General features: G+C 45.2%; 94 protein-coding genes and 2 pseudogenes (1 of these 96 only partly in view). 36 read left to right on the plus strand and 60 right to left on the minus strand.

The window, feature by feature from the left end; translation table 11 throughout:
• The first annotated feature begins 97 nt into the window (after positions 1 to 97).
• From DB520_RS13255 to DB520_RS13275, 5 genes are all read left to right on the plus strand, one after another.
• Entirely contained in the window at positions 98 to 1,312 is a 1,215-nt protein-coding gene (locus DB520_RS13255; RefSeq protein ID WP_232834960.1) for a BamA/TamA family outer membrane protein, read from the plus strand.
• The gene (locus tag DB520_RS13260; protein ID WP_114750193.1) at positions 1,312 to 4,329 is read left to right on the plus strand and encodes a glycosyl hydrolase; all 3,018 of its coding nucleotides are present in this window, start codon (positions 1,312 to 1,314) and stop codon (positions 4,327 to 4,329) included. The genes DB520_RS13255 and DB520_RS13260 overlap by 1 nt, the downstream gene beginning before the upstream one ends.
• Positions 4,310 to 5,554 carry an MFS transporter gene (locus tag DB520_RS13265; protein WP_232834961.1) on the plus strand — a complete coding sequence of 415 codons (1,245 nt, stop codon included), beginning with the start codon at positions 4,310 to 4,312 and terminating at the stop codon, positions 5,552 to 5,554. Before DB520_RS13260 ends, DB520_RS13265 begins: the two co-directional genes overlap by 20 nt.
• A gap of 4 nt (positions 5,555 to 5,558) precedes the next feature.
• Positions 5,559 to 7,046 (plus strand): L-fucose/L-arabinose isomerase family protein, encoded by a 1,488-nt coding sequence (locus DB520_RS13270; RefSeq protein ID WP_114750194.1) that lies wholly within the window; start codon positions 5,559 to 5,561, stop codon positions 7,044 to 7,046.
• Positions 7,047 to 7,351: 305 nt separating this feature from the next.
• On the plus strand, positions 7,352 to 7,783 hold the full coding sequence (locus tag DB520_RS13275; RefSeq protein ID WP_198675329.1) for a hypothetical protein: 432 nt from the start codon (positions 7,352 to 7,354) through the stop codon (positions 7,781 to 7,783).
• A gap of 205 nt (positions 7,784 to 7,988) precedes the next feature.
• Here the strand turns inward: DB520_RS13275 and DB520_RS13280 are convergent, their stop codons facing one another.
• The 7 genes from DB520_RS13280 to DB520_RS13310 all read right to left on the minus strand — a co-directional run bounded on the left by DB520_RS13280 (position 7,989) and on the right by DB520_RS13310 (position 18,185).
• Entirely contained in the window at positions 7,989 to 9,368 is a 1,380-nt protein-coding gene (locus DB520_RS13280) for an NAD-dependent epimerase/dehydratase family protein (protein ID WP_114750195.1), read from the minus strand.
• Between the two features lie 290 nt (positions 9,369 to 9,658).
• Entirely contained in the window at positions 9,659 to 11,749 is a 2,091-nt protein-coding gene (locus DB520_RS13285) for an alpha/beta hydrolase family protein (RefSeq protein WP_114750196.1), read from the minus strand.
• Positions 11,750 to 11,841: 92 nt separating this feature from the next.
• Entirely contained in the window at positions 11,842 to 13,215 is a 1,374-nt protein-coding gene (locus tag DB520_RS13290) for a Gfo/Idh/MocA family protein (RefSeq protein WP_114750197.1), read from the minus strand.
• Between the two features lie 68 nt (positions 13,216 to 13,283).
• Complete coding sequence (locus DB520_RS13295) at positions 13,284 to 14,159, minus strand: sugar phosphate isomerase/epimerase family protein (RefSeq protein ID WP_114750307.1); 876 nt, start codon at positions 14,157 to 14,159, stop codon at positions 13,284 to 13,286.
• Positions 14,160 to 14,202: 43 nt separating this feature from the next.
• The gene (locus tag DB520_RS13300) at positions 14,203 to 15,408 is read right to left on the minus strand and encodes an alpha/beta hydrolase family protein (protein ID WP_114750198.1); all 1,206 of its coding nucleotides are present in this window, start codon (positions 15,406 to 15,408) and stop codon (positions 14,203 to 14,205) included.
• A gap of 90 nt (positions 15,409 to 15,498) precedes the next feature.
• Positions 15,499 to 16,770, minus strand: coding sequence for a dienelactone hydrolase family protein (locus DB520_RS13305; protein ID WP_114750199.1), 1,272 nt, complete (start codon positions 16,768 to 16,770; stop codon positions 15,499 to 15,501).
• A gap of 11 nt (positions 16,771 to 16,781) precedes the next feature.
• Positions 16,782 to 18,185 carry a putative oxidoreductase C-terminal domain-containing protein gene (locus DB520_RS13310; RefSeq protein WP_114750200.1) on the minus strand — a complete coding sequence of 468 codons (1,404 nt, stop codon included), beginning with the start codon at positions 18,183 to 18,185 and terminating at the stop codon, positions 16,782 to 16,784.
• 304 nt (positions 18,186 to 18,489) lie between these two features.
• Here DB520_RS13310 and DB520_RS13315 point away from each other — a divergent pair, with 304 nt between their 5' ends.
• Both DB520_RS13315 and DB520_RS13320 read left to right on the plus strand, forming a co-directional pair.
• On the plus strand, positions 18,490 to 19,512 hold the full coding sequence (locus DB520_RS13315) for a LacI family DNA-binding transcriptional regulator (RefSeq protein ID WP_114750308.1): 1,023 nt from the start codon (positions 18,490 to 18,492) through the stop codon (positions 19,510 to 19,512).
• A 65-nt stretch (positions 19,513 to 19,577) separates the two neighbouring features.
• Positions 19,578 to 20,990 carry a tagaturonate reductase gene (locus DB520_RS13320; RefSeq protein ID WP_114750201.1) on the plus strand — a complete coding sequence of 471 codons (1,413 nt, stop codon included), beginning with the start codon at positions 19,578 to 19,580 and terminating at the stop codon, positions 20,988 to 20,990.
• 131 nt (positions 20,991 to 21,121) lie between these two features.
• Here the strand turns inward: DB520_RS13320 and DB520_RS13325 are convergent, their stop codons facing one another.
• From DB520_RS13325 to DB520_RS13335, 3 genes are all read right to left on the minus strand, one after another.
• A complete protein-coding gene (locus DB520_RS13325; RefSeq protein WP_198675330.1) occupies positions 21,122 to 21,316 on the minus strand; it encodes a hypothetical protein in 195 nt (64 codons plus the stop codon).
• Positions 21,317 to 21,598: 282 nt separating this feature from the next.
• The gene (locus DB520_RS13330; protein ID WP_157972072.1) at positions 21,599 to 21,916 is read right to left on the minus strand and encodes a hypothetical protein; all 318 of its coding nucleotides are present in this window, start codon (positions 21,914 to 21,916) and stop codon (positions 21,599 to 21,601) included.
• Between the two features lie 34 nt (positions 21,917 to 21,950).
• The gene (locus DB520_RS13335) at positions 21,951 to 22,502 is read right to left on the minus strand and encodes a CPBP family intramembrane glutamic endopeptidase (RefSeq protein ID WP_114750203.1); all 552 of its coding nucleotides are present in this window, start codon (positions 22,500 to 22,502) and stop codon (positions 21,951 to 21,953) included.
• A 120-nt stretch (positions 22,503 to 22,622) separates the two neighbouring features.
• On the opposite strand from DB520_RS13335, the gene DB520_RS13340 reads away from it, so the two are divergent.
• The 7 genes from DB520_RS13340 to DB520_RS13370 all read left to right on the plus strand — a co-directional run bounded on the left by DB520_RS13340 (position 22,623) and on the right by DB520_RS13370 (position 31,936).
• Entirely contained in the window at positions 22,623 to 24,992 is a 2,370-nt protein-coding gene (locus DB520_RS13340) for a glucuronyl esterase domain-containing protein (protein WP_114750309.1), read from the plus strand.
• Positions 24,989 to 27,388: an alpha/beta hydrolase gene (locus DB520_RS13345; RefSeq protein WP_232834962.1), complete on the plus strand. Its 2,400-nt coding sequence runs from the start codon at positions 24,989 to 24,991 to the stop codon at positions 27,386 to 27,388. The genes DB520_RS13340 and DB520_RS13345 overlap by 4 nt, the downstream gene beginning before the upstream one ends.
• A 243-nt stretch (positions 27,389 to 27,631) precedes the next feature.
• Complete coding sequence (locus DB520_RS13350) at positions 27,632 to 29,743, plus strand: PVC-type heme-binding CxxCH protein (protein ID WP_114750204.1); 2,112 nt, start codon at positions 27,632 to 27,634, stop codon at positions 29,741 to 29,743.
• Positions 29,736 to 30,074, plus strand: coding sequence for a high-potential iron-sulfur protein (locus DB520_RS13355; RefSeq protein ID WP_114750205.1), 339 nt, complete (start codon positions 29,736 to 29,738; stop codon positions 30,072 to 30,074). Before DB520_RS13350 ends, DB520_RS13355 begins: the two co-directional genes overlap by 8 nt.
• Positions 30,075 to 30,152: 78 nt before the next feature.
• Entirely contained in the window at positions 30,153 to 30,359 is a 207-nt protein-coding gene (locus DB520_RS13360; protein ID WP_114750206.1) for a hypothetical protein, read from the plus strand.
• A gap of 42 nt (positions 30,360 to 30,401) precedes the next feature.
• Positions 30,402 to 30,755, plus strand: a complete 354-nt coding sequence (locus DB520_RS13365; protein ID WP_114750207.1) for a DUF805 domain-containing protein — start codon at positions 30,402 to 30,404, stop codon at positions 30,753 to 30,755.
• Positions 30,756 to 30,817: 62 nt separating this feature from the next.
• Positions 30,818 to 31,936, plus strand: coding sequence for a hypothetical protein (locus tag DB520_RS13370; protein ID WP_114750208.1), 1,119 nt, complete (start codon positions 30,818 to 30,820; stop codon positions 31,934 to 31,936).
• A 67-nt stretch (positions 31,937 to 32,003) separates the two neighbouring features.
• On the opposite strand, the gene DB520_RS13375 is transcribed toward DB520_RS13370, so the two are convergent.
• Both DB520_RS13375 and DB520_RS13380 read right to left on the minus strand, forming a co-directional pair.
• Entirely contained in the window at positions 32,004 to 32,870 is an 867-nt protein-coding gene (locus tag DB520_RS13375; RefSeq protein WP_114750209.1) for a hypothetical protein, read from the minus strand.
• A 93-nt stretch (positions 32,871 to 32,963) separates the two neighbouring features.
• On the minus strand, positions 32,964 to 34,607 hold the full coding sequence (locus tag DB520_RS13380; RefSeq protein ID WP_114750210.1) for a glycoside hydrolase family 88 protein: 1,644 nt from the start codon (positions 34,605 to 34,607) through the stop codon (positions 32,964 to 32,966).
• 400 nt (positions 34,608 to 35,007) lie between these two features.
• On the opposite strand from DB520_RS13380, the gene DB520_RS13385 reads away from it, so the two are divergent.
• The 11 genes and pseudogenes from DB520_RS13385 (at position 35,008) to DB520_RS13430 (ending at position 42,689) form a co-directional block, all read left to right on the plus strand.
• Positions 35,008 to 35,799: an SDR family NAD(P)-dependent oxidoreductase gene (locus DB520_RS13385; protein WP_114750211.1), complete on the plus strand. Its 792-nt coding sequence runs from the start codon at positions 35,008 to 35,010 to the stop codon at positions 35,797 to 35,799.
• Complete coding sequence (locus DB520_RS13390) at positions 35,792 to 36,673, plus strand: ROK family protein (RefSeq protein WP_114750311.1); 882 nt, start codon at positions 35,792 to 35,794, stop codon at positions 36,671 to 36,673. The genes DB520_RS13385 and DB520_RS13390 overlap by 8 nt, the downstream gene beginning before the upstream one ends.
• A gap of 30 nt (positions 36,674 to 36,703) precedes the next feature.
• Positions 36,704 to 37,498, plus strand: a complete 795-nt coding sequence (locus tag DB520_RS13395; RefSeq protein ID WP_114750212.1) for a sugar isomerase domain-containing protein — start codon at positions 36,704 to 36,706, stop codon at positions 37,496 to 37,498.
• The gene (locus DB520_RS13400; protein ID WP_114750213.1) at positions 37,495 to 38,880 is read left to right on the plus strand and encodes an FAD-dependent oxidoreductase; all 1,386 of its coding nucleotides are present in this window, start codon (positions 37,495 to 37,497) and stop codon (positions 38,878 to 38,880) included. Before DB520_RS13395 ends, DB520_RS13400 begins: the two co-directional genes overlap by 4 nt.
• 2 nt (positions 38,881 to 38,882) lie before the next feature.
• Positions 38,883 to 39,827, plus strand: coding sequence for a phosphotriesterase family protein (locus tag DB520_RS13405; protein WP_114750214.1), 945 nt, complete (start codon positions 38,883 to 38,885; stop codon positions 39,825 to 39,827).
• A gap of 2 nt (positions 39,828 to 39,829) precedes the next feature.
• A complete protein-coding gene (locus DB520_RS13410) occupies positions 39,830 to 40,759 on the plus strand; it encodes a hypothetical protein (RefSeq protein ID WP_114750215.1) in 930 nt (309 codons plus the stop codon).
• Between the two features lie 388 nt (positions 40,760 to 41,147).
• Entirely contained in the window at positions 41,148 to 41,375 is a 228-nt protein-coding gene (locus tag DB520_RS13415) for a helix-turn-helix domain-containing protein (RefSeq protein ID WP_114750216.1), read from the plus strand.
• Positions 41,372 to 41,694 (plus strand): annotated as a pseudogene (locus tag DB520_RS27655) (HipA N-terminal domain-containing protein). Before DB520_RS13415 ends, DB520_RS27655 begins: the two are co-directional and overlap by 4 nt.
• A 202-nt stretch (positions 41,695 to 41,896) precedes the next feature.
• On the plus strand, positions 41,897 to 42,037 hold the full coding sequence (locus DB520_RS27660) for a hypothetical protein (protein ID WP_394340936.1): 141 nt from the start codon (positions 41,897 to 41,899) through the stop codon (positions 42,035 to 42,037).
• Positions 42,019 to 42,342 (plus strand): hypothetical protein, encoded by a 324-nt coding sequence (locus DB520_RS27045; protein ID WP_198675334.1) that lies wholly within the window; start codon positions 42,019 to 42,021, stop codon positions 42,340 to 42,342. The genes DB520_RS27660 and DB520_RS27045 overlap by 19 nt, the downstream gene beginning before the upstream one ends.
• Positions 42,343 to 42,446: 104 nt before the next feature.
• The gene (locus tag DB520_RS13430) at positions 42,447 to 42,689 is read left to right on the plus strand and encodes a UPF0175 family protein (protein ID WP_114750217.1); all 243 of its coding nucleotides are present in this window, start codon (positions 42,447 to 42,449) and stop codon (positions 42,687 to 42,689) included.
• A gap of 133 nt (positions 42,690 to 42,822) precedes the next feature.
• Here DB520_RS13430 and DB520_RS13435 read toward each other — a convergent pair whose 3' ends face one another.
• The 9 genes from DB520_RS13435 to DB520_RS13480 form a co-directional block, all read right to left on the minus strand.
• On the minus strand, positions 42,823 to 44,871 hold the full coding sequence (locus DB520_RS13435; RefSeq protein ID WP_114750312.1) for an alginate lyase family protein: 2,049 nt from the start codon (positions 44,869 to 44,871) through the stop codon (positions 42,823 to 42,825).
• A gap of 261 nt (positions 44,872 to 45,132) precedes the next feature.
• Positions 45,133 to 46,125 (minus strand): glycosyl hydrolase family 18 protein, encoded by a 993-nt coding sequence (locus DB520_RS13440; RefSeq protein ID WP_114750218.1) that lies wholly within the window; start codon positions 46,123 to 46,125, stop codon positions 45,133 to 45,135.
• A gap of 41 nt (positions 46,126 to 46,166) precedes the next feature.
• A complete protein-coding gene (locus DB520_RS13445) occupies positions 46,167 to 48,014 on the minus strand; it encodes a sodium:solute symporter family protein (protein ID WP_114750219.1) in 1,848 nt (615 codons plus the stop codon).
• A 757-nt stretch (positions 48,015 to 48,771) separates the two neighbouring features.
• Positions 48,772 to 49,332 (minus strand): transposase, encoded by a 561-nt coding sequence (locus DB520_RS13455; RefSeq protein WP_114750221.1) that lies wholly within the window; start codon positions 49,330 to 49,332, stop codon positions 48,772 to 48,774.
• A gap of 300 nt (positions 49,333 to 49,632) precedes the next feature.
• Positions 49,633 to 51,273 carry a putative ABC exporter domain-containing protein gene (locus DB520_RS13460; RefSeq protein WP_114750222.1) on the minus strand — a complete coding sequence of 547 codons (1,641 nt, stop codon included), beginning with the start codon at positions 51,271 to 51,273 and terminating at the stop codon, positions 49,633 to 49,635.
• A complete protein-coding gene (locus tag DB520_RS13465; protein WP_114750223.1) occupies positions 51,266 to 51,982 on the minus strand; it encodes an ABC transporter ATP-binding protein in 717 nt (238 codons plus the stop codon). Before DB520_RS13465 ends, DB520_RS13460 begins: the two co-directional genes overlap by 8 nt.
• A gap of 284 nt (positions 51,983 to 52,266) precedes the next feature.
• Positions 52,267 to 52,719 (minus strand): DUF1569 domain-containing protein, encoded by a 453-nt coding sequence (locus DB520_RS13470; RefSeq protein ID WP_157972074.1) that lies wholly within the window; start codon positions 52,717 to 52,719, stop codon positions 52,267 to 52,269.
• A gap of 4 nt (positions 52,720 to 52,723) precedes the next feature.
• Positions 52,724 to 54,187, minus strand: coding sequence for a DUF1501 domain-containing protein (locus tag DB520_RS13475; RefSeq protein ID WP_232834963.1), 1,464 nt, complete (start codon positions 54,185 to 54,187; stop codon positions 52,724 to 52,726).
• A 131-nt stretch (positions 54,188 to 54,318) separates the two neighbouring features.
• A complete protein-coding gene (locus DB520_RS13480) occupies positions 54,319 to 57,198 on the minus strand; it encodes a PSD1 and planctomycete cytochrome C domain-containing protein (RefSeq protein WP_232834964.1) in 2,880 nt (959 codons plus the stop codon).
• 245 nt (positions 57,199 to 57,443) lie between these two features.
• Between DB520_RS13480 and DB520_RS13485 the strand changes: the two genes are divergently transcribed.
• A complete protein-coding gene (locus tag DB520_RS13485; protein ID WP_157972075.1) occupies positions 57,444 to 57,674 on the plus strand; it encodes a hypothetical protein in 231 nt (76 codons plus the stop codon).
• A gap of 525 nt (positions 57,675 to 58,199) precedes the next feature.
• On the opposite strand, the gene DB520_RS13490 is transcribed toward DB520_RS13485, so the two are convergent.
• The 11 genes and pseudogenes from DB520_RS13490 to DB520_RS13550 all read right to left on the minus strand — a co-directional run bounded on the left by DB520_RS13490 (position 58,200) and on the right by DB520_RS13550 (position 72,132).
• On the minus strand, positions 58,200 to 59,429 hold the full coding sequence (locus tag DB520_RS13490) for a glycosyltransferase (RefSeq protein WP_114750227.1): 1,230 nt from the start codon (positions 59,427 to 59,429) through the stop codon (positions 58,200 to 58,202).
• Positions 59,426 to 60,103, minus strand: coding sequence for a tRNA (guanosine(46)-N7)-methyltransferase TrmB (trmB, locus tag DB520_RS13495; RefSeq protein WP_114750228.1), 678 nt, complete (start codon positions 60,101 to 60,103; stop codon positions 59,426 to 59,428). Before trmB ends, DB520_RS13490 begins: the two co-directional genes overlap by 4 nt.
• A gap of 5 nt (positions 60,104 to 60,108) precedes the next feature.
• On the minus strand, positions 60,109 to 61,410 hold the full coding sequence (locus tag DB520_RS13500; RefSeq protein ID WP_114750229.1) for a bifunctional folylpolyglutamate synthase/dihydrofolate synthase: 1,302 nt from the start codon (positions 61,408 to 61,410) through the stop codon (positions 60,109 to 60,111).
• Positions 61,410 to 62,369 (minus strand): energy transducer TonB, encoded by a 960-nt coding sequence (locus DB520_RS13505; protein WP_114750230.1) that lies wholly within the window; start codon positions 62,367 to 62,369, stop codon positions 61,410 to 61,412. The genes DB520_RS13500 and DB520_RS13505 overlap by 1 nt, the downstream gene beginning before the upstream one ends.
• 2 nt (positions 62,370 to 62,371) lie before the next feature.
• Positions 62,372 to 62,764: an ExbD/TolR family protein gene (locus DB520_RS13510; protein ID WP_114750231.1), complete on the minus strand. Its 393-nt coding sequence runs from the start codon at positions 62,762 to 62,764 to the stop codon at positions 62,372 to 62,374.
• A gap of 1 nt (position 62,765) precedes the next feature.
• Complete coding sequence (locus DB520_RS13515; RefSeq protein WP_114750232.1) at positions 62,766 to 63,464, minus strand: MotA/TolQ/ExbB proton channel family protein; 699 nt, start codon at positions 63,462 to 63,464, stop codon at positions 62,766 to 62,768.
• Between the two features lies 1 nt (position 63,465).
• Positions 63,466 to 64,161 carry an SPOR domain-containing protein gene (locus DB520_RS13520; RefSeq protein WP_114750233.1) on the minus strand — a complete coding sequence of 232 codons (696 nt, stop codon included), beginning with the start codon at positions 64,159 to 64,161 and terminating at the stop codon, positions 63,466 to 63,468.
• 105 nt (positions 64,162 to 64,266) lie between these two features.
• A complete protein-coding gene (locus tag DB520_RS13525) occupies positions 64,267 to 65,946 on the minus strand; it encodes a TonB-dependent receptor (protein WP_232834965.1) in 1,680 nt (559 codons plus the stop codon).
• A gap of 3 nt (positions 65,947 to 65,949) precedes the next feature.
• Positions 65,950 to 68,934, minus strand: coding sequence for a tetratricopeptide repeat protein (locus DB520_RS13530; protein ID WP_232834966.1), 2,985 nt, complete (start codon positions 68,932 to 68,934; stop codon positions 65,950 to 65,952).
• 14 nt (positions 68,935 to 68,948) lie between these two features.
• Positions 68,949 to 69,968, minus strand: coding sequence for a DNA polymerase III subunit delta (gene holA, locus DB520_RS13535; protein WP_114750235.1), 1,020 nt, complete (start codon positions 69,966 to 69,968; stop codon positions 68,949 to 68,951).
• A 1,541-nt stretch (positions 69,969 to 71,509) separates the two neighbouring features.
• Positions 71,510 to 72,132, minus strand: a pseudogene (locus tag DB520_RS13550) (Uma2 family endonuclease).
• Between the two features lie 551 nt (positions 72,133 to 72,683).
• On the opposite strand from DB520_RS13550, the gene DB520_RS13555 reads away from it, so the two are divergent.
• From DB520_RS13555 to DB520_RS13570, 3 genes are all read left to right on the plus strand, one after another.
• Entirely contained in the window at positions 72,684 to 73,592 is a 909-nt protein-coding gene (locus DB520_RS13555) for an Rpn family recombination-promoting nuclease/putative transposase (protein WP_232834967.1), read from the plus strand.
• 2,649 nt (positions 73,593 to 76,241) lie between these two features.
• On the plus strand, positions 76,242 to 76,478 hold the full coding sequence (locus tag DB520_RS13565; protein ID WP_114750239.1) for a hypothetical protein: 237 nt from the start codon (positions 76,242 to 76,244) through the stop codon (positions 76,476 to 76,478).
• Positions 76,451 to 76,804 (plus strand): type II toxin-antitoxin system RelE/ParE family toxin, encoded by a 354-nt coding sequence (locus DB520_RS13570; RefSeq protein WP_114750240.1) that lies wholly within the window; start codon positions 76,451 to 76,453, stop codon positions 76,802 to 76,804. Before DB520_RS13565 ends, DB520_RS13570 begins: the two co-directional genes overlap by 28 nt.
• A gap of 163 nt (positions 76,805 to 76,967) precedes the next feature.
• On the opposite strand, the gene DB520_RS13575 is transcribed toward DB520_RS13570, so the two are convergent.
• The 13 genes from DB520_RS13575 to DB520_RS13635 all read right to left on the minus strand — a co-directional run bounded on the left by DB520_RS13575 (position 76,968) and on the right by DB520_RS13635 (position 98,527).
• Positions 76,968 to 78,986 carry an FAD-dependent oxidoreductase gene (locus DB520_RS13575; protein WP_114750241.1) on the minus strand — a complete coding sequence of 673 codons (2,019 nt, stop codon included), beginning with the start codon at positions 78,984 to 78,986 and terminating at the stop codon, positions 76,968 to 76,970.
• Between the two features lies 1 nt (position 78,987).
• Positions 78,988 to 80,769 (minus strand): arylsulfatase, encoded by a 1,782-nt coding sequence (locus DB520_RS13580; RefSeq protein ID WP_114750242.1) that lies wholly within the window; start codon positions 80,767 to 80,769, stop codon positions 78,988 to 78,990.
• A gap of 8 nt (positions 80,770 to 80,777) precedes the next feature.
• Entirely contained in the window at positions 80,778 to 82,469 is a 1,692-nt protein-coding gene (locus DB520_RS13585; protein ID WP_114750243.1) for an FAD-dependent oxidoreductase, read from the minus strand.
• 84 nt (positions 82,470 to 82,553) lie between these two features.
• Positions 82,554 to 83,294, minus strand: coding sequence for a 3-keto-disaccharide hydrolase (locus DB520_RS13590; RefSeq protein WP_114750244.1), 741 nt, complete (start codon positions 83,292 to 83,294; stop codon positions 82,554 to 82,556).
• A gap of 37 nt (positions 83,295 to 83,331) precedes the next feature.
• A complete protein-coding gene (locus DB520_RS13595) occupies positions 83,332 to 84,723 on the minus strand; it encodes a Gfo/Idh/MocA family protein (protein WP_114750245.1) in 1,392 nt (463 codons plus the stop codon).
• Between the two features lie 45 nt (positions 84,724 to 84,768).
• Entirely contained in the window at positions 84,769 to 86,472 is a 1,704-nt protein-coding gene (locus DB520_RS13600) for an FAD-dependent oxidoreductase (RefSeq protein ID WP_114750246.1), read from the minus strand.
• 63 nt (positions 86,473 to 86,535) lie between these two features.
• Positions 86,536 to 88,248, minus strand: a complete 1,713-nt coding sequence (locus DB520_RS13605; protein WP_114750247.1) for an FAD-dependent oxidoreductase — start codon at positions 88,246 to 88,248, stop codon at positions 86,536 to 86,538.
• Positions 88,249 to 88,293: 45 nt separating this feature from the next.
• Positions 88,294 to 89,982 carry an FAD-dependent oxidoreductase gene (locus DB520_RS13610; RefSeq protein ID WP_317047763.1) on the minus strand — a complete coding sequence of 563 codons (1,689 nt, stop codon included), beginning with the start codon at positions 89,980 to 89,982 and terminating at the stop codon, positions 88,294 to 88,296.
• Positions 89,983 to 90,015: 33 nt separating this feature from the next.
• Positions 90,016 to 91,665, minus strand: a complete 1,650-nt coding sequence (locus tag DB520_RS13615) for an FAD-dependent oxidoreductase (protein WP_114750249.1) — start codon at positions 91,663 to 91,665, stop codon at positions 90,016 to 90,018.
• Positions 91,666 to 91,674: 9 nt separating this feature from the next.
• Positions 91,675 to 93,351 carry a RagB/SusD family nutrient uptake outer membrane protein gene (locus DB520_RS13620; protein ID WP_114750250.1) on the minus strand — a complete coding sequence of 559 codons (1,677 nt, stop codon included), beginning with the start codon at positions 93,349 to 93,351 and terminating at the stop codon, positions 91,675 to 91,677.
• A gap of 11 nt (positions 93,352 to 93,362) precedes the next feature.
• The gene (locus tag DB520_RS13625) at positions 93,363 to 96,710 is read right to left on the minus strand and encodes a SusC/RagA family TonB-linked outer membrane protein (protein WP_114750251.1); all 3,348 of its coding nucleotides are present in this window, start codon (positions 96,708 to 96,710) and stop codon (positions 93,363 to 93,365) included.
• 86 nt (positions 96,711 to 96,796) lie between these two features.
• A complete protein-coding gene (locus DB520_RS13630; protein WP_114750252.1) occupies positions 96,797 to 97,804 on the minus strand; it encodes a FecR family protein in 1,008 nt (335 codons plus the stop codon).
• 117 nt (positions 97,805 to 97,921) lie between these two features.
• Positions 97,922 to 98,527, minus strand: a complete 606-nt coding sequence (locus DB520_RS13635; protein WP_232834968.1) for an RNA polymerase sigma-70 factor — start codon at positions 98,525 to 98,527, stop codon at positions 97,922 to 97,924.
• A 306-nt stretch (positions 98,528 to 98,833) separates the two neighbouring features.
• Here DB520_RS13635 and DB520_RS13640 point away from each other — a divergent pair, with 306 nt between their 5' ends.
• Positions 98,834 to 99,214, plus strand: coding sequence for a GIY-YIG nuclease family protein (locus tag DB520_RS13640; protein WP_198675335.1), 381 nt, complete (start codon positions 98,834 to 98,836; stop codon positions 99,212 to 99,214).
• Positions 99,215 to 99,287: 73 nt separating this feature from the next.
• Here DB520_RS13640 and DB520_RS13645 read toward each other — a convergent pair whose 3' ends face one another.
• Positions 99,288 to 99,650 (minus strand): type II toxin-antitoxin system PemK/MazF family toxin, encoded by a 363-nt coding sequence (locus DB520_RS13645; protein WP_232834969.1) that lies wholly within the window; start codon positions 99,648 to 99,650, stop codon positions 99,288 to 99,290.
• Positions 99,625 to 99,855: a hypothetical protein gene (locus tag DB520_RS13650; RefSeq protein WP_114750254.1), complete on the minus strand. Its 231-nt coding sequence runs from the start codon at positions 99,853 to 99,855 to the stop codon at positions 99,625 to 99,627. The genes DB520_RS13645 and DB520_RS13650 overlap by 26 nt, the downstream gene beginning before the upstream one ends.
• A 290-nt stretch (positions 99,856 to 100,145) precedes the next feature.
• On the opposite strand from DB520_RS13650, the gene DB520_RS26665 reads away from it, so the two are divergent.
• A complete protein-coding gene (locus tag DB520_RS26665; RefSeq protein WP_157972076.1) occupies positions 100,146 to 100,352 on the plus strand; it encodes a hypothetical protein in 207 nt (68 codons plus the stop codon).
• Positions 100,353 to 100,368: 16 nt separating this feature from the next.
• Here the strand turns inward: DB520_RS26665 and DB520_RS13655 are convergent, their stop codons facing one another.
• From DB520_RS13655 to DB520_RS13685, 8 genes are all read right to left on the minus strand, one after another.
• Complete coding sequence (locus tag DB520_RS13655; protein ID WP_114750255.1) at positions 100,369 to 100,575, minus strand: hypothetical protein; 207 nt, start codon at positions 100,573 to 100,575, stop codon at positions 100,369 to 100,371.
• 54 nt (positions 100,576 to 100,629) lie between these two features.
• Positions 100,630 to 101,823, minus strand: coding sequence for a hybrid sensor histidine kinase/response regulator (locus tag DB520_RS13660; RefSeq protein ID WP_198675336.1), 1,194 nt, complete (start codon positions 101,821 to 101,823; stop codon positions 100,630 to 100,632).
• On the minus strand, positions 101,816 to 103,093 hold the full coding sequence (locus DB520_RS13665) for a PAS domain-containing sensor histidine kinase (RefSeq protein ID WP_114750257.1): 1,278 nt from the start codon (positions 103,091 to 103,093) through the stop codon (positions 101,816 to 101,818). The genes DB520_RS13660 and DB520_RS13665 overlap by 8 nt, the downstream gene beginning before the upstream one ends.
• Positions 103,094 to 103,304: 211 nt before the next feature.
• The gene (locus DB520_RS27265) at positions 103,305 to 103,460 is read right to left on the minus strand and encodes a hypothetical protein (protein ID WP_232834970.1); all 156 of its coding nucleotides are present in this window, start codon (positions 103,458 to 103,460) and stop codon (positions 103,305 to 103,307) included.
• A gap of 710 nt (positions 103,461 to 104,170) precedes the next feature.
• Entirely contained in the window at positions 104,171 to 104,533 is a 363-nt protein-coding gene (locus tag DB520_RS13670) for a HepT-like ribonuclease domain-containing protein (protein ID WP_114750258.1), read from the minus strand.
• Positions 104,523 to 104,816 carry a nucleotidyltransferase family protein gene (locus DB520_RS13675; RefSeq protein ID WP_114750318.1) on the minus strand — a complete coding sequence of 98 codons (294 nt, stop codon included), beginning with the start codon at positions 104,814 to 104,816 and terminating at the stop codon, positions 104,523 to 104,525. The genes DB520_RS13670 and DB520_RS13675 overlap by 11 nt, the downstream gene beginning before the upstream one ends.
• Before the next feature lie 403 nt (positions 104,817 to 105,219).
• A complete protein-coding gene (locus DB520_RS13680; RefSeq protein ID WP_198675337.1) occupies positions 105,220 to 105,627 on the minus strand; it encodes a type II toxin-antitoxin system PemK/MazF family toxin in 408 nt (135 codons plus the stop codon).
• The gene (locus tag DB520_RS13685) at positions 105,624 to 105,851 is read right to left on the minus strand and encodes a hypothetical protein (RefSeq protein ID WP_114750259.1); all 228 of its coding nucleotides are present in this window, start codon (positions 105,849 to 105,851) and stop codon (positions 105,624 to 105,626) included. The genes DB520_RS13680 and DB520_RS13685 overlap by 4 nt, the downstream gene beginning before the upstream one ends.
• Before the next feature lie 355 nt (positions 105,852 to 106,206).
• Here DB520_RS13685 and DB520_RS13695 point away from each other — a divergent pair, with 355 nt between their 5' ends.
• Complete coding sequence (locus DB520_RS13695; RefSeq protein ID WP_114750261.1) at positions 106,207 to 106,698, plus strand: DinB family protein; 492 nt, start codon at positions 106,207 to 106,209, stop codon at positions 106,696 to 106,698.
• Here the strand turns inward: DB520_RS13695 and DB520_RS13700 are convergent.
• The gene (locus DB520_RS13700) at positions 106,695 to 107,390 is read right to left on the minus strand and encodes a glycosyltransferase family 2 protein (RefSeq protein ID WP_114750262.1); all 696 of its coding nucleotides are present in this window, start codon (positions 107,388 to 107,390) and stop codon (positions 106,695 to 106,697) included. The genes DB520_RS13695 and DB520_RS13700 overlap by 4 nt on opposite strands.
• A 93-nt stretch (positions 107,391 to 107,483) precedes the next feature.
• On the opposite strand from DB520_RS13700, the gene DB520_RS13705 reads away from it, so the two are divergent.
• On the plus strand, positions 107,484 to 108,056 hold the full coding sequence (locus DB520_RS13705) for a uracil-DNA glycosylase family protein (protein ID WP_114750263.1): 573 nt from the start codon (positions 107,484 to 107,486) through the stop codon (positions 108,054 to 108,056).
• A 452-nt stretch (positions 108,057 to 108,508) separates the two neighbouring features.
• Positions 108,509 to 109,000 carry an ester cyclase gene (locus DB520_RS13710; protein WP_157972078.1) on the plus strand — a complete coding sequence of 164 codons (492 nt, stop codon included), beginning with the start codon at positions 108,509 to 108,511 and terminating at the stop codon, positions 108,998 to 109,000.
• A gap of 142 nt (positions 109,001 to 109,142) precedes the next feature.
• Here the strand turns inward: DB520_RS13710 and DB520_RS13715 are convergent, their stop codons facing one another.
• Positions 109,143 to 109,469 (minus strand): EthD family reductase, encoded by a 327-nt coding sequence (locus DB520_RS13715; protein ID WP_114750319.1) that lies wholly within the window; start codon positions 109,467 to 109,469, stop codon positions 109,143 to 109,145.
• 419 nt (positions 109,470 to 109,888) lie between these two features.
• Between DB520_RS13715 and DB520_RS13720 the strand changes: the two genes are divergently transcribed.
• Together DB520_RS13720 and DB520_RS13725 are read left to right on the plus strand one after the other, a co-directional pair.
• Positions 109,889 to 110,239: a hypothetical protein gene (locus DB520_RS13720; RefSeq protein WP_114750265.1), complete on the plus strand. Its 351-nt coding sequence runs from the start codon at positions 109,889 to 109,891 to the stop codon at positions 110,237 to 110,239.
• 194 nt (positions 110,240 to 110,433) lie between these two features.
• Positions 110,434 to 111,921 (plus strand): DUF1593 domain-containing protein, encoded by a 1,488-nt coding sequence (locus DB520_RS13725; protein ID WP_114750266.1) that lies wholly within the window; start codon positions 110,434 to 110,436, stop codon positions 111,919 to 111,921.
• A 181-nt stretch (positions 111,922 to 112,102) separates the two neighbouring features.
• Here DB520_RS13725 and DB520_RS13730 read toward each other — a convergent pair whose 3' ends face one another.
• The 3 genes in view from DB520_RS13730 to DB520_RS13740 are tightly spaced (at most 14 nt apart) and all read right to left on the minus strand, a layout consistent with a single transcriptional unit that may run on beyond the window.
• A complete protein-coding gene (locus tag DB520_RS13730; protein ID WP_232834971.1) occupies positions 112,103 to 113,158 on the minus strand; it encodes an SMP-30/gluconolactonase/LRE family protein in 1,056 nt (351 codons plus the stop codon).
• Positions 113,159 to 113,172: 14 nt separating this feature from the next.
• Positions 113,173 to 114,324 carry an aldose epimerase family protein gene (locus DB520_RS13735; protein ID WP_114750267.1) on the minus strand — a complete coding sequence of 384 codons (1,152 nt, stop codon included), beginning with the start codon at positions 114,322 to 114,324 and terminating at the stop codon, positions 113,173 to 113,175.
• 1 nt (position 114,325) lies between these two features.
• Positions 114,326 to 115,343 carry the 3' portion of a glycoside hydrolase family 2 protein gene (locus DB520_RS13740; protein WP_114750268.1) on the minus strand. 824 nt of this gene lie beyond the right edge of the window, so the window shows 1,018 of its 1,842 coding nt (coding positions 825-1,842); its start codon lies beyond the right edge, outside the window; its stop codon occupies positions 114,326 to 114,328.

Here is a 115,343-nt window from a genome sequence, read left to right on the forward strand (position 1 = left end):
TCCTTTTACCCTGGTTTTTCTTTCGTACTCATTTTTCTTTTATTACCAAGCATTTTTATTTACCTTAAACGCAATACATCCCAAAAACCCAAACTAAATGAGTAAAGGCACAACCGCTTTCACTTACTTATTTTTGATTTCTTGCTTTTTCCTAGGCTCCTTTTCTGACCTCCGAGCCCAGGAGAAAAAAAAGAAGGAAAAAAAGGTCTCCATTTTCCCTATGCCCTTTCTTTCTGCCAACCCCACCGCCGGATGGGTTTTTGGGGTGTCTCCTTCCTTCAATTGGACAACCGGAAACCCGGAAACCACCAGCATGTCCACGGCTCTTGGCATGGTTTTATTTACCACGAAGAACCAATTTTTCACCTCACTACGGTCTAATTTTTTCTTAAAGGATGATTCTTGGGCATTGCTTGCGGATATAAGATATAACAACAACAACCAGCCCACATTTGGATTGGGATCGGGAATCGCTTCACTGGATCCCTTGGGGGCCCAGGCCGTGGGCAGATTGGAACCCAAGGAAGAAAGGATCTACTTCAGCCAGTTTCGATTTTACGGTACTGCTTTGAAACGTGTTCCCAATACCCGTTTTTTTTACGGTATGGGCATTATGGTCGACCGAATGTTTGATATATGGGACGATGCCTTGGACCTGGATGCCGATCCCATTAAAGATTCCTTCCACCACCACTACCAGTATCAAAAAGGAATGAACATAGACCAGTATGTCCAATCGGGCTTTTCATTGAATGCCATGTACGATAGCCGGGACAATGTGGCAAACACCTACAAGGGAGAGTTTGCATGGCTCTCCTTTCGACCTATGCCTCAATTTATGGGAAGCACTACCAACAGTTCCCAACTATGGGCAGAATACCGGAAATATTTTACCCTGAACCCTGAGCGGCCCAGGCATATTCTGGGGCTTTGGTCCTACGGATGGTTTGTCACCCATGGGGACCTACCTTACCTTTTTCTTCCAGCCCTGGGTTGGGACATGTTCAACCGGTCGGGGCGCCCTTATACTTTTGGAAGGTTCAGGGGGGAAGATGTGGTTTACAACGAAATAGAATGGAGGTTTCCTCTTCAAAGGAACAAGGATTTTATAGGTGGCGTGATTTTCCTAAATGCTACAAGTGCCAGCAATAGGAACGAAAATGTCTCACTGTTCCGACACATTCATTTCGGATATGGCGCAGGGTTGAGGTTTTTGGTACTTCCTTCCAAAAGACTTAATCTTGGTATTGACTATGGATGGGGAGCTCATGGAGCTTCCGGGTATTTTATTAATTTATATGAAACCTTCTGATGGAAAACATAGGTAGAATTTGTTTTAAGACCTCGCTAAGCGTTTTTACTCCATTACATCTTTTGGCTATCCTCCTCATTGTATCGGCCTGCGAATCCGAAATTGTCCCTGAGTCCAAAAACCTCGACTCGCTAAAGGAAGGGTTTAGTAGCCCTCCACCAGAAGCTAGACCAAAAGCTTATTGGTGGTGGCTCAATGGATATGCCGACACCTTGCGTCTGAAGCAGGAGCTGAATGCCATGCAGGCAATGGGAATCAGTGGCTTGGATATCTTTGAGATAGGGACTACCGCATACAGCAATCCCGGTGGCATGGTACTCCCCGGCCCCGCATTTATGAGCAAGGCATCCCTGGATGATATCGCATTTGCGATAGACGAAGCCCAAAAACTGGAAATGGAAATAGGCCTTAACCTTGCAAGTAGCTGGAATGCGGGAGGAAGCTGGATTGGCCCTGAACATGCCGCTAAATCTTTGTTTTTCTCCAAGACTACAATCCAAGGACCTCATAATGGGGAAATAGCATTGCCCATGCCCGATTTTCCCAACAGCAGCAGTAAGCAGCTCACCAGTGTGCAACAAAACCTGTATAAGGCAGACGGTACTCCAAAATTCATCCAGGAAGTGGCTGTTTTGGCCATACCCTCCGGAGAAAAAACCCAACTGGATACGGCCAACATCCATCTTTTAAATCAACACCTAGCAGACGGCAAACTAAACTGGGAGTTTCCGGCGGGAAAATGGGACGTGTACAGGTACGTTTGCAGTAACTCAGCGGAGCGTCTGAAGTTACCCAGCCCAAATTCTGACGGACTCATCATTGATCATTTCGACGAGAAGGCAACTGTTTTTCATTTCGGACATTTTGTGGACAAATTGACCCAGCGTTTAGGAGATTTGAAACAAAGTGCGTTGACCTATTTTTATCTGGCCAGCTATGAAGCAACGGGATTTGTATGGACCCCCAAACTCCCACAGGCATTCGAGGATTCCTATGGCTATTCCATGCTCAAGTTTCTGCCAATACTTCATGAAGATCAATATGGGGCTTCTAGCTTGGCCTCCGGATTTCTTCATGATTACCGTAACACCCTTTCTGATCTTATCATTAACAACCACTACAAAAAAGGAAGTGAGATTGCCAACCAACATGGCCTGCGCCTCATTTCCGAATCCGGTGGGCCGGGCCCCCCACTGCACAATGTTCCCGTGGAAGCTTTGGGAGCATTGGGAGCCCTTGATGTTCCTAGAGGGGAATTTTGGTACAAGCACCATAGGTATGATGAAGACAGTATTGACCTGCTACGAGTGGTAAAAGGCCCGGGTGCCGCTGGTAACATCTATAGAAGGCAACCCGTGGAGATGGAAGCTTTTACTAGTTTTCACCATTGGGAAGAGGGCCCCGGTGATATCAAGTCCGTTGGAGACAGGGCATTTTGTGAAGGCATGAGTAAGGTAGTCTTTCATGGGTCCAGCCATAATCCAAGCAGGTTTGGAAACCCCGGTATTGCCTATCACGCCGGAACGCATATCCATGACAAAAGGGTTTGGTGGCCCATGGCCAAGCCCTTTATGGAATACCTCGGACGTGTCTCTTACATGATGCAACAAGGACGTTTTCAAGCAGATGTGCTCTACTACCATGGAGACCGGGCTCCCAACATAGTGCGCCCAAAAAACGTGGATTTTACCGCAGGAATAGGCTATGACTACGAAGTGGTTAATACTGAAATCCTGCTGGATGAGGTAACCTGTGTAGATGGAAAAATCCATATACCAGGGGTAGGAACTTACAGGCTGTTGGCCCTTCACCCGGAAGAACGGATGAACCCAAAGGTCTGGGAGAAATTGCTGGAATTAAGGGAGCTAGGAGGGATCATTGTGGGTGAAAAACCAGTGGGCAAAGCAGGACTGGGAATTTCCACTTTATCCGAAAAAGAAATGCTTGAACAGATGGAGGAGAATTGGTTGAAAATAGGAACGGAAGAAATTCATTCCGCCATTGAACAAAAAAAGATCTTGGCAGGAGTTTATCCCCAGCAAGTACTGCAGGCATTGGCCATAAAACCTGATTTTACCTCACAATCCCTTTCAAAAAACAGTGCGGATAAACCATTGATAGACTTTATTCATAAGGCAAAGGAAGATGTGCATTATTATTTTTTGAGAAACAGCTCTGACTACCCTACCACCCAACTTTGTGATTTCCGGCAATCCGGCCTAAGTCCTCAGCTTTGGGATCCGGTTTCCGGGGAATTTTGCCCCTTACCGGTTTTCAATATCCAAGGGGAAGTTACTACCATTCCGCTTTCTTTCGCGCCCTTTCAATCCTTTTTTATCGTTTTTTCAAACGGGAATCCTCAAGGCCCTACTTTTAAAACAATGGAAACCCATGCAGATGACATTCCATTTTTTCAGTACAACCCGCAAGGCCTCCTCATAGAAAGCGAGCAAGAAGTTAGCTTTCATAATGAAGGCCAAACAGTCGCTTTTACCAAAAGTACTAACCCGTTTCAACTTGAAGAGGGAGACTGGGAATTGACATTTCCGGAAGGACTTGGTGCCCCCAAAAAGGTAAGCCTGCCCCGTTTAACTTCTTGGACGGAAAATGATGATCCTGGAATCAAGTATTTTTCAGGCATCGCGACCTATGACAAAAGTTTTACCTATCCAGACTTGCATAGCCTTGAAAAGGGCAAACGTATCCTGTTAGACCTAGGTGAGGTGGAAAAAGTGGCAGAGGTTTGGTTAAATGGCCAAAACCTTGGAATTACCTGGACCTATCCCCACACCTTTGAAGTGAGTGAAATTTTAGTGGAGGGTGAAAATAAACTTACCGTAAAGGTGGCCAACGTCTGGGCCAATCGTATCATCGGAGACCATAAAGAAGGCAACTCCTATACGGAGACCAACATCGTTAGGGTGAGAGGTGAAGCTTGGGAGACCATTCCCTTAGTGGCCTCAGGCCTATTAGGGCCTGTCTCTCTTAGCCCCTTACATGAACTTAGGCCAAACTGATATGGTGAAAACTGGGAAAGATTGGAGATGGTGGGTGGTAGGAATGCTTTTTTTGGCCACGGGTCTCAATTTTTTGGACAGGCAGGTTTTGTCCATTGCCATCATCAAAATCCAGGAGGAATTCCATTTCAGTGATATCCAATATGGTTGGTTAAACACAGCCTTTTTGATTAGCTATGGGCTCATGTTCACCTTGGGAGGTAGACTGATAGACCTTGTAGGTGGTAGACTGGGACTGGCCTTGGCAGTTGGAGTTTGGTCTGTGGCCAATGCCTTGCATGGCCTTGCCAACAGTTTCCATCACCTTGTGGGATTTAGGTTTTTGTTGGGTATGGGGGAAGGAGCCTGCTTTCCTGGAGCTGCCAAAAGTGTGTACGAGTGGTTCGATAAAAAAGAACGTGCATTTGCCAATGGTATCGCCATAGGGGGAGCAGCCGTAGGTGCAGTAGTGGCACCGCCGCTCACCATTTGGCTTACCAATATGTATGGGTGGAGAAGTGGGTTTATCATTCCCGGTTTTCTGGGATTGATTTGGGTAGGCGTCTGGCTGCTATTTCCTAAAAGAAACTACGACCTAAAACCACCAACCATAGGAATAAGGGTAAAGCCCGCAGCTTTTAGGGAGCTTTTTCGGTTAAAAGCCACCTGGACATTTGTAGCCATTCGCTTCGTGCTTGACCCGGTGTTCTACTTCATGATGTTTTGGATCCCAAAATACCTCAATGAAGAAAAAAAGGTGAGTTTTGAATTGATTGGTGATATCTTTTGGATTCCATTCTTTGCATTGGGAGTTTCCAATATCCTGGGGGGCTATTTGTCGGGACTTTTGATCCGCAAAGGACTTCCACTGGACCACGCGAGAAAATGGGTGATGGGGGTGGCAGCAGTTTTGACCATGTTCTGCCCCCTTATTGATATCATAGATGCCGTATCCGTAGGGATTGCTCTAATGGCTTTGCTGATGCTTGCCCATGGTTTCTGGATCACCAATTATATCACGGCTATCTCAGACATGTATGGGGAAAGGGCCACTTCCACCGTGGTGGGACTATCCGGAACGGCTGGTACCCTGTCGGCTTTGATCATAAATCCGCTTATAGGCCTAATTGTCTCCCAATATAGCTATACCCCCTTATGGATTGCCTCAGGATTACTTTATCCTCTGGCATTTGTACTTTTGCTTACCCTCATACCTCAAATCAAACCCATAGCATTCAAAACCTAAGATTATGGAATACGCACAAGAAAAAAACGGAGTTCCCCAGTTAAAGCGCTTAACTACCACCCGCCCTAGGATAGGGGTATTTGGCGTGGGTTATTTCAAATATTGGAACCAATTCGAGGGCCTTCTGGAAGATCTTTTGGCCAAACAGGAAGAGTTCGTAAAGAAAGTAAACCAATCTGATGTAGAACTATTGGATTTTGGCATGGTGGACAGTGCGGAAAAAGCCTATGCCCTTTTACCAAAACTGTTAGCGGCCAATTTGGACTTGGTGTTTTGTGATATGCTTACCTATGCCACTTCCAGTACCTTTGGGGTCTTGGTGAAAAGCCTGGAAATCCCAATAGTCCTTGTGGCTTTGCAGCCGGACAAGGCCATGGATTACCAGCGGGCCTCTACGTACATGCAACTCTATAATGATGATATTTGCAGTCTTCCAGAGTTTGCCGGCGTGGCAGTGAGAATGGGTAAGCCTATGCCTGAAATGATCATAGGTACCTTACACGATGACCCCGAATCCGACAAGTCAATTGCCGAGTATTGTCGGATTGCAGCGGTATTAAGTACCTTAAAAAAGGCAAGGATTGGCCATATTGGCCATCCTATAGAAGCAATGCTGGATATGCATACCGATGCCACCATGCTTACCAGTTTTTTTGGTGCACATGTGGTACAATGTGAAGCCCATGAAATTGTAAGACCTTTCCAGGATGTTCCCCCTCAAGAAGTTCAACACTATAAGTCCCTGATATTGAAATTTTTTGATACCCCTGACCCCGTGTCTGACCCCATTTCAGAAAAATTGAGGGATGCTGACTTGGAAACTGCCGCAAAGGTAGCTGCGGGGTTGAAAAAGTTTGTGTCTGAAAGGAATTTGGATGGCCTGGCATATTATTATGAAGGGCAGCCGGGAACTGTTACCGAACAGGTAATGTCCAACCTGGCAGTGGGAAATTCACTGCTTACAGCTACGGGCTTCCCCATGTGTGGGGAGTCGGATTTGAAGACCTGCGTTGCCATGATGATCATGGACAGGTTGGGAATTGGGGGAAGCTTTGCCGAACTGCATCCAGTGGATTTTCTTGAAGGGTTTGTCTTGGTCGGCCACGATGGGCCACATAATATCGCCATCGCAGAAGGTAGGCCTATTTTGAGAAGCCTGAAAAAATACCATGGAAAACCCGGATTTGGTGCGGGGGTAGAATTCAAAATCAAAGAAGGGCCCATCACTATATTAAGTATTGGAAGCACCTACGAAGGGAAATTCAAGTTTGTGATTGCAGAAGGAGAATCCGTGGCGGGTCCCATACCTGCCACCGGTAACACCAATACCCGGGGATACTTTAAACCTGATATAAGAAGCTTCCTTCAAAATTGGGTAAAAGCTGGCCCCACCCATCATTTTGCCTTGGGTGTGGGACACCATGCCCACACCTTAGTGAAAATCGCCAACTACCTGAAGGTCCCTGTTGAGGTGGTGACTCCGCATTCGTAAGAAGACAAATAGTGATAGGGGAAAGGCCATCTTCAGAATTTGGCTAACCATCTTAAACCTCAATTTCCATCAAAAGAACAATACGATTCTTTTGTACCACCATATCAAATGAGTTCCACTTAAAGTTCATTTTCCCACTCAGAGGCTAACATGATGTAATAGTACTTTCTAAAAGTAAGTATTACTAACTAAATAAGTATAATACATTTTTTTAATATACTTTACTAATTAATAAAACCTTTTACTTTTTATACCGTTATTATTACTGTTAGTCTTCAAATTTTACCATCTAACTATTTTGAATCATGAAAACGCTACTTGAAAAATTCGCTTCATTGTTGTTGACACTAATTATGGTTGTTGCATTATTTAACCTTGCGAACGCCTCTTCCAACAATCCCAATAACTTGTTGTTGCCTGTGGAAAAAAAAGGGAAATATGCAAAACTTGATGTGAGTACCCTTCCTATGGATAGGGAAATAACCGTAAGGGTAAGGGATGATATTGATAGATTAGTGTATGAATTCAAGGTGAAAAACACTGGTCAGAATCATGTGTTGGTTGATTTCAACCGCCTTAAACCTGGTGCTTATTCCTTAAATTTAATTAGGGGAGATAAAGACGTGGTGAGAAAGCACCTTCACATTCATTGGAACAAAGTGGCAGTTAGTGAGGTAATATCCTTAAGCAGGGATATAGGTCAGGAAGATCGTTTTCCCTTGAATTTGCTTAGGTAATCCTGGGTAAAGATATAAACCAAAATGATCTAAGTCCATATGGCATCTTCCCATATGGGCTTTTTCTTTAAAAAATCAATAAAGCCTAAAAGGAACTACCATTACTCGATCCGCCAATTCCTCTTTATAAAGTTTTAATAGTCACCAGGCGGAAGGTTTTACACTTTCTGGAATCCCTCTTTACCAGTGTAGCGCTAGATGCCCTTCACCCTTCATATTTTTTCAGGTATTTCCCGAATCGGTTCATCACCCACAGGTGTAACCTTGCCTGGGTGTTTACATAGATAAACCAAGGGATCTTAGGGACAAACTCATGGATGGCCGAAATCATGTACTTACCTTGAAGTACCGAACGAAATTCCAGCCACCCGTAATCCACCCTGCCTACCAACCATCCTCCGCTGATATAAAACAGTTGACGTTTTTCATCACTACGTGAAGGTTCCAAGGTCAGTTGTAACATTGGCCGCTTGGTTTTCCATAGAAAAACACTCACCGTGCCCAATTCATTTTCCTTGGCGTGGAGAAAAAAACGGAAAAAGGTGGGGAGCCATACTTTATACCTATTTGCCACCCAAGGTGCTGACCTTCTCTGGTGATTGGGTAACCGTTGTAGGCTTCTAACGGTGTTCTTTTCCTTTTCAGAGGGGTTGAAAGTGGGCATTTTGGGCTGATCAGTTTCCTCCAACGCTATCTTGGCAGCCTCTTGATAGGTTTGGTAGTTGAGGTCCTTTTCCTTGAATGCCAGCTTCTCGGAAACGGTCATGGTATGTTTCAGGCTTTCTATCAAAGGGGACACCAGTTGGGTGGGGCTTTCTCCAAAAAAACCCACCCATAATTTGGACAAGCCCGGAGAAAAAAACGGGACAGAAAAAATATACCTCTTCTTTCCCATGACCTCGGCCGTTTGAATCAGCATTTCTTTGTAGGTCATTACTTGCGGATTCCCAATTTCAATGGCTTTGCCGTACACTTTTTCATTGCCTAGACAAGAATCTATTATGGTAAGGGTATCCTTTAGGGAGATGGGCTGTGTTTCTGATTCTGTCCATTTTGGACAAATCATAACCGGTAGTTTCCTGACCAGGTTTTTCATCATGTCAAAGGAAGAGCCCCCAGGACCCACAATGATGCTTGCCCGAAGAGCGGTGAGGTTGGGGGTTCTGCTACTTAGCGTTTCCTCCACCTCCAACCTACTTCTCAAATGCCTAGACCAATCTTTGGGTTCACCCTCCTTGGGCATAATGCCCCCAAGGTAAATGATTTGCTTCACCCCGTTGGCTTCCGCCGCCCTGGCAAAGTTATCCGCCAGGATAAGGTCAGTGTCCTCAAAGCTTCCCTGGTTAAGCCGGGTTGAGGCACTCATAGAATGTACCAAATAGATGGCATAATCTACTCCTTTGAGCGCTTCTGTGGTCGAACTTATGGAATACAGCTCCACCTTTCTCCACTCCGTTTCGGGGATGGGGTTTTCTTTTACCTCCCTTCTGCTAAGTCCAATGATATGGTATTTTTCCTTAAACCTATCTATAAACCACATACCGATATAACCGGTGGCACCTGCAATGGCAACTTTCTTTTGCATAAAAACAGTGATATATACACCAAGTTAAGCAATAGCCTTGCCCAAATGTTTTGATAGGGAGGTTATTTCGGTAGTATGGAATTACAGCTACTACCTCAGGTATCGGTATCTAAACCAGTTTTAAAATCCTATTTTTGAAGGAAGGAACTTGGTGGATAGGGTATTTTTTTATACCTGGATTGTCCATTTAACCTGCACCATAAAGTCACACCTTAAATTTTGCGGAATTTGCTTTAATTATCCTAGCTATCATAGCTCAAAGCAACTTTTGGTGTCAAATAGCCGAAATACTATTCTCTCATCCATTCCAACAAAGATACATCTGCCGCTTCTTCGGACCCTGTCGCTTTTATGCGTTCCGGTTCCAGACTTGGGAATTCCTTGACTAGGGAACCCTCTCCGAAAACAAGAGGATTACGTTCCTTTAAATTTTCCATCAACTGCGGCAAGTCATAGTTGCCCAAGGAGCCCGCTACGGTAAATGAAACATCCATAGGTGAATAATTAAAATCTTCCACCACAGACTTAAAGGAGGTCATGGGTGCTACAAATGCCACTTTTTTAATCCTTTTATCAAAATTTGCAGCGTGCAATAAAACCGAAGACATCTGTCCTTTGCCCAGCCCAGCTACCATTTCCATTTTTTCTTTGTGGTGGAGGTTATCCACCAACCTGCTCACATCGCCTGCCTGTATACCCACAATACTCCTCCCGATCAGCATGGCCCCGAACCAAAGATTATAACTAAACCCTTCGAAGTTGGCGTCTCCCTTAAAATCACTTTTTCCCATCTCCCCGATATTTAACAAATCAGGTGCTAATACCATATGGCCCTCCTTGACAAGTTGATCCATAGGGCCTTCCACTCCTGCATCCAAAGCCTTATCCTCTGGATCCAGGTAAAGCAGGGCTTTACCTGATTTCTGTTCCGGTCGAAACAGCAAGAAGGGAAACCAATACCCCCCTTCCCCCTGCATCAGGTGCTTTTCGATGACATAACCATCCCGTTGATGCCAGCCTACCAAAAATGTCTCCGCCTCCTTCTCAGGTGCCCGATAGCCTGCCAATTCCTTCACTTTTGCCAAATCCAACTCCATCTGTGGGTCCAGATGCTCTAGTCGTTCCTTGTTCAGGTCAAAAATCCGTTTTGCATCGGTATAGGAACTGAGCACCTGTCCTTTGGCAGTAACTTGTAGGTCTTCTTTGGAAAGGGTGTCAATGTCCTGGTCTTTCACCGTACCCTTGTGGCTCAGGTGGGTATTAAAAAAGGCATACATAGCTTCTCGGTTTTTAAGGGTAGAGCCATGGCCCATATCGTCCTCTACCATTAAAAAGTTGTTTTCTGCACTATAGGCCTGATAGACCCCCTGCACCTCACTGGCGGTTTCCCTGGCCCCCTGAATATTAAAAATATCCCTACTTGTAGTAATCATCATATTGGGCTTTGGTGCACGCACCAGCAAAAGGTCAGGATGGTCCAGTCCTTTTTTTATTCCCCTCATAAAGTTTTGTTCTGCATCCTGAGGACCATGGGTCAGCATCAGCCGTCTAAAATTGGTGATATAGTTTTCAGGTGCAGCGGCGTATATCCGCTCGTCCACTGCGGCGATATAAGAGGATTGGGTTCCCCCACCAGACCTTCCTGTAATACCAATGCGATCAGGATCCACTTCTTTCCGGGTCAAGAGATAATCCACAGCCCTGACCCCATCCCAAATCATATGCATGGCTTGGGTGCTCCCCACGATGAACCCCTGTGCCCCGGGATACGAATGTTGCTTGGTAGGGCCACCAATTGTGGGTTTTAAGGTCTCCGGATCATAGTATTCCAGTCGCTCGCCTTGCCCCACAGGGTCAAAGGCAAAAACCACATAGCCTTTTTTCACCAGGTTCAAAATCACGTGCTGATAAGTAAAGCTTCTATATGCCTCCAGGGCATGCCCACTACAATAAATAATCGTTGGGGCAGGTCCATCGAGGTTTTTGGGAATAAACAGCGTGGATGACATATAAAACCCAGGTTGGGATTGAAGCACAATGTGCTCCATGGTAAACTCCCCCTTGTCCACTTTTCTGGTGATCTCCGGCTGCAGTGGTGTTTTTTCGGGAAAAGGGCCAAGTACTTCGTTCAAGGTGGTCTTGATAAATGCTTGCCTTTCCTTCCATCCCTGAAGACTGTTTATGGCATTAATTTTTTCCTCTCTTTCATCCAAAAGTGTCATTGCTTGTTGGCTCAGATGTTTATATAGGGCATTGTGGCCGTCCGTATAATTCACCCAATGCGATTGAATCACTTTCAGGTCTTCCTGAGCAGAAAGGGGTAAAACCATTCCAAAAAGTAAAATGGAAATTAGGAAACTTTTGTGCGTAAAGGAGGGCATGGGAATATTGGGTTAGTCCTAAAAAAAGGCTTGTCTATCCCAGAGTTACAATAAGATAAACAAGCCTTTAATTTTTTATCAATTAATTTAATTTAAACCTGATCAGGTACCACATAGGGTGGCCGGCTTGGTCTGGTCAAAAGGGTGTCGGCTTCCGAGTCATTGGAGAATTTTTCGTATTCCCCCATGATATTCAATCCTCGGTTTAACCGGTAAGAGATATTGGCCATCAAGGGAAGTGCTGAAGAGTAATGCCCCTCCCTAACGTCACAATGCAATGCATAACGATCTCCTTTTCTTACTGCATCCAAGAAGTTGGCGTAATGTTCAGAGCCTCCAGGTGCTGCTAGGACATTGGATCCGCCACCACCGGAGGGCTTTTCCTTGGCAGATTGGGCAAAGGGTTCTTTTTCATCCTTTTTATAAGCCTTCCAGGTGCTGCCATTCAATTCCAAGTAGCCATCTGTGCCATAGAAAATATTGCCAATTTGAATTCCCAGATGGGATTCCCCATTGGTGTACCTTCCACGGGTTTCAAACTCCAGCATTTTTCCATCCGCATATTTAAAGACAGAAGTTTGTGTATTCGGGGTTTCCTGCGAACATTCCTGAGGGGTCATGCCATAAATTCCACCAGTGGAGTACACCTGCATGGGATGCTCATTCTTGTTTAATCCCCAGCGGGCAATGTCGAATTGGTGAGGCCCCTGGTTGCCGGTATCCCCGTTTCCGGTATCCCAATGCCAGTGCCAGTTGTAATGGCCTCTTTTCTCGTTGTAGGCCCTATACGGAGCTGGCCCAAGCCAAAGGTCATAGTGTAGGTTTTTTGGAGCAGCGCTGTCTTTGGCTATACCAAAGGAGTTTCTTGGCTTATAGCAAAGTCCCCTAGCCATATATACATCCCCAATTCCCCCATCATGTAAGAATTTCATAGCCTCCATGACATTGGCTATGGAGCGGTTTTGAAAGCCCACCTGCACGATTTTGTCGTATTTTCGAGCTGCCTCAATCATTTTGCGCCCTTCAAACACATTATGGCTGGCGGGCTTTTCAATGTAAACATGTTTTCCAGCTTGACAGGCCCAAATGGTACCCAGCGCATGCCAATGGTTGGGAGTGGCGAAGGAAACAGCGTCTATTTCCTTGTCTTCAAAAACCTTGCGCATATCATAGGAGGTTTCCGGCTTGTCCCCGGTCTGGTCCTGCACCAACTTTACCTTTGATGCCCAGGTTTCCTCATCCACATCACAGAGGTTTTTGATAACTACGTTCCTGCTTTCTTTCAGCTTACAAAATTGGTTGATATGGTTGGTGCCCTGTCCGCGTATTCCTATCACAGAAATATGCATCCTATCATTTGCTCCTAAAATTTTTCCATAGGACTTGGCACTCATCGACATACCAGCTACAGCTATTCCGGCACTTCCCATCAAGCTCTTTTTAATGAAGTCTCTTCTTTGTGTCATACGTATATTGAAATTGAATCTATTGTTCTCTTTTTTCTTTATCTACTATTGTCAATCCATTCTGCTATTCAAACCCGGCTCATCATTTCGTTGAAAAGTTTCTTTTCACGGTTCATTGCCGCTATTTTATCCGCTGGGTCACTATGGGCCTCGAGTAGAATCCACCCCTTGTAGTCTGCACCACGGAGCAAACCAAAAAGTTTCTCAAACGGATATTCAGTCTCACTAAAGGCACGACAATGGGTGGTATCGCCTATCCATTTTTTTACCATGTTGAAGTTAGCTTCCAAGCCAGGGTCCTTGAGATCCGTATCGTTGCTATTCCAGCAAATCACCACATTGGATTCTGTCACCTGATCAAAGATTTCCTTCATGACGGGAAGTTCTTGGGTGATCCTTCCATGCACCTCCACCCTGATCAGCTGTCCAAAGTCCTGTGCGTATTTCCCCACCTCATTTAAGGAGGAGGCAATTTGGGCGATGGTCTTCTCCCTAGACACCCCTTCCGGAAGTGTGTTTGGCTTCACCTTAAGCCCAGTAGCCCCAATGTCTTTGCACAGTTCTATGTAGGCCTTGGTGCCTTCTATGTTCTTTTTGAGTTCAGCGGGGTCAGGACTATGGTACTCGTAATTACTCCCATAACCTACACAGGTCACCCTGCTATCCTCAAATCTTTTTTTCACTTTTTTCCTTTCCCTTTTGGAAAGATCGGTTTCCACGCCATGTGCATGCTGGGTCCTCAACTCTACGCCTGTATAGCCGGTACGCTCACAGGCAGCTATCAGGTCTGGCAGGGTCATGTCCTTTCCCCATTGGTAGGTCACCAGTCCCAGCTTCATTCCATGATTTTGGGCAAATAGGGAAGGCATCTGGATAGCACTTACAGCCGCACTGGCAAGTAGTCCTTTTTTTACAAAATCCCTTCTGGTTATTGGGTTTCTCATTTGTTTTATCATTTATGTGAATTTGTTTTTTACTTTAACTCGCCTATTCCCACTTCACTTGATCGTTGTGGGTGACCCCATCTTCAGGATACCTGTTGATGATATCAAAGATGTATAACGTTTCCTGCCGCTCTATCACTATATCATCTTCCAATAGGTCTCCATTTTCAGACATTGCCTTACTGAGATCCAGCCCTAGATGTTTGGCCAGAAAAGGATAAACTGCCTTTCTTTTGTTTTCATCATAATCGTGCTGATCATCTGGCAGATGTACATATTCTACATTTTCCTCTGCACCCATAAGTCCATAGATATGCCTTATATGTGGATATTCGACCTCAGGGGTGTTTTTGGTCCAATCATTTCCGGTGGATACCAAAAGCATGGGCCTGGGTGCAGCCAAGGCGGCAATCTCCACATTGTTAGTCTGGAAATCATGGGATTTGTGGATTTGCATACCGCTTTCGCACACACACCCTCCAAAGAAATGGGCAGAAACCATTACTACAGGTACCGACACGCTGATCCTTTCATCAATAGCGGCCAATAAAAAGGATTGAGTTCCCCCACCAGAAGCACCTGTAATGGCGATTTTCTCAGGATCCACCCCCTGGCTGATTAGGAAATCCACCCCCCTCAAACTGTTCCAGAGTTGTTGCTTTAGGGCTTTGGGATGTTTATGCTCCCATCCAATGTCTGCCATTTCCCCATATCCCACAGCATCATAAGCCCAAACCACTGCACCCATTTTAGCTAATGAAGCAAAGCGCATTTGAGCGTCCTCTCTATACCTACCTGTATTTCCGGGCTCATCAAAATGACCATGCGGACTCAATACGCCAGGCAAATTGAGAATCCGGCCGTGAGGTTTATACAGGCTACCGGTAACATATACACCGGGTAGCGTTTGTATGGCATAATTGGTAACTGAATATCCCTCATACCTCCTAGTTCTACCTTGAATGGGTTCCAGGTGATATCTGGAAGGAAAATCCATGAGTTCGGAACCCCTAAGAATTTGATTTCTGATTTTTGTGGCTCTCTTCTTCCACTCTTCTTCAGTCTGGTATTCAGCCTTCCTATTTTTCAGAAACTCAGCCCCTTCCTCCTCTGTCCAATGGGCTCCAACACAAAGCATCTCCGAATCTGGATCAACGGATTTCTGCCCCAACACCTGCTCAGGAATGCAAATAATCAAAAGCCCAAGCAATATCAAACTGAAATTGTGATAAACGGTCTTAAAGATCATGGCTTTAGGAAGTTAGTAAATGAGTTCTTAAGATACAAAATCCTTTTAACCCAAACTTCAGATTTGTAAAAATATACATCTTGCCAATGTTCATGTGCTAAGCCATTTATCCAACCAGGCAAAAGCTTCCTCCTGCATGGCGATGTCAAACTTATGTGGCCCTGGATAGAAACTGCATTGGAATTTCTCCTTCGCGCCTGCCTTGGTAAATATTTCCTCCAAAATATCCCTGGCCTTTTCCATCTCCGCTAAGGTGTATAGCTGGTCTTCACTGTCATTAAGCACCATAGTGGGAAGGGGCAGTCGCAACCCCAATATTTCAGGAAAATCCAATTCCTGCGGCAATATGGGAGCATAGGTCATCCAGGTATGGGTATGGGATTTATTAAGTAAAAAATCAGTCCAGGTACTCATAAAACCCACACAAACCGCACAGGAGATACGGTCATCCAATCCCGCAGTCATCACCGTACGTAAGCCGCCTCCGGAGAGTCCCCCACATCCAATTCTTTTTTCATCCACATCAGGTCTTTCACAAAGAATGTCTAAGGCAATATTGTCTTCTGCAAAAAACATCCCCGGCCAGGTAGTGCCCCCACAAAAAAGGGATTTGGCCATGACATGCTCATGGTTGGACGCCCAGGTGTTATAAGCATCTATATACTCCGTAGAGCGGTCATCCTGTTCCGGTAAACCCCTTCTCATATGTTCAGGAACCTCCTCGGGCAACACCCTCCTACTCCCAAATGTAAAGGCATCTGGGATCATTACCACGTATCCTTTTTTAGCAATTTCATTGGCCCAGGGCCTATCTTCGTAGTACCTTTCGAATGCCCCTTCTATGACCTCATGGTGCCTATCGGAAGTCCTGGCAATCTTTTCTTTTCCAAAATACTTAATTCCGCTATGGCAATGAAATGCCAGGATTCCGGGTAGTTTTTCCGGAGCATCCAAGGGCTTTAACACTATGGCCTCTGTGGGTCTTCCATAGGGCAACTGCCAACTTATTTCCTCTACCTGCAATCCGTCATAGGTATAGGTTTTATGCACCGTAACCTCCGGGGCCGTTCCTAGGTCAGGTACACCCAACCTTTCTATGGCCTTGGCCCTAGCCTGTTTTTTCCAAGCAGAAATATCCTTAAAGCTGTCTTTTCGAAAGGACAGGGAAGGAATTTGTTTATTGTACAAACTATTTACCCATGGGCCATAAGGCCCAATGATGCTTTCACCTTTCTCCTCAGTAGTAGAAAAATCAGAAGGAAGGCCAAAAGGAGTTGCTGTGAACCCCATGCCGGAACCGGCCAACATACCCAATCCTGCTGCCCCACCCTTCTTGATAAATGATCTTCTGTCCTTTCTCATAGCCCATTCATTTATTCCTTAGCCATCTCTAAAGCCCTGGTAGTCACGTAGTATTTGGCTATCATGTTGGGCACCTCCCAATCCGGAAGCTTGCCTTCGGTAAGGTATTCAATATACTTTTCGGTGACTTCCCTGAAGTGGTCCTCATGACTGGTTCTGAAGTTTTGGGGAATCTCTACCCTCCAGGAATTTTCCCCCGAAACCTTGGATACACCAAGTCCTTGGTATTTTTCTTTCAATTGTTCTACCGCATCCTTTACTTTCTGTTCAAAATCGGAGGGGTTTCCTACAGGCTCGATGTAAAGTTCGGGTATATATTTCTCCTTTTCATCCTGTCTGATGACTAGGTTGGCATCGCTACCTCTCATTATGGAATAGTGGGTGTCTGCAGAACCTTCTGGTGCCACGTAGTTCCATATCACAGAAACTTTTGCATGCACACCATTGATTTTGTAGTTGATTTCACCATTCCCATACACCTTGAGAATGCCGTCCTCGATATAAGAGTCCAGGTAAGATGGGTATTCTTTGAGGCCTGTGGATTTTTCAAATTCCTCAAGCGTAAGGTCTGTGGCCCACCTGGAAGCTTCCAGCATTTCAATATCATTTTCATAATCTATGATTTTTCCAGGAAAACTTTCCCACTGTACCAAATCTACTAAATGCGTGGTCACATCCACTATACCCTCTCCCTGTTGGGTAACATCATAAAACCAAGCCGGTCGCTGTAGGGGTTTTCCCGATACCGTTTTATAAAAATGGTGAACACTTTCCTTTGTTATTGCCGGATCCTCCAAGCTTCCTTCTTGAAGGGTACCAAATACGGATGAGATCTGGGAGAATTCCTTCTGAAGCAAAGTGGTAATCTCAAAACGCTCTGTCATGATATCAAACAGAAGTACCTCGTTTTTTTCTGCCTCCTCAAATGCTGTCTTTAAGGTATTAAACCCTTCTTTGTCTATGGCCATGGGTTTATCGGCCAATACATGAAAGCCCGCCTTTACTGATTCTAGAATATTTTGGGTCTTGTTGCGGTTATTACCTGCGGTAACCATCACATTGCCCTTTTTTTCCTTTACCATCCGTTGAAGGAAATCACCACCGGAATAAACCTCCATCTCCCAATTTGTGGGGTCCTCATCCCTTGTATTATAGGACTCAATGGCTGATAGGTAGGCTTGTAAATCCGGTCCGGCTGGCGCATAAACATACACTTTGGGATCCACCTGTGGATAAGTGGATTTTTTAACCAAATGAGCATGGAAATGACCAGGATCTAAAGTGACCAATTTGATCTCATTTTCTTGACCCGAAAAGGTTTTGGATATTTCTTCTTCCATGGTTTTTTCGTTGGAACATGAACTGGATAATACACAAATGATTAGACTGGGGATAAACCAGGTAGAAAGCTTCATATATGTGAAGTTTTGGGTTAAGGTTGAAACAAAAACGCGGAAAATCCAGCCTTTCTTCTCTAGAAGGTATAGAAATGCCGATTTTACACAATGGGCTTAAAGTTAAAGAAAGAAAAGTAAGAATAAAACAGATTTGTGCGCAATCGATTGCATATAAGGATAATTATTCCTATAATTCACAAATTTTTGGTAATTGTTGGTTCTTGGTCCGGGATTTTACTTCCTAATTAGGACCTTCAACATCAAAAATTGGAGCTATCAGTCACCTTTCCACTAAAATAAAATGTGGGAAACCCATATTATTATGAACAATAAGTCAAAAACGACGATACATGACATCGCCAATAAATTGGGGATCACAGCCTCTACTGTATCCCGAGCCCTAAACAATCACCCCAGGATAAGCGAAAACACCAAAAAACTGGTAATTGATGCCGCAAAGGAAATCAACTATAAGCCCAACCAGATCGCCGTGGCCTTGCGGAATGGCAGAAGTAAACTTATTGGAATCACCGTACCTACCGTAAATCGAAACTTCTTTTCCTCTGTAGTAAGGGGAATAGAAGCTTATGCCAACGACAGGGACTATAAAGTGATCATAAGCCAATCCTACGACGATTACGAAAAAGAAAAAGAAACCATCAATGCCTTATTGGATGCCAGGGTAGATGGGATCATGGTCTCCATAGGTAAGCAGACCAAAGACCTATCCCTCTTTCAATCAGTTATCAATAGGGGGATCCCATTGGTGTTTTTTGACAGGGTAAACCATGAGCTGCCAGTAAGCCAAGTGGTAATCAATGACAGAAAGGCGGCCTATTTAATTACCAAACACCTCCTCCAGCAAGGGTACCGCAATATCGCCCATTTCACAAGTGCCACCAAAATCAATATTTATGCGGAAAGATTGCAGGGTTATCTGGAGGCATTAACGGAATACGGAATAGAAATAAACCCCGAATTGATACTGGAAAGCAATATGCAATTGGAGGATGGCAGGAAAAGTGTTCAGCAGCTTTTGGATAAAGGCATGGGATTTGACGCTATTTTTTCATCGAGTGACTATGGAATTGTGGGAGCTATGCAAGTATTGCGAAAATACAATGTCAAAATCCCCCAAGAGGTGGGATTAGCCGGATTTGGAAACGAACCTTTTACCGAATTTACCTCACCAGCCCTCACCACTGTGGATCAGGTGAGTATTCCTATGGGGGAAGAAGCTGCAAAGATGTTTTTCGATCTGATGGAAAAAGACCCCTATCAGAAAAACCCGAAGAAAATTGTACTTGAACCAAAAATTATCATAAGAGAATCTACACTTAGGTAAATACTGGTTGACTTTCTTCACAATTCCACATTTTGTTTTATCGCTTAATTCTTTTAAAATACTTTATGGAAACCCTAAGCAGAGAAGATTTACAACACAGACAAAAGAGGCCCATCAAAGTCCTTCAATTTGGAACCGGAAATTTCCTTCGTGGCTTTGCAGACTGGATGATAGATGTAATGAATGAAAAAGGCCTCTTCAATGGAGACATACAGATGATACAAGTGCACGGAAAGACCCCCCCTACCCAAATAGAAAGGCAAGGGGGTTTGTACCATCTATTGACACGAGGTTTCAAGAATGGCAAAACCGTGGATGAAATCCGACTTATTTCCAGTGTGCAGGGTGCCACAAACCCCTACCTTGATTTCCAGGGTTTTTTAGAACTGGGTAAACTTCCTGAGGTGGAATGGATCATATCCAACACCACGGAAGCGGGGATTTATTTTGAGGGCAAAGACAAATCCCCAGAGGTAACGCCGGAATCTTTTCCTGGAAAACTTGCCGCCATGCTTTATACAAGATATCGGTTTTTCGAAGGTGACCCCGATAAAGGGCTGCATGTCCTACCCTGTGAGTTAATAGAAGAAAATGGGGATAAACTAAAGGAGATCACCCTACGGTATGCCAAACATTGGGAGTTGGAGACAACCTTTAGCGACTGGGTTGAAAAAAACGTGAAGTTTTACAATACATTGGTTGACAGGATAGTGCCGGGTTTTCCACAGAAAGATGCAGATGCCATCTTTGAAAAAACCGGATTCGAAGACCAGTTAATAGTGATGGCAGAGCCCTTTCACTTTTGGGCCATTGAGGCACCTGAAAGTTTAGGGGAAAAATTTCCTGCTCATAAACTAGACTTGGATGTACTTTTTGTGAAGGATTTACTGCCCTATCGTACCCGAAAAGTCCGTATCCTCAATGGGGGCCATACTGCTATGGTACCTTTGGCATACTTGCGTGGCCTTAGGCTGGTGAAAGAAGCCGTAGAGGACAGCTACATGCAGCAATTTTTGATGGAGGCCATCCATGAGGAGATTATCCCTGCATTGGACCTGCCCCAGAAAGAGCTGAAAAAATTTGCAGACGACGTTGTGGAAAGGTTTAGGAACCCGTTTATAGATCACCAATTGAGTGCAATAGCGCTCAATTCCATTTCCAAGTTTAAGGTGAGGGTTTTACCCTCTATGTTGGATTACATCAAGAAAAAAGAGGAAATGCCCAAAAGACTCGTACAGTCTATGGCTGCTCTTTTGGTCTTTTACAAAGGGAATTATAAAGGCGAAACTTTACCTTTAAAAGATGATGCTGTCATCATCAACTATTTTGATAAGCTATGGAAAGCAAAAGACACTGAGGAAGCAGTCTTAGATGCTATGGGAAAAATCACTTTTTGGGATCAAGATCTTACATTAGTACCTGGTCTCAGCAAAGCAGTAACCAAGGAGGTCAAACTCCTGCTCAAGGAAGAGGAATAATCCTATTTTCTTTTCAATAAAAATAGAACCCCACATAGGCCTCGAATTCAATCACCTATGTGGGGAATTTTTCCGTCCCTTACCATTACAAACATAAAAAATGGTTTACCCCTATTTCCTGCAAACCTCACTCATATGGAAAGTTCCTTTCCCAATTGCTCTAGGGTTTTGTTTGAGATGGTAAACCCATGCCAAAGTGCGTCCAGTTGAAAAAGCTGTTGAACGGATTTTTCCACTCCGGAAATTACGGCTGTATCAAAACCGAACAAAAACCCACCAAGGGCATTAATTAAAGACCAACTAAAAACTCTGTTTGTACTATTCATAAATTCCAGGCATTATTTAAAACTATGAATGAATTTTTCAAAAGTAGGGTATTTGTTATACTTCTTCCGATTTTAACATCTTTCCAGTCCCCCCTTCAAATTGGGCCTCCTATAAATCACTCGAAGAGAGGTTTCCTGTGGCCATAAACCTCAGAAAAAACTTTGTCCACTTTATTTACCTTCACTTGGAAGCCCTCAATCGTAAATCGCTGATCATAGGTTTTAGTGGGTGCACCTAATGTTTAGAATTACAGGTGTTAATGGTCCACTTTCTTTTACCTTTTAAAGTGGAACCCTAATACCAAAATGCAGGCTGGTATGGCTACCTATATAACCCGTACCTGAAATTCGGTATGTACCTGGTTTGCTTACCATGATTGTTCCACTTTCCTCCAAGGCTGCTTGTAGGGCTCTCATGTTCTCCATCCCATTGGCAAAACTTAAAAAACCAAAGGCATGTGCGTCAATTATCCCAAATCCAGGACTACTTTGGGTAGGCGGACAGTAGGAGACTGGAATAGTGCAAAGCCCTATTAGGAATAAAAAGGATATGATAAGGTTTGGAATTCTCACTGAAATTCGCATTTGGGTAATTTGCATAAAGATTTTGTGTTTATTGAAGGACATACGTCGGTTAAATTGATGGTTTATACACCAAAAAGCTGATTACAATCCAATCAAAAATCGCATGAGCTGTTATTGCCGACCAAATACCAAACTCTTCAAACAACCAGCCGAAGACTGCAATCACCAGTACCATTTGGACCCCATATACACTAATCCTCCAATTATAGGGATTTAGATAACCATGCAAGGCGACAAACAAGAAAGAGGTGAGCCAAAGCCCTAATAGTGGTTGAAGGCCAGCTCTGAAAAAAAGCTCTTCACCTATTCCCGCACACAGGGATACGAATACTATGGAAAAAAAGCTCCAGTTAAACTGGCAAATTAGATCTCGGTAAAACCTGTATTCCTTTGCAAAAAAAGGCCGGGTAATCCATCCCAAAGCTAGGCCTGCTGAGGCCCCTCCTACCAAAACACCAATCGTAACCTGAAAATAGATCCCAACTCCTTCCTGTAGAACTCCCCAAAATTTTACTCCCTGAATAAAGGTAACAAAGACAAAGCCCAAGCCTCCAAAACCAAGTAGCGTGCCTATACCTAATAGGAAAATCTTTTTAGACATTGTTGAAAATCCTTAGCATTTCTATAATTTTAAAAACGTTATCCACAAAACCAGCATAACCAAATTATGAGTTCACCAGCGCTGCCGAAACAAATGAATGGCAAATTAAAGCTTTTTTATATGCTTGCATGTATTCTGCTATCCGATAGCAGTTTTTGTCAGGAATTGTTGAAAGACCAAACAGAAAAGGAAAGAAGAGAATCCTATTTGGAGGAATTACTGGAGCTCAACCGACCCCACCCCACCCCTGGAGAGAGGCCCAGAAACGTGTTTTCCTCCTTTGAGCGGTTGAGTTTTGCCGATAGTACCTGGGATGCTTGGCTTCAGCGCACCGGAGAGCTGCCCCCGGATTTTAGCCAAATGCCTGCCATTCCCCTCTTGCCTAATCCCTTAATTTGGGACCAGGGTGGGGAGAACAGGCAAATAACTAACAGAAGCCTATGGATTAGACAAAGAGAGTGGATTAGTGAGCAGGTAAAACATTGGCTTTCGGGCACCTTCCCTGAACCTCCAGAAAATATCACCCCTACCGTCTTGGAAGAGCGTTTTGAGGAAGGAGTTAAGGTCCAACGTATAGCACTGAACTTTGGGGAACATCCAAAGGCAATTCTCACCATAGAGGTTTTCACCCCTCCTGGAGAGGGGCCATTTCCCGTGTTCATGAGTCAGTGGAACCATAGGGGGTGGGTACAAATTGCCGTAAGAAGGGGATATATGGGAGTAATTTATGCTGGAGCGGACACCTGGGACGACACCAAGCATTATCAGGAGGTATATCCGGAATACGATTGGACTGCCTTAATGACCAGGGCTTGGGGAGCGAGTAGAGCCGTGGATTATTTACACACATTGGAGGAGGTAAATACAGAACAGATTGCCCTTACGGGACATTCTCGAAATGCCAAATTGTCCTTGTTTGCGGCAGCATTTGACCCCAGATTTAAAGCAGTCATTAGCAGCAGCGGTGGCACTGGAGGCGAAATACCTTACAGGTTCACCGACGAAACCCACGAAAACGAATCTATTGATTTTCTGAATTCCATCCGGCCCCAATGGTTTCACCCCAGGCTACGGTTTTTCAATGGAAGGGAACACCAATTGCCCATAGACCAAAACTCACTCATGGCTCTGATAGCCCCCAATGCACTTCTTCTAAGTTCAAGTGTAAGGGAAGCCGGTGGTGGGGATCCCTGGGCCATAGAACAAAACTTCGAATCCTTGAGCGAGGTTTATGCCTTTTTAGGAGTACCTGACAGGCTTGGGTTAAGGCTCAGGGATGGAGGGCATGGTGTTTCTGCCAGGGACATTGAAGCCTACATGGATTGGTTGGACATACAATTTGACAGAAAAAAATTGCCATGGGAGAATAAACGTGTCTATCCCTACAGTTTCGATAGGTATAAAGAAAATTTTCCTGATCCCGTTTCTTTGGAAAGCTTTCCTGTGTATGAAAAGAACCCATTAAAAAAAATGGAGGAATTCAATTTGACAGTATGGACAGGCAAAAAGAAGGAAGTAAAGCATGCCCTGGAATGGCTATTGGGAGCAACCCCGCCTGGGATTTCACCCTTTCCGATTGAGGGGCTTAGTACTCGGAAGGATTATTTGGATCAATTAATCAACCGACCCAATCCCAGAAATGGTGTACGAAGAAACTTTGCCCCATATAATGCAATGGGAGATTATCAATATGCTGCCCTCTACCATCCTATTGACGAAGAAGGACAGATGAAATTACCTGCCTCCGGAAAACTCCCGGTGATGATTTGGACCCACAAGTACGTCAACACGGGTTTTGACAGTCACTTAACTAGGCTCTTCGAAAAGTTTTTGGAAAAGGGAATTGCGGTATTGACCATGGATATGATAGGCTATGGTAGCAGAATTGAAGAGGGAACCTTGTTTTACGAAAGGTACCCCGCTTGGTCGAAGGCTGGAAAGATGGTAGAGGACCTGAAAGCAGCTATTTATGGTCTTGAGGACTTGGATTTCATCAATAAGGACCAGATCTACCTTGGAGGTCATGCTCTGGGAGGCACCATTAGTTTGTTTACAGGAGCTTTGGAAGAAAAGGTGGCAGGCTTGGCGGTAGTTGCCGCCTTTACCCCCTGGAGAAGTGCCGCAAGTAATCCTGAAACCCTAGGTGCGAATGCCTACTCCCACCTTTATGGGTTGATCCCAAAGTTGGGTTTTTTCGAACATGAGGAAGACAGAATTCCTGTGGACTTTCCTGAAATCATCTCCAATATTGCCCCAAAACCTGTATTGGTTATTGCCCCTACCCTCGACCGACATGCGGACAAGGAACATGTAGAAGATGCTATAAAGGCTAGTGGGTCCATTTATTCCTTATATGGCCAAGAAAACCTACTTGAACTTTACCAGCCGAAACAGTATAACAGATTCACGGAGGAAATGGAAAATGTGTTGGTGGATTGGATACACCAAAAAACAAAAGTCATTCCCCAGCAACAGCAGGACAAACAATGAGAGCATCTAGGATCGACAGTAAATCAGTGGCAAAGGGTATTTTTACCGTTTGCCTTTTGCTGGTGTTTTGCCAGGGACTATTGGCACAAAACCCCACTTCGGATCAGCTTCTGTTATCGGTTTTTGATGTGGATGCCACTCCTCCAGTGGGATCCTTATTGGCCTATGATCCTATGGAAGGAAGTAATGATCTGGGCCTAAGGGCCAAGGGCTTGGTTCTACAAGGAAATGGACTACCCATAGTGCTTTGTGCCGTGGACTGGATAGGGATTGGCAACGACAGCCAGGTAGCCTTTAAAAACGAACTGGCCAAGGCAGTGGGAACTATTCCTGAGAGAGTGGCCATCCATACCGTTCACCAACATGATGCACCCATTAGCGATTTTGGTGCGGAAAAACTGTTGACAGACGCAGGCCTTTCCCCCGAAGCATTCGAAGGAGGATGGCAAAGGGAGTTTATCCAGAATTTGGCGCAGGCGGCAAAAAACTCCATGGCTCACAGGCAAGCAGTGACTCACTTGGGGAATGGAAAGGCAGAAGTAAAAAGGGTAGCCTCCAATAGAAGAATAGCTGGGCCGGATGGTAAAATCAAGTATTCCAGAACCTCTTCCACACGGGATCCAGACATTCGGGCATTTCCAGAGGGATTGATAGATCCGGAGCTTTCGCTAATCAGTTTTTGGAAGGAAGAAAAACCCTTGGCGGTATTGAGTTACTATGCGGTGCATCCCCAAAGTTACTACCTCACAAAAAAAGCCGATCCCGACTTTCCTGGCATTGCCAGATACATGCGGCAATTAACCGTACCGGAGGCCTTACATATCCATTTCAATGGGGCCGGGGGAAACATCACGGCAGGAAAATACAATGATGGTAGCAGGGAGAACAGGTTGGCACTTGCCAAAAGGCTGGAAGAGGGCATGGCAAGCGCTTGGGATAACACGGTAAAATCACCCCTTACCAAAAATGATGTGGATTGGAGGTATGAGCAGGTTTTCCTTCCCGTTAACGACAGGGTGGCACAGATTGCAGATGAAATGGCCGAAAAAGACCAACGTTGGTTGACCAATCATGTGCAAAGGCTCTCTTGGAAAAAAAGCAGGGATATGGGACAAAGTACACCTGTGTCCTGTTTGCATTTGGGTAATACTAGGATACTTCACCTTCCCGGGGAGCTATTTGTGGAATACCAGCTTTGGGCCAAAAACCTGGCTCCCAACCTCCAGGTAGCCATGGCTGCATATGGGGATTACGGTCCATTCTACATCGGCGATGCTTCTGCTTATGAGGCAGGGGGCTATGAGATACTTTCCAGCCCGACCAAAGCTGAGGCAGAGGGAATATTAAAAGAAGCAATGATGAGGTTACTTGAAGAGCAGCCTGCCATTGGCTACATTGACAAAACAAGATTATTTGGAAAGGATAAGGACTTCCCCTCCGACTTACCTACTTGGGAGCAATTTAGAGACGAGTGGAAAAAAGCCATGGAAACCTTTATGGGAGAGGTTCCAAAAGCAATAACAACTCTACCGACTTATACTATTTTGGATAGCCTTATTTCTGAAAAATTTGTGCGATACCACATTCAATATCCCTCGACCTCGGAGATGACCGTTCCTGCTTATCTCTATATACCAAAGCAGAAACTAAAGGAAAAGTTACCCGCTGTTTTGGCGCTACATTCCACCGGGGAATTGGGGAAAAAAATTGTGGATGGACAAAGTGAATTGGAAAACCGAGCCGTGGCAAGGGAGTTGGCGGAAAGGGGATATGTGGTATTGGCACCGGATTACCCCAGCTTTGGGGATTTAAAGGATCATGACTTTTCTACAGACGGTTTTGAGTCCGGAACCATGTTGGCCATATGGAACCATAAGCGAGGGATAGATCTACTACAATCCCTCCCCTATGTCGCCCCCGAATTAATTGGAACCATAGGCCATTCCCTTGGTGGACATAACGCCCTATTTCTTTCCGCTTTTGACCAGAGGGTTAAGGCCACTGTCAGCAGTTGTGGGTGGACACCCTTCTCCCACTATGATATTGGGGAGGAAGCCTCCCAAAGATATGGGGGGAGGCTTGGCCCATGGGCCCAAGAAAGGTATATGCCCAGAATCGGAAATCACCTAGAAGACGAGGAACTGCCCTTCGATTTTGTGCATATAATTGGGAGCATTGCTCCAAGGGCCCTATTTTCCAGTTCACCAAAAGGAGACAGCAATTTCAGTGTAGAGGGTGTGAAGGAGGTGGCCCCTCTGCTATCAGCCATCTATAGGTATTTTGGCAATCCAGAAAGTCTCAAGGTAGTCTATCCGGATGCCGGCCATGATTTTCCATCGGAAACCAGAGAAGCCGCTTATCACTTTTTAGACCAGCAGCTAGATTTTACCCGATAAATGGATAATTTAGAGGCTCAGCCCAATATCCAATGAAATCGAGCGTGACGAAAACGTCACACAGTGGGATGATTATCATGGCAAGATTCCCCCGAAGCAAGTTCGGGGCAGGGAGGGGCAGGCTATATGGCCGCTAAAAAGAAAATTTAAACACATGAAATGCCCATGAGAAAGTATTCTCACACAGGGGGATGATTAATCTGGGCATTCCATCTGACCGCTGAAAAAAAAAATTATAAACAGATGAAATATCTATTTTACTTAGTGGGTGTATCTCTCTTGTGCCATTGTGGTACACCTTCCAAATATCCTGAGGCTTTAAGTCCTGAAGCCTCCATGGCTACCTTCGAGCTCCATGAAGATTTCGAAATTGAGGTCTTTGCGTCGGAGCCCCATGTGTGGGATCCTGTAGATATAGTATTCGATGAAGATGGTGCAATCTATGTGGTGGAAATGCCCGATTATCCTTACCCTCCTGAAGAAGGAAAAGGTAAGGGACGCATTAAATTACTCAAAGACAGCAATGGAGATGGTAGGATTGATCATTCGCTGGTATTTGCTGAGGGGCTTCCAGATGCCACCAGTGTGCTACCTTGGAAGGGCGGTATTTTGGTGACTTCCGCACCGCATATTTTTTACCTTAAAGACACCGATGGGGATGGCAAGGCCGATAGCAAGGAAATCCTTTTTTCCGGATTCTTTGACAACAACTCTGAGGCACAAATCACCAATCTAAGATTTGGGGTGGATAACTGGATTTATGCCGCAAACAACGGACAGGCAGGTGAGGTAAGTTTTGCAAGGAAAACCGATGGTAAAACACTGGATACAAGGGGTGCGGATTTTAGGTTTCGATTGGATAGGGACAAATTTGAGTTGGAGAGTGGAACCGCTCAATTTGGACAGACCTTCGATGACTGGAACAACAAATTTTTCACCCAGAACACCCTACATATTCAACAAACGGTAATTCCTAGGCGATATCTGGAACGCCATGATGGCATGCCCTCCAAAAATGTAAACCATAATGTTTCGGATCATGATTTTACCATGTACCAGCTTACTCCTCCACCTTATTGGAGAGCAGAGAGAACCCGCAGAAGAAACATTCAATATGAGGAACAAGGCCTTGATCGTGTAGAGCATGCTGACAAGTATTTCACCGGTGCATCAGGAGGGACTTATTATTATGGGGACGCATTTGGAGAGGACTATTACGGCCATATATTCACCGGGGATGTAGCTGGCAACCTCATACACCGGGACATTATCCGGAGAAGCGAAGATGGGAGTAGTTTTGTTGCTTCCAGGCCTGAGGATGAAAAGGACAGGGAATTTCTGGCCTCCACCGACCCCTGGTTTAGACCAGTGGGATTCACCGTAGGCCCTGATGGGTATCTTTATGTTGTGGACTTTTACAGGCAGCATATCGAAACCCCCGTTTCCATTCCAGAGGACCTTAAAGAGGACATGGATTTTATGCATGGAGAAGAGCATGGAAGAATCTATAGAATTAAACCCAAGAGGGAAAATAAAGCGAGGAGTTTGGCGGTAAACCTTTCTTCGGCCTCCCCTGAGGAGTTGATCAGTTTGCTTGCCCATCCCAACGGATGGTACCGGCTACAGGCTCAGCGCCTCTTGGTGGAAACCCCTAAAAAGGAGTTGTTAGGAGAAGTCATTTCCATTTCGCAAAAACATGAGGATGCCAGGGCAAGATTGCACGCTGCCTATGTGGTAGAGGCATGGGAAGGGCTAAGCCCGGGATTTGTAGGTGAACTATTGGAAGATAACCATCCAGAAGTGAGAAGGCATGCATTGATGCTAGCCGAGCAATTCCCTTCCTTGAAACAAAAAATCGTAAAAGCCACAAATGATACCGATGCATCAGTGGTTTTTCAGGCCGCCCTTAGCCTTGGTAATTTCCAGGACAGGGAATCAACACAACTGCTCGCCAAATTACTTCATGAGTCCGGGGACTCTAAGTGGTTCCGAATGGCAGTGCTAAGTTCCCCGGCTAGCCTGGAAGAAGGCATGCTCATTTCCCTATTGGAAACAGGCTTCTTTGAAAGCGATGAGGCTTGGAAGCAAGAATTCACCAAGGACTTGGCGTTGGCCTATGGACAAATTGGTAATCCCGACAAAATTAACCAGCTCATCGGCTTTTTTGAATCGCAGCATACACTTAGTTGGTCAATAGCCATTCGGGAAGGCTTGATAAAAGGGCTACAAACGCACCAAGGGGAAAATGAAGCCTTAAAGGCAGTATTGGAGCAATGGAAGAGTCAACCCGAAAAAACCGCACATGATTTGAGTGAAAATCTATTGGCAGCCCTGAAAACATCTAAAAATGAATAGAAGAGTCACTATTAAGAGGTTGCTGAACTGCTTTCTCGCATTAGGTTCCGCAAAGATGCTATATGCATGCACTGGTAAAGATGCTGAATATGACCTAGCAAATGCGGAGCATTGTGGGGATTTGGAAGGATTGGACGAAGTAGAAATTTCAAAGAGGAAACAATTGGGATATACCGAAGAGACTCCCATTGAGGAGAATATCTGCGGAAACTGCCAACTCTACCTTCCCCCGAAGCAGGATGCAAATTGTGGGGGTTGCCAACTTTTTAAAGGCCCTGTGTATGAAGAGGCTTACTGCACCTATTGGGCACCAAGGGTGAGCAATGCCTAAATGCCTAATAAAAAAACGGAAAAATCCAAACGAATGTGATGCGAGATTAGTTGTTTAGGTAAAGAACCGCTTAAACCAATGAAAAATTACCTCATTCCTGTATTTGTAGCAACAGGATTCTTGCTTATTTACATCACAGCAATCTTTGTTAACCTAAACACGGCGATTATCCTGTTTTTGTTTTCCTTGTCTCCATTAATACTAATTTGGATGGTATTCAAGGTGCTCAAAGCGGAGGTGGAAACCCCCTTTACATTTGATGATAGATGGTATGAGGATCAGTAATAGGTGGTATTCCATCCACTTTCACCATTAAACTCGATAGTCATGTCTACGATATTCTCACCAAAAGGAAGAATTACCCGAAGAAAATACCTAACCCTTTTTATTGTTTTTTATTTTATCAATTTGCTCTGTCTACTTAAAATGTATGAGGCATATGTGATAGAAAAGCATGTGGAATTCTTTGTTTTCGGTATCATTCTAATAACTACAATCGTACTACTGCTCGTTCAGGCAATCAAAAGAATGCATGATATAGGCTTGGATTGGAGATATGTGCTATATCTTCTTATTCCACCACCTGTAAATCTTATTGGTTTTGTTTGGCTTGCAGCAAAAAAAGGCCAGGAGGGAGAAAACGAGTACGGTAAGGATCCAAGAAAGACAGATGCCTTCTGATTTCTTTTATTTTTTTTATTGAGGGGACCTGCCTAATTTTAGCACCTAAATGTATTGGAACCATGCTGAAATCACCTACCCTTTTCCCCTTTTTCCTATTGTTGCTACTTGGACTGGCGTATTGCAATCCAGCAGAAAGAAAGGGGAATGGACTAGAATATGAATTGATAAAACTTGATTCCTTTCAGGTAAGCCATACGGGAGAGTTACATGGTATTACATTTCATGACAATGAAGGCATTCTTTATAACTTTAGGAAAGGGTCCTTTATACGGTTTAATGTGGAAGGCGAAATCCTTCACGAAAAAGAAATCCCTGTTGAAGGTGCAAATAGCATATCCTATGTGGGAGGGTTGAAAATGACTTCGGATGGTCTTACCTACCTGCAAAGTTTAAAAGGAGAAATAGGGATACTGGATGAAGAACTCAACCTGATCAAAAAAATACAAATGCCCTTTGCCCCGTCCCTATCCGACCTTAGGAGCAATGTGAAGAGCATGGATGTGGCTGAGGATAAAGTGTATGTGTATTTTCCGGGAAGGGATGGCACCAACCCCTATGAAAAGGGGTTTTTTAAGAAAAACCATCTTCTGGAGAGAGTGGATATGAACACAGGGGAATCCCTCCCATTTTTGCGCTTAGCAGAAATGAGCAAATATCAAGAGGACCTTTATTTTGAGCACCCCTTTGTGTTCCTTTCCATTCATGATGATAAATTGCATTTTGCCTTTGACAATGAGCCCATCATTTTTGTCTACCTATTAGAGGATGGGGCTTTTTTGGAAGCCATCCCGCTTGAGGCATCTACCTTTATCGAGTTAGAAGGACAATTTTTACCCCTGGATCAAAACAAATTAAAAATCGCCGGTATGATTGACGGTTTATATGCTTTTGAAAATGGGTTCGCAGTAAATTACATAGAAGGGATAAGCGAAAACACATTTCTTGAAAATCAAGGTAATGATCCCTCCCTTTATACAAACCTTCAAAACCACATCCTTAAAGTCTATAATGATGAAAAAGGCTGGTCCAATGAAATAATCCTTCCCAAGGACATCTCCTACCTGCTCGACTTTAATTCCCCAGAGGAGGAATTCTATGCTTTGAAAAATGAGGGTCGTTTGGAGGAAAACCGCTCCACACTAACTTTCTATAAAATGAAGCTTTCAAAGCTTAAATAAAAGCAATATTCCCCTTGCCTTTGAAAATCCATCTAGCCTTATATGCTTTTGGGAAAATCAACACTAATCAATCTACCGGCTTGGCATACCGGATATGAATCCCACTTTGTTGGCTGAACCTCGCTTCATCACCCCAGCTCGAATATAGGAATATATTCAGGTCATAGTTTTCATAATAGGTTTTCGCCAATTCAACCACAGTTCTCAAGTCCGCTGTAAGCTTGTATAACAGCCCTACGGAAAAATTATCCGGTTCCCAACTTTCATTTCGTGCACCACCATCCTCCCCTAGCATCAAATGACGATAGGGGTAATCCGGAATACTAGTTTCCACCAACCCAAGGTTTGCCAGTTCCGATTTAAATTTTTCTACTACCTGAAGGTTTTCAGCCCCCTTAAAAACCACACTTCCCATCAACAACTGTTTAGGTATTGGATACACTTCGGTAATAGAAGAGGACAAATGGGGGTTATCTGGAATTTCGAGTGTGGTGGTAGTTGCTCCGATGTATAAATTGCCCTCTTGAGAAAAATAGGGGGTAACTACCCTGAGCTTATATCGACTTTCAGTCAGCCAGGTGTCAGGGATCTCTACCAAACCATGCGATTGACATAATCCCTGAAGGGCAGCCGGAGTAGGCATGGGAAACCAAGGACATTTGCCCCTATCTTCTACTCTCGCTAAGGTTATCGTAATGGTATTCCCCTTAATTTTTGGTATAAACACAAGGTTATATTGATTTTCAAGATGATTAGAATAACTGAAAGAAAACCTATAGCTCCTTCCCTCGGTACCAAATATAGAATGGTCCCAATAAATCAGCAATCCGTCCATTCTGGGAATACCAAAGTGCTCTTCCCTTTCGCATCCAGAAAATAAGGGAATACATAACAGCAACAGGACTTTTACGTACCTCCTATACTGTACAAACATTGCAAACGAAATGCTTTCCACTAATCAGAAATTAAACCTGTTTAAAATCTAGACGAAATCGCTCACCTATTTGTCCCAGAAAAAACAAAAAAACTAAAAACCCCTTCTCACCTCGATATGAACAGGCTCATTAATTGCCGCATTTACGGGTATCCCCTCGCGCAAAGCAGAGCCGCTTAACCGCTTTTTCTCCCCAGTATTGATAAAGATCAGATCATAGAGTTCCTCATTCTCCACCGTAAACCACTCGGGCAACTGATTGATTCTTGGATAATCCATGGGCAGGTTAAAAATCTCACTATGCCTTGGAAAATCAAAGGCCAACCTACCTTCCCACGCTTCCTCGGGGAATATCGCAATCTTTATTCCCCTATCTGTGGCCATCGCTCCATGATATACCTTTTCGCTCCAGGGATGTAAAGTGGTTCCTTGCGTTTTCCACAAACTATACATGATACTTGTCCTGGCAAAATTACCATCCCCATGCCAACCTTCAATAATCCCTGTTCCCCTATACGCCTCTGTCCCACTCCTATGGGCAGAGTCCTGCATCGACCACATGACTTGAATTTCACTGTTTATCCACTCCTCAGCTTGCCGGACCGGTTCCCTATTATAGAGATTCAAGGCACTTTCTATGGCATCCGCATACCCATCCGCACTGCCCCTCTCCCAGTCGTAGTACTCATAGTTATGTAGATGGTCAAAGGCATGCAATAATGCTTCTCTGTACCTTTCCACACTATCCAGCATATACACGGAATAATAGCCATTATAGGTATATCCCCAAGTATCGGCTATGCCCTCATCCAGGATTTCCCCAGTGATGGGGTTTATTTGGTTGTAAAATAGCCCATGTTCATTGGTGCCTACCTCCAAGATCCTATCCAGCATTTCCATCATGGGGGCTTTATAGGCCTCCCTTTTTTCAGGGTTTGCAAAGGCGGTGCTTACATACACCTCGCATAGTCCTGAAACGATTTCGCAACCATGATCCCTTAACCTCAAAAGTTCCTGATCCCTGCTGGGATGGTTCTCCCCCAGAAGGTAAAAGTCTGCCAACCTGATGGCCCAATCCAGGTATTTTTGTTCCCCGGTCATCCAATATACCCTGGAAAGGGCCTGCATCAGCTCCCCATTTACTTCCACGTTATAAGATGGAATATCTCCAAATGGGGTGGATTTATCGGCATGTTTCCAGATATCATCCAAAAGGTCAATCATCCTAGCTGACCAGGCTGTTTCCCCTATATATTCTGTTAGGGGCAAAAGGCCGTCTTTGATATATTCCGATGCCCCAAAAATGATCTCCTCCTTATCAATGGTCTCCCTTACAAAATCCTGCTTGGAAAATGACCAGTCGTCCGGCAATCGGTCCAAACGATTGGTTAAGGTTTGTTCTGTCTTGAGAATTTCCCTCATCTTTCCCTCGTACAATTCTCTGTCTAAGATTGCGGCTGTCAAAACCATAAAGGGATAATTATCTGCTGCGGCATCTTTTGCATTCCACAAATCCTTGGACTCCTTAAGATTTCTGGGAATTAAACCAGTCTCCGGATCCTGATGATCCAGCCAAGCCTTTACAAAATCCATGCACCTTCTGTATCCTTCTTGTGCCAAATAGCCATTCTCCAGGGCTATTTGAAAGTCTGGATCTTTTTCCTCTTCCACGGAACCACAGCTTGAAAGCAATAAACAAAGGGCAAACCCCAACAAGGAAAAGCGATTAACTAACATTGGCTGAATTTAGGATGATTAAATAAGCAAAATGACATTTGCCATTTTGTAGCTAATTAAAAATGAAAATAAGAAAAAGCCAGAAAACTTCAAAGCCATCCAAGATTTTGGATGGCTTTGGTAAAATAATAGTTGGTTTAATCGTTTTTTTGATGCTCTCGCAGTTTTTTTATTTCTTATGCAAAACCCAAGAAGACAGAAAACTAAAGTTGATGCAGTGAATGTGAATGAATCATATGTAGTTGAACGGTGTTTATTTTGTTTTGTTTAATAAATATGTAATTATATTAAACAATTTTTTATTTAAAGTCGAGAATAACCACTCTTCCCTCACTCACACCTCTTTGATTTTTTTTCCTTATCTTCAATTTTAAAATGGCAATGCATTAAACCCATATCCATGCTGAAAGGCAAAAATATTGTTATCATAGGTGGAACAAGCGGAATTGGACTTGCCGCAGCTAAAAAAATGATAGACCATGGCGCAAAAGTACTGGTAACGGGAAAAGAGGATGCCGAAGCCACCAAAGCCGAAAGAGAAATAAAAAAGAATGGAAAGGTGCTTTTAGTGGATGCAAGGGAAGAGGGAACCGCTGAAAAAGCCATCGAAGAATGCGAACACACTTTTGGAGCAATGAAGGGGCTATTTCATGTGGCAGGGGGAAGTGGAAGAAAGTTTGGAGACGGTCCCTTGGATAGACTATCGCTGGAGGGATGGGAATACACACTTAGTCTCAACCTTACTTCGGTGATGCTATCCAACAGAGCTGCCATAAGGTATTTTTTAGAAAAGAAAACCCCGGGTGCCCTGCTAAACCTTGGCAGTGTCCTGGGTAGTCACCCCTCCCCGGCCTATTTTGCCACCCACGCTTATGCGACCTCCAAAGCAGCTATTGAAGGTTTCAGTACTTCCATTGCTGCCTATTATGCCAGCCACAATATCCGCGTGAATGTAATTACACCAGGCTTAGTGGCTACCCCCATGGCCCAAAGGGCGGCTACTGACCCTATCATTCAATCATTTATAAAAAGCAAACAGCCCCTGGATCAGGGTAGAATGGGTGCCCCAGAGGATGTCAGTGCATTAGCCTGTCTTTTGCTTTCCGATCAATCCCAATTTATCACAGGACAGTGCATAGCCGTTGACGGTGGATGGAGTGTCAGTGAAGGTCAATATCAAGGAGATGTATAAGCTAGGAATTGATATAGGAGGAACCAATGTGAAAGGAATAGCCCTTGGTGAGGAAAATGACGTAATCTTCAAAACCAAGCTACCCACTAGGGATACAGGTGATGAGGAATGGAAGAAGAAGGTGGATGAAGTGTTTCTATTGCTCAAGGAGAAAGTAGGCTTGCCTTTCAGTTTAGGAATATCCGCACCTGGTTTAGCGGATCCCCACAATACCTCCATCCTTCATATGCCCGGTAGGCTCAAGGGGCTAACTGATTTGGATTGGGGAAATTATCTTGGAACGCCCTGCAAGGTGCTGAATGACGCCCATGCCGCTACCCTGGCAGAATATCATTTTGGGGTGGGAAAGGGTAGTAAACACCTTATAATGCTTACTCTGGGAACTGGGGTAGGCGGAGGGCTTATTATAGACGGACAATTGCATCAGGGGGAATTGGGAAGGGCGGGTCATCTAGGCCATATTGCTGTGCGACGAAGCGATTCCTTAGACATTACCGGAACTCCGGGTAGTCTGGAAGATGCGGTGGGCAATGCAAGCATCGTGGCTAGATCCTTTGGTATATATACCCAAAACGAACAGGTATTCAAAGATTACCAAGAAGGAAAAACCATAGCTACCTACCTTTGGCTCAATATGGTAAGGGATTTGGCTGCAGCGCTGGCTTCACTAGTAAATGTGTTTTCTCCGGAAATGATTATATTGGGTGGTGGTATGGCCCAGGCAAAGGAAGGCCTGCTCCTGCCATTGGGGAATTTCATGGACGTTTTTGAGTGGCAACCCTCCGGACATAAAACGCCAATACTCCTTGCGACCCAAGGTGCATATGCCGGAGCCCTTGGTGCAGCCATTTTCAGTTCTCTTAAGAACAAATAAAACCATCAATCCTAACATAAAAAATTAAATATGGCTACACCCATAGAACAATACCTTTCAAAATGTGAAGAAATAACGGCTAAAATCTCCGCACAAAAGGAAGCCATTCATCAAGCCGCTACCTGGTTTGCGGACTCCATTATCTCGGGCAGGGTGGTCCACGTATTTGGGTCAGGACATAGCAGGATCATGGTGGAGGAAATGTGGCCAAGGTACGGGTCCTTTCCGGGCTTCAACCCTATCGTTGAGCTATCATTGACTTTTCATAATTTGGTAGTTGGCGCAAATGGGCAGCGCCAGGCCATGTTTTTGGAAAATGTGCCGGGACTTGCCCCAAGAATCCTGAGAAATTTCAGGTTATCGGATAAAGATACCGCATTGATCATCTCCTCCAGCGGTTGCAATATCGTCCCCGTAGAAATGGCGGAATGTTTTCAAGAACACGGAATAAAGGTAGTGGCTTTGGTGACCAAAGACCACTGCTCCAGCAGCCAAAGCAAACGGGAAGACGGAAAAAAACTGACCGATTTTGCAGATCTTGTATTGGACACAGGGGCTCCTACTGGGGATGCAATGGTCAAGGTAGAAGGGTTGGAAACACCGGTAGCTCCAGGATCCACGGTGGGTGGTGCCATGATGGTCAATTGCATAAAAGCCACCCTTGCCGACCTGCTCACACAAAGAGGACATCCCCCAAAGGTGTTGACAGGTGCCGCTGTGGTAGGGGCCGAGCGGTCAGCAGCCCTTTTTGAAAGTGCCTATGACGAACATGCACAGCGGCTTTCCGCATTATTTTATCAGGTAGAGAAAAGCCATCAGTTATGAGTACATTTATCAATGCAAGCACTATCCCCTTATTGGCAGAAGTGGACATTTTGGTAATCGGGGCCGGTTCGGCAGGAAGTGTGGCAGCCATTACAGCGGGCTACTACCATAAGGGTAAAGTGATGCTGATCGAAAGGTATGGGTTTCCTGGTGGAACCTCCACGCAGATGTTGGATACCTTCTATGGTTTTTTCACTCCCGGTGAAACTCCCAAAAAGATAGTGGGAGGTGTTCCCGACACGGTGGTGAACCGACTTAAGGTAACCGGGGACATCTTTCTCAGGCCCAATACCTATGGTGCAGGCACCGGTATCAATTATAACCCAGAGCGACTTAAATTGGTTTGGGACCAACTTATAGAAGAAGCAGGGATTAAGTACCTGCTGCACACCACTCTGGTGGAAGTTCAGCCGGGAGAGGCTGAGGGTATTCACACCTGCGTGATATATAATAAGGGTGGATTTTTCAAAATCAAAGCTAAAAGGGTAATCGATGCCAGCGGAGACGCTGACTTCTGCAAGCAGGCTGGACATGAATTTGAGTTGGCCGGAGAAAAAGAACCTGCCCAAAGCATGACCACTACCTTTCGCATGTCCAATGTGGACTTGGAGGCCTATCAAAAAGCCGGGGGAAAAAAGATGTTGATGGAAAAAATGGAATCAGCCGTAGGCTCAGGCAGGCACCCCTTACCCCGAAAACAGGGATCGGCACATGAGATGGTACAGGCCATGTGCATCTCTACCGTGGCAGTTAAGGTCACCGATCTCAGGGCAGACCGCGCCGAGGAATTTACTCAGGCCGAAATTGAGGGGAGAAGACAAGCATTCATTTACGAAAAATTTTTCAGGGAGGAAGTGCCCGGTTATGAAAATGCCAAAATCATAGGCCTTTCCCACCAAATAGGCGTGAGGGAAACCAGAAGGGTATATGGGATGGAAAGGCTTTCCAGGGAAGATTGCTTAAGCGGTAAAATACCCCAAACCAGTATTTTACTTTGTGGTGCACCAATAGAGGACCATAAAAAATCCGAGGACGGAGGTTCAGAAACCGTGTGGGAATACATACCTGGAGATGGTGTATATGGGGTTCCTTACGGGACCATAGTGCCACAAAAAAGCCAGATCACTTGGGTGGTGGGCAGGTGTTTTTCCGCCACCCATGATGCCCATGCCTCCTGCAGGTCCATGGGACAAACCATGTCCATGGGGCAAGCTGCCGGATTGGCGGCTTGCATAAGCCTTGATGATAACCTTTCAGCCCCGGAAATACCTGTTGCCAAATTGCAAGACAAACTGCAAGAACTGGGGGCTATATTACAGGTGCCAATGGAAAAAGCAGACACCAGCAGAAACGGCTGGTCTAACAACCTAAAAAACCTATAACCATGAATCCTTTTTTCAGGACCGTTTTGGGGGATCTCCCCACCGACAAAATGGGAGTCACTTATGCGCATGAGCATATCATCATAGAGGAGAGTTTTCCCACCACACAAAACCCTGAATTTCTACTAAATGAGGTGACCAAAGTGAGTGAAGAACTAAGTGAGGTATATGCCGCTGGCGGCAGAACCATGGTGGATACCATGCCTGCCAACTGTGGCAGAAATGTGGAGAAATTAGCCGCCGTTTCACGGCGATCCGGCATACAAATCATTGCGCCCACAGGTATTCATTTGGAAATTTACTATCCCTCCCAGCACTGGAGGTACAGCTATGACGAGGAGCAACTTGCCGGCTTATTTATAGCTGATATCGAAGAGGGCATAGATCGGTATGATTATACCGGGCCCATAGTGGAAAGAACAGGGCATAAAGCCGGAATGATCAAGCTGGCTACAGGTGATGAGGCCATCTCCGCCCATCAGAAAAAAATCTTTAAAGCAGTCACCGCTGCCCATCGTAAGACAGGGGCACCCATCCTTACCCACACCAACTTTGGAAACCAGGCCATGGAACAGGTGGAGCTTTTCTCTAAATACGGTGCAGATTTGGAACATGTGGTGCTTTCACATGTGGACAGAAAATATGATCTCTCCTATCATAGGGACTTGCTACAAACAGGAGTAAGGGTAGAATACGATAGTGCCTTTAGATGGAAGGAAACCAACTATACCTATATGCTGCTGGAAAAGTTACTGCCAGAATTCCCCGATCAAATCACTGTGGGCATGGATGCCGCCAAGCATACCTATTGGAAAAGCTATGGCGGAAAACCTGGCTTGGACTTCCTGCTGACCACTTTCGTGGAGAAGCTGGAAGAATTGGGGTTGAAATCCTATTTTGAGCACCTTTTTATAAAAAACCCATCCCGCCTTTACGCCTTTAAATAGCTATGAAGATATCACTACTACTTGTTCTTGCCCTGTTTCTTTTTATTACCCAGGCTGACCTTTATGCAGGGGTGGAAATTGTGGATTATAGGGGTTGGAGGGGATGCTACCGCCTATTTAACCAAAACACAGAAGTGATAATCAACCCGCATACAGGTGCAAGAGTCATGGTTTTTGCCCATAAGGGCCAAAATATCATCCATGAAAACCCCGATCAGGACGGAACAAACTTTGAAGAGTGGAAAGAATCCCCTTTTGACCCGGATGGGGGCAGGTTGGACTATGGCCCTGAAATGGAAACCAGACGTATTCATGCCCTTACCTGGATGGGGCCATGGGAGGTGGAGGTCACAGGGGCCTTTTCCCTGCGAATGAACAGTACCAGCGACCAGAAATTGGGTTTGGTGTCTCAGCGCATATTTAGCTTAGACCCCGGTACGGGGAAGTTAACGATTACCCAGATTGGGGAAAATATAAGTGCAGACACCCTGGTAAGGCATTTTTGGGGCAGGACGCTGGTAAAGCCGGGAGGCATTATGATGCTACCCTTAGCTACCGAAAACAGCCGGTTTGAGCAGGGTGTAGGGAAATTTGCCTGGAACCCCAACCGCATCGAAGAAAACCCTGAAGAGGACGAAAGATTATGGATCAAAGGAGGCATCCTTCATTTTCATGCCATAGGAAGCACGTATAAAGCAGGCACAGATGCCAAAGCCGGATGGATGTCCTATCAGCTGGGGCAGCTTAGAATGGTGAAACGATTCCCCGTGTTTGCGGAGGCCAGCTATGAAGGAAGTGAGCATATGACGGGTATATTTTATAGCAACGGGCGCTTTGCGGAGATGGAACCCTGTGGCCCCACCCGAAAACTGGCACCGGGGGAATCCTTCAGTTTCACTGAGGAGTGGGAGTTGGAGGTATTGGCAAATTAAACCAGGGGGTCCTATTAAAAAGGCAAGTGAAAAATGTGGAAATTGCTGCTATTCGGGATTTGCAATCCCGACCTCAGACAATAAGGATTTGCAATCCTTTTCACTTCCCCAATAATTCCCAAAAATCAGACACAAAAAGGAAATACACCGTGCCACTTTAAACAGGCGGATTTCAAATCTGCTTTATCTTTTCTCGAAATCGAGCCTGCCTGACGGAAGTCAGGTATAGGCTTCCCAAATCGTTTTTTTATGAAATAGCGCATCATTATACACTTTTAAATAATTTTTGGTTAAAAACACTGTCATCTTCAGCAATTAGGGCCTTATAAGGTATTTTATGTTGGTATTTAAGTAAAAACGTGTATTTTGCATAAAAAGGGGCTGGATAATGCACTTTGACGAATTAATTAAAATGATAAAGGAGCGTAGAAAATCACTACGTGTTACCCAGGAATCCTTAGCCCAACTTTCAGGTGTAGGCTTAAGGACCTTAAAACAGTTTGAAAGTGGCAAAGGAAACCCAACCCTTTTTACCTTGCAAAAAATAGCAGATGTGTTGGGATTTGAACTTAGTTTAAGACTCAAAAATGTATCAGGTAAAACTGCCAATAAATGAGACGGGCAAAAGTACTCTACAAGGAAGAAGAAGCAGGAGTCTTGACACAACGTGATGATGGTACATTCTCCTTCAGGTATACAGATACCTGGTTGGGGATAAAAGCAATCCAGCCATTAGTCTTACGATGCCCAAGAGTATAACTGAGCACCATTCCAGTTATTTGTTCCCATTTTTTTATAACATGCTACCAGAAGGCTCAAACAAACAAACGGTGTGTAAACTCAACAGGATTGACCAATCGGATGATTTCGGTATACTGATGACATGCGCAAAACACGATAGTATTGGTGCTGTTCGGGTTCAGAAAATAGACTGATTATGGGTTATCCTGAAATCACGCATTGCCCCGGTACTTTATCAAAAGGTTTTAATACCTATAGCAGGACCTGCTTGAATAGGGTTTTTTTCGGTAAAGTTGTATCCCCTATTTTACCTTACGATTCACCAAGCTCGAACCCTGATATGAATGAACTTTTTGAACAAAGCAGAAGGTGAGTTATCTTCAGCTATTTCAGGTGATGCAAACTCATTTGCCCACCTATAAAGTAGAGGCACCCAAACTATTCAAATCCTTGGTTTTTAATTACTTATTTTCAAATGGAGATGCTCACTTTAAGAAATTCTCCCTACTGGAAACCCTATGGGTGATTTTAGGCTAAGTCCGGCCTATGACCTGTTAAATAGTCGTATCCATATAGAGGATAAGGATTTTGCTTTAGACGAGGGGTTGTTGCCTAAGCACTTAGCTCAAGGGAAAATTAGGGTTCCATTATCTAAACTTGCAGAACTTGCCGAAATACCCGAGAAGGTCTATCAGGATATTATGAGCAAAATGGTGTCAAAATCCGATGTTGTTTTTAAAATGATCACCGCCTCGTTTCTTTCTGATACTACCAAAAAAAACTATTGGCAGTCCTATAATGCTCGGTTGAACCAACTTTTAAAAAACTCAGAACGTATGTGACACAATTGACGTTAAAATATATACTTGATTATCTTGAGCCTATTAGATCAAGCCTGCCTGGCGGCAGTCAGGTGTGACACCGTCGAAAAGAAAAATATAAACAAATGAAAACCATAACGATAGATTTACCAAGTACAATAGATTTAGATGATAAAGAAGCTAGAATGGTTTTGGCATCTAAATTATATGAAATGGGAAAACTTACTCTGGGTCAAGCAGCAGAATTAGCCGGCTATTCAAAAGAAGCGTTCATGGTACTGCTAGGTGATTATGGCGTTTCGATTTTTAACTATTCCCCTGAAGAACTTGACGAAGACATAAAGAATGTCGAAGATAATAGTCTCTGAAAAATTGATAAAAAATGTACTCCATCATGCCAACGAGGAATAGGAAGCCAGCCCATCCTTTCTGTTGGATAGGTGCTGTTTTGGAATTGTGACAGAAAATCATGAAACAATTCGGATAATTTTCCATAGAAATCTATCTCAGCATTTTTAGACTAGCGTTCCTGCCATCCGAAAAGGGGAGTGTCAATTCCCAAGCAGCTTCATCCACATTTACGGACACACGTACCTGTTTTTCGTTGGTTTCAAGGAGTTGGGTTTGTATCCGGGGCCTTTCTCCCTGGTAAGGAAGCAGCAGCCAAACCAAATTACCCGACTGATTCAGGGTGGTTTGGTAGCTATTGGCCACGTTGGGCATATAAACGTTGTATTCCGGGCTGTACCACCCCTGTATTTCGGGATCCTCTTGTCCCTCTATCCATTGCAGTTCGAAATCAACATCCCCCAAGGGTATCAAGACCAGATTGCCCCCTTGGTGGGAACCGGTTATTTGGTTTTCTTCCTCCTTTACTTCGCAGTCAGGATGCCAATGCCAAAGGGTTTCAACACTATGTTCACCGGACCCCACCACCCTATCGGCAACAACCCAAAACTTGTCCCTAACATACATCATGGACCTAGAATGAGCCACCTCTCCTTCCAATTCCAGAAATTCTTCAAAACTTGAGGTAGCGAAATCAAAATCCCCTTCAATTCGAACAGTAGATTCCGGAACCGGAGAAGTGGCATGGGTAGGCCCTGGCCCCTGGCCCTGCCCATCAATCAACAATAGGTTGTGCCCTTGGCTTCCCTTGGCGTAGGGACGGAATTTATCCGCTATTTCACCCGTATAGGCAAAACGTCCGGCATCCACCAAAAAATCCTCCCCAAAGGCACTGATGGAAAGGTGCAACTTATCATTGTGCTGGTGTCCACTGCCCCAGGGACCGATATCGAAAAAGGACCAATGTGCATCTTGTTCAAAACCGCTTCTACTGATCAATTGCCCAGCCCAAGGAAGCAGGTAGGAAGGTTCCTGTTCCGGGCGTTCTCCCTCTTTCCCATTGGTGGCGACAAATTTCCAATCTTCCCTTCCAAACAACTCCGCCCCCTGAAGCAACAAAGCCTGATCACTTCCCCTGTCCCCATCATTGTTAAGGGGTCTATGCCCACTGGGCCGAATGGCTTTGGCGATGTACCCATACATATCTTCTATGGTCTGGACAAAATAGTCCGGAAGAGCTTTATCTGCATCTTCACAAATTTCTTTAAACAACTCAAAATTATTCAGGGAAACATTGTGATAATGCGCAGTCAACTCCGTTTGCACCCCATCCGGGTATACCTGGTCCTCCATGCTTTCCACCATGACATCCACCGAGTAATCCAACCATTCAGAAGTGGACTCGAATTCTGGAAAATATGCAGCTGTGGTAGCAAGGGCAGAAATCTCCATAGTGAGCCAATTATTTCCCCCATGGAAGTTCCTGTTGTAATGGGCATGATCCGGTAGGCTGATGAGCATCAACAAACGGGTAGCAGGATTAAAGTGCTCACTTTCTTGCAGGCCATAAAAAATCTTTGTCCATGCCTTGACCCTTGCGGCTACTTCCAGTCCCCTCCATATGGCATCCCTTCCTTTTTCCGCTGGGTAGGGCATGCTGTAGATAATAAAATCCCTTAAAAATTCATCCAGGTAATTGACATATTTCTCATTTCCCGTTTCCAAATAGGCATTATACACCCGCATCAACTGACTATGTCTGTTGGAAAGCCAGGCCCATTCCCTGTCGTCGTTTGGCCCTCTATAGTGCCAGTCCCTATGACCAGAGGAGAGTATGGGTACCTGTCCCCGGACGTTCTGGATCACAAATACATTTTCCAAAATGGAATCAACTTCCGCGACAGTCTCATTACTCGCGCTTGGAATTGGCCTTTTCCATTTGCTATTTTGCGCCGATGCCCGGTAATAGTCCAGGAGCTTGGCACAAGCCTCCTCCATTCGACCCTCCTCATAGGCCTGCTTTACCTCACTAAGCTCCGGCAACTGCAAATCGAGATGTTCAAACAAGCTCTTTACCTCTTCAGGATGAGATTCCACAAGGTCTTCGATGGAATGTATGTCTTGCCAACCTTTCTCTTTACAGGAAAACAAAAGAAAAAGGACAGCGCAAATAATCAGGGTGGATGATGGGATCAGTCGCATAGGGTAGGCAAGGGTAAGGTTATTTTTGGGTACTGAGAAATAAACAATCGTAGTCCTGAATGTAAAATAATTGTAGCTATTCCCCAAAGAAAGAAAGGGTAGGTGGCAAAAAAACTACCTGAAATAACAAAGACCCCTTTTACCCTTATAAAAATCGGGTAGAAGACTGAGGCCTTGTTGCTCCATTAATGGTAAAATGAGTTTGCATGGAGAACACTCTTGGGAATGCTTACCGGAGTGGATAAGCTGCAAGGAAAAAGCTTAAAAAATGTTAACCAAATAAGGTCTCTTTTTTTCCATGTCGTTAATTGCCCTCAAGAAGGAATCCTCACCTTTGGCGTCATCCTGCAAGGACCATAACATTACCCCGGCAGCTCCAATTCTTTTGGAATAATTTACCTTTTCCATAAGGGTTTTGGGACTGTTAAAGTACAGTACCCCTCCCTCCGGAAGCTGTATCCTATCCTGGTGGGCTGCTTCTGGAAATTGCTCCATTATTTCGCTGTATCCCCAGCTTGGTTTCGCCCATGGCCCAAAGGCACGTCCATATAAGGGCATACCGATAAGCAGTTTATGAGCTGGTATGTTTCTTTTGTTATGAAAATAGTCGTAATCTTCTTTTACCATTTCCATGGGGGCATGTTGCCCAAAACCCAAGGGATTCCATGGTCCGGTTTTGTCAAAAGACATGATATATATACAATCCAACAAGGATAAGGTCTTGTCTGAGATCTTGTTGGAGCTCCATGCACTGAGTGCAGCGGTGATCCGTAGGTTATGAGTTTGGAATTTCTTGTGTGCAGCCCTTAGAAAAGGATCAAAGTTTTCATCGATCAATTCATGCCCCAGGCTGAAATCCAAACCATCAAAGCCATTTCGCAATGCATAATTCATCAGCTGATCTAAAAAGACCTCTCTGTTTTCTTTGTGCATCAAGGTCTTCAAATGTGCCGGAGCATAATTACCCCCAAGGGAAAAATATACTCTTAGGCCTTTTTCTTTTAGCGATCCCACCAAAACGGACAATTCCTCCCTTTGAGGGAAATTTCCCCTGGGATCAGGGTTGATAAAGGCAAGGTTGATATCGGTAAGCCCCTCCAACTCCAAGGTATCTATATCGATTAGTCTATCATGGGGTACCATGACATATCCCACAACCATAAAATCCTCTTTCTCCTCCAAGCTGGTTTTGGGACTAACAATTTGACATCCCACCAATAAAATCCACAAGAAATTCAACGTGCTCCTACCCATCTTTTCTCCAGTTCAACTTCACAAAAATTGAAAAATATAGGTTAAAGATAATTCATTCTTCTCCAAATTTTAAATAATATAACAGAAAAAATAACAAAAATTACAGTAAAAAATATCGCCAATTCATAAAATGCAAAAATATAGTATCCAGTAGCAAAAAGCCCGCTATAAACAGCCACAGCTCCGCAAACCATTCCCAACAGACCAATGGGCCATTCCGGCTTTTGGTCTTTTTCAGGAATGGGCCTGCCCATCTTTTCGCAATGCCGGATCACTTTTTCCCACCCTATTCTACCCGGTCTTACTTTCCTGTAGAATTTCTCCAGCGTCTCCATTTGGGTAATTGGTGTAAGCCAGGTGACCAGCAGCCAGGCCACAGTGGTGATGGTCACGCCTATTAGTAATTGTTCATACGGCTTGAAGACCCATAATTGGGCCGAGGCACTTTGTCTATCCATCCCCGACTCCAATAAGCCTTCCAACCTAATCCCTTGGTAGTATTCTAGCCCAACGAAAGCCAATGCCACACAAAAAGACACCAGCATGGCAGCAAGCTCACTGTAGGGATTGATCCTGTACCAAAACCATCGCAGGATAAACAAAAGTCCGGTACCTGCACCAATCTGTAGCAGGATATTGAATGCCGACAGGGCACTTTGCAGCACCAAGGCCAATAGGGAAGAAAAAACCATTAAAATTATGGTGACTATCCTAGCCACCGCCACCAGCCTTTTTTCATTGGCATCTGGACGTATAAAGCGGCTGTAAAAATCGTGCACCATATAGGATGAGCCCAAATTAAGACAGGTGGATATCGTGGACATGTATGCCGCTACCATGGAGGCGAATACCAGCCCAAGCACCCCTGAGGGGAGAAAGGTAAGCATGGCTGAGTATGCCAAGTCATGTCCAATCATTTTGGAATCCATGTGAGGAAAGGCACTTTGCAATGCCTCAAGGTCAGGAAATACCACCAAGGAGCAAAGCGCCACGATGATCCATGGCCAAGGCCTCAATGCATAATGCGCCACGTTGAACAACAGGGTGGCACCCATGGCGTTTTTCTCATCCTTGGTAGCCAACATACGTTGGGCGATATATCCCCCACCTCCGGGCTCAGCTCCTGAATACCACACCGACCACCATTGCACAGTGAGCGGTAGGATAAAAACCACTACCGCGGCCTCCCACTCGTTGAAATCAGGAAGAATGGAAAGCTTACCAGCAACTTCAGGATGCTCAAAAAGCTTGGTCAGGCTCCCAACCTCAGGGTGTTGAACCGCATAATATGCCGCCAATACGGAACCCAACATGGCAGCGAAAAAAAGGATGAAATCCGTAAGCACCACACCTAGAAACCCCCCAAGGGAACTGAACAACACCGTAACACCTCCGGCTATTAAGATGACCTGCCAGGGGCTTAGGCCCAGCATCACCCCTCCGATTTTAATCGCAGCCAGGTTCACTGCGGCCATAATGGCCACATTAAATACCACCCCTAAATAAATTGCCCTAAAGCCTCTGAGGAAAGCCGCGGCCTTTCCACTGTACCTCAGTTCGTAAAAGGCAATATCCGTAAGCACCTCCGACCTCCTCCACAATTTAGCATAGACGAAAACGGTCAGCATGCCGGTAAGCAGAAAAGCCCACCACACCCAATTTCCGGAAATACCCCCTTGCCGCACGATATCTGCTACCAGGTTCGGGGTATCCACGGAAAAGGTGGTGGCTACCATGGAAATGCCCAGCAGGTACCAAGGCATATTTCTACCTGACAGGAAGAAGGACATGGTGTTTTTTGCCGCATGTCGGGAGGCCCAAATACCTATCGCCATGGTGGTGGCAAAGAAAAACAAAACAATCCCCCAATCAAGAGTGGTTAACGTCATCGTTGTGGAGTAGAAATTGGATCAAATCTTCATTAGGAAATTACTTGGCTAAAGGGGTGACATAGGAACCAGCCACACATACATCAACTTGGTAGTATCACTTGTGGGAAAATGCCTAAATGACCATTTCCAAAAATACCTTTTTTTTACCAATTCAAAAATACCGAAAAAGACGGGGGTTATGGAAAAACCCCAAAGGTCAAGTGCCCATAACCTTTGAGGTCTTTTTTGGACCTCGAAGGTTTTCAACGTAAACAAATTGGGTCTACCCAATGAATGTCATCTTAACCACAAGACCTTCGGGGTTATGGAAAAACCCCAAAGGTCAAGTGCCCATAACCTTTAAGGTCTTTTTTGGACCTCGAAGGTTTTTAACGTACACAAAATGGGTCTAGCCCATGGGTGTCATCTTAACCACAAGACCTTCGGGGTTCTGAAAAAAACCCAAAGGTCAAGTGCTCATAACCTTTGAGGTCTTTTTTTGGACCTCGAAGGTTTTTAACGTACACAAAATGGGTCTAGCCCATGGGTGTCATCTTAACCACAAGACCTTCGGGGTTATGGAAAAACCCCAAAGGTCAAGTGCCCATAACCTTTGAGGTCTTTTTTGGACCTCGAAGGTTTTTAACGTAAACAAATTGGGTCTAGCCCATGGGTGTCATCTTAACCACAAGACCTTCGGGGTTCTGAAAAAACCCCAAAGGTCTAACATGTACAAACCTTTGAGGTCTTTTTTTGGACCTCGAAGGTTTTCAGCTTATTCCAACAAGTACTCCTCTGGCAAATACAATTCCGTATTCTCCTTATGAGAGATCCTGAAACCCTCATTTCCGCCAAACCAACCCAACACCAAATCCCTACTGAGTTTGGTGGGTTTGTCTGAAAGATAGCTTCTAAATGATGAAAACCTCCATTCAATCGGATCTTTCACCAATCTATGCTTTACCGGGTTTTGGTGGAGATAAATGACTATCCTTGACAGATATGCCTCGTCTTCAATTTTCTTCCGCTTAAATTTTCTCCGGAACAGGGAGCCATTTCTATCAAAGACACTATTGAAACTTTTACTGTAAGAGTTCTGGAAATCAGAAAATGCTTTTACCACCTGATTGTTGCTGACAGTGGGCCTTATACTTACCAATAAATGAAAATGGTTCGGTATAAGACAGTAGGCCAACGTCTGTACTTTTTCGCCCAAATAATCCTGGAACCTGGTAAGGAAAAAATAATAGTTGTCCTCAAGGCGAAAAAGCTTTTCCTCACCAATAGCTTTGTTAAAAATGTGGTAAACACACTCAGATTCAAATTCATCCGTCATATAGAAAAAAATTGTACTGTTGAAGATATGAATTTTTTTGTAAACACAAAAGACCTTCGGGGTTCTGAAAAAAAACCCAAAGATCAAGTGCCCATAACCTTTGAGGTCTTTTTTTGACCTCGAAGGTTTTCAACGTACACAAAATGGGTCTAGCCCATGGGTGTCATCTTAACCACAAGACCTTCGGGGTTCTGAAAAAAACCCCAAAGGTCAAGTGCCCATAACCTTTGAGGTCTTTTTTTGACCTCGAAGGTTTTCAAGTGCCCACAAAAAACCCAAAAAAAAATAACCCCCATTAACCTAAACTTCCTTCAACTCCACCCGCTCCAGGATATCCAACATCACGTGCAGCATCACACCCGCTACTAGTGCCATCACCATACTGCCTGCCAAAAGTCCAAAAACAAACTGTTTGGAAATTGCATAGAGCATGATCCCCACCCCAAAAGCAGGGAATATCCCAAAAAAAATAACGCCACCTATAATAAGTGGCTTAATTAGCTTTCTGTCCCAACCCTCTTCAAAACCCACCTGAGAGACAAGGGAAATAGAAAGTCCTGTAAGATAAAAGGCCAATAGACATAATGGAAACAGAAGGATCAACCCCAATGAATACCCCCCAATCAATACGGATGGCAGTACCATCATCCATGCGAAAACCAGTGTCTGGTAAATATCAAGCCTTAAAATATTCCAAAATTTAGCTGCCCAACTCGCCGGAATAAGGATAAAGAAAGGTTTTTTGAGGTCACCCACAGATGTTTTGGTCATACCTGCAATAAAATAAAACGCAAACAATGTGGCCATATAAATATAAAGGCCATAATGCGGGACCCATCCCACTCTGCTCAGGATAGCGAGCAAAATCCCCACCCCAGCAAAGAGGCTGGTATATATTCCGATGATAGGGTGAAAATCCAGCCGGGAACTGTGAACGTAATTTCTCCAATACAAAGCTACAGCACCTTGTCCGAATGAAGGAAGGTCAAGTTCTTTTCGCGCATTGAGGCTCATGGTGGATTCTGATGCCTCCTGTTTGCCTTTGGCCTTTTGCTTTATTTCTTCCTTGGACTCGGTACTTTCCAACACATCCTCATAGTACATGCCAGCATGGTTCAGCACAAGTTTCACTATGGCCACATAGGCAACTGCATACACCAGTAGCAGGACCACAAGTTTAATCCAACTTTCATGACCCAAAAACATCAAAATGCCCCTGCTCCACCCCACAAATGGGAAATAATCGAACCAAGGAGCACCAATCCATGAAAATGCACCCTCAAAGAAACGCTCTGCAAGCACCCCCGGAACAATAATCATAAGGCCCAACCCAATTCCTAATACCACTATTCCCGTCTTAATAGGGCCAAGAACATCATATTTAGTGTGAAAAGTATAGATGAGAAACCGTAAAGGACTAAGAATAAAGAAAAACAAACCTAGCCCCAACATCATTGCTGTCAAATTCCAAACCGTCAGGTCAAAAGTCTGGTTTAGCTGCGCGGTACTGTAAAGCACAAAAATTAAGGAGCCTCCCAATGAGGGTATAAGGGAGCGCACCATGTAATAAACAAGTATCCTGGAAGGTTTCACCGGGGCAGTGAACAAAAAATTGACATCCGCCATGGAGAAAAATGTGACGTTTTTTTCCGTAGCCTTATACAACCTGAACACAAAAAACGCCAGGGCTAATAGAGTGAGAATTCCTGTCATGTTTTGGAGTGCAATATTAACCCCTTCCACTTCTCCAGCCACATCCTGGAGTTCTCCAAACTGCTCCACATCCATCTCACGACCACCTCTGCCCCTAAAATAAAAAAAACTGAAATACGCCAGCACCCCTGCATAGGGAAGCAATCGAAGGGGATTTCTAAGGATGAGAAGGATATTGTTGACAAGGATAAAGATATCCTTCCTGATCAACAGCTTAAGCTCATTCATCTTTTGTCAATTCTAAAAAGAGATCTTCAAGTGTGATCTGATCACCCGTTTTAAATGCCGCTTTCAGGTTTCCAAGGCTGTCGTTTCCTATAATTTTTCCATCTTTCATAATCATGATGCGGTCAGCGATGATTTCCACACTTTCAATCAAATGGGTGCTTACCAGGATGGTTTTGCCCTTGTCTTTAAGTTCCCTAAAGATCCTTTTGGTGTTTCTGATGGCTTTGGGATCCAACCCTATCATTGGCTCGTCAAAAAAAAGCACCTGGGGATCCGATAGAAGGGCACAACAGATGGATACCTTTTGTCTCATGCCTTTTGAAAGGTCACGTCCCAACTTTTTCCTTTTATCCAACAAATCGTAGGTGAGCATCAACTCCTCTGCCCGTGGTTTCCACTCTTTCACACTATAAGCCTGGGCAATGAATTGCAAGTGTTCCTCCACAGTTAGCAGGTCGTAAACACTTGGCGTTTCAGGGATGTAGGAAAACAGCTTCTTAGCGGCTGTGCTGAGATGGTCCTGGCCACCAATGCTGATCTCTCCTTTTGTCTTTCTAAGTAGCCCAACAATGCATTTCATGGTTGTACTTTTACCGGCACCATTAGGACCAAGCAGACCCACGACCTCTCCCCCTTCCAAAGAAAAATTTATCTCGTCTACCGCTTTTTGCTTTCCATATAGTTTTACTAGACCATTTACTTCCAACATAACTTTTATATGTTTAAAATTTTCCTTTAGCGGTCGTCCCTTCCTACCAATGACAAGTTATTATTTTACGCCATGAGCGTCGCGGATTCGTTGCTGTCCCCTGAAAAAACTCAGGGCAGGGCTGCGAGAATCCAAATGTCATATCCTTTCTGTAAATGCCAATTTTTAAAACTCCGTGTGTCGCTTGCGTCATGCTCGATTTCAAAAATTATTAAATAGATAAACGCTCCCAAGGACCATTAGTTCGAAGCGAAGCAAAAATATCACCAAAAAACTCAGTTGCCTTAATGTCCAAACTGCCGCAGGTGGTGATCCATGTGCTTCCAGACCGCTATACCCCATTCTCTATTAGATAAAGGCCCAAAAAAGGGATGCGGGGCACTTAAGGGCTCATCCAAATTTGCAAACTGGGAAAGTAAATTTAGAAATAGCGCTTTTTCAGTTTCAAATTCTTCCGAAGCTACAAGACCTTTGGTTTCGAAGCGGGGACTGGTCTTTGCGTTTTTAGGGAAACCTGGAAATAGGTATAGTGCTGTCCATTTGACCAATAACTGCTTTAAGGTGGGTTTTCTTAACTCACCCCTCCATGTCAATGTTTTCTGGTTGGCAAGATTGCAATGCCTCAACATTTCTGTGGGGCTCATTTTTCCCCATTTCGGAAGTTCATTTCCCTTCAGAAGAGAAACCCTTTGGCTCAATTCGTCCACGACATCAGGGTCAAAAATAGATTTTCCCATACTTTCAGGCCAAAACCGCCTTGACCACATGACCATGTACATCCGTAAGCCTAAAGTCCCTTCCACCAAAATGGTAGGTCAACTTTTGGTGATCTACTCCCAAAAGATGCAAAAGCGTGGCATGCAGATCGTGAATGCTAACCGGGTTTTCAACTACCCTGTACCCGTATTCATCAGTCTGCCCGTAAATAGTACCTCCTTTTATTCCTGCACCTGCCATCCACATGCTAAATGCAGAGGGGTTATGATCCCTTCCATCACTACCTTGGGCAAAGGGTGTCCTTCCAAATTCCCCCGTCCAAACCACCAAAGTTTCTTCCAATAAGCCTCTTGATTTAAGATCCTTGAGTAAGCCGGCAATGGGCTTGTCCACAGCATGCGCATTTCTGGAATGGCCGTCTTTCAGGTTATTATGCTGGTCCCAACGGTCCACAGAAGGATCTACCTGAGGACAGGTCAGTTCCACAAACCGAACACCTCGTTCTACAAGTCTTCTGGCCATCAGGCATTGGGAACCATAATTTCTGGTATGTGGATCCTCGTCGTAGAGGCCATATAGGGATTTCGTGGCTTTGCTTTCTGAACTAAACTCGGTGAGTTCGGGAACCGAGGACTGCATACGGTAAGCCAACTCATAATTGGCGATAGCTGCTTCCACCTCTCCTGCATTGCCCATGGAGGCAAACCGCTCCTGCTCCATTTTTTGCAAAAAATCCAGCTTGTCCTTCTGGTGGTCCAACTCGGTTTCATAGGGGTTGATGTTGGCCACAGGTTCCGTACCTGCCTTCATGATGGTGGCCTGATAATTCGCAGGTAAAAATCCATTTTTGAAATTGTCTATCCCACCAGGAGGCACCAATCCCCCATCCAACACTACATATCCCGGGAGGTTGCTGTTTTCAGTACCCAATCCATAATTAACCCAAGAACCCATACTGGGGCGTCCCTGTAGACCACTACCGGTGTGCAGGAAATAGTTGGCGTTGGTATGTTCCGGGAAATTGGACACCATAGAACGAATCAGCGCTAAATCGTCGGCACAAGAGGCGATGTTTGGAAAAAGTTCGCTTACCTCCATTCCGCATTCCCCATACTTCTTAAATGACCAGGGACTCTGCAGTATCTTTCCATTGTCGTTAAACTGAGTAGCGTCCACTTTAAAGGTAGGATCCTGACCATTCTCCTTTGCCAATCTTGGTTTTGGGTCAAAGGAATCCACCTGGGATACACCCCCGTCCATATAAAGGAAAATTACGTTTTTGGCCTTGGGAATATGATGAGGACTCTGTATTCGGCCTCTTGGAGCCTTGCCAGTAACAGAGGATCCTGTGGTAGGCTGACAGCTTCCCAAAAGGCCCCCAAACATACCCATAAAGGCAATGGAGCCAAACCCACACCTACACACTTCCAACATTTCCCTCCTACTCATGTGGGTTCTTAGCCTATGTACATGTCCTTGTTTTTTCATCTGTTTATATTTTTTTTTTCAGCGGTCATATAGCCTGCCCCGGACTCGCTTCGGGGGAATCTCGCAATCTTAATCATCCCTCCGTGCGTCGCTTACGTCATGCCCTGACTGCTGTCAGGACAGGCTCGATTTCATAACAAATAAATAAATTCTTTCATATTGAAAATGGTGTGGCAATAAGACTTCCATGCTTCCAGGTCGGCTCTACCCTCCCCCTTACTTTTTGACCTTAAAAACTCCCTTGCCGCCACCACTTCATTTTGACTGGGGTTTCTGGCAAAGGCCCTCCTGTATATCCTTGTCACCCTTTCTTCAAGGGATTCTTCCGTGTTTTCCGAAAGCCCAATTGCCATTTTTTCTGCTTGTTGAATGATAAAGGGGTCATTCATCAGCAGCAGGGACTGGTCGGGCACATTGGTCACGTCCCTACGCCCAAAGGTGGTAAATGGGGTAGGAAGATCAAAGGTGCGGAGCATATGGGAAAGAAAGTTCCTTCTCACCTCCAGGTATATGCTTCTTCGACCATTGCCGTCAAGCTGCCCGGACTGGGCTGGTCTTCCCCTTCCCTGCATGAAATCCGTAAGATGTATGGCAACTGGGGGGCCGAAGGATAGGGTGTCCAAATTTCCCGAAACCATCAACAGGGCATCCCTTATGGCCTCTGCTTCCAATCTACGAATAGGGAAATGGGAAAGCAGTATATTCGAGGCATCCACGTTGGAATTCTCCTGCATTGGTTCAGCAGACCGTTGAAAGGTCTCGGAAAGAACTATATGCCGAATCAACTTTTTGATGGACCAACCTTCCTCCACAAACAATAAGGCCAGGTAGTCCAAAAGCTCTGGATGGGAAGGCAGGGTGCCTTGCAGCCCAAAATTATCCACAGTCTCCACTATTCCCCTCCCGAATAAATGATGCCAAATCCTATTGACCATGACCCTGGCAGTCAGGGGATTTTGAGGGGATAACATGGCCTCGGCCAATTCCATCCTACCGCTACCGGCTGATTCGAAACTGGATGTGAACCCGGAAATTTCAGGCAAAAATCTACGCTCCACACTTTCTTCGCTTAATTCCAGATGATTCCCTCGGATAAACACAGGACTCTCCCTGGCAAACCCCTCGGTAACCCCATTGAAAAAGGTCATGGTATCTGGAAAAGATGCTTCCAGTTCATCCATCTTCTTGATCAGTTTGTCCAACTGCGGAAGCTCCCTGATAGCCTCACCGCTTTTGAGCCAATCGTTTAATTTTTGAACCTCTGGGGCAGTCACCTTATATTCACTCCATCTCTTTAGGATTTCAGTGAGCGTTCTCCCCCTCCTTTCCTTTGGCAAATGAGGGGTTTTCCATTCTTCATCGTAGGTAATGGCAAACTGGACCTCCACCTCATCCTCCCTTTTTTGAATATACTTATGACGATCGTAAATTCCAGGAAAAATCTCTATATAGGCTTTCCTTCCTTTCCAATCAGATACATCAAAGACCAGGTCTTTCCATTCTTCCGCATTGACCCGCTGTTCTAAACCTCCATAAATCGGATATCGGATCAATTGAAAATTATCCATGACAATCCGGATGGTACCTATTTTTCCCTTGGCCCTTACCCCTATATAATCCTTTTCCGTAACGAAATCCGGAGACCTCAACACCCCAAACTTGCCTTTTCCAAAATAGGCACTACTAGCCCTGCCCTCCTCCAATGCCATAAGTTTACCCGCTTCCATTCTGGGCCTGCCCAAGGTACTCAAAGGACCAAAAGCAAGGCCATCACTTCTCCAACCATCAAGGGACTGTCCTCGGAAATCCCCTATAACCTGAACCTCCTTAGGCTCCTCCTCCAGATTAGAAGTAAGCTGGAAATCCCCTTTGGATTCAGCCTTTGGTTGCCATACTTCTGCAAATTGCTTGCGTATGGCTTTCCTTATTTGCTGGTCACGGTTGAGGTTCTCCCAGTGTACAGCCTGCTGACCATCCATCACTGGAGTAAACCTCGTGCCTTCCAAAATCCCATATAGGGCATAATAATCCTTAGTTGGGATCGGGTCAAACTTGTGGTCATGGCATTTGGCACATGCGACGGTAAGTCCCTGAAAGGATTTCGTGACCACATCAATCATGTTGTCGATCCTGTCGGATTCGTCTTTCCTTAAATCCACGGGGCTATGAGTACCCTCTCCCATCGCCCAAAATACAGAACCATATGCCGATTGGTTATAACCATTTTCATCCTCCCTTGGCTGGCTGAGCATATCCCCGGCTATATGTTCCTTAAGCAATTGCTGATAGGGTATATCTTGCCGAAAGGCCCTTATCAGGTAATCCCTGTATTTCCATGCTCCCTGTATCTCGTAATCGAACTCATGCCCCTTGGTTTCGGAATACCGCACCACATCCATCCAATGCCTGGCCCATCTCTCCCCAAAGCCCTTGCTTTCCAAGTAGTGATCCACCCATTTTTCAAAGACAAATGCATCTTTTTCAGCCATCGTACTTTTCAACTCTTCCTCTGAGGGGGGCAAACCCGTAAGTAGGAAAGACAATCTCCGCATCAGCGTCTCCGGAGTAGCCCTTGGGGAAGGGGTGGTGATTTTTCCTTCCCATGCCTTACTGACCAACTGGTCAATGACCTCGGAGGGGGAAGTACCCTCCCATGTTTCCAGTATCTGTGGCTTTGGGGGTACAAATGCCCAATGGGGCTCGTATTTTGCCCCGTCCTTGATCCACTGCCGCAGCATGGCCAACTCCTCTTGGCTCAACTCCAAATTGGAAGATGGTGGGGGCATACGGATTTCCGGATCCTGGTGGTGGACCCGCTTCAGCAACTCACTGCTGGAGGGTTTTCCTGGCACAATGGCTTTGTTCCCACTTTCCAACTTTGCGATGGCATCCTCAAACCTGTCCAGCCTCAAACCGGCCTCCCTGCTGCTGGGGTCAGGCCCATGGCAGAGATAGCATTTCTGTACCAAAATGGGTTTGATGTGAAAGTTGAAATCAACTGTCTTGGGCAAATTTACCTCTGTGGTTGAATACCTAGGGTCCTTACCACAAGACTGAAAAAAAAATAAAGCCATCCCAAAAAAGAATAAAGGGAGGGAATAGAATAAAACAGGCTTCTGGGTGATCCTAAACATGGATGGCTTTGTATTACAAGATTTTCAATATAGCATATTCTCCAATAAAAATCCATCCATTTCTTAACAAATACAGTTTTTTTATGCAGCCGGAAGAAATATCGTGGAGCTAATTCACCTGTTTGCCAATTCTAAGGAAAATCTTGGAGATGGGTGGGGTGAGGGAGGGAGGTAGGGACTTAGAGACTAAGAGACTAAGAGACGGAGAGACTAAGAGACGGAGAGACTTAGGGACTGGGGGACTTAGTGAATTGTTTCGAGAGGATGGGATTTTTGTCTCCGGAAGGTTTAGTCACGAAGGACACGGAGGAGGCACAAAGGGCGCGGAGGTTTTTGGGATGGGGTACGATTAGGAGGGTAGTTTCTGATGGTGAATATTGGGTTTAGGGACTTAGAGACGAAGAGACTTAGGGACGGAGGGACTTAGTGAATTGTTTACGAGAGGATGGGATTTTTGTCTCCGGAAGGTTTAGTCACGAAGGACACGGAGGAGGCACAAAGGGCGCGGAGGTTTTTGGGATGGGGTACGATTAGGAGGGTATTTTCTGATGGTGAATATTGGGTTTAGGGTCTTAGAGACGAAGAGACTTAGGGACTGGGGGACTTAGTGAATTGTTTCGAGAGGATGGGATTTTTGTCTCCGGAAGGTTTAGTCACGAAGGACACGGAGGAGGCACAAAGGGCGAGGAGGTTTTTGGGATGGGGTACGATTAGGAGGGTAGTTTCTGATGGTGAATATTGGGTTTAGAGACTTAGAGACGAAGAGACTGGGGGACTGGGGGGAGTGGTTTCTTTAACCAAAAAGAGCAGGAAAAGTGTTAAACGGAGACTTTTGAATTTCAACCCTGGTTACAGCAACCCCAATTAACCATTAAAAATTAAACTTTTACCCCCAGGTTTTTTACCAACTCCATTACCCTCTTCTTTTCATCCGATGGGAAGGCCTTTAGCTCTAACAGGGATTTGGCCACTTCATAAACGGGTTGGTTCGGATGCCGATGGTCCCTGAGATAGTGGGTCAGTTTTAGCACCTTAAAACCATCCAGCCATTGCCATACCTTTCGAAAATAAACGTCCTCACTATGAGATTGGGACTTAAAGGTTCTAAATTGGCTTTGCAAGTCCTCAAGCAGAAGAAAATCCCCAAATCCAGAACGAGAAAAATCCACTTCCTCCATAAAGGAATTATTTACCAAGGAAAAGAGTGTTTGGAGAGTAGCATAACATTCAATGGCATAGGTACGCTTTACCCCCTTCTCCTCCTTCAACCATTCCAATTGGGCTCTTCCGGTACCGAAGGGCACCCGATCCGAGATCCTGCATGAGGGGAAAACGGTGGCAGGGATTTCCACAAATCCTCCTAAGGGCAACAATTTGTGCATAAAATAAAAGTCCTCCCCGGCTTTCCTTCTGTTCATGCCACCTTCTTTGGCATAGTGGGATGCCCTTACCACCATACAAGAACCCAGCGTGTGCACTGCAAAAGGGTATCCTGCCCACCTCAACCCTGCGATATGGCACCTGAGGTGGAGCTCATAATGTATGATGCCCTTTTTCAAAATAATATCCTCTTCCTTTTCAAAAGGATGGGAAAATTGAAGGTGGCCCAACTTAACCCAACTAAGCTGGAAAACTTCCTCGATGGCCTGTAGGTAATCCCTGGAAACCTGGCAATCCGCATCCAGACAGATAATTGGACCGTCTTTGCCAAGTACTGCCCACCTTGCGAGGGCTTCGTCCATGGCAATCTTTCTTGCCCACCCGGCACCAGCGTGCTTTTTGTCCAATTTCTCGAACTTTAGGATATGGGTATTCAAAAAATAGGGCTGCTGATGCACTTTCCATTCCCCTATGGCTGCCAATGTCTCTGCATTTTGAGCCAGGTCCGAAGGGCTGGCCTGCTCCGGGGCATTGATGCAAATGATGAGTTCCACTTTTCCATTTGGGGGATGGCAATTGGCTAAGGATTCCAGTGTGCTTATAAGGTCTGGTTCTTTATAGCATGGAAGACAGATCATCAAGGAGGTAGCAGGATCCGGCACCTCCAGAATACTGACCTCGAAAATGTTGAACCGAGAGGAATAGGTGCTATAGAGCTCCTCGATCATTTTTGCCTTTTCGTTTCGGGAATAAACTCAAAATGCAGGTACTTTATCTTTTCTCCCTTACTGGCAAACATTTTCTCGTACCTGGTTTGTATGCCATGGTGAAGATCCTTCCATTCCGAATCATAAAAATCAAATGTCATTTTAAGCACTTCCACATCATCCCTGCCGGAAAGGTGATCTAGGGTATATTCGAATAGTCCCGTGTTGTCTGTCTTGAAATGAACGGATCCCTCAAGGTGCACCAATTTTTTAAACATTCCTAAAAACCTTGGTGAAGTAAGCCTGCGCTTTTCATCTCTATCCTTTGGCCTGGGATCGGGAAAGGTAATCCATAACTCACTGATCTCACCATGGTCAAAATACTGGTCCAACTGCTCGATCTGCGCCCTCAGAAACGCTACGTTATCCATCCCTTCCGCAATGGCAGTAGTACTTCCTTTCCAAATCCTCGAGCCCTTAATATCCACCCCGATAAAGTTATTGGCAGGTCTTACCCTAGCCAAGCCAACCGTGAACTCACCCCTTCCACAGGCCAACTCCACCACCAAGGGGTTTTCATTCTGGAAAAATTGATTCCAGCGGCCTTTGATCTTTTCGTAAATTTCCTTACCCGGTTGTACGACGTTTCTGTTGACAGCATTTTCTTCGAAACGTTGTAATTTATTTCTACCCATACTTGCTACAATTCCTCTATTTCAGCGACCACAAAAGTACTGCCTCCGATGAAAACCAAATCATTTTTTGTCGCATTTTTAAGCACATGGGCCAAGGCTTCATTCACGTTTTTGATGCACTCCCCCTTCAGCCCATACTTTCCCGCCAATTCACCAAGCGATTCCGCAGGCATGGCGCGTGGGATTGCTGCTTGACAAAAAACATACTTAGCCTCCTTGGGCAGAAGGGAAAGCACCCCTGACACATCCTTGTCATTCACCATACCCCACACAAGGTAGAGACGTTCATGAGGGATTAGTGCCAACTGCTTCATCAGTAAGGCCACTGCCTCTTTGTTGTGCCCGGTGTCGCAGATCACCATGGGTGAATCTCTTAGTACCTGCCATCTGCCCTTAAGCCCAGTAATCCTGACAATATCTCTCAAGCCGGCAAGAACATGGCCTTCCTCAATATTCCAGCCCATGCTTTTCAAGTGCATGCAGGCTAAGTAAATAGCAGGAAGGTTACGTACTTGGTAATGGCCCAATAGATCTACCTGAATTTCTATTTCCTTACCCCGGTAATTCAGTGTATATCCCTGGTAAGGTCCACTCCCAACTAGTTTTAGGTCTTCAGAAACCTTAGCTTTCACCCATTCCTCCGCATAAAAGATAGGGGCATTCCTATCCTTAGCTACCTTGTGAAATACCTTCTTGGTCTCTGGAAGGGCTTCCCCTATAATAACAGGAATGCTAGGCTTGATGATTCCGGCCTTTTCAAAGGCGATTGCTTCCAGGGTTTCTCCGAGGAATTGGGTATGGTCCATACCGATATTGGTGATCAGCCCGATGACAGGCGTAATCACATTGGTACTGTCAAACCTACCTCCCATTCCCACCTCCACTACGGCTACGTCTACCTGCTCTTTGGCAAAATGGGCAAAGGCCAAGGCAACAGTCATTTCAAAAAAGCTGGGCTTCAATTCCTCCAGGAACTTACGGTGTTGACTCACAAAAGTCACCACTGCCTCTTCGGGGATGCATTCCCCATTGATCTTTATCCTTTCTCGGAAAGATTTGAGGTGCGGGGAGGTGTACAGACCTACCTTGTAGCCGGATTTCTGCAAAATAGCCGCAAGGGCATGGGAAGTACTTCCTTTGCCGTTGGTGCCGGCAACATGAACACTTAGAAACTTGTTTTGGGGATTTTCGAGATATTCGCAAATCCGGATGGTTGGGGTAAGGTCTTTTTTGAATGCAGCAGCGCCAATCCGCTGAAACATGGGTAAGGCCGAATACAGATAATCCAGCGTTTCTTGGTATGTCATTAATCCACTTTGATCACAAAGGTAATCCGGCCTGTAGAATATTCGGCTGTGGGATTACCGCTTTGTCGCTTAAAGGAAAGCTTATTTACCACTGTCCTGTAATAGGCCAGCACCTCATTGCTCACATTATATTCGAGCGGGATGGCCTGCACAATTTTCCCATTATCGTCCACGGTGATCCTAAAAACGATCCTGCCATTTCTGGTGGATACGTTGTCCACAATATTGGGTTTGGAGGCGAAATCCCATCCGGCAAGATCCAAGTTGTACCCCGCACCGTCCCCGGCATTTCCTTTGCCAGATTGTAGAATGGATCTTCCATCTACCGTTCCTTGGGGATTGCCCTCATCACCTGCCCGGTTTCCACTGCCTTGGTTACTTCCGGCACTGGGTTGGTTGCCTGACCCGGAAGTGCCTCCAGCACCGAACAATGCCCTGGGATCCACAGTGGGCTTTTCCTCGGCTTTTGTTTCAGTCCTTTCCGCCTCCCTTTCCGCGGGTTGTGGCGTAGGAGTACTGCTTTCTTTTGGCTTCGGCGTGGGGGTTACCGACTCAGCGGCTTTATCCGTGCCTTTTAAGGGGCTTTGGGTCTTACTTTGAGCCTCTATAGCACGCTGGGTTTGGCTGGGTTGGGGTTTGGCCGTGGAAGTCTCCGGGGCTGCCTTTGGAACCGTGGATTCCGTGATTTTGGGAGCCACTTCACCTGGTGCCGGTGCTTCTACGGCTTGCTGCTGCGCCGTTGATGGCGGAGTGGTGGTTTGTCGGTCCCCACTGCCCACATCCGTAAAACCCAGGTTTAATTCCAACCCAAACTGGGCCATAGGGGGATCCGGTGGTCGCCAAACCACGATAAAATAAAGTCCTACCATCACCAAAATATTGAAGAGTATGGTGATCAGCCAGGCCTTTTTTTTGCTGTCCTGATAAGATTCCTTATCATCTACTTCCCAAGCTTCCATTTCTACTTAAAAGGTTTTGTGGCAATGGACACGTTGGCTTGCAAAACTGCGGCAATACCGCCGATCTCCACCAAATATTCCACCGGTACTTCCTTATCAATATGAAGCACCACATGCCCATCTTTGTCCTTTAATAACGCAGTCAGCTCATTTTTAATTTCACTTCGCTCCACTCTTCTGTCATTTACCGAAAAGCGAAGGTCCTTTGTCACACTCACTGTCACTTCCTGCATAATGATGTCAGCAGTCTCACTGGAGGGCAGGTTTACCGGCAGTCCGGAGGGAGTGATAAAGGAGGAGGTAAGCATAAAGAAAATGAGCAATAAGAATATGATGTCCGTCATGGAGGACATGCTGAATGCAGATTCAATCTTGTTTTTAGATTGCAGTGCCATCTTACTTTTTCTCTTGTAAAAGGTCGATAAATTCTATGCTGGTGTATTCCATGTTGTGAATGAGCTTGGATACCTTGGTCACCAGATAATTGTAGCCAAGGTAGGCCAATATGCCAACCACAAGACCGGTGGCAGTGGTGATCATTGCCTCATATATCCCCGTGGAAAGGAGCTTTGGGGAAACCATCCCCTCCTCCTGCGCCACTCCTATAAAGGCCCTAATCATACCCGCAACGGTACCCAAAAACCCAATCATGGGAGCTGCACCCGATACGGTGGCCAACAAGCCCAGGTTTTTTTCCAATTTGTAAATTTCGATTTTACCCACGTTTTCAATGGCCACCTCAATGTTTTTCAGAGGACTCCCGATCCTATCCAAGCCTTTGGCCATCATATGGGCCACTGGAGTTTCTTCCCCTTGGCAAATCATTTTGGCCTGTTGAATATTTCCACTCTGAACCATCATCTTCACCTGATCCATTAAGCCCTTTGTGGTGGTAGATGCCTTTTTAAGTATGATCAACCGCTCCACAAAGATGAATACAGCCAGAATAAAAAGCAGGTATAGAGGGATCATCATATACCCCCCTTTGATCATAAGGTCCAAGAGCCCTATCTCAGATCCTGTGGTAGTTTCTAATTCCGCTAAAGTGTCTATGGCCGCCTGGCCATCTGTTGACAAAGTTTGTAGTAAGATCATATTAATATTTAAGCACCCATAAATTTTCCTCAAAATCACCCTGAATATCATTCATCTGGGTTAAGGCTTGGTTAAAACTTTCATGCTGCCCCACGGCAAGCCTGTAAAAGGAAATGTCATCGTAGGGATGGATCAGAAAAGTACTCTTATTCCTATTGTTTAGTCTGTTTGAATAATCTTTAGCCAAATCCTCATCGATAAAACTTCCCACCACGACGAAATAACGTGGAACATTGGTTTTTGATGTGATTTCGGTCAAAATAAATGTTTCTTCAGCGGGGGCCTCAGGTTCTTCGGCCAGCTCTTCGGGAGCCGGTGGCACCGCTTCTTCCACCACAGGATCCTCTTCTTCGGGGGCGGTGGTAGTGGTGGTGGGCTGGGAATCACCCATTTGGTCAAAGACCCCATAGTAATAAAAGGCATACCCAGCACCAAACAGCAACAGAAGTAGTAGGATAAAAAAGAATCCCGATCGGCTTTTCTTTTCTTCTTTGGGTTTATCCTTTTTGGGCACTGCGGCTACCTTTGCCTTTTTCGTAGCCACTTTTTTCTCTGAGGAAGGGGCAGCGGCAGCATGTGGTTTCTTTTTGGGCTCTGAAGTACTTTCACCTATAGGAGTAATATCCACCTCTGGCATTCCAAAATCCTCGTCTTCCTTGTGTTGGTCTTTATCGTTGGGGTCTTTTTTATCAGCCATGACAAAAATATTTTATGGTTTGAATACACTAAACTACTGTAAAACCTGCACTTCAGCAACAGCGTAGGGAATTAACCCACAGTATATTCTGTAACTCAGTAAATTTTAAAATTTAAAGGTTACTCCACCAATTCCCTGAATCCCCCTTACCGGGTAATTCCAAAACCTTTGGTAGGATTGGTTGAGCAGGTTGTTGCCAATCGCAAATATGGAAAACCTCGGAGAAACACTATAATCCACCTTGGCCTGTAAGTCAAAAATGGGGTTCAATACATCAGTGGTTCCGCTTTCCAAATTCAGCACAGGTATCCCACCCATCACATGGGCATTGGCTTGAATTCGCAGCTGCTCCATGGGCTTGAAGGTATTGAAGAGTTTGATCTCCCACTCGGGCATTTGCCAATGGCTTTCTATATCCTCCAAGGTAAACTGGTAGAAATCCGCCTTCGCATCCAGTTGGTACCAGTTGTCGAAGCTCCAATTTACAGCTGCATGAAGGTTAATCACTCTGGTCATGTCATCATAGATTAGCTCAAAGCGGGTGCTGTCAAACTGATGGTTACCATAGAAATGCATATTAGTGAAATTACCATAGCTGATCCCTACTTCATAAGCGAGTTCTCCATCTATGGCTCCTTTTATCCCCGCATCGATTTTGTAGTTTTGTATGGTGTTTCTTAACTGCGCACTGGGCCCCAAAAATGGATTTTCCCTTATGAATCCATAATAGGTGTTACGTTGAACATCTCCCACATAATTGGCAAATACCCCAATGGATGGCATGAAATAATAAGCAATTTTTGCCAGGGGAAAAATATGAAAGTCATCGGTTTTATTGGGTACTATGTCGTTTTCATGAATGACATTTGCACCCACCTTGATGTCCCAGCCATCCTTTATGTAGGCCGCATAGGGCTGAAGCCTGAAGAAATTTCTGTTAATATCCGTATAAGTGGAATCTGAAGGGGAAGTAAAATACAATTCCGAGCGAATACCACCATGCAGGTTTTCATTGGCCCTAAAGCCCACGTTTGCCTTGACCCTGGCTTCATGCTCCCTTGCCAAGTAGTTGTCGTTGAAGAGCCTTAGCCCCACCGTGGCATCAAAGTCAAACACGTCAAGGCGATCTAAGTTACGGATTCCCACGTCGCCTTCCACGGTATTAAAGTTTTGCTCGAGATCAAAATCGGTACCCTCAAGGACAGGATTTGCAGAATACCCGTAGAAGTTATACCTGTCCCTGATATAACCCAGGTCTCCGAAGATTTCGATATTGTCCCTAAAAAGGCTGCCATTTACCCTAACTTCCGTGTGGTCCTCCGCCGAGTTGGCACCGTCTACCGGGCCTTCGTAAAACCCCTGGTGCTTGAGTTTCACCCCAAAATTCCTATCCTGGTCCTGGAGGTTGTTAATGTATATTTCTGCTAATGGGGATTGGTAATTCCCATACCCAAGCTTGGTGAAACTGTGATAGGTTTCCGGAGTAGGCTTGGGAAAATTCCTGACATAAGGCTGCACATCCAACTCAACCGGCCTTAGGTCGAGGAAAAAATCCTTCACCTGGTAGGTGTAAGAACCTTCACTGCTGACCTCAGGTAGACTGGGGGGCCTTTCAAACACCCGCTGTTGCTGGGGTAGGCTAAGCACCCTATCCTTACGGATAATAAACTCCGTATCCCTGATTTCTCCCCGCTCCTGGGACCTCCCATCCTGCGCAATCCCCTTCCCCATCACAAGGATAAAGGCTGCAAAGGGTAGACAAGTATATAAAACAATCCTCTTCATGTGTCAATTAATAGTGCTGAGTAAATCCCTAGCCTCTTTTTTCACGGTTTCATTGGTGGAGTTCTCCACTACTGATTCCAAGGTGGCTTTAGCCTGGAAGGTTTCGTCAAGTTTTAAATAATTCTTCGCCAAAAGGATAAATTGCCTCCCATACCAAAGGTCATAAGGGCCAAAGGGCTGGGATAGATCGAAGATGAGGTCATTGGAGGCGGAAAACTGCTCTTTCTCATGCAGGCTGAGTGCCAAGAGGTAAAGGCCTTCGGCACCCTGCACGGTCTTGAAATCCTCTACCAAAGTCCTAAGGGTGGTTTCTGCTTGCTGCCTATCTCCCTTTGCAATTTGCGCTTTCGCTTTAATCAATAAAGCCCTCGGGGCAGCGTCCACGGTCACATCACCCAATCCCCTCACTTTGTCGGCATAAAATATCGCGGAATCATACTTCGAAGTTTCCTGGTAAGAGGTCATCAACCCGGCAAATGCTTCATATTCCTCCACCTTGTTTCTGGCGTTGTTGGCGGAAGACCTGAGGTAGGGGATAGCTTTGGAGTAGTTACCTTTTTCAAATTCAATTTGGGCAATACGCTGCCTTGCCCGGTTTCTCAATCCCACATCTTTGGCCTTCTCCGCTTCGTAGAAATAGGGAAGTGCTTTTTCCTTATCTTCCAATCGGTTATGGGCATCTCCAATAAAAAACTTGGCCTCACTGGATTGGGCCACCTCGGGATAGCTGCGGACAAAATTTTCGAAAGCCTGTATCGCCTGCTTATAGGATTCGTTAAAAAAGAGGTTTTTGGCAGATTCAAACTCCAAGTTCTGCAAACTGCTGCTTCCAGGGTTTGACTTTTTATAATTAGCCAGGTAATTGGAAAACTCCCCTGCCCTGCCCTGAAGGGTCAAGCTCTCTTGCAAACCCACGACAGCTGCATCCACGTTGCTGGCATTTGGGTGTTTATCCAATATGGCCTTGTAGTCTTCTACAGCAAGGCCATATTCTTGAAGGGAATAGTTGGCAACCGCCCTACCCTCCAATGCATAAGGGAGAAAGGGGCTGTCGGCTCTGTTGTCTATGAGTAAAGTGAAACCCTGCCTTGCTTCCCGATAATTGGTTTCCTCCATATTAATCTGGGCCTTTTGGAAAAGGGCATCCTCGTAATACCTGCTGGATTTAAACCCGTTGATCACCATATTCAATTGCTCAATGGCCTCGTTGTTCCTGTTTTCGAAATTGTGGATGACCCCTGACCTGAAATAGGCATAATCCGTGGCCGGGTTATTTTCGTTTATGGCCCTATTGAAGGCCGCCAGCGACTGGTCAAATTTCTTCTGTACATAATACACGTCACCCAGCCTGATCAAGGCATCCGCATACTGTTCCCTGTCCCTGTCATTTCCTCTCTTGTCCACATAAGCTTTGAATTGATTCTCTGCCTTGACATATTGTTCGGTATTAAAATAGGCATAACCCAAGCCATAATGCGTTTTCAGAAGATTGGGGTCCTGTGGAGAAGGCTTGAGGTTGATGACCCCCTCATAAGCTTTAATGGCCTCTTGAAGTTTCCCTTCTGCCGCCAATGTCTCCCCCTTCCAATATTGAGCCTGTACGTGCAAACTTTTGTCTATGGGATAGGTCTGGGATTTGCTGAGAAACTGCAATGCCTGGGCGTATTTTTGGTCCCTGTAATAAACCATGGCCTGGTAGAAAGCCACCTTTTGGTAGGCTCCTTTTATCCTTTCGGACATGTTGGCCATACGCTCCATATGTTCTATGGCACGGAGGTAGTTGTTGGTATTGATCAGCGCATCGCTTAGCAGGGTTTCGGCCTCCTTATAGTGAGCACCCGATGGATAATTGTCCAGATAGGTGTCCAATGCCACCACAGCGTCCTGAAAGCTCCCCCGTTCTAGGTTTACCTTTGCATAGTTAAAGAGGGCCTCTTCTTTAATTTGTGGATCGTGATCCTGTTTGAAGGCCGTGCTGAAGCTGTTGGAGGCAAACTGGGGATTGTTTAACTTCACGTAGCTGTGCCCCAGATAATAACTTGAGACCTGACCAAGGCGGTCGTTTTCCAATGCCACTTCCTTGAAAAAATTGGTGGCTTCGGAATACTTGCCCACATGATAATGCGCCACACCCGCTTTGTATTGTTGTTCCCTGTTCAGTTTGCCCTTTTTGGCTTTTACATAAGCATCGTAGTAAAAAGCCGCCTGTTCATGGTTCCTCTTTTCAAAATATGCCTCTGCAAGCAGTAACTGGATCCCCTCTCTTTTTTCCAAGCCAGAACGGGTAAGGATATTGGGGGCATACGCAATCAAATCATCAAAATCCTCCTGCCGGTAATAAATGGAAGCAAGCATATAGGGCACCTTTCCTGCATATTCCCTTGATTTTTCAGCTTCCTTAAAATCCCTGATCGCCTTCGCGTCTTCCTTCTGCTGCATATATACATATCCTGCATAATAATAGGAATCCGCAAGGTAGGAACTCCTGTACCTCTTGGCCTGTTCCAAAAACCCAATGGCTTGCTGGTAGTTTTTAAGCTGGAAAAAGGAATAACCGGTTTTAAAAAGCATCTCGGCCCTTTCCTCGGCATACAGGTTCTCCAGTTCCGTACGCTGATAGGCCTCAATGGCTTTTCGGTAATTCCTTTCCAGGAAATAGTGGTTACCTAAGGTCAATGCAGCCTCGTTTTTCAGGGTGGCGAAGGGGTTTTCCAGCACAAACTTTTCCAGCAGTACAGGCCCATCCGGGTTTTCCAGTTTCAATGCAGAGGCAGCAAGATAAAAATCCGCCTCCACCCGCCTATTTTCCGACAGGCCGGCTTTTTCCAATCTTTCAAAGCTAATTTTGGAGGCCGCAAACTGCTCTTTCTCATAGAGCTCCAAGGCGTCCTGAAACTGCTTTTCTTCTTCCTGCTGATACAGGGTGGACTGGGCTTCCCCGCTCAACCAACAAGTAAAGGCCAAAAAAAAGGCCAAAATTTTCTTCATGTGCATCCCTCAGCTTAGTGCAGTATCTTGAATATCAACTCTTTTAAGGTTTCGTGCTCTTCCATGTTGGAATCCACACCTTTTGAACGTAAATCCGCTTCTTTTAAATATCCCACAATATCAATAATCTTGCCCAATTTATAGACTTTAGCAGCCGCAAGGTACTCTTTTACAAAGAAAGGATTAACCTTAAGCAGTCCAGCAAGGTCCCTTTCTGGCAGGTTCTTATTGGCATGTACCAATAAGATTCGTGTGAAATGGAGGTAGAAAAGCCCCAACAGGGGGTGAATTGGGTTGGCTTTTGGGTTTTGCCCAAAATACCGGATGATCTTATTGGCTTTGAGCACATCTTTAAAGCTCAGGGCCTTTGTCAGTTCAAAGCTGTTGTAATCCTTGCTGATGCCCACATACTTCTGGATATGGTCGGTATTTATCTCCGCCGGTTCTGGGAAATTGATCAGCATTTTGTCAATTTCGTTGGTCAACACCTCCAGGTTGTTTCCGATCGATTCGGCCAATACCTGACAGGCCCTGGCATCTATGGTGAATCCCTTTTCCTTTATGTATCCTTCGATATAGGGACCCAATTTGTATTCAGGGACTTTTTCGGCATTCACCACTATGGCTTTTGCATCCAGCTCCTTGCCCAACTTTTTCCGCTTGTCCAGGCTCTTATATTTATGCGCAAAGACCAATATGGTACTGGGCAATGGGTTGTTGAGGTACCCCATTAAAAGGTTGGCACCCTCCTCCTTGCCCAGATCGGGAATATTTTGGGCCTCCTTTACGATGACCAGTTGCCGGTCTGCCATCATGGGAAAGCGCTTGGCATTGTTGAGGATTTGGCTGACGGTCACATCCTTCCCGTACATCAAAATTTGGTTAAAACCCCTATCCTGGGGGGGTAGGGCATTTTCCTCTATGTACCGAGTGATTTTGTCGATAAAGAAGGGCTCCTCCCCTTGCAGAAAATAAATGGGGGAAAACTTGCCCGACTTGAGTTCCTTCAGGATGGTTTCCGGTTTGCTGGCCATGTAAAAGCTGTTTCTATGCCCCAAATATAGAAAGAATTTGAGCTATAAAAACTTCAAAGGCGGAAAAGGGAATGATAAGGATTGGATACTATTTGCCTAACACACTTTTCATCGCTTGCTTAGAATTAGGCATAAAAAAAACTATGAAACATCGTTCCATAGCTTTAGTCAATTAACTATAAACCCAAAATAACCTGCTGTAGGAGAAGGATTCGAACCTCCAAGGGGCAGTTAGGCGACACACGAGCTCGCTATGTGCTTTATACCGTCCCGAACTAACGGGATCCCCACCCCCGAGACCGGAGGGCATGTTTACCAATTTCATCATCCTACAAGATGTAAAGACCTTTTGTCTTTGTTGATGATTCAAAATTAATAAAAGAAAGGTATTATTAAAAATATTTCAGTAAAAAAATTATTTATTTACAGTATTTTTATCTTAAAGCAATTTTTATTAACGATTCAGTAATTTACATATCTCCAGGTTCTGGTTTTTGGGTTTTTTGTTAATAGGTTTTTGGTGAATTTCGAGACTTCCACGTGTAAGCGGAGCCTTGTCGCTGAACTCCTCCCCTGTCTCTCTGTCCAGCAGGCCTTGCGATGAAGACACCTGCCGTTCGACTTGTCCAGTACATAGTCAAGGAGGGAGATGCAGTACACCCCCTAAACACTCCTAGGTCTGGGCTGCCTTTTTTCCAAACCGGCGGGTTTGATCACTGAATCCACTTTGTGCCTCATATTTCTTTGGGTTGGTTGAAACTTCCATTGACCTTTAATGAGGCTATCAAGGGGATTTTATATCTTTCCTTTCTTACTTTTTGGCTTGATCCAAAAAGTAACAAAAAAATCAAGCCAGAAAAAAGCTGCCCTACGCATAGCCCAGCCGCACCCCCGCATTTCTGGCAGCCCACCACGCGGGAAAGTATATCATTTCCACCGTTTGAAGTTTTGTGCACGAATGAGATATCGTTTATTAGAAAAGATCAATTTTCTTCGAAAAAAAACAATACTGGGGAAAACTTTCTTTTTCCCGTAAAAACTTCGCAACCCTCTCTAAGTCACTTATTCTCTCAGGCTCAATGTTCAGTATCGAAGATACAAATACTACCGGGTACTCAAATCAAAAACGTCCTGGCCTCCTCGCCGATGAGCTTTTTAAAACTAAAGTCCGTGAATGGTTTGATGTTCAGCGACGTGACTTCCATTTACTAAAAATAGGGTATTTTTTATTGCAGTGGTGTTCCAGTGGGGAATTTTTGTGCCCCTCAAAATACCATGTGAACGGGGTTCAACCACGCCATGGTTGGGGGGTGGCTCCTTGGCTGCATATATTGATTTTTGATATCTTCCCCAATGAACATTCTCCCATTTTTAATATACTTCCATATCCATCCACCCACCCCGTGGCAGTCAGGTTCGAGGCATCTATGGACGAGTCTGAAATGCAGATTTCACCCGATAACAATGTCCCTTTCCCTCAAGGTGGGAGCTGGGATGAAGGCAAACACTTATCCCAGTTCTGCAATCATAACCTCTGTCCCCTATACCGGATCTTTGAAAAGTTCTTCCATATCCAATTGGAAGCCGGGAATGCATTGTGAACGCACAATGTCCCCCAGCGTAAAAAGCCTGGAAGGGACATATTTTTTTTCGGATAAGGTATAAACCAAAAGGGTTTGCTCATCGGGATGAATGATCCAGTATTCCAGCACGCCACTTTCTTCATACACTTCATATTTGTCTTGAAGATCCTTCTTGTTATTACCAGGGGAGAGTATCTCCACGATCAGGTCCGGAGCCCCGATGCATCCGGCATCGTCCAGCTTACTCCAGTCACAGATCACGCAGATGTCTGGCTGGACCACGGTGTAGATGTTTTCATTCTTTTTTGAATGTATAGGCAGGCGGACATCGAAGGGAGCCGAATAAGCTTCGCAAGGCTTACCCTTAAGTAGGTTATAAAAATTCCGGAAACGACTAAAGAAATTTTTTGATGTTTTCTTGTAGGCGCAGCCGCCATTTTATACACCTTCCCCCTGATCAGCTCCACCATCTCATCGATCTCCCAGGTCAGGTAATCGGCGTAGGAATATTTACCATATTTGGTAAATGGTTCTTCAACTTGGTTCAGAGGCGTTTTCGGATTGTCTTTTTTGGAATCCATATCATTAAGTTAAAGAAAAAGATGCGGATTTCAAATCCGCTTTATCTGTACTCGGAATTGCAGATTCCGAGTAGCGGGTTCCAACCACGGATGAAGAGACCACGGCAGTGGTCAAACCCCATTAGCCCTGGGTGGAAACCCAGGGAAATGAGCAAAACACGACCCCTCGAACCCAGGCAGGGGTTCAACTCAAAAGAACATGATCACTGAAAGGAACAAATTTAAAAAGCCCGTAACACGATTTCGGGCTGTTAAAATTATTTCATTAATTTTTTGCTTCGGATTGGCGATATGTTCCCCCTCCTTGTTTCGACCACCCCCTTTTTCCCCCTCCTAAAACAGGAGGGGGAGATATCGAAATGGTGCTTTTCTTTTTGATGGTTGATTAATTCGGTGATGGTGGGTGGCGGATTACAAATCCGCTTTATCTGTACTCGGAATTGCAAATTCCGAGTAGCGGGTTAACCTTTCTAAAGGACGGTTTAAGAACCGTAAAGAGGTGTAGTCACTTAAAAACTAGCACATGACATGGAGTAGTCAATAGAATTGTCATGCTTGTTTGGTTCCTATTCAACTTATATATTTACCTCATGGGTCTCGTGGCAAGAAACATCAATCCGTTTACTGACTTCGGTTTTAAAAAGCTTTTTGGAGAGGAAGCAAGCAAGGATATATTATTGGATTTTCTGAATGCTGTTCTGGAGGACGAGGTGGGTGAAATTGTGGACCTAGAATATGCCAAAAACGAACATCTTGGCACCACAGAGCTCGATCGCAAGGTGGTGTTTGACATTTTCTGTAGGACAGCGTCAGGAGAACGGATAATCATTGAAATGCAGAAATTTTTCCAATCCTATTTTAAAGAACGATCCCTGTACTACACTACATTTGCCATCCAGGAACAAGCGATTCAAGGGGAATGGGACTTTCACTTGTATCCGGTTTATTGTATATCCTTGCTGGATTTTGTTTTGAGAGACCCAGAGATTACACCAGAAAGCTATTTTCACAAAGTAAAACTCCTGGAAACTACCACTGGCAAAGTTTTCAATAATAAGTTGAGTTTTGTCTATCTAGAGATGCCCAAATTCAACAAAAATGCAAATGAGTTGGAAACTAAATTTGAGAAATGGATGTATTTACTAAGGAGATTGGAATTTTTAGAACGTCTCCCGGAAGGTCTTCAGTACAAGATATTTGAGAAAGTCATGAGCATAGCAGAACTATTGAAATTAGAAAAGACGGACAGACAAGCCTACGAAGAGAGTCTGAAAAAACATCGGGATCTGAAGAATGCCATGGATACGCAGTATATGCTAGGAATGGAGAAAGGCAGGCAGGAAGGCCTTGAGCAGGCGGCTATCATGATGATGCGTGCAGGCAATGATATAGCTTCCGTGTCAGCTATTCTGGGATTAAGTGTTGAGCAACTTAAAGCGGTAGCGGATAGATTGGGGTAGTGGATCAAAGACTATTGGAAAAAAGAATTTTTGAACCCCACATTTTTTTGTATGTGTATCAGACGGAAAAAGAAAAATACTCTCTAAATTGATTAAGGAGGGCATTATTGTAAGTCAAGACCCGTTTTGCCCAAAAAGGCTTCCATGCTTTCCCTGCCTTCTTTCATCTGTTTATAATTGTTTTTCAATGGTCAGATAGCCTGTCCCGAACTCGCTTCGGGAGAATCTCGCAACGATAATCATCCCAGTGTGTGACGTGCTCGTCATGCTCGATTTCATATGTTTATAATTGTCTTTTCAGCGGTCATATGGAATGCCCAGAATAATCATCCCCCTGTGTGAGAATTCTTTCTCATGGGCATTTCATGTAGTATTTTTTCCCTTTAAAGGGAAAAATCTCAATTTTTTCATCATTATACCAGAAATAATGCTCGAAATCTTGAGCGTTAGCCAATTGGGCAAAGCATAAAATTAAGATGAGTTGCAGTAGATTTTTTTTCATATTAAAGCTCTTTAACCCTTAACCTGAACCTTTCGTTTTCGAACCCCTTTGGGATGATTGCCCCAAATGTGATTATGTTTATAGCAGCACAGTCCATAGGTTGGATCTCGATTTCAACATCCGTCCTGTTACATCTGGATCTGAGACTTTGGGAAACCAATTCCCCGCATGAGTAGGAAGCAAACCTTCCTATTAACAGTGAGTTCTGTTCATAATCGATATCAATGTCCAAATATTCGCATCCGATATGTTCATGGAACTCGCCCTCGTTATTGATTAAGTAAAGTGCTTCCCTGTCTTCTATCCCGTAGTTGTTGAATTAGCAAGACACGGATGAAAGATAAGAAACCGGTACGATATCCTCCCCGCAATCAAAGAGATCGCATCCCCCCAAGGGAAAAAACAACAAGGCAAAGCATATAAGTTTTAGGTTGTCCATTCCTCCTGGGTATTTAGATCTTTAAAATAATTGTCAAGCAGCCACAAATTACATAAAACCTACTTATGTAGGTTTAGCAGTTTGTGCTGTAGCTTTTGGTTACTCATTATTATTGGTTTATTCCCAACTTAGATATTGTCCTCAATATAACGCTTATCTCCACGTAATGAATGCTCATTTGCCAAGTTTCTATTATTAAGCCGATTTTGTAGAAGAATCCACTAAGAAAGTGTTTGTGACTGACTTTTTTCCTAGTGAAATGGATAATGACAAAATATCAAAAAAAAGAAGCAGTCTTTAGTTTTTAAACTTAAAAAGCAGTTCGCAAAAGAATTTTAGAACCCCAGAAGGAAACAGAAAAATGCCCTCTAAAATGATTTCGGAGGGCATTTTTGTAAGTCAAGACCCATTTTGCCGAAAAAGTCTACCATGCTTTCCCTGCCTTCTTTCATATGTTTAAAATTTTTATTCAGCGGTCATATGGAATCTCGCAATGATAATCATCCCAGTGTGTGACGCCTGCGTCATGCTCGATTTCATGAGTTTATATTTTCTTTTCAGCGACAACTATTGTCAGATAGTTTAGAATACAGACAAGTAAACGTTCTTTTTGTCCCCGATCCGTTGGGCTACTCGGGGCAGGCTTTAACACAAAAAGTCTACGATCCCGATCCTTTTATCGGGGAACCAAAAAAGTCAAGTTAGGACTAAGTCTAGAGCCTTTAGGCCAGGTCGTGGGGAGGTCCTACCTCACCCGAGAACCAGCCACACGACTCTGAACGACTCATGACAGGCCACTAACAAAACCCTCATGACAAGCCTTTCTTCTGACAGCCCATTACTTAAGGGGGAAGACCAATGTTCCATTAACTCTTGAAAAGTACTCTGACATTCCCGTCTCAATCTACCTTACGTTCTTTTTGGTCCCGATAATCGGGATCAGAAAAAACCTGCCTTACCCGCAAACCAACCGCACTCCCCTGAGAAACTCAGGGCAGGCCTATTTTCTGACGGCCAGCCACTAGCGGAAAAGTTAATTCATTTACCATTTGATGTTTTTGATTTCGTCCGAAATAGGGTGTGATCACAAAAACATAAATCCTCAGACCACGGCAGTGGTCAAACCCCATTAGCTCCGTTTAGCGGAGTGGAAACCCAGGGAAATGAGCAAAACACGACCCCTCGAACCCAGGCAGGGGTTCAACTCAAAAGAACATGATCACTGGGAGGAACAAATTTATAAAGCCCGTAACACGATTTCGGGCTGTTAAGATTATTTCATTAATTTTTTGCTTCGGATTGGCGGTATTAATCCCCGCCTTATTTCGACCACCCCCTTTTTCCCCCTCCTAAAACAGGAGGGGGAGGAGCCCAATGATGATTTTCTTTTTGATGGTTGATTGATGCGGTGATGGTGGGTGGAGGATTACAAATCCGCATAATCTGTACTCGAAATTACACATTCCGAGTAGCGGGGGTAGCGGGTAGCGGGTTCAAAACCGGTAGTTCAAAAAAATCCCTGTGGATAAGGGTTCTCATAAAGGGATGATTATCAATTCCACTTGCCTGCCGCAGGGATTCCCCGGACGGGAATGATGACTTGTTTAATAGTTTAAGAACCGTCAAACAGTTGTAGTCACGAACAAATTAAAGACACATGTCAAATTAAATCGTTAACTTTACTTATGACCAAATGTGACAATCAGACATGAAACCAGAAGTAAAGTACAGGTTGATAGAAAAACTTATCCAGACAGAGGACGAAGAGATTTTGAGCCGGATAAAGGGGATTTTAGATAGCAAGGACATCTTTGCTGCCTCTGACGAAGACCTTGTAAATAGAGCAAAAGCATCCTTAAAGTCAGTTGAAACAGGCCAAACCAGAAATATCAAGGATTTTAAAAATGATTTTGAAGCATGGAAGGCCGAAAAATCTATTCGGTAGAGATTACACCTGAAGCCGAATTTTATTATTTGGAATTAGGTGAATACCTATACAAACATCAAACGCCTGCAGCAGCAAACAAAAAGTTGGCAGAAATACTAAGCATGGCAATTTCTTTGGAGAACCATCCAAACCGTGGTCGAATAGAGGAGAAACTTTCTTTTTTAGGAAAAAACCACCGTTTTTTAGTTTATCCCTATACCCCTCGTAAATCAATTAAGGTTATTTACTTTGTAGAAGAATCCACTAAGAAAGTGTTTGTGACTGATTTTTTTCCTAGAGAAATGGATAATGACAAAATATCAAAAAAAAGAAGCAGTCTTTAGTTTTTAAACTGAAAAAGTAGTTAGTGGAAAAATTGTTATTTCGCATATTACCCCAGATGGAAAAAGAAAAATGCCCTCTAAAATGATTTCGGAGGGCATTATTGAAATTTCTTAGTTTAGCCGATGGAAAGTCGTTTTTTAAATAATAAAGATGTTCTTTAGCTTACCTATCACGCTCCGGCACAAACAACACCGCATCGGCTACCACCATCCCATCGGCTTTTTCGGTGCTCACTTCCACGTAGGCGTCCTGCTCTGGGGAAAGGGAAAACTTGCCCAGATGCACCCATTCCCCACTGGTCTGTCCTTCCACACGGATGTCCTCTTCCTTCACCATGATTTCCTTGGTTTCATTTCCGTCGTGGAGCCTTAGCAGGGTTTGGGAACTGGCGTCCTGCACCCGGGAGAAATAGACATATACGTCATATTCACCCTGATCCTGAATAGCGGCATCAAAACGGACGGTGGCTTCCTCATCCGAACTGGCTTTCAGAAAACTTGGGCCATATCCTCCCCTTGCCTGGCTTTCCCAGTTTCCGGTGATGGTGACCCCTCTGTCATCGTCATTGTCCACCAAAATTTCGGCGGTGCTACCATCTGCCAAGGGATTTTCCTCCAGTTCGGCCTGAAGAGCCGTCACGTCCAGGTCCTGAACTGCCTCTCCCCTATCTATGGCCATGCTGGCCGCCACCGCAGAGGACTGCCCCAATACCATGAAAACGGGCTCCATACGTATGGAACCATAGGCAATATGGCTGGCAGACAGTGCCACAGGCACAAATAGGTTTTCCACCTCTCCCCGCTTGGGGATAATGGAGCGGTAAGAAATGGGGTAAGGGCCAAAGCCTCCTATTTCCACATTCCCTTCGTTTTTCACCATATCTTTCCCGTCTTTCTCAATGACAATACGCTGAATATTGTGGGAATCCATAGTATAGGCCGCCATGCCCACACCGTCATCCACCACCTCATCCCCCACACAGTTGGCTTCGGTCATTACATATTCCCCATCCATTCTCCTAACTTCCCTGACGTAGAGCTGGGGAGTCCAGTGGTCATTGTCCTCGAATTCATCCCTGGGGTAGCCCCATTCTTGCATTTCCTCCTGTATCTCTTTGGGAACCCTGGGGTCGGTCTTGTAGAAATATAATAGGGACTTGGTATAGAGGGTATGATCTTCTATAATCTCTTTCCTTTTTTCATAATCGCCCTCTGGATATTCATAATTGGCCCCTATCATATCAGTGGAAAATCCACCCCTATTGTTGATGTCCGTTTTATTATTGGGCATATGGCTCCAGATAAAATAGTTGTTCAGGCTTCTGCTATTAGGCTGGGCTTCAAACAGACGCACCAACAAGTCAAACATGGAAGGGTCATACCCTTCCGGCTCGGTGATTTCCACCCTGTTATCCGGGTCATTTGTCAGGCAAATACGGTAGTTGTAGGCCTGTATCTTATCATCCCCTGTGCCATCTGGCTGCAGTTCCTCGTCGCTGATGCCCCAAAGCAAACCACTGGAAGGGTCGCCTGGGGTCTGGTAAGGATCCACCCCGTCGGGGAATTGATGCCCGGTCATTAGTTGTACCCCATTATAGGTTTCCCCATATTTATCGTTCGACTCCCTTCCATACGCATAACTAACCCCTGATTTGGCCATCAGGTCCCCCTCATAGGTAGCATCTATAAACATCTTTCCACCCACCTTCCAATTCGTGTCCGATGAAGGCTGGCTTGATTTTTCCAGGGTTATTTGATTGATTTTCCCGGCCTCTACATCCGAACTTATGATTCTATAATCGTAATGCACTTCAATCCCCGCACGGTCCAGGTAGTCCTGAAAGGTGTTTTTGGCCACGCTGGGCTCAAAAATCCACTGTTCAAACTTCCCGTAGTGATCCCCCAGCCTTCTGTAGAAATCACGGGACAAGCCGGTGACAGCAAATTTGTTCCCTATATCGGTGTACCCCAGTCCCCCGGTGGTCAATCCACCCAGGTGCTGGGAAGGTTCTACCAGCAGTACCGACTTCCCCATGGTTTTAGCGGTGTAGGCGGCAATGACCCCCGCGGAAGTGGCCCCATAAATGACCACATCATATTCTTCTGCCTCCTGTTGTGGGGCACAGGCCCAGTGCCCTATCATCAACAGGGCCAGTAGGGTAATTTTAATTTTTTGTAACATCTTAATTATTTTTTTTATGATAAAACACCAAAGTCCGAAGATCCATTACTTCCCCATTGGGGATATCCACTGCACGCAGCGTCAATTGGTTCCGGCCTTCCTCAAGTTGAATGCTTCCCAGTTTCATGGTTTTAAAATCCTTGACATAAGACTCCATTCGCTCAACCCTGTCGTTTTCCATTCCCCTCAATGGCGGGTCATGTGCAGCATCCACCTTAAATTCTAGGGAGCCATCCCCACCAGTGAGCCTCACTTTGGAACCTACCTGATCTTCTGGGCAGGTAAAATAAGCCTCTACTTCATATTCTCCGGACCTCAAGACCTCCACATGCCATGTGATGCTGTCATTTTTTGAGGTCCAATGGGTGAAAAATGAGTCATTGGGAAACTGGTTGGACCGTTGAATGCCTCCATGGGGAATTCCGTCCCTGGCAGGCATCTGGGTGAGTGGCGCATCGGCATGACCGAGCGGAAAGGGGTCAGAGGGTTTTTCCTCAGAAAAACGCATTTCCTTTTTCCATGCTTCCTTTTTCTCTATCATAGCTCGGGCTACGTCGGCTTGCCGTTCTTGGATAGGTGTGGTTTGTGCAGGATCTGACACCATGTCAAAAAGCTGATCATCCTTATCTAACCTGTACTGTTGGCTCCTCACACCGATATTCTTGTTCCAATGACTAAAAATCAGCCTGTCCGGCCAATCTTCCACCTTCTCACCTTGCAATAATGCAGCAAGGCTAATTCCATCCAAAGAAGGGCTTTCGGGCAATGCAATTCCCGTCAACTCTGCCAAGGTGGGCAAAAGGTCGATGGCACCCGCGATTTGATCGATCTCCCTTCCCTCCTTAATGGCTTTAGGCCATTGGATATAGAAAGGAGACCTGACACCCCCTTCATCGGTGGAACCTTTTCTACCCTTCATGCCTCCATTCCATCTGAAACTATTGGGGCCATTGTCACTCAAATAGATTACGATGGTGTTCTCCTCCAGTCCCTGCTCCTCAAGTGCATCCATAACACGTCCTACGTTCCAGTCAATATTCTCACACATGGCCAAAGCTGCCTTGGTAAACTCCACATCTTCACCATGGGCTTCAGGAAGGAGCATAGGCAGGGACTTGTCCTTGAATTTATCCCACCACTCGTCCGGAACCTGCATGGGACTGTGAGGGGTGTTCAGGGAAAGGTAGAGCAGGAAGGGTTTATCCTTATGCTGCTCAATATAGGCAATGGACCGGTTTGTGAAATCATCCACCAGGTATCCCTCCCCTTTTACCAGGCGACCATTATGTTCAAGAGGGGGGCTAAAATAATCCCCCCAATGTCCTGAGCAGAATCCATAAAACTCCTCAAAGCCCCGGCTATTGGGGTGATAAGGGTGCTGCATGCCACTATGCCATTTCCCGAAGGTGGCGGTCGCATAGCCAGCTTCCTGAAAGTAATTGGCAAGGGTACGTTCAGAAAGGTCCATTCGTTCCCTTCCTGCTGAAGTACCTGTCACCCCACTTCTCAGGTGATACCGCCCCGTAAGCAGTTCGGCACGGGTAGGTGAACATACCGGGCTCACGTAAAAATGCGTGATGCTTGCACCATTAGCAGCAATGGCATCTATATGAGGGGTTTCCAGGTTAGTATTCCCCGAGGAACTCAGGTCTCCCCACCCCTGGTCATCGGCAAGAATGATCACTACATTGGGTGGCGCCACTTCTTCCCGTTTCTCCTCACAACCCCATAATGTTAGTCCTAGAAAATAAAGTAATATGCAGCATTCGAGAGGCTTTTCCATCCGTTGAATTATTCTGCTCCCAATATCCTGTCTTCCATGGTAAGCACCTGTCCGTCTTCCAATAGTCGCTCTCTCAATTTTGCATATTCCACATCCTGCACATTGATGCCCTCATCTAGGGCCATGATGGCGGCAGTAGCGGCAGATTGCCCCAAAATCATAAATACCGGTTCCATACGTATGGAACCAAAGGCGATATGACTGGAGGATACGGCAACAGGAACCATCAGATTTGTGCATTCCTCTGCCTTGGGCACCAAAGAACCATAAGCGATTTCGTAAGGCTGGGGAAGGGGAACACCTATATCCCCTTCATTGTGTACATGCCCGTTCTCATCGACATACCTCTGTATGTTATGGGAGTCAATGGTATAAGAACCCATCCCTACCGACTCAGGGGTTGGTTTTTTCTGCAACAGTTCATTTTCGGTCATAACGAATTTACCTATCATCCTTCTGGCTTCCCTTACATAGATCTGATGGGGCCAATTACCATTATCGGTAAATTCGTCCTTGGCCAATCCCCATTTCTGGAATTCTTCCTGGGTTTCCTTGGGCACCCTTGGGTCATTTGCCACGAAGTAAAGTAAGCCTTTTTGATAGTCCTCATGTTCCTTAATGATTTCCTTTCGCTTTTCATAGCTGGCCTCGGGATATTCATAGTTCATTCCAATATTATCAGAGCTGAAAGGGCCATGGTTGTTTGTGTCTGTTTTACGGTTGGGGATCATATCAAATTTACCGAACCATTCATCCCATCCCGCATCAAAGATCCTCACCAATAATTCATACTGCGTGGAGTCATAATTGTCGGGTCTGGGGAATGGCACCTGATTGTCCGGATGGTTGGACATACAGGTCCTGAAACAATAGGCCTGAACCTTGTCGTCCCCCTCCCCTTTTTCTCCGGGATGGTCTGGGCTGATCCGTGGAAGAAGTCCGGAAGAGGGATCTCCAGGAGTCCAATAAGGGTCAATGGGCTCATCCAATACCTTAAAGTGATGCCTGTGGTGATAGACTCCGGTTTGTACTCCGTTCCACTCTTCGTCATATACGGAATTGGCTTCCCTTCCCACATGGTAACTTACCCCCGCAGCGGCCATCAGATCGCCCTCGTAGGTGGCGTCAATAAACATTTTTCCTTTGAATTCCTTTCCGCTTAGGGTCCTTATGGCGGTGATCCTGCCATTCTCTACGGTGACCCCGCCTGACCTGTCCAGCCATTCGTCCTTCAGCACTTCAATTTCATGATCACGTACAAAATCCTCATACACCTCCTCTGCTACATGGGGTTCAAAAATCCACATGGTGCGGAACTCCCCATCTAGAGCGGGAGTACCCTGGCCTTGGTTGCCAAACTCCGACTTCTTCTCCCATTTCCAGGCATCATCCACCTGATATTTATCGTACACACGCTGGTAAAATTCCCTAGAGAGGCCGCCAATGACTTCCTTTTTCCCTGTATCGGTCCAGCCCAGACCTCCGGAGGAAAGCCCTCCCAGATGGACATCGGGGGAAACCAAGACTACGGATTTACCCATTTTTTTTGCCTGAACGGCAGCAGTAACAGCACCTGAAGTGCCACCATATACGACCACATCATAGACATCCTCATCCTCACTTTCGAAATCACAGGCCATAAAGGCCAAAAAGAAGACCGATGCCAATAGCATTGTTTTTACGCTCAGTTTTTGGTTCATATTTTTTGGTTTTTTGTTAGTTTATTACTCCATGATTTATTCTTACAAGGTTAAGGACAGTTCTTGAAGTAGGTAAAGAAGGCCTCATAACACTCTGATTTTTATATTTCTAAATGCCACTGGATCTCCATGATCCTGAAGACCTATGCGACCCTTCCTGACTTTGGCATAATCAAACTCGGCAAACTTGCTGTTGGCCACCAGTTCTTCCCATTCGGGGGATCCCATTTCAGCCTCCACTACTTTTTCTCCGTTTAGCCAGTGCTCCACTTGACCTTCCTGGACTACTATCCGTGTGTGATTCCATTCTCCAGGAGAATTGGATGCCAAAACATCGGGTGCTTTTAGATCGGAAATGGCACCTGTTTTTTGAGTATCCAGTAGCTCTTGTGGGTAATTTTCATCATCAATGAGCTGAAACTCGGGGCCCGTATGATGGATTCTGGGATACTCAGGGGCTTCTATCACGTGATAAAACACCCCACTATTTCCCTGGTCTTGAATTTTCCAATCTACCAGAAGTTCAAAGTCCTCAAATTCAGCGTCCGTTACGATATCCCCATTTCCCCCTTCGGTGTACAATATGCCACCTGCCACCTGCCAAGTAGTTTCGTCTCCCAGGTAGGAGTGCCAGCCCTGGGTGGATACCCCGTCAAACAGTAATTCCCAATCCTGCGCCTTTTCGGTATCTGTAAGCGTATTTAGGGCTAGTTCGTTGGTTTCAATAGATTTTTCCCCGGCCCTATCTTCCTTCGATTCATTGGGGCTACAGGCCATTATCCAGATTAATAAAAAAGGTGTATAAATGAATTTTGCTGATTGCATACTGTGATATATTAATACAGGTCTATTTTTCCGATGGTTAAACCGCATCCACTATTTCCATTTTCTCCGGATCCCAACCCATGATCTTTCTTTCTTGGTAGCTGATATTTCCTGCCTCTGTGGGGCCACAGGTTCTCAAACCAAAGACAGCATCTTCCACTACTGGCTTACCTTCACGGATGGATTCAAAGAAATTGACAAAGTGTTCGTACCTGTCCCCCTTATAATCGGATGGCACCTTATAGGAAAATTCCCTAGGGCCTTCCATTTGCGCACGCCTGGGATACTTTTTGAAATATTCCTCTTTGAATTTCTCCTGCATCTCCTCAGAAAACGAATTGATGGACATGCCGGGCGCTTCGGGCATGGGCGTCCGTCTCAGCGTGAGGCTGTCAAACCCAATGGATATATCCCCCTCCGAACCCACTATTCTGAACAGGTATCCCCCACCCCCTCCACTAATCAGGTTGGTGCGGAGGGCAAGGTTAAATGCGGGATGCTCTGGGGTTTCGGGATAATCGTAAAGTCCCAAATGAATATCGGGAACATCCCTGCCGTCTTTCCAATACCGCAAGCCCCCGGTGGACATCACCCGGTTGGGGCCCTTTGAACCAGTGACGAAATGCAGCATGGAAAGCATATGTACATACAGGTCACCGGCCATGCCTGTGCCATAATCCCAATAATTACGCCATCTGAAAAAGCGCTTAGCCTCCCAGGGCCTTTTAGGAGCCTGGCCAAGGTAGGTGTCCCAGTCCACCGTCTCCGGGGAGGCATCGGGCGGTATGGAATATTGCCAGGCACCGATAGCACTTTGCCTGTCGATTTGGGCCTCGGCAAAATTGATCTCACCTATCTCTCCTGCTTCTAAAAGTTCTTTGGCCTTGGCATGGATAATGGAGCTCACATAGTGGCTGCCTACTTGAAACACCACTCCGGTCTCCTTTTGCTTCTTAATGACACGGTGCCCTTCCGGCGTTTTCTGCACCATTGGCTTCTCACAGTAAATGTGCTTGCCCTTGTCCATGGCGTCTAAACAAATCTTCTCGTGCCAATGATCAGTGGTGGCATTGATCACCGCATCTATATCGTTTCTTTCCAGGATTTCCCTATAGTCTTTCGTCACCATAAGGTCTTTCCCCCATAGCTCCTTGGCGCGTGTCAGCCTCCCATCATAAAGGTCACAGGCTGCCACCACCTCCACTCCGTCTACCATCAAGGCAGTGTTGGTATCCCCTATACCCATGCCCCCGGTGCCAATCACCGCTATCCGGATGTTGTCGTTGGCAGCTATGGATTTTCTCTTTACCAAATCCAGGTATTGGGGTAATTCCCTGGTCTGTGAAAAAGCCAGTGGAGATGCCGCGGTAAGTGCCGCACCGGCACTTAGTTTTTTTAAAAACTCTCTTCTTTCTTTAGGTTGACTCATGCTGGGTGTTTATTTAACTTAGATTAATGTTTTTATGGAGGGGATTTACACTTTCCATGCTGTGTGCACGCCCTGCTTTCGAATATAGCTTTGAAATTCCTGAAGTAACCCCTTATCCTCTCTCACTTTTCTAGGAGGCACAGATTTGTTCTTGGCAAAAGCCACCAAATACCCCACTGCCTCCCCAATACTCCATTCCACCGGATGCAACCTGTAGCAGCCATTGGTGATGTGAGTGGTTCCAATATTTTTGTTTGCCGGAATTAGGTTGTCCATGGTTTCAGGCAACAGTGCCCCCAATGGTATCTGAAAGGGGAAGGAACCGAAATCAATATAATTATTTCCTGAGGTGCTGGGATGCAAATCTATATGATAAGTACCTATCCCAACACTATCCTCAAACTGCTTGGCATTATCGATGTTTGGGTTCCCAGTGACCAGTGCCCTGTTCTCCCTGCCCACATGCTCCTCCAATATAGTAAAAACCGCCTTAATTCTTCTCGACTCTCTGACATAAGGGTATTTGGCCATACCGTCTTCAGTGCCCATGACATCGGGCCTCAGTCGTAATCCCGGCCAGCCCTGGCCCCCATCAGCTCTGGGCGCTTCGGTTTGCATCCAATACAGTAAGGACAAGTTAAGTTGTTTGCTTTGTGCTACATGCTGCTGAAAGGTATTTTCATCCACATCAATAAGGCTTCCCAGAAAATAGTCATTCTGGGGCCAATTTACCACTGTGATATCTCCTTTATAGGTACCCGGCTTAAAATTTTTCCTGTGAGCCAATCGTCGGTAATCCCATAAATTCAACAAATCCCCGGTACTTCCCTCCGGATTGAATCCCAACAATTTGGGTTCAAGGGTGGAAGGGTTGGAATAATGCCAATCCAACAGCTTCCCCGACCAGGGCGGATGCATCTCCGGTTCAAAGTTTCTCCAAAAAGCGTAATCCTTAGGTTTGTCTATGGTAAAATCTTCCCCCTCCACATGATCAATGGCAAAACAAAGGGTAAAAGCCTGGTCATTGTCCGGATCCGCCTGTTCCGGTGCATGCAGCTCCCCGGTTTGTGCCTTTGATTCAGCACCTGTCACATATGCGGTATTGGTGAGTGGCAACAAGTCCCCAAGCTCCGTGGCGTCCACGAAATAGGGGGCTTCACAGGTAATTTCCCTTCCGCTTGACAAGCTTTTAAATCTCACAGCCTTAACCTTATGATTGCCGGAATCTGCTCCCACCACCTTATGACTGAGCAGCAGGGTAAGTTGCCCATTGCTCAAATAAGGGGCAAGAAACCCGTACATAACGGCAAGGGCCACTTGTGGCTCATGACTCATTCGTCTGGCACCGGTAGCATTACCTGGGTTTAATAAGGGGTTTGCCCTAGCCTCATCGGTCATGGGGTAATGGGTTCGGTAATACTCCCTGACTGCATTGCGATAGTCCCTGTAAAGCTGGGTAGCACCGGTAGTTTCAATATGGCTATGTTCATCTGGAGGTACCCCTTGTTGGGTGATTTGTCCACCTATCCAGTCGGTTTCTTCGGTGAGCAGGACGCTGAGGCCATTTCTGAGTGCCGCCATAGCTGCTGCAAAGCCACCCAATCCGGCACCTGCAATTGCCACGTCCACCTTATACCCCGATTCTTGGGCATTGTTTAGCTTAGATTGGGAGGCGGTAGACCAAAAAGGTAAGCCCAACCCTGCCATACCGCTTATGGACATTGTACCCAAGAATTCCCGTCTCTTCATAGTTGCATAGCATTGTATTGGTAATGGAAGATTACTTAATCCTAATTGAATCCAATCTTTCCCTTATTTGTGATCCAGAATTTGATTACCCTTTTCGAGCAGAGTGCGTAGCTCCTGGTAAGGCACATCCTGAACGGCCACACCTTTGTCAATGGCCAAACTGGCGGCTGCCGCTGCGGACTGACCAAGTACCATAAATACCGGTTCCATGCGAATGGAGCCAAATGCAATATGGGTAGAACTCACACAGACAGGCACAAGCATATTTTCCAGTTCCCCTCTTTTGGGCACTATGGACCTGTAGGGAATGGGATAGGGGTCCCTCACGTGCGCCTCCACATTTCCTTCGTTTTGAACGTACCCGTTATGGTCCACATAGCGTTGAACCATATGGGAATCCATGCCATAGGCGGCCAGCCCCACTATATCCTCCACAGGGTCCACCATGCGCTCACAGTCCCTCTGCGTTACCACATAGTCGCTGATCATTCGCCTTGCCTCCCTTACATAGAGTTGCGGCGTCCAGCCTTCTCCCTCCTCAAATTCATCCTTGGTCATGCCCCATTGGGACACTACATCACGAACTTCCTTAGGGATACGTGGGTGGTAGGCCAATGTCCACATCAGCCCCTTCTGGTATTCATAATGCCGCTGTGTAATGGCCTCCCTCTCGGCATAGCTACCCTCTGGAAAGTCAAAGTTTTGGCCGATAAAATCTGTGGAAAATCCCTTCTGATTATTGGTGTCTGTCTTGCGGTTGGGCATGGGAGTGTTGATCCAGGGAACGAGTGGGTCACCATAATGGTACATTTCCGAAATTTCCCCGGTCCTGGCCTCATAGTTTCTAAACAATAGCTCATATTCCAGCTCATTGTAATCTTTAGGCTTCTCAAAGGGGATTCTGTTATCGGGATGATCGGTTAGGGTCATACGAAAACAATAGGCCTGAATGCCCTTGTCCCCGGATCCGTCAATCCCCGGGCCTCCTTCAATGATAAAAGGGAGAAGGCCGCTTTCAGGATTGCCTTTTTCCACATAGGGATCCACTCCCGGGATAAAATTATGGTGGACGGCATTTCGGGACACCCCCCCTTTTAGGGTGACGTTATAGTAATTTGCCTGCACCCCGTTCAGGGTTTCCCCATATTCATCGTTGCCTTCCCTTCCATAGGTATAGGATACACCTGCCGCTGCTATAAGGTCTCCTTCATAGGTGGCATCCATAAACATCTTTCCGGAGTACCTTTCTCCGGACTCCATGGTGATGGCCACCAATTTATTGTTTTCCACCTCGGTGCCACTTTCCCTGTTCAGCCGCTGTCCGGTGATGGGTGTGATGCCCTCAGCCCCCAACATATCGGCATATACCTTTTTTGCGGCAGAGGGCTCAAAGGTCCACATAGCCTCTTCCCCTTCCACCGACCTGCTTTGACCGGGTCTGTTGAAGTAATCCGACCTGTCTTGCCACTTCCAGTGATCCGGGTTGTCGTAATACTTTTTGATATTGATGTAAAACTCCCTGGAAATTCCTCCTATGGCTTGCTTATTTCCGATATCTGTGGCACCAAGGCCTCCAGTGGTAAGCCCCCCCACATGCTGGGAAGGTTCTATTAGCACCACGGATTTTCCTTGCCTGGAAGCCTCAATGGCTGCTGCCACCCCGGCTGAGGTTCCTCCATAGATGACAAGGTCATAAGTCTCTTCTTGACTATAACTGGTAAAAGGCTGGAAAAATAAGCCAAGGCTTGCTAGAATAAGGATAAATTGGATTCGCATTTTCTGTTTGGATCTAAAATTACGTTCAGTTCTATATATTTTCTACTATTCTATTCTTTGTCCATAATTGATGAGGCTCTCTTTCAATTTAGCATAGGGAAGTTCGTGCAATTTCATATCCTCCTCCAAAGAAAGCGCAGCAGCAATGGCCGCAGACTGTCCCAACACCATAAATACAGGTTCCATTCGGATGGAACCAAAGGCTACGTGGGTGGAGCTCAAGCAAACGGGAACCAGCAGATTATCCGCTTCCCCCTGCTTGGGAATAATGGATCGGTACCCCACTGGATATGGGCCTGCCACACTGCTTTGCATATTTCCTTCGTTTTGCACAAACCCATTGGCATCCACATAGCGTTGGGTATGATGGGAGTCCATTCCGTAAGCGGCCAAGCCTATGGGGTCTTCCACCACTTCCAGACCTTCGCAATGATGTTGAGTCATTACCAGGTCACTTACCATACGGCGGGCTTCACGGATATAGAGTTGGCTGGGCCATCCATCCTCCCTTTCAAATTCGTCTTTGCATGTTCCCCATTGAGAAACTTCCTCCCTTACCTTGTCAGGAATTCTGGGGTGATAAGCCAGAGTCCACATTAGCCCCTTTTGATAGTCAAGATGAGCTTGGGCAATCTTTTCCCTGTCCTCGTAGGAAGTCTCGGGGTACTCATAATTTTGCCCGATGAAATCGGTGGAAAACCCGTATTTATTATTGGTGTCTGTTTTTCTGTTAGGCATGGCCGAATTTGCCCAAGGGATAAAACCTCCCCCATAGGTGTACATGTTTTCTAGGTCATCGGCGGCCTCGAAATTCCTGAATAGCAATTCATAATTCAAGGTGTCATACCCTTCTGGTTTTTCAAAAGGAATCCGGTTATCCGGATGGTCTGTAAGGCACATGCGATAACAATAGGCCTGTATATGATGGTCTCCCTCCCCTTCTACACCGGGGCCTCCTTCTTTGATATAGGGGAGCAAACCGCTGGAAGGCTCTCCTTTAATCACATAGGGATCAACTCTATCCACAAACTCATGGTTTCTTGCGTTTCGAGCCACATTGCCCCGCAAGGATACATTGTAGCGATGAGCCTGTACCCCGTTTAGAGTTTCATCATAGGTTTGGTTCGATTCCCTTCCCAAGGTGTAAGATACCCCTGCAGTGGCCATGAGATCACCCTCATAGGTAGCGTCCATAAATACACGGCCTTTATAATCGGATCCGTTTTCCATGGAGATGGACCGAATAGTTGCCCCCTCCTTAACCACCCCTGAAGCACGATTTAACCTTTCTCCATATACGATGGTGATATGGTGTTCTGCATCCAGCATATTCTTGTAAATGGATAAGGCAGCAGAAGGCTCAAAAGTCCATCGGGATTTTTCCCCTTCCTCTGTTCGGGAATAAGCCACGCCCTTGTAATCCTCTTTATCTTGCCAGTTCCAGTTTTCGGGTCTTTCATAGTACTGATATACCCTTTCATAAAATTCCCTGGATATACCTCCAATAGCCTGTTTATTCCCAATATCCGTCTGCCCTAATCCACCGGTGGTAAGCCCACCCAATCGCTGGCCGGGTTCAATGAGGATTACCGTTTTCCCCATCCTGGAGGCCTGTATGGCAGCGGCCACACCTGCTGAGGTGCCCCCGTAAATGACCAGGTCATAGGTTTGTCCCACAAGTAGGAAAGGGCTGAAGAAAGCCAAGAAACCAAGTAGTGCGAATCGCTTATTCAAGGTTAATCCCATATCATGTCTGCAATTTTGAACCTATTTACTACCCCTGTTTTCCAATAGAGGGTCATTTTGGAGTATGGTTTGTACCCGGTCCACAGAAACCTCCTGAACCATCACGCCTTCGTCTATGGCCAAAGAGGCTGCCACCGCCGCTGACTGGGCCAACACCATAAATACTGGTTCCATACGGATAGAACCAAAGGCAATATGCGAGGAAGACAGGGATACTGGCACCAGTAAATTGGTGCATTCCTCCCTTTTGGGAGTGATGGCCCTGTAGGCTATGGGATAGGGGTCAAAGCCATGCACCTGTATATCCCCTTCATTCTTTACATTGCCATCCACCACTATGCGCTGGATATGATGCGAATCCATTCCATAGGCAGCCAGGCCAATTTGATCATCAACCACCTCATCTCCCACACAGTTGTTTTGCGTCATTACGTATTCTCCAATCAGCCTTCTCCCTTCTCTTACATACAGTTGATGGGGAAAGTTGTCGTTATCGGTAAACTCGTCCTTGCAATACCCCAGGGCCAGCATTTGGTCCCTTAATTCCTTGGGTACACGTTCATCATGCCCCAGAAAGTAGAGCAAGCCCTTGGTGTAGTCCTCATGGGCTTTCCATATACGGGCTCTGGTTTCATAATCAGCCTCAGGATATTCGTAGTTCATGCCTATCATATCCGTCGAAAACCCTCCTTTGTTGTTCACATCTATGATCCCGTCGGGCATGGTCCAGCGTATCAGCAGGTAATCATCTATATCGGTGCTTTGTTGTACTTCTATCAACCTTAGCAATAATTCGTACCTATCAGAATCATAGTTCTCAGGTTTTGTGATGGGAGCCTGGTTTTCCTTGTCCTTGGCCAGGCAGACCCGGAAATTATAGGCCTGCACCTTGTCATCTCCGGAGCCATTTGGTGCCAATTCCTCATCGCTTATTCCCCATAGCAGGCCCGACTCAGGGTTTCCTTTTTCCACATAGGGATCCACCCCATCCGGGAACTGATGCCGGTTTACAGGAGGCCTGCTAAAGTAATTGACCTTTATGGAGTCTATGTCATCCGGCAACTCTTCCGGGTAAAGCTGTACTCCATTCAGGGATTCCCCATAGGTGTCGGATGATTCCCTTCCCACATGGTAGGAAACCTGGGCATGGGGAAACAGGTCCCCCTCATAGGTACAATCCAAAAATACCTTTGCCTTTACGGATAGGTTGTTCTCGGCATTGTTGAAACTGTCTTCCAACAAGATGGCATGCAGCTCAGTGCCGTTTTTTTCAGCTCCCACAATCCTTTTTTGAAAAAGGATGTCCAGGTCCGCTTCCTCTACATATTCCTGAAGGGCATTTGCGGCTACGGAAGGTGCGAATCGCCATTCTTCCTCCTTGCCATAGTACTTGCCCACTGTACGGTAAAAATCCAATGCCAAACCTGATACTGCTTCTTTATTGCCAAAATCCGTCCATCCCAGTCCCCCTGTGGTCATCCCGCCAAGGTATTTTCCGGGTTCAATCAGCAAGACGGATTTACCCATTTTCTTGGCAGAATAGGCAGCCATTACACCCGCTGCCGTTCCACCGTAAATGCATACATCCACTTCCAGGTGATGGTCCCGCTCCCCATTTGGGGAGCAGGCCATCCACTGAAAGAAAAGGGTAAGAATTATTAATCGCTTCATCCTCCCGTTTTAATAACCCGGGTTCTGGGTAAGCGCAGTATTGGTTTCCAGCTCTATCCTGGGTATGGGCCATAGATAGTCCCTATTGGGGTTGAAGCCCCTGTTTTCTATCACCACCAGTTCGTTGGCATTGGATATATGGTCATAAGAAGGAGTGCCAATGGGGTCTATATGTGGGGGTTCATTTAACCATCCCCCGCCATCATAGCGGTTAAGCCTTCCTCTGTAAGGGCCAGGCATCACTTCTTCGGCAATTCTCCACCTATGGATGTCAAAGTACCTAAACCCTTCTATTCCCAACTCATGCCTTCTCTCCTTCCTTACGGCATTCCTCATCTCCTGCTGGGTTTTGCCAGACTGGATAGGTGGCATTTCAACAGAGGGCCGGGTTCTTAACGCATTGATTGCCTCATAGACTGATTCGTCGATTTCATTAAGTTCCACCTTTGCCTCGGCGTAGTTCAATAATACCTCACCGTACCTGATTAAGGTTAGGTTTTGATCACTTGAAAACACGTCAGTGGGATTGTTGGCTACATCAGCATGCTTTCTGTATAAATAACCGGTAAAACTGGCAAAGGCATGAGCAGACTCGATGTTTTCCACCCTTCTGGGAGGATCCTCTCGAAAATCCCAAGTCATGGTACTATCGGGGTGTGTTTCGAAGATATGATTTACCAGCCTAGACCCTGGAACCACCAACGTATAATGTAACCTTGGATCCCTATTTGCGAAGGGGTTATTCACGTCATAGAGTGGAGACTGATCTATGGGCAGCCCATCAATACAATCATAAGTGTCCACCATATCCTGAGGAGGCTTTTTGTTGGAGTGACCCAAAGCCATCCTGGACCAGAAGTTACCCGGCAAGTTATGGGTTTGAACCCCTCTCAGGTATTGGATCCTTAGGATGACCTCAGGTGAGGTGTCACCTCCATGGTCGAAAAGGGCTTCGTAGTCATCATCCAGCCGGTAGATGCCAGCGTCCATTAACTGCTTTGCAGCAGCTGCAGCCACATCCCATCTTTCATTCCACAAGGCCACTCTGGATTTAACGGCCAATGCTGCCCCTTTACCTATCCTATCTTTCGTATTCACGTCCTCATGCAAGTGATCGACTATGGCGTCCAATTCTGCAAGCACAAAATCAATTACTTCGGATTTGGGAGTTCTTGGCATTTCGGCGTCATCCAAGGTTACCATTTCCGTAAGCAAAGGGACGTCCCCATATAACTCAGCTAAATAACTGTAGAAATAAGCCCTAAAAAACCTTGCCTGGGCCACCATGGCATCATATTCCGCGGCCCCAATTTCATCTCTTAGGTGGACGGAATTGCTTACTATAAAATTGACCCTGCCAATGGCCCTGTAAAAGTGAGACCAGAATGAATTGGTAAACCCATTATCCGAGTTTTGTTCTCCCCTTCCCAAGGCTTGCAGTGGGCTACCATTTCTATCCCAGCCATCATCAGAAGCAAAATCAAAAGAAAGGTACCAGGCTATTCCCGCCGGCCAAAACCACAGCCGGTTATAAACCCCCGTTACCGCCATTTCCAGTTCGGTGGCATTGGCAAAGAACGTATCGTCAGAGGGCTGATCCAGCGGTGCCCGTTCCAGGTAATCTTCACAAGCAAATGCTGCCATCAATACAGCAAAACACACGCATATTCTTATAATTCTTTTCATGATAGCAGTCTTTAGAAGTTAACATTTAATCCAAGGGTATATACAGACATCTGTGGATACCATCCCCCGTTGCTAACAGGAGCCTCGGGGTCATAACCTTCATAAAAATTGGTTACCGTAAAGAAATTCCTTCCACTTACATAGATCCTGGCCCGCTGAATTCTAAACGCATCCAAGGCCGGCTGGGGTAAGGAATAGCCCACTTGGATATTCTGGCCCCGCAAGTAAGAGGCATTTCTCATCCAGAAACTGGAGTTCTGTTCATTGTTTACCTGGTTCCAAGCCAACCTGGGGAAAGAACCGTCAGGGTTATCCGGTGTCCACCTGTCCTTATGCTGTTCCTGCACAGTACCTCCTAAATAAAAAGGCATAATACCCTGACCGAACAGGTAACCATCAGCTTGGCCTACCCCCTGCAAGAACAAGGAGAAATCCCAACCCTTATAGTCTAAATTGATCCTGGCTCCAAAGGTATGCCTGGGTATAGGACTACCTATTACTGCCAAATCCCGGTCATTAATGACACCGTCACCGTTAATGTCTGTGTACTTTATGTCTCCAGGAGCCACGTTACCAAACTGGGTAGCGTGGTTGTCCACTTCTTCCTGGGATTGGAAAAGCCCTTCAGAAACATAACCAAAAAAGGACTGGATAGGATACCCTTCTCTATTTACTTGGAGCCCAGTATCCTGAATACCTCTCATATCCAACACCTCATTGTGTACGTCGGAATAATTTAGCGAAATGCCATAATTAACCTCCCCTATTTTGTTTCGGTAATTTACCATTACATCCACTCCACGATTCAACACTGTTCCAGCATTCTGTTGTGGGGCATCTAGTCCAAGGGTTAATGGGATATTCAATGGAAGTAAAATATCCCTGGTGACAGTATGGTAGTAGTCCAAGGTTACATCCAATTTCCCCCAGAGGTTGAATTCAAGTCCTATATCGGTCGTCTCTGAGGTTTCCCATAAAATATTTGGATTCGCCATTGCATTCAATGCAGCACCTGGAGAATTGGCATTGTTAAACACATAATCCTGCCCTCCACCACCTATTGAAACAAAGGCGGAATAGGGATAAAAGTTTGGTACTCCTTGCGGATTGACCACATTTTGGTTGCCCAGTTGGCCCCAGGATGCCCTTAATTTGAGGTGGTCGATAATATGGGAAGTCCCTTGCATAAAGGATTCTTCGGATATTCTCCAACCCGCAGAAAAAGAAGGGAAAACGCCAAAACGGTTATCTTCACCAAATCTGGAAGAACCGTCCCTTCGCATATTGGCCTCAAAAAGGTAACGGTCGTCATAATTGTAAGTCACCCTACCAAATAAAGAACTCAAGGCCCAATGGTGTCCGGAGCCCCTAGTCAACTCATTGGCCCTATTTCCCGCATCTATATACTGATATTGTGGTAATGGGAAGACTTCCCTATATGCTGAAATCCAATTGTTTACCAGATCCTCTTGCTGATACCCCCCAGTGAACCCGAACGTATGCACATCATTGAAGGTCTTATCCATGGTGATTATAGCACGGAGGTTATTATACAATTCCCTGTCGAACCTTTCGGTAAGGCTGTTTCTTTGGGGAATAAAGAAAGTGGGGGTTTCCCCATCCCTGGCATAGGTCTGGGTGGTATTGAAAAACCGCTTTTCTTGGGGATTTATAAATCGTGGGGCGTACATGACCTCGGCGGACATCCAGTCCGTGATCTTATAGTCCAATCGGAAGTTGAGTACGGCATCCAGATTTTGATGCGTCCACGATCCGCCGTCTTGGGCCCTGGCCAAGGGGTGGTCGCCATTCCATCCTTCTCCCCATCGTCCATTGGACAAAACCCCCACCTCGTTCGCAGGAATCCTTCTCATCCAGTGGAACACATAGCCTGTCCCGTTCGCTGGTTGGTTACGTTCCGTTCTGCGTAAAAATATATCCGTGGAAAAGGTCAACCTATCTGTAATGTCTATATCAGTGTTTAATCGGATATTTAACCGGTTGAAATCAGTGTTAGGGATAATTCCATCCTGGTTGAAATAATTGATGGAACCAAAAAGCCGAGCCTTTTCACTACCTGCATTGATATTCACGGCGTGACTCTGAATGGAAGCGGCATTACTCATGGTCAATGCCTGCCAGTCGGTGTCGGGAAACCTGTCGGAAGGCATGTTTGCCCGGTAATCCTGAAGAAAGGACTCCGAATATTGTGGGGCATTTCCGATATTGGTAAAGGCCTCATTGGTCATTTCCATATGGTCTAACGCACCCACGATATTGGGCATCCTTGTAGGCAATTGTACCCCAGCATAGCCATTGTAACTTACCCTGATTCCTTCTACCCCTCTTTTTGTAGTGATCAACACTACACCATTTGCGGCACGTGCACCATAAATGGAAGCAGAGGCAGCATCCTTTAGAATAGATATACTTTCTATTTCGTTTGGGTCCACATTGTTGATATCCATTTCTACGCCATCAACCATCACTAGTGGATTACTGTCTCCAATTGTCCCTACTCCCCTGATACGAATGGCTCCGCCATCCGCACCTGGCTGACCGGATCGTTGGGCAATTGTTACACCTGGGGCTATTCCTTGAAGGGCCATGGAAGTCTGCCCCACGGGTTGGTTGATGATTTCATCCGAGGTTACTGTACTAACAGATCCGGTAAGGTTTACCTTTTTCTGGGTACCATAACCCACTACCACCACTTCATCCAAGGAGGAAAGGTCCTCTCCCATTACAATTTCAAACTGGGTCTGGTCCCCTACTTCTACCCGCTGGGATTCATAGCCGATAAAGGAAATCAGCAGTACGGCACCATCGGGTACCTCTATGGAAAAGTTTCCGTCAATATCCGTAGCGGTACCAATGGTGGTCCCTTCCACCACAATGGTAGCACCAGGAATCCCCTCTCCATTTTCATCCACTACACGACCGCTCACTTCATGTTGGTCTATCTCTACTGATATGGAAGAGGGGGAAGCTAGATTGTCATTTACTGCTACAAAGATGGAGTTGTCCACCTGTCGGAATTTCAATTGGGCAGCCTTCCCTACTTCCACCAAAATATCATTTACAGACTGCCTTCTGTTGTCAATTTCTATAAGGGGTTTATTGGCAAGGATATCTTCCGGAAATACAAAGCTGTAGGAAGTCCTGGACTCCAGGGTCCTGAAAATGTCCTGAAGCTGCCACTCCCCTTTTTTGAGACGTACAAAAGTCTCATCCACAGGCTTAATTTGCGCATTTATGTCATGGGCCATCAGCGTGCTCATCAGCACACATTGTATAATGAGCCCATACAAAAGATTTTTTGATACCATTTTGATTAGGTACGGTACTTTTTCTTTCATAATTTTAAAGGATTTTGAAGTTTACACTTTAAGGTTAGCAGGGTAAATGAATTCATTTGGCGATGGAGCGTTTACCCTGTTTTGGTTTATGTCATAGGCACGTTGTTTTTTATGGTTACAATTTTACCCCTGATCTGAAACTCGAAGCCCGTAGAAAAGCTCAGTCCAGTCAGAATGTCTTTTAGGTTTTTATTTTGGAAGGTTCCGATAACCTTCCTATCCATATCCAATTCGGGATCTATACGCATTTCCACCCCATACCAAGTCTCCAGGTTCCGGAGAATATTACCAAGAGGCTTGCGGTCAAACATCAGCTTTCCCTCCTTCCAGGCCGTGACTCTTTCCTGGTTAAACCGTGTGACGATGGGTGACTCTTCCTTTTTCTTGGAATCCCAAAGTGCCATTTGTCCGGGTGAAAGTTCCACTCCTTCCGACAGTTGCCCTACCTTTACCCGCCCTTGGGTAAGTGCCACCTTAAAGGTTTCCCCCCTTGCCATGACGTTAAATTGAGTCCCCAGGGCAGTAGTGATAAGCTCATCCGTCTGGACCCGGAAAGGACGAAGGGAATCTGGGGCAATGTCGAAGAAAGCTTCCCCTTTAAGGTTTACCAAGCGCTGATCCCTGCCAAAGGGCATGCTAAAGGAAATCTCCGACTGGGAATTTAGAATTATCTTGGTGCCATCACTCATCTTCAGGTTAAGCTTTTCCCCTGGACCAGTGACACGCACAATGTTTCTGGAGGCTTTTACCTGGCTCTCTTCCGGATTATTTTTGTGATAGAGCAGCCCTTCTCTTAGAAAAAATGCAGAAAAGAGAATCAAAGCAATATTGGCGGCAACCCGCATGGCCTTACTCCAAAGAATCAAGGATTTGTGTTTCTTTCGGTGAACTCCTACCTTATGGTGAATGCGGTTTAATAAATAGTCATAATCTGCTGAGGGCAGGGATTTCCCCTTGGTATTAAACCAATATTTTTCAAAAATGGTATCCAGCTTCTCCCTGGAACCCGGCATTTGTAGCCAATCCCTTACCTTTTGGGCTTCTTCCGGGGTACATTCCCCATTTAAATACCTTATGAGTAAACCTTCTTCCAATAGAAATGATGGTTGTTCTAGGAGTGTAAAACAATTAAGGGCTTACTTACTTAATGAAAAATGAAAAAAAATGGCTTTTTCTATAGGATAGAACAAAAACCCCTATAAACCAATGGGTTAAGGAGATGTAAAAATACAATAAACCAAAAGTAACAATGGGTGCTGTAGCAATTCCAGTTTCAAGGTTTTGGTGGCAAGGTACAGGTGGTGCTCTATTGTCCTTTTGGAAAGGTTCATCCTCGCGGCAATTTCTACTGCACTTTTCCCTTCCAGCCTATTTTGCTTGAACACCTCTCTTTGTACCTGGGGCAACTTTTCTATCAAGGCAAAAGCAGTTTCTTCAAATTCCCTGGCAGCCAATTCATCATGGGCATTTCTCACCCCTGCCCATAATTCTTCCGGGACTTCGCTCAAGCCGCAGCCCGTCCTTTTGTCCCTCAGGTAATTATACATATAATACTTAACGGATTGAAACAGGTAGGACTTGAAACTTTTTTCAGGATCCAGTTCCTTTCGCCGCTCCCAGATTCTCACGAAAACTTCCTGAACTGCCTCCTCTGCAACTTCCCGCCTCTTGAAAAAGGTCAATGCAAACCCCATCACCCTTTCAGCATACCGGTAATACAGTTGGTCGAATGCCTTAGCATCACCCTTGGTTAGCTTTTTTAAGAGCTTTTTATCCGTATGTTGCTTTATCTTTAGCATATCCATTAGGAAAGCCATTACTCAGCAACAATTTGGAGAATTGGGAAAAAAAAGGTTTATTTTGCTGGGTTTATGGCTAATTGTTTTTAAAGTTAGGCAAATATTGGAAAATCCAAAAACCCCTCTGATGTAAAAGGGAAATAAATCCTTTAAACACCCAAAGGGATTTAAGGAATTACCTAATCCCAGGCCCAAAGGGCCTGTACAACAATAACCCAGGATGCCGACCCACGGCAGGAAGATCGTCTTGAATGCCCAACTCCGAAAGGGTTGTGGGCGGGGGGAATGGTGCCGCAGTCCCCGGGTTTCACCAGGGGGTTATGGTTGTTGAAATCCATTAGCAAAAGAGAAGAAATAGCATCATTAGCTAACCTTTACAAAATAGGGTATTCCCGGACAGCCGTAGCTGAACGGATAAAACATGCGGCAAAGGAACCAACGTATCTAATGGTCGAGGTGGATTATGTGGCAGGATGGAAATGCTACAATATGAACACCCAGAAATTTGAACAATTGATCCACAACTTCTTTGGCTCCTCCTGCCTTAACATTGATGTTTTTGATGAAACGGGTAAACGGTACACTCCCCGGGAATGGTTTATTGCTCCCTACCGGGTGATCGAAGAGGCGATTGCGCTGCTTATCAGCGGCGAAGTCGTGAAATATCGCTATGATGCGGAGGAGGAGCGGATTGTTTTGAGGTAGGTTATGTTTTTCTCAGGGTTTATATTATTAATGATCAACATGATCAATTTTAAATAAAATTCAAGGGAATTTTTTATTCAAGGTCGAGCACGATACATAAATTTTCCCTTACCTGTTTAATTAAAGCATCGGGCAATGTTCCGATCCTTTTGGTGAGTCTTTTATTATCTATAGCACTTATCTGATCAATCATTACATCACAGGGCTGATTCAGGTTCGCCGTTTCTTTTTTTAAATGAACCCTTAAAATTTCGGCTTCCTCATATATGTTTGTTGTAATTGGACAAACAATCGTTGATGGATGGGGGATTTTATTAAGAAGGTTAGTTTGAATGACCAAAACGGGCCTTTTCTTTCCCGGTTCAGTTCCTCTCTGAGGATTCAGGTCTGCAATCCAGATTTCAAATTGTTTAATCGGCATAATCAATCTCTTCAAAATCCTTGAGGATTTCCATCGAATCCGCTTTTACCAGTTTGGATTCAATTTTTAGCTTCTTCTCAAGAAGCTTCTTGCGTTGAAATTTATTATAAAAGGCGATTGCTTCGTTAATGTAACGATTCCTGGGTTGATTCATTTGCTCACGTATTTTTTCGGTTTCACGAAACACCAGGTCGTCAATTTTAAGGGATATATTCTTCATGACAAATTTTTTATATCACAAAAGTATATATTTTCAGTATATCATTCAAGTATTAACTATTTATGCCAACACCACGGGTTTTTGTCAGGAATGTAATTCCCTAAACTAATTTCCGGACCATGGTGACGTGCACTTTTTCCATTTCTTTAACCCTGCTGTGAACAAGCAAAAGAAACCTTTGATGAAATCGAGCCTGCCTGGACGGCAGTCAGGCATGACGCAAGCGACGCACGTAGGGATGATTATCATGGCGAGATTCCATGTGACCGCTGAAAAAAAAATATAAACACATGAAAAGAACAAGCACTTCCATTGTCGTAACGGGTTGGACATTCAAAAGACTTTGCGAGCGGGATCGTACTGTGGCATTCGGTTGCTTTCAATGGCTACAAGCAGGGAGCGCTGACTGCCATTTTACACTTTGGACGAATCTTCCCGATTACGCTAAAACAGGCCGTACCCTTGGCCTATTATACCGCTGCACCCCCAAGGGGTAACCGTTCAATACGACATTCAGAAAAAAGAGCCAAAAGGAAAGGACTCCATGATGCCGTGGAGTAACGCTACTGCGATGCCAAGTACCGCTACCACAATGAAAATGATGAGGTGGCCAAATTCCGGTTGGCGGGTCTGGTATTCCAATATTTCTAAGGCAGCCCGGTTCTTATTTACCGGATTAGATGCCCTGCTGAGTTTCTCCCAGCAACGATTCTTTTCCAAGGACAGGCAAATCGATTAGTTGTTGAATTTAAACCAATCCATCAAACTTGAAAATTAGATTGCCGAATTGTCTTCGGGCAAATAAAAGCTGAAACATGAACCTTCGCCAAATTTGCTCTGCGCATGAATATTTCCCCCGTGCAACTCTACGATTCGTTTGCAAATAGAAAGTCCTAACCCATTACTTTTTTCCGATCCGGTTGGCAAGGTACTCGTTTTTTGAAAAGCAGAGAAAAGTTTGTCCATGTCGCCTTCTCGAATACCCTGGCCCTGATCGAAAACGCTGAAGTATAGCTGACCTTCCTCCAATTCGACCACTAATCGCACCTTTGTATCCCTATGCGAATACTTGATTGCATTGCTTAGCAAATTATCCAGAACCTGTTCAACCCGTTGTGGGTCAAAGGTCCACGAATCCGGACCATCGAATTGCAATTCAAGCAGAATGTCTTTCTTCTCCGCAGACCGCCGGTTCAACCGTATCACCTTGTCAAGAAATCGTTTTAAAGGCACTCCTTTTTTCTCAAGAACAAGCTGCCCCGTCTCGATTGCAGAAACATCAAGCAGATCGTCAATCAACCGCAGTGATTTCTCAGCTAGCTCATCTATAAGTTTAAGAAACTCTTTCCTTGTTGCAGTATCAGTCGAATCTTCGGCAATCACATCATGGCACATCTTGATGGTTCCAAGGGGCCCTCTGAGATCATGAGCCACCATACCAATCATATGGTCCTTCTCCTTGTTGAGCTTAGTCAGTTCAATGGTGCGTGCTTTGACCCGGTTTTCGAGATCCTTGTTTGCTGCCTGCAACTGGTTCACAAGCTCTTTATTACGAATAATTAAGTTGTGTCGCTCAAAGGCTTCGCGAACGATTGTATCAAGCTCAAGAGGATCCCAGGGCTTGGAAATATATCGAAAGATATTCCCCTCATTTATGGCTTCAATTACTGACTGGATATCGGCATATCCAGTCAACAAAAGGCGAATGGCCTCCGGATAGTCATTTTTTACTTCATTAAAAAACGCTGAACCGTTCATGCCCGGCATCCGCTGATCGGAAATAATGACCTGAATTGGATGAACTTTCATCAATTCGAGTCCTTCCTCCGCACTGTTGGCGATATGAACCTGGTAATTTCTGCGAAATTGCCGCCTCAATGAACTGAGTATCGAAGGTTCATCGTCGATGATAAGTAAGTTGTTGTCGTTCTCACTATTCTTATCTACTTCATGGCTATTTTCATTCATGAGTTCGTGCTTTTTTAGGCAAACTGATTGTGAACGAGGTTCCTTTTCCAACTTTGCTGTCAACTGTAATTTTTCCCTTATGTCCATCTGTAATAATCTTGTAGGCAACCGACAGTCCCAGACCAGTCCCTTCGCCCACTGGCTTTGTCGTGAAAAAAGGATTGAAGATTTTCTCTTGAGTAGCCGCATCCATCCCGATACCATTGTCCGTAAACGTTAAGATCAACGCATCAGTCGTTTCTGAACCTTTAATTTCGAGACGGCCGTCCTTTTTCACCGCCTGAGCTGCATTTAAGATCAGGTTTAGGAAAACCTGATTCAATTCCGACGGGCGGCATTTAATTGGGGAGAGATCGTTAAGCTGGCAGTCTATCACCAACCGGTTCTTAGCAGAGGCCCCTGCGATCTTCAGCGTACTTTCGATGCACTCTTTCATTGATGCAACCTTCTCTTCTGCTTCGTCCAGCCGGGAGAAATTACGCAGGTTCCCGACAATACCCTTGACTCTCTTCAACCCATCGATTGAACTGTTAATTAGGTCATCAAGATCCTCCGAGATAAAGTCGACATCTGCCTCTTGGCTAAGTTTCTTAGCCATTGCTTTCAAATCCTCATTGCCGGAGGTTTCAACCGCAGTGATTAATTGCTCATACGCACCTTTCAGATCTTCAGCCATCTGTTTGAGCGCATGCATATTACTTGCAGTAAAAGCCACTGGATTATTTATTTCGTGTGCAACCCCGGCCACCATCTGCCCTAATGCGTTCATCTTCTCGGAATGAATCAGCATTGATTGCGTTTCCTTTAGCGTCTCCAGGGTCTTTTCCAGCTCAATCTGTTTTGCGGCGGTTTCCCGGCGTGCCTCCTCCCGGTCTGTTACATCGTTTTGAACCCCAACAAAATGAGTTAATTGGCCCTCTTTGTCTCGAATCGGAGAAATGATTAAGTCATTCCAGAAAAAAGTGCCGTCTTTACGGAAATTTTTTATCAGTACCTGGCAGTGGTTACCTGAATCAAGGGCCTCCCGAATAATATACCTGGCGTTCTGATCACGATCTTCACCCTGAAGGAATCGACAGTTCTTGCCCACAACTTCTTCCTCCAGATAACCACTCATTTCACAAAATGCCCGGTTCACATAAATCAACGGCATATCCGGTTTACGTGCATCCGAAATAGAGATACCACAACTCGTAGATTCCATAGCTGCATCATGAAGTTCAAGCTCTTGTTGGATAAAGTTATAATCCTGGGATTCATGTTTTTTCATCTGTTTATAATTTTTTTTTCAGCGGTCAGATGGAATCTCGCAACCATAATCATTCCGGTGTGTGACGTGTTCGTCATGCCCTGACTGCCGTCAGGACAGGCTCGATTTCATAATGCCTTATCATATTTTATTGCCTAAAAATTTTCACACCAAATTCCAAAGGACTCACTACTATTAGGATGACATTACAAATTATAGTAGTGATGCATCATTACCTACGACGTTCTCCGTATCTATCTCCTTTTTTCATCACCAACGCAATAGCGGATTGCCCGATAAAAAGCATCAAAATAAAGCTCATTCCGATTAATGCCCACTTTCTTCCTAATACCAACCCAAAGTTCGATTGAATTTTTGAACTTCTCACCATAGGAAGGTTTACACATTGTCAAAATCCAGATCAAGAACCAGATTTCCAGTAACTTGAACCTTTAAAATTAAATATAATAAAAAAGGAATAAATTCTAATGTCAGTTCTTTATGGCTTCCACCACAAAATAATCCTACTCCAATAAACAATCACCCCTCCTCCACAATCACTACCGAATCGGTGTTCTGCCAGGGCCTGATCCCTTCCATCCAGCCGGACCAGTTCCTGCTGCCCTGCTCCCGCTACTCGCCAGTAAATATATTGAACCAGGTGATCTTCATCTTTCCACTGGCCGTCTTGGGAAGCACTGCATTGACCCGCTCGCTGTCTTTGGGAATAAACATCAGGTACAAGCCCTCCCCGTTGCTTAGCGCATAGCCATTGGTGGTCCGATTGCCGATCCCTACCCGGCCGTTGGTGGGGATCTTGGGGTAACTGGGCCGCAGCTCGTTGAAGTTGGATTAGGTAAACAGTCCTCTTAGATGCTTATAGTAGTAAACGGCGGCGGCTCAAAATCGTGCCCTTCCGAAAAATGATTGCATACTACGCTTTTTAAGAAATTCGAGCAATTGATCCACAACTTTTTTGGGTTCTCCTGCCTGAAGATTGGTGTCTTTGATGAAAAGGGTAGGCGGTACATTCCCCGGGAATGGTTTATTGTTCCGTATGAAATATCTTAAGAGACGATTGCGCAAAGTCGCAAAGGGTTATAAGTCTTGGTTTTCGGAGAGAAATGCAAGTATGTTCGCAATGCTAGCCTTCAATTGAGGCAGATCATCGTTGATAATTTCCCAAACCAGTTTTAAATCAATCCCAAAATACTCGTGAACATAGCTATTTCGCATACCTTTTATCTGACCCCACTCAATCTCCCGGAATTTTATTTTGATTTCTTCAGAAATGTGAACGCTCGCTTCACCTATGATCTCCAATTGCTTGATACACGCAAATCGCATCATTGAATGCTTCAAGAACATCTCATAATCCGCATTTTGTAAATATGTTTCTATTTCAGAAATTGCATCAAGGATGTGATTCAAACGAGCGTTGTCTCCTATCCTATTTCGCATAAATCAGTTCTTTTTCACGATCTACGTAAGGTTTGACATACTTTGACAAGCCGTTTGAAGAAACCAAATCGACCTTCTTATTCAATATCTTTTCGAGATCAATTTGCATCTGAATGAATTCCAAACCAATCTTTTTCGTGTAATCCAAATCAACTAAAATATCTATATCGCTATGCTGGTCTGCATGGCCTCGTGCATAGGAACCGAACAGGTATGCCTTCAAAACTGGTCGGGTTTTTAAGTATGCTTTGATGCTTTCTATTTTTGATTCATCCAGCCTCATAGCTACAAATATAAAGTTTTCTGTAATTTTATACACCAACAGCAGGCAATTCGGATCCATTTATCACATACACAGAATTGCTAAAACCAGCTTGTTAATTCTTCTGAAAATATTTTTATAATCACTGCCCTTAATAATTCCGACATGAACGGATTACATTATCTGATCCAATTTGAATTTCCCATCGCAGTCCAGATACACGTTTTTCCCCCTACTTTTACTAAATTACAACCGTAATCAGCACCTTACCCCTCAACAATACAACCTAAATGAACATCACCCAGATTGGATCCAACCTTCAACAGCTGATAAAGTCCTTATCAAAGGACACGTTTATCTATGAGCTACTTTTAGCCTACGGGTTACCCTATTACCCGATTGCAGAAAGGAAACCTAAACCTGTCTAAGGTAGAAGGAGAAATATCCTGGAAGAAGAAGCTTTTTTTAGGGAAGAAACCGAAGCGGATCTGTACCTATCGCTGTCTGAACTGCTTAAGCAGATCAAACATGAACAGGGCTTTGTCATTGTGACGGACTTAGTTGATAAACGCTTTTTATCAATTGTCCGGATTTGATGACATAATGCTATTGGCTCATTTTCAAGGCCGTGTTTTCCAGCCAATAATAAGACCTCATTTGGATAAATGGTGCGATCAGGCTTTCTTGAAGTAATAGGAATTATGTTGACGATATTCAATAATTCATTAATATCGTCCTCACTAATAATCAATACAGGTCGGGTCTTTCCCTGCTCCGACCTGATTACAGGATCAAGGTTTGCCCTCCATATACTCCATTTCGTAAATTTCATTGTAATTCACGATCAGAATCCTCAAAAACCGAAGTAATCTCATCTATATCTGAATGAAACAATGGGTCTTTGGAGGCTTTTTTAAGCAGTTTAATCTTCTCCTCCCTGCTTTCATCCACATCCTCAATAATGACCTTAACCCGTTTTTTTGATTTAAAGCTTTCAGGTAATTTGATCACTATTTGATTATCCTTTTGAATGTCGTATGTTTTTTCGAATGTCATAGCTGCTTTTTCGTAAAATTACAATTTTTTTTCATTGTAAGGCCCTGATTTAGGTGCCGGAAACCAAGGATTCGAAATTCCAGGGAATAGGCAAGCGTTCGTTAGATGAAATCGAGCCTGCCTGGACGGCAGTCAGGCATGACGCAAGGAACACACAGTGGGATGTGCCCTGGTACCTATCAGGTTTAATCCGTTTTCTCCATCTATTTATACCACCCCCTTTTATCCCCATCCTAAAACAGGAGGGGGAAAATAGTAAGTGTAATTTTTAATTCCTCCGAAAGAATTCTATGCTTGCTGACATACCTTTGTCATTCTACCGAGGTAATTTGCGGTCTCAACAAACAAAGAAAACATGGATTTCCTAACAACACTAAAGAAAGAACTTCAAAAAGAGGCACCCATCACCAGGCAATTTCTCTCCATTATCCCTGAGGACAAATTTGCCTGGAAGCCCCACCCAAAAAGCATGGACATCATGACCTTGGCCAACCATATTGCGGAATTGCCTAGCTGGTTTGCCTATACCATAGACCATGAGGAGTTGGACTTCGCCACTAATCCCTATCAACCTCAGAAAAATGCCAGTACCTCTACTTTATTGGAATTTTTCGAAAAGACCTTGGAAAAAGGGCTCAAGGATCTGGAAAGGGCAAAACCTAGTGACCTGGAAAAGCTTTGGACGCTCCGGGAAGGGGAAATTATTTACTCCCAGGAACCGAAATGGGAGGTTTTACGGATGGCTGTGAGCCAAATCATTCATCACAGAGCGCAGCTTGGGGTGTATCTAAGATTGTTGGATGTGCCCATTCCCGGGTCCTACGGCCCAAGTGCGGATGAGGTTTAGCGGTATTTCCAAAGGGTCCACAGGATTTTGTACCCTGCGCCTATAACGCCCTTAATGGTGCCACTGACTTTAGAAACCCCTATGCGGTTTCGGTAATTCACGGGCACCTCCACGCATTTAAGTCCTGCTTTGGCCGCCTTAATCTGCATTTCCACGGTCCATCCGTAGGTTTTGTCCTGCATGTCGAGTGGCATCAGCCGCTGCCACTTTATGGCTCGAAAGGGTCCCAAATCGGTGAAGGCTTGGCCATAAAACTTATGCAGCAACCTTGTGGCCAGCCAGTTGCCAAAGCGCTGCGGAAGGGTCATGCTTCCTTTTTCCTTGACTCCTAGTGCCCTGCTCCCTATCACCAGGTCAGCATGTCCGTCCAGGATAGGCTGCACCAAGGTGGGGAGCTGCTCTGGATAGTCGCTGTAGTCGGCATCGATAAATACCAGGATTTCCGGTGGGTCGTTCATCAGGTATTCCATTCCCTTCAGACAGGCATAGCCATATCCCTGTCTTCTTTCGTCCAGCACTATGGCCCCTGCAGCACGAGCCACTTCCTCGGTGGAGTCCCTGGAATTATTGTTCACCACAACAATATGCCTCACCATTGGGGGAATATCTCCAATAACCTTTCCTACGGCATTCTCTTCATTGAATGCGGGAATAATAACATCTATAACAGGGGCGGTAGTTTTGGTCTCCAAAAAATGGTAAGGTTGATGAAAGGGACAAAGATAAAGGAAAATTCAGCCCATAAAAGTTGAAATTGGCGCAGGGCTTGCTTTTTTTGGGGCATAATGGAAAAACTGCTGGAAGAAATAAGAAATTGCCGTATATGCGAAGAGGAGCTTCCATTGGGTCCCAGACCGGTATTGCGGGCACACCGGGACAGTAAAATCCTTGTGGTGGGACAGGCTCCTGGTACCAAGGTTCATGCTTCCGGAGTGCCCTGGGACGATGCCAGCGGAAAGGAGCTAAGGAGGTGGATGGGTGTGGAACCTTCCCTTTTTTATACGGAGAAAATTTTTGGAATCGTCCCTATGGGCTTTTGTTATCCAGGAAGGGGAAAGGGAGGGGACCTCCCTCCCATGCCCATCTGCGCACCCACCTGGCATGAGCAGCTACGCAGGCACATGCCGAATGTGCGCCTCACCCTTTTGATCGGGCAATATGCCCAGGCTTATTATTTAGGTCCTCAGAGACAGAAAAATTTAACAGAGACCGTCAGGAATTTCCACAACTATCTCCCCGATTTCCTCCCATTGGTCCACCCCTCCCCCCGCAACAAGCTATGGCAAAAGCGAAACCCCTGGTTTGAGGAAGAAGTGGTGCCGGCATTGAGGGAAAGAGTCTGGAGAGAGATAGTATGAGGGGGAAAATAACATTTAGGGTCAGGTAAGGAAAAAAACATTAAGGACATTAAGGGATTGAGGGCATTGAGTGGTGAAAAAAAATTTAATCCTCTGCGGCTATCCGCGGGATTTGCGGGAGACTACTTTTACTGAAACCATACCAAACAGGGATTTGAACAAAAACCGTGGAACTGTATTTTTTAACATTGAAGTAAAGTTAAAATGCGAATACTGGACAATTTTAAATAAATCGGATTAAGCGACTTTGACCGAAATCCGCACTAGCATTAATCGAAAATATCCAAGACAATCGGAGTTCGATTACAAAGCCTTTATTTTTGAAACAATCATTTCAATATTTGAACCATTTGTGCTAACCATGTAGGGCTAATTATTCCTAGATTTCAATCAATTTAATTACGGGATATCTAAACGTTTGTCCAATGAACGTCCATTTAAAAGTAGCTAAAATGAATAAACTGTTCCATACCACATTAGTAGGTTTTATCTTCTCCGGAGCGATAATAACCGCTTCTATCGCGCAATCTGAACAAATTGAAACAAACAAAGCCGTAGTTAAAAAATACTTTGAGGAAGCAGTCAACCAAAGAAAGGTGGAGTTGGTGGATGAGCTTTTCGATGTTGCTTATCTTTCCGTATTACTTGATGCAGGTGGTAAAGAAGGAAGAGGAACAGAACCGCTTAAGAACTTTCTTCCTTATCTGTTTGAGGCTTTTCCAGATATTCATTTCCAACTGGAGCACCTAGTGGCAGAAGGGGATAAAGTAGTCGCCCATTCTAAAACAACTGGTACCCATAAAAGTGAGTTTTGGGGATATCCTGCCTCCAATAATCTATTAGAAATTCACGAGATTTTTATTTTTACCCTCAAAGAGGGGAAAATAATCTCCGGTCACCGATTGACTGATATGAAAAACCTCCATGATCAACTAAGTAAATAATACTTGGCGGGCACAACTCTTTTCTGGAATTACTTCACCATTGGTAAATGACATTCCCGATTTTTCACCCTATGGTATTTATTTGGCATTTCCTTCCCTTTCAGACACCTATTCAATCCCTAAAACGCCTAACCGTATTTACCTAGGCTTCCACAGTATTAAATAAATTACTGATTAGCATTTGGGGCTGAATATTGGAGAAATTGGCAATATCGGCAATAAGTTCCTCTGCATGGGTTGCCAAGGCTGATTGCATGGATTCTTGGTCCTCAAAGGTCAAGCTGCCAATGACTACAAAAGGGGGAGCGCTATTGGGTTCCATGCCGGAGAGGCCCTGCTCAATAACGATCTCCTTTAATCCCATTGGGCTAAGTCTTTCTCTCACCAAGGGTACATGCTTGTTTACATAGTAATCCATATCGAATTCGGCATTATCGGAATTTGGGTAGGCAACTGTAACTCGTATCATGGCTATTAAAATTAAGGTGTAGGGTTGCATTATCTTACCATGAAGTTACCAAATCAATCCATCTTACTCTTGCACATATGTTCCAAAAACTGTCACATTTTCATCTCGATGGAATTTTGTTTATTTTAGGTGTTGAATCTATTGACTGTACTTAGTGTGCAGTCCATCAACCTCCGAGGTAATCAGAGACGAAAGGGAGATTTTGCAGAAACTGTCCATCTCCCTCAACAAAGGAATCGACAACAAGCATTGACGAACGAGGCGAAATCGAGCCTGTCCTGACGGCAGTCAGGGCATGACGAGCACGTCACACACCGGGATGATTATCATGGCGAGATTCCCCCGAAACAAGTTCCCCGAAGCGAGTTCGGGGCAGGCAGGGGCAGGCTATATGGCCGCTGAAAAGAAAATTTAAACACATGAAAGAAAGTTGGACTTTTAATTGCCATTCAGCCACAAGGGATATCGAAAGCCTGCTTCAGCATATTTTCGACACCCAAAGCAGAGAAATAGAAATCTTTCTTTCCTACTATTTTAGGCCGGAGGGTGCGGTGGTGGAGAAGGTTCAGCTACTGAACACCCCGGAACGGGCATCGGAAACAGAAGGTCATATCCAGGTAGGGTTCCGATTGGTACACTTTAATGCCTGTTTAAACATCCATGAGGAAGCCCCCGAAAGAATGGATCTGTCTTATCGCTACGAACCCATATCCAACAAGTTGCAGCTAATTGGCCCGGAATGGCATGAGCGGGAACCGGACGAAATCTAATTGCTTTTAAGGCTTTTAGATTTTTTATTTTTCCAAAAAGTGATCCCCCAGGGTTGGTATCCAATGAAATACCGTAAAAGAGAACCTTTCTAGCCCATATAGGTTTATGGGCAGAAATTTCAAATAAAAATGAAGGGTATAACAGGAACTAAATGTAGTTTTGATGCATAGGAGCTATCATAAAACCAATCAGGATGCATAAACTGTTACTTCTTCTGACTGCGATGATTTTAATTCTTGGAGCTTGCCGGGCACCAAACTCGGAGGAACAACCTACCGCTTCCCAGGAAAAGATTCGTACAGTTATCTTGACCGACATGACCCATGACGACGGCAACTCCCTGATCAGGTATTTATACTATTCGTCTTATTTTGACTTGGAAGCCATGATCGTGACCAATCAGTTGCCGGACTTCAACCATGATGATACGGGTCCTTGGGAAAAAGCCATGTCCATCCTGGATGCATACAAGGAGGAATTGCCCCAATTACGAAAACACGATACGGATTTGCCAGACTATGAAGAGTTGATGGCGGTCACCAAACAGGGACGTGGTGCCTTACCCATTATCTGGCTTACCAATACCCTTGAGTTTTCCGGACAAATTGCGGACCGCTCAGTGACTAGTTCCTGGGATTCGGTGTATTATCATGATTGGATAGGGGAAGGAATGACTCCTCACGATGAGCCCAAAGACTCTGAGGGGAGTGACTTTTTGGTAGAAGTATTCGAAAAGGAGGATGAACGCCCCATCTTCGTACAGGCTTGGGGAGGCACCATCACCCTGGTACAGGCCCTGCACCGCTTCCGTGAAAAACACGGGGAAGAAAAGTTCGGGCAATTGCTTCCAAAAATCCATTTGTTCGGCATCCTCTTTCAGGACATCTCCTTTGAGTTTTTTGCCGACTTCGCCAAAATGCAGGAGGAAACGTGTGCAGATTTTGGTACAGCAATTCCCACTTATGGGGAGGACCCTGTAGCATTGGGCAGGGTATTGTATGACAATGGGCATTTTTGGCATTACGTATGGAGCAAAGACCCGGACTGGCAAAAGCCCATGACACCCAAGGAAGCCAATGGTCATGGCCCTATGTCGGAAATCTACGATGATGGTGGTGAAGGGGATACCCCCTCCTACCTGTATCTGCTGAGTTCGGTTTTCGGGCTAAACGACCCTCTAGATCCCACCCAGGGAAGTTGGGGTAGCCTTTTTAAACCTATGGGTGGCAGTTTCCATGACAATTACTATGCTACCTGCGGTGTAGATCAAAGTGAGCTTTCCCGATGGGTTCCAGCAGCCTCAAACAGCTTTAAGAACCGTTTATTATGGTCCGTAAAAGAGCCCAATGAGGTAAACCGTGAGCCAATTGCGGCTATAAATTCCGACAAGTCCAATAAAATAATGCACCTAACTGCCAATCCCGGGGAGACTATATCCCTGGATGCTTCTGCCTCTTCTGACCCAGATGGGGACAACCTTACGTTCAATTGGTTCAGGTATGAACAGGCCGATAGCTATAGTGGGGAAATCAGTATCAATGACCCTTCCAATAATGTAATAAAAGTAGCCATTCCGCAGGATTGGACTGGTGATGATATACATATAGTCCTAGAGGTAAAGGACAGCGGTGAGCCCTCTCTTACTACCTATAGAAGGGTGATTATTGAAAGAGAACAATAAGCCTGGGATTGGACAGGCGGGGGATCGGAGATGTCGGTGGTCAGACCAAAGCGGCTAAAATATCACCCCGCTGGGGTTGGCCTTCGTTTCTTAACCTTGGATTTCTATAATAATGCCACCCCTGCCGGGGTTGGAGACCGATTTGGACGTTGATGAATGGTATAAAGTTTATTTACCTATTTCACTCTTCTGAAGGGAGTTGAAAGGGGATGCGGATCAATTGGCTATTGGCAGTAGCATAGAGGAAACCACCTTTTTCGTCCAAAGCCACGTTGGAGACCAAGTCATTCACTTTTAACCTCCCTAGCTTTTCCCCATGTGCATCAAAGACCCAGATCCCGCCGGGACCGGTAGCCATCACTATTCCATTTTTGGTAATCTTAAGCCCATCCGGCAGTCCTTCATCCTCTTTAAATGCTTCATTGGCATCGAAAAAAATCTGCCCATTGGCAAGGCTTCTTCCCTGCTCCAGCACGCTGTAGATGTACCAAACGGGTTTTTCAGGGTCGGAATTGGCAATGATCAGGGCATTTTCCCCGGGAAGGAAGGCGATACCGTTGGGTCTGGAAATAGAATCTACCAAAAGAAGTAGTTCATCCTCCTCTGCATTATACCTATAAACCCCCTGAAAATCCAGCTCTTTTTTTGGGTCGTCCATCCTTTCTTCCAGTCCATAGGCAGGGTCGGTGAAATACAGGTTTCCCGAAAGGTCATAAACCGCATCATTGGGGCTGTTGAATCTCTTTCCCTCATAGGTTCCGACAATGGTTTCAAACTTCGCCTCAGGCTGATCCAGAGGAGCCTTCATGGCAGCCATTCTTCTATCCCCATGCTGACAGAGCACCAACTCCCCATCCGGACTTAAAAGCAGGCCATTGGACCCTGACTCCCCTCCTCTGGGGGTATCCCCTGTATATCCTGCGGGTTTCAAATAACTGGAAACCCCCTGCCCCTCGGACCATTGCAACACCGCATTGTTGGGAATATCAGAAAACAACAACTTCCCTTCTTCTTCCAACCACAAAGGACCCTCTGTCCACTCAAAGCCCTCTCCCAACACCTGCAAATCGGTACCCTCCGGAAAAAGGATATTCATGAGTTCGTGATCCCTATCTATATGTAACTGAAGGGCCTGAATTTCTTTTTCCTCTTCTTTCTTTTCTGTGTCAGGATCACAAGCGGTTAGAAAAACCATTGACAAGAGTCCGAGAGTAAGGTATTGGGTATAAGGCTTCATGACTTTGGGTCTAGTTATTCTACTGAAAATTTATAGGTACAGCTATGTTCGTATTTTTCTCCTGGTCGCAAGACCACTGAAGGAAATTCGGGTTGATTGGGGCTATCTGGAAAATGCTGGGTCTCCAGGCAAATCGCACTACGCTTCCCATAGGTTTTGCCTTCCTTGGACTTGGACTTTCCATCCATGAAGTTTCCCGTGTACACCTGCACCCCGGGTTGAGTAGTAAATACCTCCATTACTCTTCCATTCTCCGGTACTTTCACTTTGGCCGCCTTTATTTCACCTGATGGGTAGTTGTCGTGATTCAACACCCAGTTGTGATCATACCCACCTGCTATTTTCAATTGCTCAAAATCCTCGTCAATCCTCTCTCCGACCAGATGCGGAGTGGTAAAGTCCATGGGCGTACCTTCTACAGGGGCAATTTCTCCTGTTGGAATTAGTACTTCGTTTACGGGTGTATAGTGATCTGCATTTAGTGTCAACTCATGGTTATGTACATTACCTTCCCCGTGTCCGTTCAAATTGAAAAAAGAGTGTTGGGTAAGGTTTACAATAGTGGGTTGGTCGGTTTCTGCCTCATATTCGATTTTGAAGGCATTGTCATCGCTGAGTGAATAGGTCATAACCACCGTTAGCTCCCCAGGGAAACCGCCGTGACCGTCCGGCGAGACGAGTTTCATTTTGATATGCTGATCGGAAGACTCCAGCACCTCCCAAACTTCCTTGTGGTATCCGGCAGGATAACCATGCAGGTTATTGGGGCCGTTGTTTGCTTCGAGTTGAAAGGTTTGGCCATCTAGGGTAAACTGGGCATTGGCAATCCTATTGCCATATCTACCTATGGGCGCTCCGAAAAAACTATTTGGATGATTTAGGTAGTCATCCAGGCTTTCATAACCCAGTACGACGTCAGCGAAATTTCCTTCCCGGTCCGGTGTGAAAAGCTCCACTACCCTGCCCCCGAAATTGGAGACCGTCATTTCCAGGCCATTCTTGTTTTTCAGGATATAAAAATCAATTTCTCCATCTTCGTGGGATTTTTGGAATTTGGCAACCTCCATTTTACTATGCATCTCTGGTTCTTTTTCTTCGGTTTGTTGGGTCTCTCCTCCACCGCAGGCGAAGGCGAGGCATGTGAGTACTATCAATGATTTCTTCATCTTATCGCTGGATGGTTTCTCTATAAAGTTTATCATGCAGATTTTTTAAAAATGTAGGGTCGAGTTTGATCACCTCTCTATCGTAAGTCATAAGCCCGTTTACCTCCACCTCCACATCGGTAGTCTGGGTGTAAACCGCTGCAGAAAGCCCTTTATCGATAAATGGCACCAAATCATCTATCAGTTTTTCATAGCGTTTGGCCAACGCCTCTTTATCCTCAAAACTTTGGTAACCCCAATTATCCTTTTCTTGCCAGGTATGCCCTTCTACGGGAAGGCCAAGCCCCCCGTACTCGCCTAGCACCAAAATCTGATGCTGGCCCCAAATCCTTGGGTCAGGCATTACCGGGTCCGGGTAATTGTGTAGGTCCATTATTTCACCGGCAGTTGTAAAATTGCCTCCACTGGCGGAATTCACCAGCCTTGTAGGATCGTGGGCCTGCGTCCATTCCACTATCTCCTCCGTTTTAAATTGCCCCCAGGCCTCGTTAAATGGCACCCATACCACGATGGAGGGAAAGTTGTAATTGGCGTCCATAATGGCTTTCCATTCCCTTCGGAATATCTCTTCTGAATCGGGAGTCCTGTCCTTTTCGCTACCCCTTCCATACACCCCAGGCCGGGTTTCCCAGGTATTACCCATATCACCGCTAGGCATATCCTGCCATACCAACATCCCCTCTTTATCACAGTGGTAATACCATCTGGCAGGTTCCACCTTCACGTGTTTCCGGATCATGTTAAAGCCCATTTCCTTGGTTTTCAGGATGTCAAAAAGCAAAGCTTCATCAGTAGGAGCGGTATAAAGACCATCTGGCCACCATCCTTGATCCAGAGGGCCATATTGAAATAAAAATTCCCCGTTCAAAAGCATACGCTGAGTGCCTTCTGCATCGGCTTCCATGCTAATTTTTCTCAAGGCAGAATAAGTGTCCACCTTGTCCACAGTTCTCCTACCTTCCACCAGGCTTACCTCAATATCGTAAAGGAAGGGATTATCCGGAGACCAATGTTTGGGC

The organism is Pleomorphovibrio marinus (assembly GCF_003347495.1).
In the GTDB taxonomy this organism is placed as follows: domain Bacteria; phylum Bacteroidota; class Bacteroidia; order Cytophagales; family Cyclobacteriaceae; genus Pleomorphovibrio; species Pleomorphovibrio marinus.

Excerpts from the sequence above, each read along its gene's own strand:
- DB520_RS13255 (WP_232834960.1), top strand. The coding sequence starts at position 98 with ATGAGTAAAGGCACAACCGCTTTCACTTACTTATTTTTGATTTCTTGC.
- DB520_RS13260 (WP_114750193.1), top strand. The coding sequence starts at position 1,312 with ATGGAAAACATAGGTAGAATTTGTTTTAAGACCTCGCTAAGCGTTTTT.
- DB520_RS13265 (WP_232834961.1), top strand. The coding sequence starts at position 4,310 with ATGAACTTAGGCCAAACTGATATGGTGAAAACTGGGAAAGATTGGAGA.
- DB520_RS13270 (WP_114750194.1), top strand. The coding sequence starts at position 5,559 with ATGGAATACGCACAAGAAAAAAACGGAGTTCCCCAGTTAAAGCGCTTA.
- DB520_RS13275 (WP_198675329.1), top strand. The coding sequence starts at position 7,352 with ATGAAAACGCTACTTGAAAAATTCGCTTCATTGTTGTTGACACTAATT.
- DB520_RS13280 (WP_114750195.1), bottom strand. The coding sequence starts at position 9,368 with ATGCAAAAGAAAGTTGCCATTGCAGGTGCCACCGGTTATATCGGTATG.
- DB520_RS13285 (WP_114750196.1), bottom strand. The coding sequence starts at position 11,749 with ATGCCCTCCTTTACGCACAAAAGTTTCCTAATTTCCATTTTACTTTTT.
- DB520_RS13290 (WP_114750197.1), bottom strand. The coding sequence starts at position 13,215 with ATGACACAAAGAAGAGACTTCATTAAAAAGAGCTTGATGGGAAGTGCC.
- DB520_RS13295 (WP_114750307.1), bottom strand. The coding sequence starts at position 14,159 with ATGAGAAACCCAATAACCAGAAGGGATTTTGTAAAAAAAGGACTACTT.
- DB520_RS13300 (WP_114750198.1), bottom strand. The coding sequence starts at position 15,408 with ATGATCTTTAAGACCGTTTATCACAATTTCAGTTTGATATTGCTTGGG.
- DB520_RS13305 (WP_114750199.1), bottom strand. The coding sequence starts at position 16,770 with ATGAGAAAGGACAGAAGATCATTTATCAAGAAGGGTGGGGCAGCAGGA.
- DB520_RS13310 (WP_114750200.1), bottom strand. The coding sequence starts at position 18,185 with ATGAAGCTTTCTACCTGGTTTATCCCCAGTCTAATCATTTGTGTATTA.
- DB520_RS13315 (WP_114750308.1), top strand. The coding sequence starts at position 18,490 with ATGAACAATAAGTCAAAAACGACGATACATGACATCGCCAATAAATTG.
- DB520_RS13320 (WP_114750201.1), top strand. The coding sequence starts at position 19,578 with ATGGAAACCCTAAGCAGAGAAGATTTACAACACAGACAAAAGAGGCCC.
- DB520_RS13325 (WP_198675330.1), bottom strand. The coding sequence starts at position 21,316 with ATGAATAGTACAAACAGAGTTTTTAGTTGGTCTTTAATTAATGCCCTT.
- DB520_RS13330 (WP_157972072.1), bottom strand. The coding sequence starts at position 21,916 with ATGCAAATTACCCAAATGCGAATTTCAGTGAGAATTCCAAACCTTATC.
- DB520_RS13335 (WP_114750203.1), bottom strand. The coding sequence starts at position 22,502 with ATGTCTAAAAAGATTTTCCTATTAGGTATAGGCACGCTACTTGGTTTT.
- DB520_RS13340 (WP_114750309.1), top strand. The coding sequence starts at position 22,623 with ATGCTTGCATGTATTCTGCTATCCGATAGCAGTTTTTGTCAGGAATTG.
- DB520_RS13345 (WP_232834962.1), top strand. The coding sequence starts at position 24,989 with ATGAGAGCATCTAGGATCGACAGTAAATCAGTGGCAAAGGGTATTTTT.
- DB520_RS13350 (WP_114750204.1), top strand. The coding sequence starts at position 27,632 with ATGAAATATCTATTTTACTTAGTGGGTGTATCTCTCTTGTGCCATTGT.
- DB520_RS13355 (WP_114750205.1), top strand. The coding sequence starts at position 29,736 with ATGAATAGAAGAGTCACTATTAAGAGGTTGCTGAACTGCTTTCTCGCA.
- DB520_RS13360 (WP_114750206.1), top strand. The coding sequence starts at position 30,153 with ATGAAAAATTACCTCATTCCTGTATTTGTAGCAACAGGATTCTTGCTT.
- DB520_RS13365 (WP_114750207.1), top strand. The coding sequence starts at position 30,402 with ATGTCTACGATATTCTCACCAAAAGGAAGAATTACCCGAAGAAAATAC.
- DB520_RS13370 (WP_114750208.1), top strand. The coding sequence starts at position 30,818 with ATGCTGAAATCACCTACCCTTTTCCCCTTTTTCCTATTGTTGCTACTT.
- DB520_RS13375 (WP_114750209.1), bottom strand. The coding sequence starts at position 32,870 with ATGTTTGTACAGTATAGGAGGTACGTAAAAGTCCTGTTGCTGTTATGT.
- DB520_RS13380 (WP_114750210.1), bottom strand. The coding sequence starts at position 34,607 with ATGTTAGTTAATCGCTTTTCCTTGTTGGGGTTTGCCCTTTGTTTATTG.
- DB520_RS13385 (WP_114750211.1), top strand. The coding sequence starts at position 35,008 with ATGCTGAAAGGCAAAAATATTGTTATCATAGGTGGAACAAGCGGAATT.
- DB520_RS13390 (WP_114750311.1), top strand. The coding sequence starts at position 35,792 with ATGTATAAGCTAGGAATTGATATAGGAGGAACCAATGTGAAAGGAATA.
- DB520_RS13395 (WP_114750212.1), top strand. The coding sequence starts at position 36,704 with ATGGCTACACCCATAGAACAATACCTTTCAAAATGTGAAGAAATAACG.
- DB520_RS13400 (WP_114750213.1), top strand. The coding sequence starts at position 37,495 with ATGAGTACATTTATCAATGCAAGCACTATCCCCTTATTGGCAGAAGTG.
- DB520_RS13405 (WP_114750214.1), top strand. The coding sequence starts at position 38,883 with ATGAATCCTTTTTTCAGGACCGTTTTGGGGGATCTCCCCACCGACAAA.
- DB520_RS13410 (WP_114750215.1), top strand. The coding sequence starts at position 39,830 with ATGAAGATATCACTACTACTTGTTCTTGCCCTGTTTCTTTTTATTACC.
- DB520_RS13415 (WP_114750216.1), top strand. The coding sequence starts at position 41,148 with ATGCACTTTGACGAATTAATTAAAATGATAAAGGAGCGTAGAAAATCA.
- DB520_RS27660 (WP_394340936.1), top strand. The coding sequence starts at position 41,897 with ATGCAAACTCATTTGCCCACCTATAAAGTAGAGGCACCCAAACTATTC.
- DB520_RS27045 (WP_198675334.1), top strand. The coding sequence starts at position 42,019 with ATGGGTGATTTTAGGCTAAGTCCGGCCTATGACCTGTTAAATAGTCGT.
- DB520_RS13430 (WP_114750217.1), top strand. The coding sequence starts at position 42,447 with ATGAAAACCATAACGATAGATTTACCAAGTACAATAGATTTAGATGAT.
- DB520_RS13435 (WP_114750312.1), bottom strand. The coding sequence starts at position 44,871 with ATGCGACTGATCCCATCATCCACCCTGATTATTTGCGCTGTCCTTTTT.
- DB520_RS13440 (WP_114750218.1), bottom strand. The coding sequence starts at position 46,125 with ATGGGTAGGAGCACGTTGAATTTCTTGTGGATTTTATTGGTGGGATGT.
- DB520_RS13445 (WP_114750219.1), bottom strand. The coding sequence starts at position 48,014 with ATGACGTTAACCACTCTTGATTGGGGGATTGTTTTGTTTTTCTTTGCC.
- DB520_RS13455 (WP_114750221.1), bottom strand. The coding sequence starts at position 49,332 with ATGACGGATGAATTTGAATCTGAGTGTGTTTACCACATTTTTAACAAA.
- DB520_RS13460 (WP_114750222.1), bottom strand. The coding sequence starts at position 51,273 with ATGAATGAGCTTAAGCTGTTGATCAGGAAGGATATCTTTATCCTTGTC.
- DB520_RS13465 (WP_114750223.1), bottom strand. The coding sequence starts at position 51,982 with ATGTTGGAAGTAAATGGTCTAGTAAAACTATATGGAAAGCAAAAAGCG.
- DB520_RS13470 (WP_157972074.1), bottom strand. The coding sequence starts at position 52,719 with ATGGGAAAATCTATTTTTGACCCTGATGTCGTGGACGAATTGAGCCAA.
- DB520_RS13475 (WP_232834963.1), bottom strand. The coding sequence starts at position 54,187 with ATGAAAAAACAAGGACATGTACATAGGCTAAGAACCCACATGAGTAGG.
- DB520_RS13490 (WP_114750227.1), bottom strand. The coding sequence starts at position 59,429 with ATGATCGAGGAGCTCTATAGCACCTATTCCTCTCGGTTCAACATTTTC.
- trmB (WP_114750228.1), bottom strand. The coding sequence starts at position 60,103 with ATGGGTAGAAATAAATTACAACGTTTCGAAGAAAATGCTGTCAACAGA.
- DB520_RS13500 (WP_114750229.1), bottom strand. The coding sequence starts at position 61,410 with ATGACATACCAAGAAACGCTGGATTATCTGTATTCGGCCTTACCCATG.
- DB520_RS13505 (WP_114750230.1), bottom strand. The coding sequence starts at position 62,369 with ATGGAAGCTTGGGAAGTAGATGATAAGGAATCTTATCAGGACAGCAAA.
- DB520_RS13510 (WP_114750231.1), bottom strand. The coding sequence starts at position 62,764 with ATGGCACTGCAATCTAAAAACAAGATTGAATCTGCATTCAGCATGTCC.
- DB520_RS13515 (WP_114750232.1), bottom strand. The coding sequence starts at position 63,464 with ATGATCTTACTACAAACTTTGTCAACAGATGGCCAGGCGGCCATAGAC.
- DB520_RS13520 (WP_114750233.1), bottom strand. The coding sequence starts at position 64,161 with ATGGCTGATAAAAAAGACCCCAACGATAAAGACCAACACAAGGAAGAC.
- DB520_RS13525 (WP_232834965.1), bottom strand. The coding sequence starts at position 65,946 with ATGAAGAGGATTGTTTTATATACTTGTCTACCCTTTGCAGCCTTTATC.
- DB520_RS13530 (WP_232834966.1), bottom strand. The coding sequence starts at position 68,934 with ATGAAGAAAATTTTGGCCTTTTTTTTGGCCTTTACTTGTTGGTTGAGC.
- holA (WP_114750235.1), bottom strand. The coding sequence starts at position 69,968 with ATGGCCAGCAAACCGGAAACCATCCTGAAGGAACTCAAGTCGGGCAAG.
- DB520_RS13555 (WP_232834967.1), top strand. The coding sequence starts at position 72,684 with ATGCTTGTTTGGTTCCTATTCAACTTATATATTTACCTCATGGGTCTC.
- DB520_RS13565 (WP_114750239.1), top strand. The coding sequence starts at position 76,242 with ATGAAACCAGAAGTAAAGTACAGGTTGATAGAAAAACTTATCCAGACA.
- DB520_RS13570 (WP_114750240.1), top strand. The coding sequence starts at position 76,451 with ATGGAAGGCCGAAAAATCTATTCGGTAGAGATTACACCTGAAGCCGAA.
- DB520_RS13575 (WP_114750241.1), bottom strand. The coding sequence starts at position 78,986 with ATGTTACAAAAAATTAAAATTACCCTACTGGCCCTGTTGATGATAGGG.
- DB520_RS13580 (WP_114750242.1), bottom strand. The coding sequence starts at position 80,769 with ATGGAAAAGCCTCTCGAATGCTGCATATTACTTTATTTTCTAGGACTA.
- DB520_RS13585 (WP_114750243.1), bottom strand. The coding sequence starts at position 82,469 with ATGAACCAAAAACTGAGCGTAAAAACAATGCTATTGGCATCGGTCTTC.
- DB520_RS13590 (WP_114750244.1), bottom strand. The coding sequence starts at position 83,294 with ATGCAATCAGCAAAATTCATTTATACACCTTTTTTATTAATCTGGATA.
- DB520_RS13595 (WP_114750245.1), bottom strand. The coding sequence starts at position 84,723 with ATGAGTCAACCTAAAGAAAGAAGAGAGTTTTTAAAAAAACTAAGTGCC.
- DB520_RS13600 (WP_114750246.1), bottom strand. The coding sequence starts at position 86,472 with ATGAAGAGACGGGAATTCTTGGGTACAATGTCCATAAGCGGTATGGCA.
- DB520_RS13605 (WP_114750247.1), bottom strand. The coding sequence starts at position 88,248 with ATGCGAATCCAATTTATCCTTATTCTAGCAAGCCTTGGCTTATTTTTC.
- DB520_RS13615 (WP_114750249.1), bottom strand. The coding sequence starts at position 91,665 with ATGAAGCGATTAATAATTCTTACCCTTTTCTTTCAGTGGATGGCCTGC.
- DB520_RS13620 (WP_114750250.1), bottom strand. The coding sequence starts at position 93,351 with ATGAAAAGAATTATAAGAATATGCGTGTGTTTTGCTGTATTGATGGCA.
- DB520_RS13625 (WP_114750251.1), bottom strand. The coding sequence starts at position 96,710 with ATGAAAGAAAAAGTACCGTACCTAATCAAAATGGTATCAAAAAATCTT.
- DB520_RS13635 (WP_232834968.1), bottom strand. The coding sequence starts at position 98,527 with ATGGCTTTCCTAATGGATATGCTAAAGATAAAGCAACATACGGATAAA.
- DB520_RS13650 (WP_114750254.1), bottom strand. The coding sequence starts at position 99,855 with ATGAAGAATATATCCCTTAAAATTGACGACCTGGTGTTTCGTGAAACC.
- DB520_RS26665 (WP_157972076.1), top strand. The coding sequence starts at position 100,146 with ATGAAAAGAACAAGCACTTCCATTGTCGTAACGGGTTGGACATTCAAA.
- DB520_RS13660 (WP_198675336.1), bottom strand. The coding sequence starts at position 101,823 with ATGAATGAAAATAGCCATGAAGTAGATAAGAATAGTGAGAACGACAAC.
- DB520_RS13665 (WP_114750257.1), bottom strand. The coding sequence starts at position 103,093 with ATGAAAAAACATGAATCCCAGGATTATAACTTTATCCAACAAGAGCTT.
- DB520_RS13670 (WP_114750258.1), bottom strand. The coding sequence starts at position 104,533 with ATGCGAAATAGGATAGGAGACAACGCTCGTTTGAATCACATCCTTGAT.
- DB520_RS13675 (WP_114750318.1), bottom strand. The coding sequence starts at position 104,816 with ATGAGGCTGGATGAATCAAAAATAGAAAGCATCAAAGCATACTTAAAA.
- DB520_RS13680 (WP_198675337.1), bottom strand. The coding sequence starts at position 105,627 with ATGAAATTTACGAAATGGAGTATATGGAGGGCAAACCTTGATCCTGTA.
- DB520_RS13685 (WP_114750259.1), bottom strand. The coding sequence starts at position 105,851 with ATGACATTCGAAAAAACATACGACATTCAAAAGGATAATCAAATAGTG.
- DB520_RS13695 (WP_114750261.1), top strand. The coding sequence starts at position 106,207 with ATGGATTTCCTAACAACACTAAAGAAAGAACTTCAAAAAGAGGCACCC.
- DB520_RS13705 (WP_114750263.1), top strand. The coding sequence starts at position 107,484 with ATGGAAAAACTGCTGGAAGAAATAAGAAATTGCCGTATATGCGAAGAG.
- DB520_RS13710 (WP_157972078.1), top strand. The coding sequence starts at position 108,509 with ATGAATAAACTGTTCCATACCACATTAGTAGGTTTTATCTTCTCCGGA.
- DB520_RS13715 (WP_114750319.1), bottom strand. The coding sequence starts at position 109,469 with ATGATACGAGTTACAGTTGCCTACCCAAATTCCGATAATGCCGAATTC.
- DB520_RS13720 (WP_114750265.1), top strand. The coding sequence starts at position 109,889 with ATGAAAGAAAGTTGGACTTTTAATTGCCATTCAGCCACAAGGGATATC.
- DB520_RS13725 (WP_114750266.1), top strand. The coding sequence starts at position 110,434 with ATGCATAAACTGTTACTTCTTCTGACTGCGATGATTTTAATTCTTGGA.
- DB520_RS13730 (WP_232834971.1), bottom strand. The coding sequence starts at position 113,158 with ATGAAGCCTTATACCCAATACCTTACTCTCGGACTCTTGTCAATGGTT.
- DB520_RS13735 (WP_114750267.1), bottom strand. The coding sequence starts at position 114,324 with ATGAAGAAATCATTGATAGTACTCACATGCCTCGCCTTCGCCTGCGGT.